The following is an 83,119-nucleotide window of genomic DNA, read 5'->3' as shown; positions in this document are numbered from 1 at the left end:
GGAGGCGCGGTGCCGGCTGGCACCGCGCCTCCCGTCCGTCTCCCCGTACGCTGGCGGACGTGATCCGACGTCTCTTCGCCACCCCGACCGGCATCGCGTTCTGGGCGGGACTCGTCGCCGTGGTCGCGGGACTCGTGGTCGCGGCCTCCGCGCCGCCGGCCGCGTTCGGATGGTTCGCGTACGCCCCACTGTCGGACTACGCCTTCGTCGCGGGGACCAACTCGTGGCAGCGGGTCGTCGGGCAGCTGCTCGTCGTCGTGGGCGCCGTGGTCGCCGCGTTCGCCGCCGGTCGGCTGAGCGTCCGTCGCCCGCGCTGAGGCGTTCAGCGCGCGTCCGGACTCGGCGGAGCGCGCCTGGCACGATGGCGTGATGGCCGAGCAGTCCCTCCCCGGAGCCAGACCCGGGCGTCCACCACGGCCACGCGTCCGGAGCCTCGCGCAGCACGACATCCGCGACGCCCGGGCACGCCTCCGCGGCACCATCTACGAAGAGGTCGTCCCCGACACCCGACCGCTCGAGCAGTACTCGCCGGTGCAGATCGTGGACTTCTGCCTCGACCTCGCCGAGGTGATGCTCGCGTCCGGTGCGGACACCCGCAGCGTCGAGACGGCCGTCGTCGCGGTGTCGACGAAGTGGAACCTCGCGCCGCTCGATCTCGACTTCTCCGGCAGCTCGGTGACGATCCAGTACGCACCGGCCGACCACCCGCCGCTCGTGAAGGTCCGCACGGTGCAGTCGGACGGATCCGACCTCGACCGCCTGGCACGGGCGAACCAGATCGTCGACGACCTCGTCCACGACGAGCGCGACATGACCTCCGCCGTGAGCGCCCTGGTCGCGGTGCTCCGGCTCCCGCCGCGCTGGCCGCGGTGGACGGCCGACGTGGGGCTGTCGATCCTCGGCATCTCGATCGCGATGCAGGCCGGCGGCGGTTGGCGTGCCGGACTCGGCGCCTTCGTGCTCATGCTCGGGATCATCGTCTCGGGCCGGTGGCTGACCGGCCGGGGCTTCCCGCAGTTCTTCGTCTCCGGTGCGCAGGGTGCGGTGGCGTCGGCGATCGGCACCCTCGCGATCTGGGCGGGTGTGCTGCACCCGGGGCAGGCGGCGACGATGGTGGCCGCGCTCGTGGTGCTCCTGCTCCCGCACCCGTCGCTCGTCACCTGGGCGCAGGACGCGATCTCGGGCTTCCGTGCGATGGCGGTGGCCCGGGCGTTCTACATCGGGCTCGTCATCGCCGCGATCGTGGTCGGGGTCCCCGCGGGCATCGCCGTGACGAAGTGGCTCCGGATCGAGGTCGACCCGTCCGGCATCGTCACGCAGACGCTGCCGCTGTGGGCGTCACTGCTGCTCACCGTGGTGTCGGCCGCGGCGAACTGCTTCGTGCAGCAGGCCAGCGCGCGGGTGATCCCGGTCGCGGTGGTCTTCTCGGTCGCCGCCGGTGCCGCGCTGCGGGGCCTCCGGGAGCTCGGCATCCCGTTGCTCGGTGCGACGTTCCTCGCCGCCGTGCTGCTGGGCGTCCTCGCGACGATCGCGGCCGCGCGGATGCGGACGGCGGTGGCGGCGATCTCCGTGCCGGCGTTCTGCGGCGCCCTGCTGCCCGGTGTCGCGGTGTCGAACGCGCTGCTCAACTTCATGTCCGGGTCGTCGAGTGCCGCGCTGGACTTCGTCGCGGCGGTCTCGGTCGCGCTGGCGATCGGGGCGGGGCTGGTCCTCGGCGGCCTCGTGGCGACGCCGGGGGCACGGCGGGCGCTCCGGCGGTCCCGACGGGTGGTCGTGCACTCCGTGCACAACGACACGACGGCCATCAAGGTCATCCGTGACTCGGGCTACGACCCCGGCAACGGCTCGGTGCCGCGGGGGCCGCGCCCGCGCTGACGGGCTGGCGCCGGCGCCGCGCCGGCCGGCCGGCCGGCCGACGACTTCACGGGCTGGGCGACATCTCACGGGCCGCGACGCGCGTGAAGTGTCGCCCAGCCCGTGAGAACGCGCACCGCCGCGTGACGCTGCGCACCGCCGCGCGGCGTCAGAGCTCCCAGCCGCCGTCGCTCCACGTCGAGAGCCGCCGCGCCGCCTGCGGCTCGTACCGCTCCATCCAGCCCCGCTCGAGCCGCGCGACGGCCCGGTCGAACGCCGGCACGAGGTCGAGGTCCGACCGCAGCAACGCCTGCAACTGGAGTCCCTCGTACAGCGCGATGAGCTGCTCGGCCCCTCGGCGCGGGTCCATCGTGTGCGGCGCCCGACCGACCGCGATGTCGTGCTCGAGGCCGCGCTTGATCTGCGCGTAGAAGAGCTGGTAGCGCGACCGGAGGTACGACGCCATGGGGTGCGCCGGGTTGCCCGCGACCGAGAGCAGCGCGACGAGGAGCCGCATGAGCGCCGGGTCCTCGGCGTTCGACGCGACGATCCCGCGCAGGAGCTGGACGGTCGAGCCGTCCCCGACCTCGCGCGCGACCTCGTCCATGCGGCCGCCGTTCCACCGGTCGACGGCGGCCAGCACGAGTCCGTCCCACGAGGGGAAGTGCTGCCGGAGCTCCTCGACGGTGATCCCCAGTCGCTGGGCGACGAGTCCCGCGTCGGCCTCGTGGAAGGGCACGTCCCGCAGCAGGTCGACGGTCGCCCCCACGATCGTGATCCGCAGGTGCAGGGTCGCGGCCGCGGCGGCTGCCGCCTGCGTGTCCGCGCTGGTGTGTTCGAGCATCGTGCCCTCCGTCGGTCCCCGGACGTCCTGTCCGTGTCGCCCCTGGGGGCAGGTCCATCCAAACGGAGATCGGGGGACACCAGAATCCCCGGTCCGGGTGTCGGCATGTCGGGGGACAAGCGATGCGGTTCGCAGCGCGTTCGCGGTCATCCGTGTGACGATGCCGTCATGACCCCGAACGACCCCACCGCGCAGGGACTGGCGACCATGGCCTCGGCCGGCTTCGAGTTCGGCGGCGACCCGGATCAGGTCGCCCACGACGTCCGGACCATGTGGGAGCAACTCGGGCGGCCGACCGGCGCGTTCGACGCCGCGGCCCGGGCGATCGCCGCGCTCCCGCAGCGCCCCGAGGTCCCGATCGCCGACCAGGCCCGGCGCCGCGCGTTCGAACGGGCCGTCGGCATCAACCCGGTCGAGGTCGAGCTGGCCGCGGCGCTGTCCGCGCGCGAACTGCTCGAGCGTCTGGCGCGCACCTGCACCGCGCCCTGCTGACGACCGATTGACGGACGGGAGGGACGGTGCCAGCTGGCACCGTCCCTCCCGTCCTTCCGCAGGTCGCGACTACGGCGTCGGCATGCCCCCGTCGACGTGGAGCGTCTCACCCACGACGTACGACGACTCGCCGCTCGCCAGGAAGACGTACGCCGGCGCGAGCTCGGCCGGCTGACCCCAGCGGCCGAGGTAGGTCTGCTCACCGGCGGACGGCAGGGCCTCCGGCGGCTGGCCACCGGCGGGCTGGAGCGGGGTCCAGATCGGCCCCGGTGCGACGGCGTTCACGCGGATGCCCTTCGGCGCGAGCTGCGCGGCGAGGCCCTTCGCGAGGTTGTTCACGGTCGACTTCGTCGCCGCGTAGTGCACCAGGTGCGGCGACGGCGCGTACGCCTGGATCGAGGTCGTGTTGATGATGGTCGATCCCGGCTGCAGGTGCGGCACGGCCGCCTTCGTGATCCGGAACGTCGCGTAGACGTTGGTCTTGAACGTCTCGTCGAACTCCTCGTCCGAGATGTCCTCGATCGAGGACACGTTCTGCTGCTTGCCCGCGTTGTTCACGAGGATGTCGAGCCCGCCGAGCTGCTCGACGGCGTCCGCGACGAGCTGCTCGCAGGTCGCGAGCGAGGTGATGTCACCGGGCAGGGCGACGGCCTTGCGACCGGCGGCCTCGACGAGGGCGATGATCCGGTCGGCGTCCTCCTGCTCCTCGGGGAGGTACGAGATCGCGACGTCGGCACCCTCTCGTGCGTAGGCGATCGCGACGGCGGCCCCGATGCCCGAGTCACCGCCGGTGATGAGCGCCTTGCGGCCGGTGAGTCGACCGGAGCCGCGGTAGGTGTCCTCGCCGTGGTCGGCCGGGACGTTCTCCGCCATCTCCTCGTCCGTGCCGGCACCCTCGAGGTACTGCTCGTCGGGCTTCTTGTCGGCGTACATCTTCGTCGGGTCCTGCATGCTGTACTGGTCGATCTGCTGGTCCGTCATGCCGCCGACGGTACGCACGCGGCACCCCCGCACCGTCCAGGAGGCTGTCCCCCGTTCGGCCGACAGGCCCCCGTCGGCGGGGCTTGCCGAGGGCATGTGACGCGTCACCGACGAATGTCACGGTCCGGTGACGACCAGGCTCCGATTCGGTAACACCCGTCGTCCAGACGGGTCGGGCGTCGTACCGTCGAGTGGTGACCTTCCGGACCGTGCTGGCGTTGAGCGCCGCCGTGCTCGCCTTCTCGGCCGGCACGGTCGCCGTCGACGGCACGGTCGGGACCGGGGTCGCAGCGACCCCCGCGAGTGCGGCCGAGCTCGGACCGGACCCGGTGCACCACGAGCCCGTCCGGGTCACGAACGCGAAGCTCAAGCGGGTCGACTCGATCGAGCTCGACGCCGAATCGCTCGTGTTCCGGCGCGGCGACAAGACCGTGACCGAGGCGTCGATGCGCGACTCCCGCACGACGGTCAGCCTGCTGAACCGCCTGCTCGGCACCGCGTCGCGCACGCAGACGGCCGAGGGGGACGGCGGCGCGTGCTTCCCCGACGGGACGACCTACACGTGGGGCGGGGCGGTCCGCGTGGCTGCCCTGACGTCCCCGGCCGCTGCTGGCAACGCGGTGGAGATCCGCGTCCTGCGCGAGACGGTGCGGTCCCGCTTCGGCGGCGACGTCGAACTGACCGGACCCGACGGTGTCCAGGTGGGCGACGACATCCGCACGGCGATCCGGGACGCCCCGAAGTCCGACCGGATGTCGTTCGGCTCCGCGGACGCCCGCGCGTTCCAGCTCCTGCTCGAGCCCGGGTGGGCCCCGCAGCACGACGCCGCGAGCCCGCCCGACAGCCGCGGCACGGGCACCGAGACGGACACGAGCACGCCGTCCGACACGGACACGGAGTCCGCTGCCGGGACGAACGGCGTCTCCGCCCTGACCGACGACACCACGGTCACGGTGCTCGGGTCGCCGATGCCGGTGCACGCCAAGCGCACCTGCTGACCGGCCCGGTCAGACCCGCAGCGTCGCCACCACCGGGAAGTGGTCGCTCGCGAACCACGTCTCCGGGCCGTCGTGGTCGATGACGACGCGGTCGACGCCGGCGATCCCCCGGGTGAACACCCAGTCGATGCGCTCCCCGGAGTCGACCGGCGGCTGCCAGTCGTTGAAGGTCGCCGTCCGGTCCGCCGGGTCGCCACCGACCAGCCAGGCGTCCTCGAACCCGGCCTCGACGAGCACCCGCGACGCAGGCCCCGCCCCGGCCGGCTCGTTGCAGTCCCCCGCCACGATGACCGGGCCGTCCGCCGTGCTGAGGCGTTCGACGATGAGCGCCGCGCTCCGCGCCCGGACGTCGTCCCCGTGCGGTCCGACCTCGTGGTCGAGGTGCGTCGTCAGGAGCGTGAACGCCTCGCCCTCGGCGTCGAGGAACCGCGCGTGGTTCGCCACTCGGGGGAACAGGCTCCCCCAGGTGTTCGACACGGGCTCGTCCGGGGTGTCCGAGAGCCAGAAGGCGCCTTCGTCGATCGGCCGGAGTCGGCTGCGACGGAAGAAGACGGCCGCGTGCTCACCGGCCGTGCCGCCCTCGCGACCCTGGCCGACGTCGCCGTGGTCGGGCAGACCGGCGCGGAGGTCGTCCAGCTGGTGCGCGAAGGCCTCCTGGACGCACACGAGGTCGGGGTCGTGCCGCCGGACCACGTCGAGCAGGACCGGCAACCGGGCGGGCCAGTCGTGGGCCGGATCCGGGTTCTTGACGTTGTAGGTCATCAGGGTGATCGGACGCGCTGCGTTGCTCACCCGTCGAACCTACCGACGGGCACGCTCAGGGCACCATGACCCGCCGCAGTGCGATGACCCCGTCGCGCGCCCGGGTCTTGGCGGTGCCGACCGGGACCCCGAGCCGCGCGGCGACCTCGGGCCCGGTCATCCCCACCAGGTGCCGGAGGACCACGGCGTCGCGCTGGCGCCCGGGGAGCGCGGCGACGGCGCGGCGGAGCTCGGCACGGTCGAGGACGCTCTCGGCCCGTTCCACGCTCGAGTGGTCCACGAGGTCGGCGTCCCTGGTACCGATCCGCAGGTCGCGGTCTCGGTCCGCCCGGCTCTTCCGGACCCGGTCGATCGCCCGGCGCTGCGCGATCGTGCGGATCCACGCGATGGCCGAGTGCGCCGGGTCGAACCGGTCGGCGATCTGCCAGATCTCGAGGAAGACGTCCTGCACGACCTCTTCCGCCTGCCACGCATCGACGAGCTGGTGGCGGACGTACCGCTCGACGAGCGGTCGGAAGCGGTCGTGCAGCCGGGTGAAGGCGGCCCGGTCACCGGCGGCCACCGCGAGGAGGAGCATGCGTTCTTCGTCGCGCTTGGCGAGGAGTTCGTCGTTCACGACTCGAATGTCACATACTGCAAATGTACTCGCAAGTACACTCTGAGCATGCGCCCCGAACACACCCCGAAGACCCTTCGACGCGCGACGTCGAAAGGACTGGCGACCCGGAGCCGGATCGTCGCCGCCGCAGCCGACCTGATGCTCACGCGCGGCATCTCGGGGACGACGCTCGACGACATCGGCGCCGCCGCCACGGTCGGACGGTCGCAGATGTACCACTACTTCGCCGACAAGCAGGAGCTCGTGCGCGACGTCGTCCGGCAGCAGACCGACGCGATCATCGCGCACCAGGGGCCGGACTACGGCGACCTCACCACGTGGGACGCCTGGCAGCGGTGGCGGGACCGGACGGTCGCCGACGCCGAGGCCGGCGGCTGCGTGGGCGGCTGTCCGCTCGGGTCCCTCGGGACCGAGGTCGCCGAGCGCGACGCCGACACCCGCGACCTCGTCGCCGCCGGCTTCGCCCGCTGGGAGCAGGGGTTCCACGACGGCATCCGCACGATGCGCGAACGCGGGCTGCTCGGACCGGACGCCGACCCCGCCGCGCTGGCGACGACCGTGATGGTGGCATTGCAGGGCGGTCTGCTCCTGGCGCAGGTCCAGCGAGACGTCCGCCCGCTCGCGATCGGGCTCGACACCGCGATCACGACCATCCGCCGGCACGCGACCGGCTCCGGCGTCAGTTGATGCAGACGCCTGCCTTGCCGTAGCTCTTCACGTCGGTCGACGACGGCTTCGGCTCGGGCGCGGCGGGCTTCGAGGCCGCGGGCTTCGAAGCCGCAGCGCCGGAACCGGTCGAACCGGCACCGGACGAACCGGAGCCGGCAGCGGGGCTCGAGGCGGCACCACCGGCGGCGGCGGCGACCGGGGTCACCGTCTTGCCGTCCGACCCGAGCACCAGCGTCACGCCGGTGACCGCGTTCGTCCGCACCGCGACGGCACCGGGCACGACGGCCGCGACCGCCTTCGCCTGCTTCTCCATGCCGGCCGGGTACTGCACCTGGGTCGTCTTCGTCAGGTCGGAGGACCCGGGCGCACCGACCTGGAAGCCGCGCGCGGTGAGGACGGTCCCGGCGGCGCCCGCCGCACCGGTCACGCCGCTGCCGTTCAGCACGGTGACCGAGGTGCTCGCCGGCTGGGCGCGCCCGGCCTTGCTGTACTCCGCGGGCTCACCGACGAGGCCCTGCACGAAGGCCGGCAGCCCGACGGTGTCGACCTCGACGATCGACAGCGGCGAGCCGTTGACGGTGATCGTCGGGGTACCGAGCGTGGGGATCGTCGCCGACTGGATGTTGCCCGGGCGCAGGTTCCGCATCTGGGTCGCCAGGTTGACCAGGTCGGTGTCGGTCTGGATCGAGCCGCCGACCGCCTTGAGGATGTTGCCCATCTTGATCGGGTTGAGCAGCGTCCCCGCGGAGAGCACCTTGCGGGCCTCCTGCGAGAGGAAGTACTGCTGCCGGACGTTACGGTCGAGGTCCCCGTTGGGCAGCCCGTGCCGCTGTCGGACGAAGGACAGCGCCTGGCTCGGTGTGAGTTCGGAGGTGCCGGCAGGGAGTTTGAGGTTCGACCAGTGGTCGTCGACAGCGTTGTTGAGGCAGACCTCGACCGGCCCGAGCTCCTTGACGATCTGGTAGAAGCCGAGCAGCGAGACGCGCACGTAGTGGTCGATCGTCAGGCCGCTGAGGTTCTGGATCGTCTTGATGAGCAGCTTCGCGCCGCCGGTGTCCCCGCCGCCGTTCAGCGAGCCGAAGTAGAACGCACTGTTGAGCTTGCCCTTGCCGACACCCGGGATGTCGACGTACGAGTCACGCGGGAACGAGATCATCGTCGCCTGCGAGCCGTCCTCGTTGATGTGCAGGACGATCATCGTGTCGGTGTTCTTCGAGCCACCGTCCGATTCGGTGCCCAGCTCTGCGAGCTGCTCCGGCGTTGCGTTGTCCGGGCGGTGGTCGTCACCGACCAGCAGGATGTTCTGCGCCTGGCCGTCGACGTCGTCCTTCTTCGCAGTCTTTCCCGAGATCGCATCGATCTTCGTGATGCCGTTCGACAGCGTTCCGTAGGCGTACGCGGCGTAGCCGCCGCCGAGCAGGAGGGCCATGGTGAGCACGCCCGCGACGGCGGGGAGGACCACCCCGCCACGTCGCTTCTGGCGGCCGTGCCGCGGTGGCGTGAAGCCGCGGCGGCCACGACCGGTCGTCTGCTCGGGCTCGTTCGTCACCCGGAAACCATAACCGGCGTGTGTGCCGACAACATCAAACCGTCCTGGCAGGTCGCCGCGATCCCGCCGTGACCCACCGGCGGACGGGAGGCGCGGTGCCAGCCGGCACCGCGCCTCCCGTCCGTGTTCGGTCGCGTCTCAGGACGCGAGCTTGCCCTTGTTGGTCTCCCGCGCCCGCAGCACCGTGATCCCGGTGATCGCCGCGGCCGCCATCACGTAGAACGCCGGCGCGAACGTGTTGCCCGTCGCCGTGATCAGCCAGGTGGCGAAGTACGGCGTGATCCCGCCGAAGAGCGCGACGCTGATGTTGTACGCGATGCCCATCGACCCGTAGCGGATCGCGGTCGGGAAGAGCTCGGCCATCGCAGCGCTCACCGCACCGTCGAAGGCCGCCATGAACAGCCCGAGGAGCACCATCGCTCCGGCGGCGGCCCAGAAGTTGCCGGCGTTCATGAGCATGAGCGTCGGGTAGGTGAGCACGAGGAATCCGCCGCAGCCGGCGAGCATCACGGGCTTCCGGCCGATCTTGTCCGAGAGCAGGCCGAAGAACGGCACGAGTCCGGCGATCACGATGAACCCGATGACGACCACGCCGTACGACACGAGCGGCGAGTAGCCGAGGTCGGCCTGCAAGTACGACGGCATGAACGTCTGCAGGATCCAGTGCCCGACGGCCTTGAGGACGACGAACCCGACGCAGAAGAGCAGTGCCTTCCACCCGGTGCGGAGCGATCGCCGGAGCGGGTTCTTCGCGAGGTCGCCCTTGGCCTTGAGCGCGCGGAACTCCGGGGTGTCCTCGAGCTTCGAGCGGAGGTAGAGCCCGACGAGCCCGAGCGGCAGCGCGATGAGGAACAGCACGCGCCAGCCCCACGACTCGAGGGCGCCGTCGCCCGCGATCGCCGTGAACAGGAAGACCAGGCCGCCACCCACGATGAACGCCGCGAAGCCGAAGACGTCGATGAAGCTCGTGACGAAGCCGCGTCGGTTCGAGGGCGCGGACTCGGCGAGGAGCGTGGTCGCCCCCGCTCCCTCACCACCGGCGGCGAAGCCCTGCACGAGCCGCACCACGACGAGGAGGATCGGCGCCATCAGCCCGACGCTCTGGTACGTCGGCAGGATGCCCATCACCGCGGTCGCGCCGCTCGTGATGAGGATGACCGTCGCGAGGGTCGTCTTCCGCCCTACCCGGTCGCCGAGCGAACCCCAGAAGAGTCCACCGAGCGGACGCATCACGAACCCGGCACCGAACACGGCGAAGGCCGAGAGCAGCGCGACCTGCGGGTCCCCCTGCTTGAAGAAGTACAGCGAGATGACCGTCGCCAGGGTTCCGTAGAGGCCGAAGTCGAACCACTCCACGAAGTGGCCGACGCCGGCCGCCACGATCACCTTCCGCATGCTCCGGCGGCGAGCGTCGTCGCCGAACACGTCCGGGACGGGGGCGTTGGCGGCGTCGGCGCTGGTGCGCGTCTGGGTTCCGTCGCTCATGGGGAGACCTCACACTTCGTTGTCGAGAGTTGGTTGACGATAGCACTCGCCGGGCACACTTTGCCACACAGTGGGAAAGTATCGCCAGCAAGTGATACCGTCGCCGCCATGCAGTCCCGTGAACAGCACCACGACGTCGTGGTCGTCGGAGGTGGCCTCGCCGGTGTGAGCGCCGCCGTCGCCGCCGCCCGCCTCGGCTCCAGCGTCGCCCTCGTCACCAACCGCCCGGTTCTCGGCGGGAACTCCTCGAGCGAGATCCGCGTGTGGGTCGTCGGCGCCACCGCCCACGGCACGCAGCGGTTCGCCCGCGAGACCGGGATCATGGGCGAGCTGTTCCTCGAGAACCAGTACCGGAACCCGCAGGGCAACGCGATCTACTGGGACCAGGTCGTGCTCGACCTCGTGCGCGCCGAGCCGAACGTCCACCTGCACCTCAACACCGACGTGCGGACCGTGACGACGGTGGACGACGAGACCGGCGCCCCGCGCATCGCGTCCGTCACCGGCTGGACGATGGGCTCCGAGATCGAGACGACGTTCACCGCCCCGGTGTTCCTCGACTGCACGGGAGACGGGCTCGTCGGCGCCCTCGCCGGGGCGTCGTACCGGATCGGGCGCGAGGGCCGCGACGAACACGGCGAGGAGTGGGCGCCCGAACAGCCGGACGACGAACTGCTCGGCAGCTCGATCTTCTTCTCCACGCACGACACCGGCCGCCCGGAGAAGTTCGTGCCGCCGTCGATCGCGAAGGACCTCAGCACGACGCCGATCCTGGCGAACCGGGCGATCAAGACCGGGGACAACGGCTGCAACTACTGGTGGATCGAGTGGGGCGGCGAGCTCGACACCGTCACCGAGAACGAACGGATCCGCGACGAGCTGTGGGGCGTCGTCTACGGCATCTGGGACCACATCAAGAACTCCGGCGGGTTCGACGCCGACTCGCTCACCCTCGACTGGGTCGGCGCGATCCCGGGCAAGCGGGAGTACCGACGGTTCGTGGGCGACCACACCCTCACCCAGCAGGACCTCCTCTCGCAGCGGACCTTCCCGGACACGGTCGCGTTCGGCGGGTGGTCGATCGACCTGCACCCGGTCGAGGGCGTCTACGCCGAGACCGCCGGGGCGCAGCAGCGGTACACGGACGGCACGTACGACATCCCGTTCCGCTCCCTCTACTCGGCGGACGTCGCCAACCTGCTCTTCGCCGGCCGGAACATCTCCGCGTCGCACGTCGCGTTCGGGTCGACCCGCGTGATGGCCACCTGCGCCACCCAGGGCCAGGCCGCCGGGACCGCCGCGCACCTCGCCGCCCGCCACGGCGTCACGCCGCGCGAGCTCGGCACCGACCACGTCGCGATGCTGCAGCAGACGCTCCTCCGCGAGGACGCGCCGCTCATCGGCGTCCGGGCCCACGACGGGGCGGACCTCGCCCAGCGCGCCCGGATCAGCGCGAGCAGCGAACTCGTCCGGCTCGACACCACCCCGTGGGCGACCGAGGACACCTTCGCGCTCGACCGCGACGCGGCGCTGGTCGTGCCGGTCGACCCCGTGCTCGGTTCCGTCGCGTTCCGGACCGTCGCCGACCACGACACCGACGTCACGATCGAGCTCTGGACCACGGGCCGGCCGCAGAACTACGCCCCGATCGCGCACGTGTCGACGCACACCGCGCGCGTCCCCGCCGGGGCGGGCGAGGCGGTCGTCGACCTCGGGTTCCGGCCGGACGAGCCGTGCAACGCCGTGGTCGTGGTCCGCCGGACCCCCGGCGTGCGCCTGGTCCTCACCGACGGGCACCCGTACGGCGTCCTCGCGCTCCGCGCCCGCACGGCCGACGACGAGCAGTTCGACGACCACATCCCCGAGGAGGCCGACCAGCCGGTCACCGACTGGGAGGCGCGGGCCCTGCGCGGACGCTCCTTCGCGTTCACCGCAGCCGACGCGTCGGACGCGTGGCGCGCCTCCCGGGTCGCCGACGGCTACCAGCGCCCCTTCGGCGGACCGCACCTGTGGTCGTCGGAGCCGGACGACGGCGCGGCGACCCTCACCCTCGACTGGGCGGAGCCCGTCGACGTCCGCGAGGTCCGCATCGTCTGGAACGACGACGTCGACGCCGACCTCATCAACCTGCACCACCACCGCACGCCGTGGGACGCGGTCCCGACCCTGGCCCGCGACTACCGGATCGAGGCGTGCGTCGACGGATCGTGGCGGGGACTCGCGACCGTCACCGACAACCGGCACCGGCACCGCGTGCACGACGTCGCGCCGACGCGGACCGCCTCGCTCCGCGTCGTCGTGACCGCCACGAACGGTTCACCGTTCGTGTCGGCGAGCGCCGTGAAGGTCTACTGACCCACCGCACCACCCGCAGCACCACCACGATCAAGGGAGATCGCCATGCGCCTGCGCGCACTGACCATCGCGACGGCCGTCGCACTGTCGCTCACCACCGTCGGGGTCGTCGGGCCGCCGGCCGTCGCGTCCGGCACCGCGGTCGCCGCCGGCACCGCGAGCATCCAGGCGAACCCGGGGAACCCGACGTCGCCCACCGCCACCGCGCACACGGTGTCGGTCAACGGGACCGCCGTGCCGGTCAAGGCCGAGTCCGTGAGCGGCACCTCGCACGACGTCGCGATGTTCGCGAAGGGGACGGGCACCGCGACGGTCAGCGTCACGATGCCCGGCCTCGCCGCGTCGGCCACCCCGGTCGTCACGCCCCGGACGCTCGGGATCGCCACGACCCGGGCCGGTGACACCGTGACCTTCACGATCCGCGACGCGCACCCGCTCGTCATCGAGACCCCCGGCGTCCGCGCACTGTTCCTCTTCGTCACGCCGTCGGAGACCGCGGTGCCGTCAGCGTCGGACCCCGACGTGCTGTACTTCGGGCCCGGCGAGCACGACGCCGGCGTGATCCGCCCCGTGTCGGGCCAGACGGTCTACCTCGCGCCGGGTGCCCTCGTGCACGGACGCATCGACGGCGACGACGTCACCGGCGTGCACGTGCTCGGGCGCGGGATCCTCGACGCCGGCTCGGACACGTCGCGGACCGACAAGACGATGGCGATCCGCTTCCACGACAGCTCGGACATCACGGTGTCCGGCATCGGCGTCCGCAACGCCCAGTGGTGGCAGACGCTGTACATCCGCTCCTCGGGCATCCACGTGTCCTGGCTGAACCTGATGGGCACGCTCATCAACAACGACGGCATCGACACCGACGGCGTGCAGGACATGACCGTCGAGCACGACTTCGTGATGAGCGGTGACGACGGGTTCGGCTGGCACGCCCTCGACGCGGCCACGAACGGCGAACCGGAGACCCGTGGGCTGCACGCGACCGACACCACGTTCTGGAACGTCACCGGCGGCAACCCCGTCCGGTTCGGCTCGTCCATGGAGACCGAGGTCTTCACCGACGTCTCCATCACGCAGTCGTACGTGCTCCGCGCGAAGGAGGTCGCCCTGAAGGTCGACGTCCAGGACTGGGCGACGGTCTCCGACGTCACCGTGGACGGCTTCCACGTGGAGTCGCAGCCGGTTGGCGGGCAGGCCATCGTGCTGCAGGTGCTCAAGGGCCAGTACTCGAACGACACCGGGTACCGCGACGAGCGGGGCAGGATCACGGGCATCACGATCCGCGACTTCACCGACGTCACGGCCGACTCGGTGACGCTGTCCGGGTGGGACGCGACGCACGGGGTGTCGGACGTCGCCCTCGAGGACGTCGTGCTCGGCGGCGCACCCCTCACCACGGCACAGGTGCGGACGAACCAGTTCGTCAGCGGTGTCACGGTGTCCTGATCGACTCCACGGGACAGAATGGGCGGATGGCCACCACCCCTCCGAACCAGAGCATCGAGCGCGCCGCGGCGGTCCTCGGCGCGCTCGGTGCCGCCGACGGGGCGATGCGCGCCTCCGACATCGCACGGGCGATCGGCCTCGGCACGTCGACGACCGGGCGGCTCCTCGCCACGCTCGAGTCGCTCGAGTACGTGCGACGCGACCCCGAGTCGCAGGGGTACTCCGTCGGGCGGGCCGTCCTCGAGCTCGCCAGCCAGGGGCTCAACCACAACCCCGTCCACCGCGAGAGCCGGGCCGCCGCGCAGGAGCTCGCGCACCGCATCGGCCTCACCGCGAACGTCGGGGTGCAGGACGACGCGGCCTGCATCTACCTCTGCCACTTCGAGGGCTCGCTCGCCCCGAAGTCGCACACCATGATCGGCATGCGGCAGCCGCTGCACGCCTCGGCGCTCGGCAAGGCGCTCATGCTCGACCTGTCACAGGCCGAGCGGGAGGCCCTGCTCGGCGCGGACCTCGCGCGCTACACCGACCACACGATCACGTCGCACGACGCGCTGACGGCGGACCTCGAGGCCTCCGCGAAGCGCGGCTGGTGCGTCGAGAACCAAGAGGTCGCGCTCGGCCGGTTCTGCATCGCGGCACCGATCCGGAACGCGTCGGGGCGCATCGTCGCGGCGCTGTCGATCTCCGGGCGGGTGACGCAGCTGCGGGACCGCGACACCGCGTCGCTCGCCGAGGACCTCATCGAGGTGGCCGACCGCATCAGCGTCGGCCTCGGCATGATCAGCGCGGTCGCGCACTGACGGACGGGAGGGACGGTGCGGGCCCGCACCGCGCCTCCTGGCCGTCAGGTGGTCGCGCCGGACGCGCTCGTCGCGTCAGTCGCGCTCGTCGCGCCGGTCGCGCTCGTCGCGTCAGTCGCGCGACGGCAGCAGGTGGATCGCCTCCATGGCGAGCTCGGCGGCAATCGGGTCCTTCGCGACGACGGCGGCCTTGAGCTTCTCGAGCTCCGGCAGCACGACCTCGGCCGGCACCAGCTCGGCCAGCTCCGGCACCCGCAGCTTGAACGCGAGCCCGTCCGTCGTCGCCTTGCAGAGCTGCTCGAGCGACGGGTTGCCGCAGTGGTCGGCCCACATCGCGTAGATGTCCGCGCCGTGCTGGGCGACCTCGCCCTGGTGCCGGGCCTCGACCTGCGCCGTGACGTCGTCGAGGGTCTTCACGACCTTCTTGCGCTGCGCGTCCGTGAAGCGCGGCGTCGCGAGGCGGGCGACACCGCCGTAGATCACGCCGAGCGTGCGGTAGGCGTCGAGGAGCTCGTCCTTCGTCGGGGCGGCGACGCGGGTGTACCGGTTCGGCGCCATCTCGATGAGTCCAGCGCGGGCGAGCTCGGCGAGGGCTTCACGGATGGGGGTGCGGGAGACACCGAGCCAGGCGATGAGGTCGTCGTCGTTGAGCCGTTCGCCCGGCTCCAGGGTGCCGTCCATGATCGCGTCCCGGATCTTGTCCTGCACGGTGTCACGGAGGAGCTTCCGCTCGGCGGCGGGCTGCGTCGAAGGAACTGGCATGCGCCCAGCGTGTCACATGTGATGGGCCGGACGCGACAGGCGCGACGGCCACCAGGCCCGGCGCCCGAGGTCGTACGCCAGCGCCGGGACGAGCAGCGAGCGGACCACGATCGTGTCGAGCAGCACGCCGAAGGCGACCACGAACGCGATCTGCACGAGGAACAGGATCGGGATCACGCCGAGCGCCGCGAACGTCGCCGCGAGGACGACCCCGGCCGAGGTGATCACGCCGCCCGTGACCCCGAGCCCGCGCAGGACGCCCTCGTGCGGACCGTGCTGCAGGGCCTCCTCGCGCACCCGGGTCATGAGGAAGATGTTGTAGTCCACGCCGAGCGCCACGAGGAACACGAACGAGTACAGCGGGACGCTCGGGTCGGCCCCGGGGAAGTGGAACACGTGGTCGAACACGAGGGCACCGACGCCGAGCGCCGCGGCGAAGGACACGATGACGCTGCCGATGAGCACGAGCGGCGCCACGATGCTCCGGAGCAGCAGCATCAGGATGAGCAGGATGACCGCGAGCACCACGGGGATGATCAGCGTGCGGTCCCGGATGCCGGTGTCGTTCGTGTCGACGGCGGTCGCGGTCGCGCCACCGACGATCGCGCCGGGGTCCACCCGCTCGACCGCCGTGCGGAGGGCACGCACGGTCTGCTCGGCGGCGTCGGAGTCGGCCGGGTCGGACAGGGTGGCCTCGAGCAGGACGTCGCCGCGGGAGACGGTCGGGGTCCCACCGGCGGCGCCACCCGGGTTGCCGCTCGTCGTCACGGGGACGGTGCCGGACGGCGCGTCCTTCGCGGCCGCCACGACGCTGTCCACGCCGTCCACACCGGTGATCGCGGCGGCGAGCTCGTCGGTCCTCGACGCGGCGCCGATGACCTGTGCCGGGCTGCCGGACCCGCCCGGGAAGTGGTCGGCGAGCACGTCCTGACCGTCGCGCGCCTGCGAGCTCCCGATGACCAGGTCGCTCTGCGGGACCCCGTCGGCCTTGAGTCCGACGAGGCCGGTGCCCATCGCGAGGAGCCCGACGGTGCACACGATCCAGACGATCCGGGAGCGGCGCGCCACGAGCCGGCCCACCCGTGCCCAGAGCCCGCGGGCGTCGGGCCCGGTGAGGACGGGGTGCGCGCTGCCGTACTTCGGGCGGAGCGGCCAGAACGCCGCGCGCCGGAACGCCAGCAGGAGCGCGGGCAGCAGGGTGAGCGCGGCGAGGAGGCTGAACGCGATGCCGATGGCCGCGACGGGACCGAGTGCCTTGTTCGAGTTGAGGTCGGAGAGCAGCAGGCAGAGCACGCCGACGATCACGGTCCCGCCCGAGGCGAGGATCGGCTCGAGGCTCCCCCGCAGGGCGGCCTTCGTCGCGTCCCACCCGGTGCGGTGGTCGCGCAGTGCCTCGCGGAAGCGTGCGGTGTAGAGGAGCGCGTAGTCGGTCGCGGCGCCGATGACGAGGATCGACAGGATCCCCTGCACCTGGCCGTTCACGGTCACGATGTCGGCCTTGGCGAGCCACCACACGACGAGGATCGACGCGCACAGGGCGAACGTCGCGGTACCGAGCACGAGGATCGGCAGGAGCGGTGAGCGGTAGACGATGATGAGGATCACGAAGACCGCGGCGAGCGCCACACCGAGCAGCAGCCCGTCGATGCCCGCGAAGGCCTCGGTGAGGTCGGCGGTGAAGCCCGCCGGACCCGTGACGTAGCCCTGCACCCCCGACGGCAGAGCATCCTCGACGTCGGCGCGGACGGCCTCGACGGCGTCACCGGTGTCCGCGCTCTGGGTCAGCGTGGCGACGATCTCGACCGCGTCGCTGTCCTCGCTCGGGATCACCGGGCTGACGCCCTGCACGTCGTCGCGGTCCCCGAGCCGCTGGGCCAGGGTGGTCGCGGCGCGCTGGTCCGCAGCCGTCAGGCCGCCGTCGCGCTCGAGCACGATGATCGCCGGGGCGCCCGACGCCTGCCGGAACTCGGACGCGCGTTCCTGCACCTTGGTGGCGTCCGCCGATGCCGGCAGGAACGACGTCTGGTCGTTCGTGGACACCTCGGAGATCTTGCCGAAGAAGGGACCGCCGACGGAGGCGATCGCGAGCCAGACCACGATGACGAGCGCGGGGAGGACGATGCGGAGGAAGCGGGACACGTCCGTGAGCGTACTCCAATCGTCAGCATGCTGATTACTAGAGAGGTCGAAGGAACGGGATCCGTAGACTCGGGTCATGGACGACACCCCCGACGCATGGCCGCTGGGGCGTCTCCTCTCCGCCGCTGCCCGGGCGATCGAACGGGACTGGGACGAGCGTCTGCGAGCGATCGGCCTCCCGCACGCGGCGCTCATCGCGATCGACATCCTCGTGCGGACCGGCCCGACCGGCGCGGACACCCTGGCCCGGACGGCACGCGTGCAGCCGCAGACGATGTCCCGCACGCTCGAGCGCATGGAGCGCGACGGCCTCGTCGAACGCTCGCCACACCCGGACGACCGGCGACGGCGGATCGTCACCGTGACGGAGCACGGGCGCGAGGCGTGGGAGACCGCCCGGCACATCGAGCGTGACGTCCTGCCGGACGACGCCGCACTGCGGGGCGCCCTCACCCTGCTGCTCGAGAAGCACCGGCCGAACCGAACACCTAGCGGTTGATATACCACATACGGTAGACTCGCGGAGTCGGTAGCACGACCGACCCGACCCGCAGGAGACCCGATGTCCGAGCGCCGAGCAGCCCGTCAGGCCGCCGAACGAGCCGAAGCAGCCGATGCGGCCGAACTGGCCGAGGCGGCAGCGCAGGCAGCATCGATCGCCGCCGCCGACGCCGGCACCGAGGCGGGCACCGACGCCCCCGCACCGCGGGCACCCCGGAGCGGATCGAGCGCCCGCAGGCCCCACAGCAGCGGCTCGAGCCGGAGCGGGAGCCGGGGCAGCAACGGCCGGAAGCGGCGCCGACGCCGCCGGAAGCGCCCGTTCCTCGTCGCCGTCCTCGGCACCGCCGGCTCGCTCGTCGCCGTCGCCACGGTGCTCGCCGTCGTCGCCGGCCTCTTCATCGCCGGCCTCGTCCGCAGCTACGACGCCGACGTCCTCGCCGACCCGTTCCCGACCGGCGCGCGCCCCGCTCCGACCGAGGGCGCGCAGAACATCCTGCTCATCGGATCGGACTCCCGCCAGGGTGCCGACCCCGACGGCGACAGCGCTGCCGGCGGTCGGTCGGACACCCTGATGCTCGCCCACGTCCCGGCCGACAAGCGGGCCGTGTACCTCATGTCGATCATGCGCGACTCGTGGGTCGAGGTCCCCGGCCACGGCACCGCGAAGATCAACGCGGCGTACTCCTGGGGCGGGGTCCCGCTGACGGTCCAGACGGTCGAACGCCTGCTCGACGTGCGCATCGACCACGTCGCCGAGATCGACTTCGCCGGCTTCTCGGGCATGACCGACGCGCTCGGCGGGGTGACGGTGCAGTCACGGACGGCGTTCTCGGCCCGCGGGCACGAGTTCACCGCCGGCGCGAACCACCTCGACGGCGACGCGGCCCTGGCGTTCGTCCGCGAGCGGTACGCCTTCGCCGACGCCGACCACACCCGCGTCCGGAACCAGCAGGCGTTCATGCGCGGGATCGTCGACGGACTCCTCTCGCGCGACACCCTCACGAACCCCGGGCGCGTGCAGGACTTCGTCCGGGCGACGAGCGAGTACCTGTCGGTGGACGCCGGCCTCACCGCCGGCACGATGGTCGACCTCGGCTGGTCCCTGCGTGACGTCCGGCCGTCGGACCTGCGGACGTTCACGATGCCGACCGCGGGCGGCGGGACCTCGGCGGACGGACAGTCCTACGTCGCGGTGAACACCATCGCAGTGCAGTCGCTGTCCCAGGCGCTCCGGTCGAACGACGTCGCCGGGTGGCTGGCCGACAACCCGCAGTAGCCCGACACAGCAGGACGCCCGGTGACCACACGGTCACCGGGCGTCCTGTCGATCGGAGGAACGATCAGGCGGGGAGCTGGAGCTCCTGGCCGGCGTAGATCAGGTTCGCGTCGTCGATGGTCGACGTGTTCGCGGCCCAGAGCTTGTTCCAGCCGCCGTCGATGTGCAGCTTCGTCGCGATGCTGTCGAGGGTCTCGCCCGACACGACCGTGTAGGTCTTGCCGCTCGTCTTGACGGCCGCGGGCTTGCTCGGGGCAGCCGGAGCCGCCTCGGTCGCGGGGGCAGGGGTCGACGGCGCGGCCTGCTGCGGGGCGGCCTGCTGCACCGGCGCCTGCTGCTGCGGGGCAGCCTGCTGGGTCGGGGCGGCGGGAGCCGGAGCCGGAGCGGCGGCCTGCGGGGCGGCGCCGGTCGTGCCGCTCAGCCCGAGCTGGGCGGAGCAGGCCGGCCATGCGCCCCAGCCCTGCGAGGCGAGGACACGCTCGGCGACGGCGATCTGGGTCGCACGGCTCGCGGAGGCCGGGTTGCCCGTGCCGCCGTTCGCCTGCCAGGTGCCGAGGTTGAACTGGAGGCCGCCGTAGTAGCCGTTGCCGGTGTTGATCGCCCAGTTGCCGCCGGACTCGCACTGCGCGAGGGCGTCCCAGGTCGAGCCGGATGCTGCGTTCGCGGGCGCCGCCGCGAGGCCGACACCCGTCGCGGCGATGCCTGCGAAGGCGAGGCCACCGACGATGGTGCGGGTACGAGAAAGCTTCTTCATGGTTGATTGCTCCACCGGGACCACGGATCGAGAGCCGATCGCCACTGCCCGTCCCGACCGATCGCGGTCGTGTCGTGGGGTGCGCCACCGGGGGCAGTGGTCTCGTGCCGGTGGCGCCTCGGTCGGCCACCATAGGAAACTCTTCACCGTTATCAAACCGAGACAAACGGTTCTACCCGTTGGTGCTATGTCTCACGGGATGGAACCTGTACGCGTGGATCCCCATGGGCATGGTCATCGCGGCGGACCCGGGTACGTCACCTTGGCAATTCCCTGGCAATGACGGCCAGGAGGTACGTGGCGGCGCCGACCCGCGCCTCCCGTCCGCCGGTCGGTCACCCTCGGGACAGCAGCGTCACCGCTTCCAGGTGGCCGGTCTGCGGGAACATGTCGAGCACCCGCGCGCGCCGCAGGCGCAGCGACGGCATCCGCGCGAGGTCCTTCGCCAGGGTCACCGGGTTGCAGCTCGAGTAGACGACGTGCCGGACGTCCGACTCCTCGAGCCAGGTCGACAGCGTCTCGCCGATCCCGCGCCGCGGCGGGTTGACGACGACGAGCTCGGGGACCGTGTCGGATCGGGCACGGAGCGCGTGCTCGGTCGCGTCGTCCGCGGCGAAGCGGACGCCCTCGAGGCCGGCCTCGCGCGCCGACTGTCCCGCCGACCGCACGGCTTCGCGGCTGGTCTCGATGCCCGTCAGCGCGCGACCGGGGCGGGCGGCGTGCAGGGCGAAGCCGCCGACGCCGCAGTAGAGGTCCCACATCGACGCCGGCGCCACCTCGTCGATCCACGCCGAGGCCTGGGCGTACAGCTCGGTGGCCACGTGCGTGTTCGTCTGGAAGAAGCTCTGCGGGCGGAGGTGCATCGTGACGTCACCGAGTCGCATCGAGAGCGTCTCCCGCTCGGTGAGCACGATCTCCCGCTCCCCCTCGGTGACGGCCTTGTGCTCCGGGAGCAGGTTCACGGTGACGACGACGGCGTTCGGCAGCACCCGGTGGAGCGCGTCGAGGTGCTGCCGGAGGCGCGCCAGCTGTCCCTCGGAGCGCAGGACGAACCGCACCATGAGTTCCCCGTCCGGCGACTCCGTCACGAGCACGAACTTCAGCTCGCCCCGGCGGGAGGCGACGTCGTACGGGATGAGCCCGGCGTCCGCGATGAACCCGGCGAGGATCGGGAGCGCGTGCTGGATCCCGGGCGTGCAGATGCCGCAGTGCCGCAGGTCCACCCCGCGCTGCCGGTGGTCGAGGATGCCGACCGTCGGGTGCTGGACGGTCCCGCCGACCACCATCTTCGCCTTGTTGCGGTACGCGGACTCGGGGCTGGTGATCGCGGGCAGCCACTCGACCGAGCCCGGACCCCCGGCGGCCTCGACCGCGTCGTGCAGGAGTTCGCGCGTGCGGAGTTCCTTGTCGAGGACCTGCTCGGCGTACGGCTGCCCCATGAGCGTGCACGAACGGCACACCCCGCGGTCGAAGTAGTCGCACTGCATGGCCGAGTCAGGATACGGCAGCGGCCGCCTTCCGGACGGTGACGCCGCGGGTCTGCTGCTCGAGGGCGTGCTCGTACGCGCCGCAGACGCCCGACCACGTGTACGCCGAGCGGGCCCGGTCACGCACGCAGCCCCGGAGCAGCTCCTGCTCGACGGGGTCGGCGAGCAGGTCGAGGACGGCGTCGGCGATCGCGCCGGGGTCGGGCTGGACGAACCGGACGCCGGTGCCGGCGAGGACCTCGCGGTTGTACACGGTATCGCGGGCCACGGTGGGCGCCCCGCAGTGCATCGCCTGCACGAGTGCCGGGTTCGTCCCGCCGACGCTGTGCCCGTGGAAGTACGCACCGGCGTGCTGCCACAGCGCGAAGAGCCGGTCGTCGTCGGACACGTGGCCGAGCCAGGTCACGCTCGGGGTCCGGTCGGCGAGGTCCTGCGCGGCAGTGTCGAGCTCCCCGCCGTAGCCCGTCGACCCGACGATGACGACCGGGTGGCGCTCGGCGATGCGCTCCGCGGCGACGAGGAACTCGGCCACCGTGTTCTCCGGCACGAACCGCGCCACCACGAGGGCGAACGGTCGCCCGGCGAGGTGCGCGTCGTCGGGGTGCAGCGGCAGGACGTCGGACTCCGTGCCGCCGTAGGGGATCATCACGCCGGAGCGGCCGAACTCGCGACGCCAGTAGTCCCCGATGGCATCGGCGTCGAAGACGAGCCGATCGGCGAACCGTGCGGTGGCCCGGGCGCCGGTCTTGAACACCGCCTTGGCGAGCCGCCCCCACTTCGCGCGCTCCCACTCGATCCCGTCGACGTTGACCACGGTGGGGATGCCGGCGAGCCGCAGGAGCGGGAGCCAGTACCCGTTCGCGCAGTTCATCACGAGCGCGACGTCCGGCCGTCGTCGGATCGTGTCGAGGACGGCGGTCAGGCCGTACGTGAGGGTCGAGAGCGACCGCGACTCGAGGCCACGGGTCGTGCGCCGGGTCACCCGGTGGTCGAGCGACGGGTCGTCCACCCGTTCCTGTCCGGGACGGCCGTAGACCGTGACGTCCCAGCCGGCGTCGGCCAGATGCGGTGCGATGTGCCGCACGGCCGTCTCGAACCCGCCGTAGTAGGACGGGTACCCGCGCGTCCCGATGATCGCCACACGCTTGGACATACCCGCTCCCTCGTTCACCTGATGACTGCAATGATATTCTACATTGCAGTTCCAGGTGATGGAAGAGCGGGTTACTCGGCGGCGGCGTCCCGGGTCGTGGTCGCGATCCGGTACACGGACGTCGTCGCGGCGAGGAACAGCGTCGTGCCGTCGTCACCGCCGAAGCACAGGTTCGCGGTGACCTCGGGAACCACGATCTCGCCGAGCCGGGTCCCGTCCGGGTCGAACACGACCACGCCCCGGTGCGACGAGGACCACACGTTGCCGTGCACGTCGACGCGGATACCGTCCGGGGCGCCCTCGCCGGGCTCCAACCGTGCGAACACCCGACCGTTCTTGAGCAGGTCGCCCCGGTCGCCGCGTCGGTCGTACGCCCGGATGACCGGATCGTCGCCGGACGAGCTCGCGACGTAGAGCACCTGCTCGGTCGGGTCGAACGCCAACCCGTTCGGTTCGTCGAGGTCGGTGGCGACCGGCCGCAGGTCCGCACCCCCCGGACCGCAGCGGAACACCCAGTGGTCGCCGTACTCCCGCTCGCCCGGGTGCCCCTCGCGCGGCTGGGTGATGCCGTACGCCGGGTCGGTGAACCACACGCTGCCGTCCCGCGCGACGACGACGTCGTTCGGGGAGTTCAGCCGGACGCCGTTCCACGCGTCCACGATCGGTGTGACGACCCCGTCCCGGTCGCGCTCGACCCGTCGGTTCCCGTGCGAGCACTGCACGACGCTGCCGTCACGGTCGAGGGTGCGGCCGTTCGTGAACTCGACCCCCTCGGCGTACACCGACGTCTCACCGGAGTCGGCGTGCCACTGCAGGATCCGGTCGCCCGGGATGTCCGACCACCGCAGGGTCCGGCTCGCGGGGATCCAACACGGCCCCTCGGCCCAGGTGCTGCCCGTCGCGATGCGCTCGACGGCGCCGGGGTCGGAGACGAGATCGGTGAACGACATGTGCTCTCCTTCGAACACGATCCGCGGTGCGGCGCGGTCGGAGTTCGGCCGCGGATCGACCCTACCCGTCGGCCTCGGGTGCACCGGCTGCCGACGAAGTGCCCACGACGGGCTCGTGCAACCACGCGTCGGCCACGAGTCGTCCGTCACGGTCCGGGAGGGCGGCGCGGACCTCGTCACGATCGAGCGGGTTCCGCAGCGCCCGGACGAGCGCCGTTGCGAGCCGCTCCGGGAGCCCGGACGGGTCGACGTCGACGACCTCGTGCCCGTGTGCGACGAGCCAGGGCGCCAGACCGGTCTGGTCCGTCGTGACCACCGTCAGCCCGGCGGCGAGCGCCTCCTTGATCGGGAGGCCGATCTGCTCGATCCACCGACCGTCGGGCACGGACGGGGCCACCAGCACGGAACTCGACGCGAGCAGCGCGCCGGCCTCGCCGTGGGGCAACCGTCCGAGCACCGTCCGGCTGTCCGGACGGCGCGCTGCCCACGCCTCGAGCTCGGCCTGCAGCGGCCCGGGGCCGACGATCGAGAGCCGCGCGTCCGGGAGCGCCTCCTCGACGGCACTCCACGCCATCGTCAGCCCGCGCAGCCCCTTGCGTTCCTCGAGCACCCCGAGGAACACGCACGAGAGCGGCTCGGCAGGCACAGACGTGTCGTTCGCCCGCGGGAGTTCGAGCATCGTGCGCTGGTCGACCCCCGACAGGAACGGGAGTCGTGCGTACGCGACCCGGGCGGCGTCGCTCGCGAAGCAGATGCGGTCCAGGGTGAGGCGCGCGACACCGCCGATGAGGAGTGCGACGGCCCGGACGGCCCACCCGGGGACCCGACGCCGCCCGCCGACCAGGGTCGCGAGGGCGTTGTTCTCCATCGCGTAGGTGACGACACGGTGCCGGCGGCGCCGGAGCACGCCCGCGGCCTTGAAGCCGAGCACGAGCCCGAGGTGCTTCGGCCAGAAGCGCATCCAGTACGGCTCGGGGACCTCGAGCGTGGTGGCGCCCGTGCGCAGGAACCGCCGCAGCGCGCCCGGCATCGTGACGCGTCGGATGCCCGCGACGAGCGGCGTGCCCGCGAGGTCGTAGTTCGTGTCGAGGTAGAGCAGCTCGGCAGGGGTCCCGAGTCGGTGTCGCTCGATGTGCGCGGCCCGGAGCTCCGGGACGATCCGCATGCTCGCGGCCCGAGTGGTTCGGACCCGCGGTTCCTTGTCGACCATCACTTCGTCTCCCTGTCGCGATACCGGCTGATGACATATCTACTGATATACAATACACTGGAACGGAACGAAGGAGCAGAGATGACTGTGTTGATCACCGGAGCCGGCGGCATGATGGGTTCCCACCTCGCCGAACTCCTCATGAGTGCCGGGGACGACGTGGTCGCGACCTCGCTCCACCCGACCATCGACCTCTCGACCGTCGACCCCTCCGTGCGGTTCCGGGAACTCGACGTCCTCGATCGCGATGCCGTGACGGGGTCCATCGCGGCGCACCGGCCCTCCGTCATCCACCACCTCGCTGCGCAGAGCCTGCCAACGGTGTCGTGGACGGACCCGTGGACCACGATGCGGGTCAACTCCGAGGGCACGATCAACGTGTTCGAAGCGGTCCTCGACGTCCGCCGTCTGGATCCCGAGTACGACCCGACCGTCGTGGTGGCGTGCTCGTCGGCGGAGTACGGGGCGAGCCTCACACCCGCGAACGTCCCGGTGACCGAGGAGACCCCGTTGCTCCCGCTGCACCCCTACGGCGTCAGCAAGGTCAGCCAAGACCTCCTCGCGTACCAGTACCACGCGAACCACGGCATCCGAGCCGTCCGTGCGCGCATCTTCAACTGCACGGGCACCCGGAAGCGCAACGACGTGGTCTCGGACTTCGGCCGTGCAGTCGTCCGAGCGCTGCACGAGGGGACACCCGTCCGCCACGGCAACCTCGAGACCCAGCGCGCGATCATCGATGTGCGCGACATGGTCCGGGCGCTCCGTGACCTCTCGCTGACCGGCCACCCCGGCGAGGTGTACAACATCTGTGCAGACCGCGCCTACCGCATCTCGGAGGTACTGGAGATGTACTTCCGTGCGGCCGGACGTCGCCTGCCGACGGAGGTCGACCCGCTCCTCCTCCGCCCGTCGGACGAGGCGATCATCTTCCGTGACACGTCGAAGATCCGGTCGCACACGGCCTGGCGTCCGGAGATCGGCCTCGAGACGACGATCGCAGACGTCCTCGCGTTCGAGCAGGTCCAGTACGCCCGAGGTGCGCGGTGATCGACCTCCTGTTCTCCGACCCGATCCCGGTCGTGCAGCACCACTACCAGCGACAGCTCCACGACGTCTTCGCGAGCGGCGGGGGCTCAGCGACCCAGGCCCACTGGTCTCGTCCGGTCGAGGGCTTCCCCGGAGCCCTCGGCAAGGCGCGGATGTTGGCGAACGCGGTCCACAACCTCCGGCGCCAGCGCGCCGAGCGGCGACCGGTCCTCCAGGCGTGGCCGAGCCTCGGTCTCCTCGAGACGCGGCTCTGGTCGTCGCCGAACGGCCCTCGCTACGTCATGCTGCACGACCCGGCTCCGCTCCGACGCCAGTACGGACACTCCGAGCGCTCACGTCGCTGGGCAGCCGCCGCCCCCGCGGAGCACCGCCCGACCGTCCTCGTCTCCAACGACCACGCGTTCGCCATCGCGCGCCAGGCACTTCCGCACCACCGGATCGAGAGTGTCCTGCACCCGATGCTGAGCACGCGACGCCACGTCGACAAGACAGCCCGTCCGTCGATCCTCGTCGCCGGTCAGTACAAGCCGGCCCGGAACGTCGAATTGCTCGCCGCTCTCGGTCCGCGGCTCCGAGCGCGGGGGTGGGAGACGACGATCGTCGGGAGAGGCTGGCCGGAGATCGAGGGCTGGACCGTCGAGAACCGGTTCGTCGCGGAGCACGAGCTCGAGCACCTCCTGGGCCGCTCGTGGGTGCACCTGCTGACGTACCGGCAGTACTTCCAGTCCGGCGTCTCCCTGCGAGCCGTCGAGATGGGGACGTCGACGGTCGGCGAAGACACCGACTTCCTCCGCGGGCTGTTCGGTGCCGGGCACCCCGGTCTCGTCGCGACGGACGGAGACGCCGCCGCGTACGAACGTGCGATCGAGGCCGTCATCGACGGCGAAGGCCCGTCACTCGAAACCGTACAGAGCGACTACTTCACCCGGTGCACGGACAGCTGGCGCGTGGTTCGCTGACGCTCACGCTCGGTCGACGATCTGTTGCATGGCGCGAGATGCACCGCTCTCGTCGCCGCTTGCGACCGCGCGCGCGACGGCCGCGTGGAGGCCCACGTCGTGCGCGTCGGGGCGGATGCCCGCACGTTCGTCGAGTGCGCGCGCGACCACGCGGTGCAGCCGTCTGTACATCGCGTTCCCGGACAGCTCCAGCACCAGTCGGTGGACCTCGCGGTCTGCCTGGAGGAACGTGGCCGCGTCGTCCGGACCCGTGGCGGCGGCGAGGCGGTCGGCGGCGGCGAGCAGCGCCTCCAGGTCGGCACGGTGCGACGCGTCGGACGCGCGCCCGGCGGCTGCCGCAGCGGCCACCGGCTCGACCGCGCGGCGCAGCGCGCGCAACTCCCCGAGGACGACCCCACGTTCCGGACCGGCGAGCCGCCAGCCGATGACGCGCGGGTCGAGGACGTCCCACTCCGACGCGGGCAGGACCCGGAGCCCGACGCGACGACCGGCGCTGAGGAGGCCGAGGCCGACGAGGACGCGGACGGCCTCGCGGACGATGCTGCGGCTCGAGCCCGTGCGGGTGACGAACCGGTCGATGCTGTCGCGGTGCCCCGTCGGCAGCGATCCGTCGACGATCGCGGCGCCGAGCCCGTCGAGCACCCGGTCGAAGATCACCGCTGTGAGACCGGGCTGACCACGAGCTCGTCGACGCGCATGTGCGACGGGGCCTCGAGCACGAACGAGACCGAGCGGGCGATGTCCTCCGGCTGGAGCATGACCACGCGTGCGGCCGCGTCCGGCACCGAGGGGCGCTGGTCGAGGAAGTCGGTGGCGACGTCACCCGGGCACAGGTGGGTCGCTCGGACGCCGTGCCCGGCCTCCTGCTGGTTGAGCGTCCGGACGACGGAGCCGAGCGCGGTCTTCGACGCCGAGTAGGCGACCCCGGCCCCGGGTTGGAACGACCAGCCCGCGTACGACGACACGACCACGACGATCCCGCCGGACTCGCGCATCGCGGGCAGCGCAGCGTCGACGACCGTGACGACGGCGGTGAGGTTGGTGTCGACGATGGCGCGGAAGTCCAACAGCGACTGGTCGTCCCACCGACGCTGGGGGCTGTTGAGCCCGGCGGCGAGGACGAGTCCGTCGAGCCGCCCGTACTGCGCGAGCAGGGTGTCGCGGGCCGCGGCGACGGCCTCCGGGTCGTTCGCGTCGAGGGGCAGCACGTCCGCCGTCCCACCGTCGTCGCGGATCTCGGTCGCGACCGCGGCGAGCCGGTCCGCCCGGCGTCCGCTGAGCACCACCGTCCAGCCGTCGCGGGCGGCCGCACGAGCGCTCGCCGCTCCCATGCCGCTGCCGCCGCCGGTGATCCAGAGCACGCGTGCGTCGTTCATGGGGGAATAGTATGCCTATTGCTGCGACCGGACCACGGCCGCACCGACGACGGGAGCGACGATGCACCTCGACCTGACCGACCGCGTGGTCGTCGTGACCGGAGCCGCGCGCGGCATCGGTGCCACGATCGCCGCGCGGTTCCACGCTGAGGGGTGCCGGGTCGTCGCGCTCGACCTGGCGTTCGACGAACCCGCTGCCGCGGACGCGCCCGCCTCCGGGGACGAGGCCGCCGCCGGCGCCGCGCTGCCGGTCGACCGGGTGCGCTGCAACGTCGCCGACCCCGACTCCGTCCGCGCCGCCGTGGACGAGGTCGTCGCCCGGCACGGCACGATCGACGTGCTCGTGAACAACGCCGGCATCAACGTCGAGGGTGTCGTCGCCGACCTGCAGTGGGACGACTGGCGCCGCTGCATGGACGTGAACCTCGGCGGGACCTTCCTGATGAGCCAGGCCGTGGCACCCGTGATGCAGGCCGCCGGGCGCGGACGGATCATCAACGCGGCGTCGTTCGCGGCGATCGTACCGAGTGTCGGGAGCGCTGCCTACGCCGCGTCGAAGTCGGCGGTCGTCGCGTTCACCCGGGTGCTCGCATCGGAGCTCGGCCCGTGGGACATCACCGTGAACGCGTACGCCCCGGGGATGGTGCCGACGGCGATGAACGGCTTCGCGACGATGCCCGCCGAGGCACAGGACCGCCTGCTCGACACCCTGTCGCTCCGTCGGTGGGAGACGGCCGACGACGTGGCCGACCTGCTCGTGTTCGTGGCGAGCGACGCCGCCGGGTACATCACGGGGACGCTGCTGGACGTGTCCGGCGGCAAGTTGGCCACCCAGATCCCGGCGCGGGCGCACGGGCGCTGAGGGCGCTGTCCCACGGCCCGTTCGTCCGTCAGCGCTCGCGGAACCAGGCGTCGGCCGCGCGCAGGTCGTCCGGGACCCCGATGTCGAAGAAGGTCGCACCCCCGACGACGAAGGGCGGCCGGAGTTCCGGGATCCTGACCTCCATCACGTCGCGCTCGAACGAGACGAACGGGTCGGCCGGGAACGTCTCGACGAACCGCTTGCGCATGCCGTAGACACCCGCGTTGATCCGCCCCCGCCCCGTCGATCCCTTCTCGCGGAGCGCCACGACGCGCGCGCCGTCCGTGTCGACCCCGCCGAAACGCCCGACGTCGGGGACGGTGGCGAGGGTCATCGCGAAGTCGGCGTCGTCAAGGGCGGCGACGAGCATCGGGAGTTCGGCGGCACCATACGTGTCGCCGTTCATCACGACGAAGCGATCGCGGAGCAGGGGGAGGGCGTCCCGGACCGCTCCGCCGGTCCCCCGAGGGCCGGTCTCCGTCGAGTACCGGACCGGGACGCCGGCGAACGCGGAGCCGAAGTGGTCACGGATGACGTCCGCGTGGTGCCCGACGAGCAGGACGAACTCGGTCGCGCCCGCTCGCGCACAGTCCTCGAGCAGCCACTCGAGGAACGGCCGACCGGCAACGGTCGCCATCGGTTTCGGGGTGCTGTCCGGGATCACTCCGCGGAGCCGGGTCCCGAGGCCCCCGGCGAGCACCACCACCTGCATCAGCGCACCGCCTTCGTGACGGGCCACGACTCGACGCCGTGGTGTGTCACGTGGGCTCCCGTCACGGTGCCGCCGCACTCTGATTCGAGCGCACGAGCCACCTCGAGCCGGCGTTCCGGATCGACGACGAGCATCATGAAGCCACCTCCTCCGGCTCCCGAGACCTTGCCGGCGATCATCCCGTGCCGTGAGGCGACCTCGTGGGCTCGCTCGATGGCGGCGTTGCTGATGCTCGCCGCCGTCCGCTTCTTCGCGAGCCAGCCGTCGTTCAGGCTCGCGGCGAACTCCGGGACATCGCCGACGAGGAGCGCGTTCTTCATCCGCTGAGCCTCGGCCCGGACGGTGTGGGTCGCGGCGAGGGCGTCTTCGCGACCGGCGACGACGTTCCCCTGCTGTTGCTCGATGACCACGGCGGAGTCTCGGGACACTCCACCGAAGTACAGAAGGAGCGACGCCTCGAGCTCCGCGTGCACCTCACGCGGGATCCGCAAGGGGTTCACCACGACGCGCTCACGGTCGGCCTCCATGTAGTTGAAACCGCCGAACACTGCGCTGTACTGGTCTTGCCAACCGCCGGCGAGCCCCAGGTCCACGCGCTCGATCTCCCAGGCCGTGCGGGCGAGTTCGTACTGGCCGAGGCTCACGCCGAGGAACTCTGCCATCGCCTGCACCATCGCGACGACGAGCGCCGAGGACGACCCGAGCCCGGACCCCGGTGGCGCATCGACCTCGGTGGCGAGGCGAAGCGCGACGTCGTGGCCGCCGTTGTGGTCGCGGACCATGCGGCGGTACACGGCGACGTGGAGCCCGAAGTCGGAGAGCAGCGCGTCGAGGTCCGCGTGCGCGGCACGGCCGGTGCACTGTCGATCCGGCGAGTGGAACTCGACACCGGACGCTGCCGGGGAGACCGTCGCGTAGGCGTAGCGGTCGATGGTGACGCTGAGGACACGCCCGCCGAAGTCCTCGGAGTAGGGCGACACATCGGTGCCGCCACCGCCGAGACCGAGGCGGAGGGGTGCGCGACTGCGGATGGTGTGCATGGCTGGTCTCCGTTCGGGCGGGTGTCAGGCGATCGACGCGGCGAACGCGGCGAGGGAGGGGAAGGACTGGTCTGCCATGGGGTCCCCGACCCCGATGCGGACGGTACGGCACCCGCCGGTATGGTGTGCGAGGGCTCGTCCCATCGCGATGTCGGAGTCGGAGTCACCGACCATGGTCGACCGGCTGGGGTCCACCTCAGGGTGGTCGGCAAGCCAGCCGAGCGGCATCCCGGGGAGCGGCTTGCGGCACCGGCAGGTACCGGCGAGGTGCGGGCAGACGAGCACGTCGTCGATGCGCCCACCCGCGGCGGCGACCCGAGCGGTCATCTCGGCATGCACCTCGTCGACGGCACGGGCCGACATGATCCCGCGCCCGACGCCCTGCTGGTTCGTGACGATGACGATCCGAGGTGCCCAGGACGCGAGGGACACGAGCGCGTCGAGCGCCCCCGGGAGGAACTCGAACTCCTCGACGCTCCGGACGTAGTCACCGGCGATCCGCCGGTTGACCACGCCGTCACGGTCGAGGAAGAGCGGCCACATCGGCGGACTCGAAGGCGCAGGGGCGCTCGGCGGGGAGCTTGTACTCGTCGGCGAAGAGCACGTGCTCGACACGCTCCGAGATCGCGTGGACGAAGACGATGTGCGACTCCTGGATCCGGCCGGTCTCGTTCGACGGGATGCGGAGCGCGATGTCGGCCAGGGCTGCGAGTGCGCCGCCACCGGCACCGGTCATGGCGACGACGGAGACCCCGTGGACCCGTGCGGCCTCGGCTGCGCGGACGATGCTCGCGGAGTCACCCGAGGTGCTGATGGCCACCAGCAGGTCGCCTCGACGTGCGGAGCCGGTCAGCGCCCGGGCGAAGACGCTCTCGTAGTCGTAGTCGTTGGCGACCGCGGTCATGTGAGAGGCGTTGCCGTGCAGCGCTTCGGCTGCGAGGGGCGGTCGGTCGAAGATGAAGTGACCGCTCAGTTCGGCCGCGAAGTGCTGCGCGTCGGCGGCGCTGCCACCGTTGCCACAGAAGTAGACGCGGCCGCCGCTGCGGTAGGTGGCGATCATGGCGTCCGCCACTGCATCGGCCGCGTCGAGCAGCGTTCGATCCTGGAGCACTCGCTCCTTCACTGCGATGGTGTCGCGGAAGATTCGTTCCATGCTGCGCATCGGGCTGCCTCTCGTTCGCGCACCGGAGGTGGGTGCGGAACCATGCTACCTTGTCGAAATATCACACGCAAGCATTTCATATTCGAAGACTCAGCGCAGCATCCGCTCCAGCAACACCCGCAGCTCCCCCCGCTCCCCCACGGACAACCGGGTGGTCAGGGGCAGCAGCGACTCCCGGATCGCCGCCTCGAGCGATCGGGCGACGTCGAGCCCGGCATCGGTGATGACGACGTCCACCGCCCGGGCGTCCTCGGCGTTCGGCACCCGCCCGAGCAGCCCCTTGGCCGACGCGCGCGCCACCAGCCCGGTCATCGTCGACTTCTCGAGGCCGAGGTACTGCGCCAGGTCACCGATCCGCATCCGCCGGTCACGCAGGATCGCGAGGACCCGCAGCTGCGTCAGCGACAGCCCGGCGTCCGCCGCGATGCCGGTCAGGGCACCCATCGTCCGGAACGCACTCTCGCCGAGGGCGTCGACGAGCCGCTCGTCCTCCGTCATCTCCTGCATACCGCGAGCCTACTTGACTCACTTCGTGTTACGAACTACTTTGTTCGTAACACGAACCTTTTAGGAGGCAGTCATGCACGCAGCCGTCGTCACCGAGTTCGGCCGATCCCCGGTCTGGCAGGAGTTCACCGACCCCGTCCCCACCGCCGACGAGGTGGTCGTCGACGTCGTCGCCGCCGGACTGCACCCACGGGCGCGGTCCCAGGCCGACGGGTCGCACTACACCAGCGAGGGGGCGCTCCCCCTCGTCCCGGGCGTCGACGCAGTCGGGCGGTTCCCGGACGGGACGCTCCGCTACTTCGCCGTCGCGAGCGACACCCGCGGCACGATGGCCGAACGGGTCGCCGTGGACCCGCGGGCGAGCGTCGTCCTGCCCGAGGGTGCCGACCCGGTGGCGGTCGCCGCCGGCGCGAACCCCGTGATGTCCTCGTGGGTCGCGCTCCGACGCCGCATCGACTTCGCGCCCGGCAGCCGTGTCCTCGTACTCGGCGCGACGGGCGCCTCCGGCTCCGCGGCGGTGCAGGTCGCGAAGCACCTCGGCGCCGAGCACGTCGTCGCGAGCGGACGGGACGTGACCCGACTCGGAGCGCTGCCGGCACTCGGCGCGGACGTCGTGGTCCCGCTCGACGACGTCGACGCCGTCGGTGCGGCAGCCGCGGACGTCGACGTCGTGATCGACTACGTGTGGGGCCAGCCCGCCGCGGACGTCATGCGCGCACTCGTCACGGCGCGACAGGAGCGCGGACGCCGGCTCGACTGGGTGGCGATCGGCTCCACGGCGGGCCAGGAGGCGCGGATCCCCTCCGCAGCGCTCCGTGCGTCCGGCCTGACCATCGTCGGGAGCGGCCAGGGTTCCGTCGGTCGGGCGGCGTTCGTCGCGGAGCTCCCGGGGATCGTGGCGGCGATCGCCGACGGCACGATCCGGGTGGACGCGACGGCGGTGCGCATGGCGGAGGTCGAGGCGGCCTGGGCCGGACAGGTCGGTGCTTCGACGGGCAGAGTGGTGCTGGAAGCCTGATCCTCGATCGGCCTCCCTGTCCGCCCACTCAGGAACTCCACATCCCCCTCTCCGTAGGCTGTGAGGGCCCAGTGAGCCGGACTGCAGCCCGACCCCGAGGAGGTGCCCGATGGTCATCGTCCTCGTCGCGTTCGCGATCGTCGCCCTGATCGTCCCCGCCCTGACCCCCGTCCTCGGCCGCCGCGTCTTCTACGTGGCCGCCCTCGCACCGGCAGCAGCCGCGGTCCTGACCGTCGCGCAGACCGGTCCGGCGTTGCACGGCGCGGTCACGGAGCGGTTCGGGTGGGTGCCGCAGCTCGACCTCGCGATCGCCCTGCGGATGGACGCCCTCTCGTGGGTCCTCGCCCTCGTGGTGGGCGTGGTCGGCGCCCTCGTGCTCGTGTACTGCGCCACGTACTTCGGGCCGGACGAACCCGGACTCGGTCGGTTCGCCGGGGTCCTCACCGCCTTCGCCGGGTCGATGTACGGGCTCGTGGTCGCCGACGACGTCATCGTGCTGTTCGTCCTCTGGGAGGCGACGACGGTCTTCTCATACCTGCTGATCGGCCACGACTCGGTGAAGCGTGCCAGTCGCGCGGCGGCGATGCAGGCGCTCGTGGTCACCACCGCCGGTGGTCTGGCGATGCTCGCCGGTCTCGTGGTGCTGTCGGTGACCGCCGGGACGACGTCGCTCTCCGGGATCGTCCAGGACCCTCCGTCGGGGACGATCGTCTCGGTGTCGGTCGTGCTCGTCCTGCTCGGCGCGCTGACGAAGTCCGCCATCGTGCCGTTCCACTTCTGGCTCCCCGCCGCGATGGCCGCCCCGACCCCGGTCAGCGCGTACCTCCACGCCGCGGCGATGGTCAAGGCCGGCATCTACCTCGTCGCCCGGCTCGCCCCCGCGTTCGCGCTCCTCGGCGGGTGGCGCGAGACCATCACCGTGCTCGGGGTGCTCGGCATGCTCATCGGTGGGTACCGAGCGCTCCGGCAGACCGACATCAAGCTCCTGCTCGCCTACGGCACGGTCGCCCAGCTCGGGTTCCTCGTGCTCGCGGCCGGGTGGGGTGCGCCCGAGGTCGCCCTCGGCGGGGTGGCGCTGCTGGTGGCCCACGCGGCGTTCAAGTCGACCCTGTTCCTCGTGGTCGGGGCGATCGACCACGTCACGGGCACCCGCGACCTCGCGCGCCTGAGCGGTCTCGGACGCCGGATGCCCTGGCTCACCGTCGTGGCCGTCCTCGCACTGCTGTCGATGGCGGGCATCCCGCCGACGATCGGCTTCGTCGCGAAGGAGGCCGTGCTCACCGGCTTCATCGACTCGCTGCACGGCCCCGACGCCGGGTGGGCGTGGTTCGCGCTCGTCGGCGTGACGATCGGCTCGGTGCTCACCGTGGCCTACTCGCTGCGGTTCCTGTGGGGCGCCTTCGCCCGGAAGCCCGGCGTGCCCGACACCGAACCGCACGGCCTGCACGGCCTCGGCGTCGTCCCGTCGGTCCTCGCGCTCACGGGTCTCGCGCTCGGCCTCGCGACGCCCCTCGTGGCGCACGGCATCGAGCCGGCCGCGCACGCCGCCGCCCTCCCCGGCGAGGTCCCGCACCTCGCGCTCTGGCACGGTCTCGAGCCGGCGCTCGGCCTCTCCGCGGTGACGCTCGTCGGCGGTCTCGCGCTGTTCGCCCTGCGCCGCCCGGTCGAGGCGCTCCAGCACCGCCTCGCGGGTTCCCCCAGCGCGTCGAGCACCTACCGACACCTCATGCGCGGGCTCGACCGGGTGGCCACGGGCCTCACCGCCGGGGTCCAGCGCGGTTCGCTCCCCTACTACCTGACCGTCATCCTGTCCGTGTTCGTCGCCGGGGCGCTCGTCAACCTGGTCATCGGCGGACCGTGGGCGTTCCACGTCCGGTTCGCCGACTCGTGGGGACAGATCCCCGTCGTCCTCGTCATGTCGATCGCCGCGATCGCCGTCCTCACCGCCAAGACCCGGTTCGCCGCGGCGGTGCTGGTCGGCGTGACCGGGTACGGCATGTCCGTCCTGTTCGTGCTGCACGGAGCGGTCGACCTCGCCCTGACCCAGCTCGTGGTCGAGACGGTGACGCTCATCGCGTTCGTGCTCGTGCTGCGCCGGCTCCCCCCGCGGATCGCCACCGCGAACCCGTCCCGCTTCCGGGTCGTGCGGGCGCTCTTCGCGGGCCTCGCCGGGCTGACCCTCGCGATCGTGGTCGTCGTCGCCGCGTCGGCCCGCACGGCCGAGCCGCTCTGGCCGGACCTGCCGGCGTTGACGAGCTCGTTCGGGCACGGCCTGAACGTCGTGAACGTGGCCCTCGTCGACCTCCGAGGCTGGGACACCCTCGGCGAGCTGACCGTCGTGGTCGCCGCCGCGACGGGCGTCGCGAGCCTGATCTTCGTGAACTCCCGCGAGGACACGCTCCCCCGCCTCCGCGACCTGCCGGCCCGGCTGACCGCCGACCGCGACGAGCGCACGGACGGCGAGCCCCGCGCCTGGCTGCCGACGAGCGCCGCGATCCCGACCGGCCGTTCGGCGCTGCTCGACGTCGTCGTCCGCCTGCTGTTCCACGGCCTGATCGTCCTGTCGGTCTACCTGCTCTTCGCCGGGCACAACGCGGCGGGCGGCGGGTTCGCCGGTGGTCTCGTCGCGGGCATCGCCCTCGCGGCCCGGTACCTCGCGGGTGGCCCGGCCGAGCTCGGCGCTGCGGCCCCGGTCCGGGCCGGACGCCTGCTCGGGCTCGGCGTCGCCACGGCCGCGATCACCGCCCTCGTGCCGATGTTCTTCGGCAGGGAAGCCCTGTACTCCGAGTTCTTCGAGGCCACCGTCCCGGTGCTCGGCCACGTCGAGTTCGTCACCGCCACGTTCTTCGACATCGGCGTGTACCTCGTGGTCGTCGGCCTCGTGCTCGACGTCCTCCGCAGCCTCGGCGCCGAGGTCGACCGGCAGCGGCTCGAGGACGCCTCGACGCCCGTGCAGGACATGACCGAAGCCCCCACCCCGGAAGGGAGCGCCACGTGACCGTCACCCTCGTGCTCGTCATCGCGATGGCGGTGCTGTTCTCCTGCGGGGTCTACCTGCTCCTCGAACGCTCCCTGACCCGGATGCTGCTCGGCTTCCTCCTGCTCGGGAACGCCCTCAACCTGCTGCTCCTCGTGATGTCCGGTGCTGCCGGCAACCCGCCGATCGGCAAGACCTCCGAGGGCATCACGGACCCGCTCCCCCAGGCGTTCGCCCTGACCGCGATCGTCATCACCTTCGCCGTGAGCGCGTTCCTGTTGGCCCTCATCCACCGCTCGTGGAAGCTCTCCCGCGCCGACGAGGTCGAGGTCGACGAGGCCGACGTCGCGATCGGTCGGGAACGCGACGAACCCGCGGACGAAGACCCCGAGACCACCACCGACGCAGAACAGGAGGCGACCCGATGACCTGGCTCGTCCCGCTCCTCGTCCTCGTCCCGCTGCTCGGCGCCGCGGTCGCGCTCGGACTCCTCAACCACCAGAAGCTGCAGCGCGCGATCACCGTCGTGGTGCTCGTCGTCGCCCTGGCCGTCGCCGCGACCCTCATGGTGCTCGTCGACCAGCACGGCACGATCGTGGTGCAGGTCGGCGGCTGGGACGCCCCGTACGGCATCTCGCTCGTGGTCGACCGGCTGAGCGCACTGCTCCTCACCGTGAGCGCGAGCGTGCTCCTCGTCGTCCTGCTCTTCTCGATCGGACAGGGGCTCGCGGCCGACGACGGCGAGGCGCCGGTCACGATCTTCTACCCGACGTACCTCGTGCTCGCCGCCGGCGTGCTCGACTCCTTCATCGCCGGGGACCTCTTCAACCTGTACGTCGCGTTCGAGATGCTGCTGGTGGCGAGCTACGTGCTCATCACCCTCGGTGGCAGCGAGCAGCGCGTCCGGGCGGGCACCACGTACATCGTGACGAGCCTCATCGCGTCGGCGATCTTCCTCGCGGCGATCGGCCTCGTGTACGGCGCCACCGGCACGGTCAACATCGCCCAGATCAGCGAGCGGATGGCTGCCCTGCCCGAGCACGTGCAGCTGCTCCTCCACACGATGCTGCTCATCGGGTTCGGCATCAAGGCCGCCGTGTTCCCGCTGGCGTTCTGGCTGCCGGACTCCTACCCGACCGCGCCGGCACCGGTGACGGCGGTGTTCGCGGGCCTGCTGACGAAGGTCGGCATCTACGCGATCATCCGGCTCGAGACGATCATCTTCCCGAGACCGCAGCTCAACACCGTGCTCCTCATCGTGGCGATCCTGACGATGGTGGTGGGCGTGCTCGGTGCGGTGTCGCAGACCGACGTGAAACGACTGCTGTCCTTCACGCTCATCAGCCACATCGGGTTCATGGTGATGGGCGTCGGCCTCGGTTCGGTCGCCGGGACCGCCGCCGCGGTGTTCTACACGGTCCACCACATCGTCGTGCAGACGACGCTCTTCCTGGTCTCCGGGCTGATGGAACGCGTCGGCGGGACGACCTCGACCCGATCGCTCGGCGGGCTGCTCAAGGCCGCCCCGCTGCTCGCCGCGCTCTACCTCGTGCCGGCGTTCAACCTCGGTGGCATCCCGCCGTTCTCCGGCTTCATCGGCAAGCTCGGCCTCTTCCGTGCCGCGGCGATCGACGGCTCGCCCCTCGCCTACGCGACGATCGCCGCCGGTGTCGTGACGAGCCTCCTGACCCTGTACGCGCTCATGCGCGTCTGGGACGCCGCGTTCTGGCGTCCGAAGCCCGCGGCCGAGGCAGCTGCCCCGCACGCGAGCACCGCAGAGCCGCACGCCCACCTGCGGTCGCCGGAACCGGCGCCGCTGACCGTGTCCGAGGACACGGGCAAGGCGTTCCACCCAGGAGGCTCGGTGACGGTCACCGACGCACCGCACGCGAGTCGCGCCTCCAGTCCGGAGACCGCACCGACGGCCACGCAGGACGGCGTCGGCGAAGCCCCCACGCGCGTGAAGCTGCCGCGCATGCTCGTCGGCGTGACGACCGTGGCCGTCCTCGGGTCGGTCGCCCTGACCGTCGTGGCCGGCCCGCTGTACGGCTACGCGACCCGCGCGGCGGAGTCGCTCGAGTCCCCGGACCGCTACGTGCAGGCCGTGCTCGGGGGGACGCGATGACCGCGGACAGCACCCGGCGGATCACGAACGCGCGGCGCATCGCCGTCGCGTGGCGCTACGACGTCCCGCTCGTCGCCGGGCTGACCGTGCTCTGGGCGCTGCTCTGGGGGTCGTGGACGCCACTGACCCTGCTGTGCGGGATCGTCGTCGCGCTCCTCGTGACGCAGTTGCTCCCGCTGCCACCGGTGCCGCTGTCCGCCCGGTTCTCGATCCCGCACGCCGCGTGGTTCCTGGTGGTGTGGTCGGGACTGGTCGTGCTCGCCTCGTTCCGGGTCGCCTGGGTCGCCCTCCGCCCACGCGGGGTCCGGCGGAGTTCGATCACGCTCGTCCAGCTCCACACCACCTCCGAGATGACGTTCACCCTGGCGACGCTCGCGATCTCCCTCGTGCCGGGGTCGTACGTCGCCGACGTCGACCTGCGACGCCGCCGGCTGCTCCTGCACGTCCTCGACACCGAGCGGGTCGAGCAGGTCGACGCGGCCCGCCGTGAGGCCCTCGGCATCGAGACGCTCGTCATCCGGGCCCTCGGGTCGAAGCAGGACCTCTCCGAACTGTCCGAACCCCTGCCGGAGGTCACGCGATGAGCGCCGCAGTCGTCGTCATGGGGATCGCGATCGCCCTGGTGCTCGCGCTGCTCGGGGCCACCCTCGTGCTCGCCGTCCTCCGCATCGTGCGCGGCCCGACCATCCTCGACCGGATGATCGGCTCGGACATGGTGCTGACGACCGCGCTCGTGGTGATCGGCGCCGCGATGGTGATCCGGCGGGACCTGACCGCCGTGCCCGTCCTCGTGGTGATCGCCGCGACGAGCGTCTTCGCCACGATCGCCGTCGCCCGTGCGGTCACCCCGTCCTCCGATCCGTCCGACGAGGGGCTGACCGTGACCACGCCCGAGCACGCCGACGACCAGGAGCGTCCCCAGTGATCGACATCATCCAGGGGTTCATCGACGGCGCCGGGGTCCGCGCGTGGATCGCCGTCGGGCTGCTGCTCGTCGGGGCGGTGCTGTCGCTCGGCGCCGGCGTCGGGATCGTCCGGTTCCCCGACCCGCTCGTCCGGCTGCACGCGATGGCGAAGCCGCAGGTGCTCGGGCTGGCGTTCGCCCTCGCCGCGATCGTGGTCGCCGTGTGGACGTGGACGGCGCTGTGGGTCGTCCTGCCGATCATGGTGTTCCAGCTGTTCCTCGTGCCGGTGTCGACGCACATGATCGCCCGCGCGGGGCTGCGGGCGGACGACTACCGCCACGAGGACCTGCTGGTCGACGACACGGAGTCGTGACCAGGTGACGGACTGGAGGCGCGGTGCGGGCCAGCACCGTCCCTCCAGGCCGTCAGGCGGTCACGCGTGTGCGCGACGCGACAGCACGAGGTTCGCCACCGCGGCGAGCACGACGACCGCCGCGGACGCGGCCGGCAGCAGCATCGCGGCGTCGGCCCCGTGCTGCTGGGCGACGTCGCCCGTGATCGCCGACGCGATGGACTGCCCCACGATCACTGCGGAACCGAGGATCGTCATGGTGGTCGCCGAGCGCCCGACGGGTGAGCGGTCGGAACCGAGACTGTACTGCGCGACCAGGGTCGGACCGATCCCGATCCCCATCACCGCGAGCACGACCCCCACGGCGACGACGGAACCGGCCTGCGAGAACCAGACGGCACCGCCGAGCAGCACGACGCCGAACACGAGCCACCGCCACCCGAGGGCGAACCCGCGCGGGAACGCGGCCGAGCCGAGGGCGAGCCCCGCGGAGCCGATGCCCATCAGGCCGTAGAGCAGCCCCGCCTGCGAGGGCTCGCCGTGGGTCTCCATGAAGGCGGTCAGCGCGGTGAGCGTCGAGCCGAAGAACAGGCCGACGCCGAGGATCCCGAGGACCACCACGACGAGCCGGGGCCGCAGGAGCTGACGGGCCGGTGCCTGCTCGAGCTCCTCGTGCCGGCCGACGACGAGCTTGCCGGTCGGGTGCAGCGCGAACGCCGTGACGAAGACGAACGTCAGCGCGGAGGCACCGGCGACGGCCACCCACGGGGCGATCGCACTCGCCAGGATCCCGACGAGGAACGGGCCGATGATGAACACGGTCTCGTCGGCCGCGGACTCGTACGCCATCGTGCCGCTGAGGACCTTGCCGCGACGTGCCGGTGCCATCCGCTGCCCGATGATCGCGACGAGCCGGGTCCGGGACATCGGGGCGACCTGGGGCGCCGAGGCCCCGATGCAGAACGCGAGTGCGAGCACGGCGACGTCCGGCGCGGTGCCGTCCACCACGAACGGGAACACCCCGAGCAGCACGGCGTTCACCAGGCCGACGGGGACGAGCACGTTCCGCTGGCCGAAGCGGTCCGCGGCGGCACCGACCAGCGGGCCGAAGACCGCGGCGCCGATGCCGACCGACGCGGAGTTGACGCCGCCGAGCGCCACGGAGTCGCGCGCGGAGACGACGAGCGTCAGCACGCCGACGACCATCATCGCGAAGGGGAGCCGGGCGACGAACGCGACGGGGAAGTACCAGCGTCCGGCATGGGCGACGAGCGAGCGGTCGTCGGTGGTGGCGGGCGCGGGCGCGGTGGAACTGGTGTGGAGCATGGAGGTGTGCCTTCTCGGCCCGGCCGGGGATCTCCTGGGGCGGACCCATCGGGTGCCGCCGTTGTCCGTCGGGGTGCCGACGGCCGGTAGATACACACTGCGTGTTGGTGGAGCGGCCCCAGGGTACCAGCGGTAATGGTTCGTCACCCGGGGCCCGGTGTCACGGGCGTCCTCCTATCGTGGCCGCCATGGAACAGCGACGCATGGGGCGGACGGGGGCTCCCGTCAGCGCGCTGACCCTGGGGAGCCGTGCCGTGTCGACGGTCGCCGAGCGGGACGTGGACGACGCCGTCCGACTCGTCCACGAGGCGCTCGGGCGTGGGGTCACCGCGGTGGACGTGTCCGACGCCGAGGGGGCGGGCCTCGCCGAGACCGTCCTCGGTGCCGCACTCGGCGACCGCCGCGACGACGTGTTCCTGGCGGTGCGGTTCGGGGACCCGGTCGACCGGGACCCGTCGCACCACGGCAACGGACGGCGGTGGATGTTCCGCGCGGTCGAACGGAGTCTCGAACGGCTCGGCACCGACGTCATCGACCTCTACCAGCCGGCACACCCGGACCCGGCGACCTCGCTCGACGAGACCCTCGACGCGCTCGCCGACCTCGTCACGCAGGGCAAGATCCGCGCCTTCGGGATCCCGGGCTTCCCGGCCGAGGAGCTCGTCGAGGCGCAGTGGCTCCGGTCGGGCGGGAAGAGTGCCAGCGCGACGCACGCCCCGTACTCGATCCTCACCCGGACGGCGGAGCGGACGACCTTCCCGGTCGTCCGACGGTTCGGGCTCGGTGTGCTCGCGGCCGCGCCCCTCGCGGGTGGCTGGCTCGCGGGTGCGTACCGGAACGGCACCGTGCAGCCCCGGTCGCCGCGGGTGGTGGAGCAGCCGCACGCGTACGACATCGGCGCTCCGGCGAACCGGCGGAAGCTCGACGTCGCCGACCGCCTGGGGCACCTCGCGGACGAGTCCGGGCTCACCCTGCTCGAGCTCGCGGTGGGGTTCGCGCTGACCCACCCGGATGTGTCGAGCGTGGTGATCGGTCCGCGGACGGTCTCGCACGTGGACGCGTACGCGCAGGCGGCCGAGGTGGTGCTCGACGACGAGGTGCTCGACGCCATCGACCGGGTCGTGCCGCCGGGGACGCACGTGCTGGAACGCGACACGGGGGTGGAGCTGCCGGGGCTCAGCCGGGAGCGGCTCCGCGGGCGCGTCCTCACCCACTGACGCGAGGACCCCGTCAGCGGGAGGCGATCAGCGGTACGCGACCGTGCTGACCGCGGCGTGCGCGACCATGACCGGCAGCGCCAGTGCGTGCGGGAGCCGGGCGGCCGTGCGCTCGAGTCGGCCGAGCACGTTGTCGAGGGCGAGCGGCTGGCGGGCTGCACCGGTGACGCCGGTCGCGCCGGTCGCGTCGGCGGTGCCGGTGGTCCGTGCGGGAGCGACCGGACGGGCGGTCGTGGTGCGGGCGGTGCGGGGCTGCAGGATCGTGGTCATGGTCGGACCTCCGGGTCGGGAGCCGCCCCTCGCGGCTCGTGGTACACAACATATTGGACATCAGTTCTCATGTCAACTGCTATGTCACGCGGTCTCGACGACTCCCGCGTCGTAGGATCTCGACCATGGTGGAGATCCCGCGTCCGAGCCCGACCGACCTCCTCACGATCGGCGAGGTCGTCGCCCGGACCGGGGTCGCAGCGTCGGCCCTGCACTTCTACGAGCGCAAGGGCCTCATCCACCCCGAGCGCACCGCCGGCGGCACCCGCCTCTACCCACGACACGTCGAGCGGCGCATCGCGATCATCCAGGTCGCCAAGCGGCTCGGGATCCCGCTGAGCGAGGTCGCGGAGCAGTTCGAGACGCTGCCCTCCGACCGCATGCCGTCGCTGCGGGACTGGAACCGCCTGAACGAGCGGTGGCGGGCGCGACTCCGCGCCCGGCAGCTCGAACTGGAGCGCCTGCAGGAGGAGATGACGCAGTGCATCGGCTGCGGCTGCGTGTCGCTGAACGCCTGCCTCGTGATGAACCCGGGCGACGAGCTCGGTGCCGAGGGGCACGGAGCCCGGCGGTTGCTGCCGATCGAAGACGAGGTGCCGGACCGGACCGTCTGACGGCCTGGAGGGACGGTGCGGGCCCGACCCGCGCCTCCAGGCCGTCGACCGGTCGCGTCGCTGTCAGCGCGTCGCGTCGCGCAGGTGGTCGTCGATGCGCGTGAGCGTGGCGAACGTCGTCGCCACACCCTCGTCGTCGCCCCCGAGCGCCTGCCGGAGCATGCCGGCCCAGTGCGCGTGCAGCCGTTCGATGCTGCCCGCGGCGAGCTCGGTCGAGTACAGCTGCACGGTCCGGGCGTCGTCCGGGTCGGGCCGACGCTCGACCATCCCCTTCGCCACGAGCGACCCGACCGCGACGCTGAGGTTGCTGCGCTTGAGGGCCGTCGCCTCGGCCACCGCGCTCGGCGTCGACCCGGGGTTCCGGTCGACCCAGCGCATCACGAGGGCCTCGGTACCGGTGAGCGGCACGATGTCGAGCGACCTCGCACCGTGCGGGTCGATCTCGCGCGAGATCCGGAGCACGACGTCGGCGAGCTCGGCGAGGACGTCGTCGGACGGCGCGGATCCCATGCCGTCACCCTACCGACGTCGCGCATCAGTTATGCTTTCATAATCATGACCACGGACACCGGCTCCATCCGCGCGCACGCCGCGACACCCACGACCCGGCAGCAGGGCATCACCACCGGCCTGCTGCTCGTGCTCGGCCTGCTGAGCGCCGTCGCGCCCTTCGCGACCGACCTCTACCTGCCGGCCTTCCCGCAGATGACCACCGAACTGCGGGCGTCGGCGACGACCGTGCAGCTCACCCTCACCGCGTTCCTCGTCGGCGTGACCGCGGGACAGCTCGTCTTCGGGCCGCTGTCCGACCGGTTCGGCCGGGTGCCGCCGCTCCTCGCCGGTGCCGCACTGTGCGTGCTCGCGAGCGCCGCGGCCGTGCTCGCGCCGAACGTCGGTGTGCTCGTCGTCGCCCGCCTGCTGCAGGGCCTCGGCGGCGCGGCCGGCATGGTGATCGGTCGCGCGGTGATCTCCGACCTCGCGACGGGCAAGCCGGCGGCACGGGCGTTCTCGCTCATGATGATCGTCGGCGGGGTCGCCCCGGTGGTCGCGCCCCTGCTCGGTGGGCTCCTGACGGGGCCGATCGGCTGGCGCGGGCTCCTCACCATCGTGCTCGGCCTGTCGGTCCTCATGCTCGTGGCGGTGCTCGCCGTGGTCCGCGAGACGCACCTGCGTTCGCGCCGCGATGCCCTGCGTGCCGAGCGACGGGCGTCCGGCACGACGGGCTCGCCGCTGCGGGCACTCCGCTCCCGGACGTTCGTCGGGTACACCGCGGTGTTCGGCTTCGCGTTCGCCGTGATGATGGCGTACATCTCCGCGTCGCCGTTCCTGTACCAGGACATGCTCGGGCTCGGCACGGTGGGCTACGGTCTCGCGTTCGGCTGCAACGCCCTCGCACTGATGGGCGTGAGCATCCTCTCGGCGAAGCTCACGGCGACCCGATCGGTCACCGGGGTGCTCGCGCTCGGCATCGTCCTCGTGCTGGCCTCGACCGTCGCGTTCGCGCTGCTCGTCGTCACGTCCGCACCGGTGTTCTGGCTCGCCGTCCCGCTGTTCACCGCCGTGGGGTCGCTCGGCCTCGTGCTCGGCAACGCGACCGCGCTCGCACTCGGGGCGGTGCCGCGGGCTGCCGGGAGCGCCTCGGCGGTGCTGGGTGCCCTGCAGTTCGGGCTCGCGGCGCTCGTGTCGCCGCTCGTGAGCATCGGCGGCGAGGGGACGGCGGCGCCGCTCGCGGTCGTGATGCTCGCGGCCGCGGTGGTCGCCGTGGTGGCGCTCCTGGCCGCGCGCGGTCGGCGCGGCGTCAGCGCGTGACCTCGCGCTGCGGCGCGGGACCCCGGGGCCGCAGGAACGGGATCTTCGGCATGAGCCAGTCGACCCACACCACCCGCACGCCCGGCGCGACGGCGAGCGCCCACAGGATCGACGCGGCGGCGTCCGTCGGGTAGTGCACGGCGTCGATCGACACCGCGAAGAACACGACGACGATCGCCACGACCCCGAGCCCCAGCGCGAGGCGGTGCCACCAGGTGTCGCGGAGCAGCCAGATGAGCGCGATGACGAACGCGGTGATGTAGACCGTGTGCCCGCTCGGGTAGCCGGGGTCCGGCTGCACCGGGAACGGGTGCGGCAGCACGGCGACGTCCGGACGGGCCCGGTGCACGATCTCCTTGACGACGGCGGACGGCACCCACGTGATCGCGATCGTGCCCCCGAACGCCAGCGCCGGGCGGATGTCGCGGGTCCGCCACCAGATCACCGCGACGACCACGACCGTGATCCCGATCGCCGGGGCGGGACTGATGACGTGGTAGACCGCCGTCGTGAACGCCCCGAGGGCGCCGGTGTGCAGCCCGTTGAGCGCCTTCGAGAGCCCGAGGTCGACCGTGCCGAGGGTGAACCCGACGATCGTGATGAGGACGACGGCGACGACGGCGATCGCCACCGACGCCAGCGGGTAGCGGCTCCGGTCGAGGATCCCGTACTCGTCGGACGCTCGTCGGCGGGGGCGGAGATCGTGGTCGGACATCCGCCCATCGTCGCAGGTGCGGCGTCCGGGCGGCCCCGAGTTCGGTGTCGGACGATCAGAGGTCGCTCAGTGAACGGCGGGGATCAGCCGCCAGGACTAGACACGAAGGCATGACAACCGTTGCCGAGAACATCGTCGCCACCCTCCGTCAGAACGACGTCGAACGGGTCTACGGTCTCCCCGGGGACTCCCTCAACGGCTTCACCGACGCGCTGCGCAAGGACGGCACGATCCGGTGGGAGCACGTCCGCCACGAGGAGGCGGCCGCGTTCGCCGCCTCCGCCGAGGCCGAGCTGACCGGGAACCTCGCCGTGTGTGCGGGCAGCTGCGGTCCCGGCAACCTGCACCTGATCAACGGCCTCTACGACGCGAACCGCTCCCGCGTGCCGGTCCTCGCGATCGCTGCGCACATCCCCACGGCGGAGATCGGTTCCGGCTACTTCCAGGAGACCCATCCGCAGGAGCTGTTCCGCGAGTGCTCGGTCTACGTCGAGTACGTCGCCGACCCGTCCCAGATGCCGCGCCTGCTCGAGATCGCGATGCGCGCCGCGGTCGAGAAGCGCGGCGTCGCCGTGCTCGTCATCCCGGGCGACGTGCTCCTCGCCGAGGCCGTCGCGCCCCGCGTCACGACCATCGAGCGCGCCGAGCCGCGGATCATCCCCGCACAGGCCGAGCTGGAGCGCACCGCGCAGCTGCTCAACGGCGCCGACAAGGTCACCATCCTCGCGGGCGCCGGCGTCGCGGGCGCCCACGACGAGGTCATCGCCCTCGCCGAACGCCTGCAGGCCCCGATCGTGCACGCCCTGCGCGGCAAGGAGCACATCGAGTGGGACAACCCCTACGACGTCGGCATGACCGGGCTCCTCGGCTTCGCCTCCGGGTACCGCGCGATGGAGGACGCCGACGTGGTCCTCATGCTCGGCACCGACTTCCCCTACCAGCAGTTCTTCCCCGCGAAGGCGAAGCACGTGCAGGTCGACATCCGCGGCGAACAGCTCGGCAAGCGGCACCCGGTCGACATCGGCCTGGTCGGCACCGTCAAGGACACGGCGCTCGCCCTCATCCCGCTGCTCACCGGGTCGCACCCCACGAAGCACCTCGAGGACGCGCGCAAGCACTACGCGAAGACCCGCGCGAAGCTCGACGACCTGGCCGTGCCGGCCGGCAAGCACAAGCCGCTGCACCCGCAGTACGTCGCACGTGCGCTCGACCGGCTCGCCGACCAGGACGCCGTGTTCATCCCCGACGTCGGCTCCCCCGTCGTGTGGGCGTCGCGGTACCTCACCATGAACGGCGACCGGCGGCTGATCGGGTCGTTCGTGCACGGCACGATGGCGAACGCGGTGCCGCAGGCGATCGGTGCGCAGGCGGCGTTCCCCGACCGGCAGGTCATCGCCATGGCCGGCGACGGCGGCCTCGCGATGCTGCTCGGCGAGCTCATCACGATCGTGCAGAACAAGCTGCCCGTGAAGATCGTCGTGTTCGACAACTCGTCCCTGAACTTCGTCGAGCTCGAGATGAAGGCGGCCGGGTTCGTCACCTACGGCACCGAGTTGCAGAACCCCGACTTCGCGAAGGTCGCCGAGGCGATCGGCATCGCGGGCTTCCGCGTCGACGAGTCCGACCAGCTCGAGGACGCGCTCGCCGCCGCCCTCGCGCACGACGGCCCTGCGCTCGTGTCGGTCAAGGCCGACCGTCAGGAGCTCTCGATGCCGCCGGCGGTGACCCTCGAGCAGGCGAAGGGCTTCACGCTCTACGCGATCCGCACCGTGCTGTCCGGTCGCGGCGACGAGCTGCTCGACCTCGCGTCGACGAACTTCCGCCAGTTCATCTGACCGACGACGGCGGCGCGGGTCAGGACTCCGCGCCGCCCTCGGCGACGATGTCCGGCGCCGGGTCGAGCGAGGCGCGGACCACGACGTCGAGCGCGGTGACGATCCGGTCGAGGTCGAGCGAGGGGCCGTCCCCGGCGATGTCCGGGGTGGCCGGGACGTGCACGAAGCCGGCTCGGAAGCCCTCGCGATCGGCGAACGACATGAGCTCGTAGAACACCTGGTTGCAGGTGAACGTCCCCGCCGTGTTGGACACCGCAGCGGGGACACCGGCTGCCCGGACGTCCCGGACGATCCGCTTGATCGGCAGTCCGCTGAACGCTGCCGGGGCGCCGAACGGGTCGATCGGCTCGTCCACCGGCTGCGCGCCCGCGTTGTCCGGGATCCGGGCGTCCATGACGTTGATCGCGACGCGCTCCGGTGTCACCGCGGCCCGTCCGGCAGCGAGCCCGGTCGCGATGACGACGGCAGGACGGTGCTTCGTGATCACCGCCGCGAGCCGCGACCGCTCCTCGGCGAAGACCACCGGCAGCTGCTCGACGACGAGCGTCGCCGGTCCGTCCCACGCGGCCGCGAGCCGCTGCGCGGCTTCCCACGAGGGGTTCACGGCGTCGCCGCCGAACGGTTCGAAGGCGGTCAGCAGGACGGTCGGTTCGGTCGCGTCAGCCACGTCCTCATCGTAGGGACCTGCGGGCCGGGAGGCGCGGTGCGGGCCCGACCCGTCCCTCCCGTTCGTCGGATGGTCACCATCCGAGCGGCGCACCGTCCTCCAGGAAGACACCCGTCGGACCGTCGGGGCCCGCGGCGGCCGCCGCGGCGACCGTCGCCGCACTGACCTCGACCGGACGGCCGTGCGGGTTCGGCACACCCCCGAACTCGGTCGCGGTGTACCCGGGCTCGACCGCGACGAAGTGGACCTCCGGCACGGCACGGGCGTACTGCACGGTGAGCATCGACACCGCCGCCTTGCTCGCGCCGTAGACGATCGCCTGGTACTGCGACGCCGGCTTCTCCGGGTCGTGGTTGGCCGCGAACGAACCGAGCGCGCTCGAGATGTTCACGACGATCGGGGCTGCGGAGGACCGCAGCAGCGGCAGCGCGGCCTCGGTCGTGCGGACGACGCTCACGGCGTTCGTGTCGAACACCTCGAGTGCCTCCGGCCCGTCCAGCCCGAGCTTGCCGATGCCGGCGTTGTTCACCAGCACGTCGAGCCCGCCGGCAGCACCGATGGTCGCGAACGCCGCGGCGACCGAGGCGTCGTCCGTGACGTCGAGCTGCACGGCACGGACCGCGTTCGGTCCCGTGCTGATCTCGTGGGCCACCGCGTGGCCGGTGTCGAGGTCGCGGGCGCCGATCCACACGGTGTGGCCGGCCGCGGCGAGCTGGCGGGCGGTCTCCTTGCCGAGGCCGCGTGTGGCCCCGGTGACGAATGTCGTTGTCATGGCCCCAGCGTCGCTCCGGCGAGCGCCCTCGGGGAGCCGTCCCGCTGTCGTAGGACTGCTGGACCCAGGACAGCGGGCGCGACGGGTCGCAGACTGGAGCCGTGGAACACACCGAGTTCGGCCGCACCCTCCGTCGGCTGCGCGACCACGTCGCGCCGGACACCGTCGGCGTCGTCGCGGGGAGCCGTCGGCGCGCGGCCGGCCTCCGTCGCGAGGAGCTCGCCGCCCTCGCCGGGATCTCGGCCGACTACCTCACCCGGCTCGAGCAGGGGCGGGCGACCTCGCCGTCCGCGCAGGTGGTCGAGGCGCTGGCCCGCTCGCTCCGGGTCGCGGACGCGGAGCGCGAGCTGCTGTTCCGGCTCGCCGGGCACGCCGCCCCCGGCGCCGACGTCGTGCCCTCGCGCATCCCGCCGAGCGTGCAACGGCTGCTCGACCGACTGTCGGACACCCCGGTCGCGGTGCTCGACGCCGCCGGCACGATCCTCACCGCGAACGGGCCGTACGATGCGCTGATGGGCCCGGTCGGTGCGCTCCGTGGGCACGAGCGCAACACCGCGTGGCGCCACCTCGTCGGTCCGGGCAGCCGAGCGGTGCACTCGGACGCCGAGCAGCGGGCGTTCGAGGCCTCGGTCGTCGCCGAGCTCCGGCTCACGGTCGCCCGGTACCCGCTCGACCGCGGGCTGCGGCAGCTCGTGCGGGACCTCCGTGCCGCGAGCGAGCGGTTCGTCGAGCTGTGGGACGCCGGCGACACCGCACCGCCGCGGAGCTCCGGTCGACGGAAGGTCGTGGAGCACCCGGCGGTGGGCCGGATCGCCCTCGACTGCGACACCCTGCGGATCGCGACCGATGACCTGACGGTGCTCGCGTACACCGCGGAGCCGGGGAGCGCCGATGCCGAGCGGCTGGCGCTGGCGGTCGTGCTCGGGACGCAGTCGCTCGTCGGGTGACCGATCCGTCCGGGAGTACCGGCGATCGGTAGGGTGGCGCCATGAAGACGACCGTCCTGGCTGCCGTCCGCCTCGCGCTCGCGGCCGCGTCCGTCGCCGGGGTCGTCACCCAGGTCGTGCTGAGCGTGCGGGTGGACTTCAGCCTCGTGAGCGTCTTCAGCTACTTCACGATCCTCGGCAACCTCTACGCGAGCACCGTGTTCGTGATCGGCGCCGTCCGGCTCCTGCGGGGTGTCCCGTCGTCGCGCGGGTGGGAGGTCGCGCGCGGTGCCGCGGTCGTCTACCTGGCGTTCGTCGGCATCGTGTTCAACACGCTGCTGGCCGGTGCCGACCTCGGCGAACTCCTGCCGTGGGTGAACGTCGTGCACCACATGGTGATCCCGGCGGCCGTCGTGGTCGACTGGTTCGTGGACCGTCCCCGCCACCGGCAGCCGTTCACCATGGTCTGGGCGGCCGCGATCGTGCCCGCCGTCTACACCGCGTACACGCTGGTCCGCGGCGCGGTCGTCGGGTTCTACCCCTACCCGTTCTTCAACCCGGCCCGTGTCGGCGGGTACGGCGGCGTCGCGTTGTACTGCGCGGCACTGCTCGTCGGCTTCCTCGTGATCGCCGTGCTCGTGCGCGCATCAGGCAACGCCATGGCCCGGCGGACGGCGGTCGTCGGGTCGCGCTGATCGGCACGCCCGACGACCACCCCGACGTCAGTCCTCGACGTCGAAGACCACGACGCGTTCGCTCGCGCCCTGGATGTACGCGGCGACGGGCTGGTGCTCCTCGTGCGGCAGGTACCCGGCGAGCGCCGCGCGGTCCCGGAACCGGACGACGAGCATCCAGTCGAAACCGCCCTCGAGCCCCTCGGTGCTGATGCTCTCGCCTGACCGCACGGACTCGACGCCGTCGATCCGCGGCAGGTGCTCGCGCACGATGGCATCGGCCTGCGCCGACCGGTCGGCTGCGTCGCCGTCCCAGGCGACGAGGACCACGTGTGTCGTCCCGCTCATCGTGTCCTCCTAGAAGGCCGGGGTGCCGCCGGCGATGGTGATCGTCGACCCGGACTGGTAGCTGGACTCGGGGCTGACGAGGTGCACGTACGCGGCAGCGAGTTCGGCGGGCTGACCGGGGCGGCCGAACGGCGACTGCTCACCGAAGTGCGCCACGGTCTCGGCGTCGTCGGACCCCGGCTGGAGGGGCGTCCACACCGGTCCCGGAGCGACCGAGTTCACGCGGATGCCCTTCGGTGCGAGCTGCTGCGCGACGGCCTCGGTGAAGAGCTTGATCGCGCCCTTCGACACCGCGTAGTCGATCTTGTCCGGCGACGGCGTGCTCGCCTGGATCGACCCGGTGGTGACGATCGTGGATCCCGGCTCGAGGTGCGGCACGGCGGCCTTGGTCAGCCAGAAGAGCGAGTAGATGTTCGTCTTGAAGGTCGAGTCGAAGTGCTCGGTCGTGAGTGTGAGGATGTCGTCGTTGCTGTCCATCCGCCCGGCGACCATGACGAGGGTGTCGAGGCCACCGAACTCGTCGACGGCCTTCTGGACGAGGTCGGTGCAGTACTGCTCGTCGGAGATGTCGCCGGGGAAGAGCACCGCACGACGCCCTTCGCCCTCGAGCAGGTCGCGCACCTGTTCGGCGTCCTCCTGCTCGTCGGGCAGGTAGGAGAGGACGAGGTCGGCGCCCTCGCGGGAGAGTGCGATGGCGGCGGCGCGGCCGATGCCCGAGTCGGCGCCGGTGACGATGCCACGGAAGCCCTTCAGGCGACCGAGCCCGACGTAGCTCTCCTCGCCGTGGTCGGGCTTCGGGTCCATCTTCCACGCGGCTCCGGGGAGCGACTGCTCCTGCTCCGGGTACGGCGGGGCGGGGTAGAGGGTCTTCGGATCGCGCTTGTCGTACTGGCTCATGCGCTCCACGATGCCCGGCGTCCCCTCCGCGACGGCTCAGGCCGACGCTCATCGCGGGCGCACTCGGCGAGACGCGATCCTTGACAGCCTTATCAGGCTTAACGAGAACCGATAAGGTCGGAAAGGTCGATAAGGAGGACTCGTGGATCGAGTGCGCAACCCCTACACGCCGAATGCCGGTTCCGCTCCACCGGTCCTGGCCGGACGCGATGCCGAGCTGGAGGACTTCGAGAGCGTGCTCGAGCGCCTTGCCAGCGGCAAGACCGACAAGGCGGTCGCTGCGATCGGCCTCCGGGGCGTCGGCAAGACCGTTCTCCTCGGCGAGTTCGAGCGGATCGCACGCGAACACAACTGGGTGGCGGTGCCCGCCGAGATCTCGAAGACGAAGGAGTTCGGCCCGCAGCTCGCGAACCTCGTCCGCAAGGCGCTGTTCCAGCTGTCACCGAAGGCGCGGTGGAACGACGTCGCGAAGCGGGCCGCCGGCGTGATCCGGTCGTTCTCGATGACCGTGCAGCCCGACGGGGCGCTGACAGCAGGCCTCGACGTCGAGAAGGTCGACGGAACGGCCGACTCCGGTCAGTTCGACGAAGACCTCGCTGACGTGCTCGAGTCGCTCGGCGAGACCGCTCGCGACGTCGGGCGTGGAGTGGTGTTCCTGCTCGACGAGATCCAGTTCCTCTCGAAGGACGAGCTCGAGGCCTTGATCGGTGCCATCCACCGCTGCATCCAGCGACGACTCCCGATCACCGTTGCCTGCGCGGGCCTCCCGCAGCTCCCCGGCGTCGCGGGAGATGCGAAGTCTTACGCGGAGCGACTGTTCCACTACATCCAGGTGATCGAGCTCGAACCCGCCGACGCGAGACAGGCCATCGTCGCACCGGCAGCCGAGGAGGGTGTCCAATTCGAGGACGCAGCGGTCGAGGCGATCATCGCGTACACGGACGGCTACCCCTACTTCCTGCAGGAGTTCGGACGGTGGGTGTGGGATCTCGCGGAGGGTCCGGTCATCACCGCGGCGGAGGTCGCCGATGCGCGGTACCTCGTCGAAGCAGAACTCGACGAGAGCTTCTTCAAGACGAGGGTGCAGCGGAGCACGAAGGAAGAACTCCGCTACCTGCGCGCGATGGCTGCCCTGGGGCCGGAGCCCCAGAAGGCCTCGGACGTCGCTGAACAGCTCGGGAAGACGTCCGAACAGGTCGCGCCGCTCCGGGCACGGCTCATCGCGAAGGGGCTCCTCTACACACCCAAGTTCGGCTTCGCCGAGTTCACGGTGCCGCAGTTCGACAAGTTCATGCTGCGGTACATCCCGGACTTCTGACCCTCCGGTCGCAGCCGAGAGCGCATGATCCCGTCGGCTGCAAACCGCCCGGGCACATGCTCCGAATGCACTGTGGGCGTCATGAGCGCCCGGACCGGCGCACCGGCGCTCCGGCCCTCGTTGAGAGAGAGGTCGCATCATGACCAGCAACGCAGCAACGAACCGCATCGGACGTGGCTCCACCTGGACGCAGAAGGGCGCCCTGCTCTTCGGGATCGTCTTCCTCATCGTCGGCATCGCCGGGTTCATCCCCGGTCTCACGATGGACATGGGCACGATGTCGGTGGCCGGCCACGGCTCGATGGCACTCCTGCTCGGCACGTTCCAGGTGTCCGTGCTCCACAACATCGTCCACCTGCTGTTCGGCGTCGTCGGGCTCCTCGCGGCCCGCAGCGCTCGCGGCGCCCGGCTCTACCTGCTCGTCGGCGGGATCGTCTACGCGGTCCTGTTCGTCTACGGCCTGTTCACCGCCGGCATGGCCGACCCGGCGAACTTCGTGCCGCTCAACAGCGCCGACAACGTCCTGCACCTGGTGCTCGCCGTCGCGATGATCGTGCTCGGGCTGCTGCTCCCCCGCGTCGGGGCCCGTCGGGTCTGACCCGACCGTCGGCGGTCCTCCCGCCCACAGCACCCACGACCGGAGCCGGTCTGGGCCACGCGATCAGGTGGTCCAGGCCGGCTCCTCGTCGTTCCGGGAAGCGGTCGCCTCAGCGCGCGGGCGCACTCCCGAGCACCAGGTCCCGCACCTGCGCAGCGGCACCGAGCGCCACGGCGTCGGACCCCAGCGACGACAGGGCCAGCCGGATCGGCGCCCCGCTCACCGGGGGCTCCAGGGCGATGGCAGCGCTGATGGCCGGCTCGAGCAGGTCCCAGGACCGCGCGATCCCCCCGCCGATGACGATGGTCGTCACGTCGAGGATCCCCGCCGTCAGCAGGGCAGCACGCGCCAGCCCCCAGCCGGCGGTCTCGAACACCGCGGCGGCGTCGGGGTCCCCTGCGCGTGCGGCGTCGGCGACCTCGCGGACGGTGACCCGGCGACCGGTCCGTTCGGCGTAGCGGTCCGCGATGCCGCGCGCCCCGGCGATGGTCTCGAGGTGGCCGACCTGCCCGCAGGTGCACACCGCGTCACCGAAGCCCGGGACGTGGCCGATCTCGCCCGCCGCGCCGCGGGGCCCGGCGAACAGCGAGCCGCCGAGCACGAGCGCACCGCCGACCCCGGTCCCGAGCGTCATGCCGAGCACGTCCGGCTCCCCCGCCACGGCACCGGCGGCGACCTCGCCGAGGAGGAACGCGTTCACGTCGTTGTCGAGCGTCGCCGGGACGCCGAGGGCCGACGTGACCGCGTCCGTCACGCCGTAACCGGCCCAGCCGGTGAACGAGTTGCCCGTCACGAGCACCGTCCCCGTGCTCGCGTCGACGACGCCGGCAGCGCCCACCCCGACACCGGTCACGGAGGCGCGGTGCCGGTCGAGCAGGTCCGTCACGGCACCGAGGGCGGCCGTCACGATCGCGGCGCCACCCGCGTGGGCGGGCGTCGGCAGGTCGATGCGGTCGATCACCTCGAGCGCCGGGGTCGCGAGGACCACCTTGGTGTTCGTCCCGCCGACGTCGACGCCGGCGACGACCTCGCTCACGCGGTCACCGCCCCGAGGGTCGCGAGTCGCTCGACCCGGCGTTGCCGCTGCACCACGGGGTCGGGGACGGGCACGGCGGCGAGCAGCCGTCGGGTGTAGTCGGTGGTCGGGTGCATGAGGGTGGCACCGGTCGTGCCCTGCTCCTCGACGACACCCTGGCGCATCACGACGACCCGCTCGGCGAACTGCTGCACGACGGCGAGGTCGTGCGAGACGAACAGGCACGCGAACCCGAGGTCGTCCTGCAGCTCGCGGAGGACCTCGAGCACCGTCTCCTGCACGCTGACGTCGAGCGCACTGGTCGGCTCGTCGGCGACGAGCAACCGCGGCGAGAGCACGAGCGCCCGGGCGAGGGACACGCGCTGCCGCTGTCCGCCCGAGAGCTCCCGGGGTGCACGCGACGCCAGGGTCCGGGGCAGCCGGACGGCGTCGAGGACCTCGTCGATGCGCTTCCGACGGTCGGCGGAGGACATGCCGCGACGGTGCACGGCGAGCGGTTCGGCGATGCACTCGGCGACGGACATCCGGGCGTCCAGCGACGCCACCGGGTCCTGCAGCACCACGCCGATGCCCGACCGGAGCGCTCGGCGGTCGCGACCACGCGCCGTGCGCAGGTCGGAGCCGAACAGGTGCACGCTGCCGGACGTCGGCTTGACGAGGCCGAGCGCGACCCGAGCCGCGGTGGACTTGCCGGAACCGGACTCCCCGACCAGGCCGACGGTCTCGCCGGCGTGCACGGCGATGTCGATGCCCTGCAGCGCGTGGACGGCGCGCGCCCCGCGCCCGAACGTCACCGAGACGTCCCGCAGGTCGACCACCGGGGCCGCGCCGCGCCTCCCGTCCGAACCGTCCGCGACGGACGCACCGGACGCGACGACGACGCCGGACGCACCGGACGCACCCGACGCGACGGCCGCGCCGGACGCGACGGCCACGCCGGACGCACCGGACGTGACGGCCGCACCGGCCCCGGCCACGGCCAGTCGCGGCACCGCCGCGAGCAACCGCTTCGTGTACTCGTGCTCCGGCCGGAGCAGGACGTCCTCGACGGAGCCCGTCTCGACGATCGACCCCTGCAACATGACCGCGACCCGGTCCGCGAAGTCCGCGACGACGCCCATGTTGTGGGTGACGAGCAGGACTCCCGTGCCGGTGTCGGCCGCCAGGCGACGCAGCAGCTCGAGGATCTCCGCCTGCACGGTGACGTCGAGGGCCGTCGTCGGCTCGTCGGCGATGAGGAGCTTCGGCGAGTTCGCGATCGCCATCGCGATGACCACGCGCTGCCGCTGGCCGCCGGACAGCTGGAACGGGAACGCCCTGGCGCGCTGCGCGGGCGAGGGGATGCCCACGCGGTCGAGCAGGTCGACGGCCCGTGCCGCGGCGTCCGCTGCCGAGACGTCGCCGTGGTTCCGGATGACCTCGGCGATCTGCGCTCCGACGCGGGTGAGCGGGTCGAGGGCGGTCGCGGGCTCCTGGAAGACCATCGAGACGGTGCTGCCGCGGAGCGAACGCAGGGCGGGCTCGGCGGCGCCGACGATCTCGTGGCCGTCGACGACCGCGCTGCCGGTGGCGGCGGCGTTGCCGGACAGCAGCCCCATCGCGGCGAGGGCGACGGTGGACTTGCCGGAACCGGACTCCCCGACGAGCGCGAGCGTCTCACCGGGTTCGACGTGCAGGGAGACCCCGCGGACGGCGTCGACCGTGCCGGACTCCGTGCTGAAGGAGACCCCGAGGTCGGTGGTGGTCAGGATGGACATCAACGGCCCCTCACGTCGAAGGCGTCCCGGAGCCCGTCGCCCACGGCGTTGAACGCGCAGACGACCAGGATCACGGCGAGACCCGGTGGCACGATGAGCCACCACCGCCCCGAGTAGGCGGCGGTGAGTCCTGCCGAGAGCATGCCACCCCAGTCCGTCGCGGGTGCCTGCACGCCCAACCCGAGGTACGAGACGTAGGCGACGAGGAGGATCGCGTCGGCGACCTGGAACGTGGCGGCGACGACGATCGTGGACACCGAGTTCGGCAGCAGGTGGCGCCCGATCGCGCGGGCGTGCGACCCGCCGATCGCGCGGAGGGTCAGCACGTAGTCGCGGTTCTTCAGCGTCAGCGTCTCGGCGCGGATGAGCCGGGAGGGCACGAGCCACGACACGAAGCCGAGGATCACGATGAGTCCCCACACACCGGGCGTCGTGATCGCCGAGATGACGAGCAGGATGAAGAGCGCCGGGATCGCGATGCCGGCGTCGACCACGCGCATCATCACCGCGTCGACCCAGCCGCCGACGTACCCGGCGATCGAGCCCCAGAGGGTGCCGACGACGGTGGCGAGGACGCCGGCGGCGATGCCCACCATGAGCGACACCTTGCCGCCGAACATCAGCCGGCCGAGCACGTCGTGCCCGACGGCGTCGGTGCCGAGCAGGTGCGCGGCGCCGGGGGCGAGGTTCGCCTGGGAGAGCTGGGTGTGCGTCTGGTCGGTCGGGTACAGGAACGGACCGACGAAGCAGAACAGCACGATGACGACGATGACGACGAGGCCGATCACCGCGAGGGTGTTGTGGCGGAAGCGGCGGACGGCGAGGCGCCAGCCGGTGGCGGCGACGGGCTGCACGAGCGACGCCGCTCCGGGGGCTTCGGGTGCCAGCTGTGCGGTCATGCGCGGCCTGCCTTCACTCGGGGGTCGATCAAGGACTGCGCGACGTCGGCGAGCAGCGTGCCCACCACGGTCGCGATCGAGATGACGAGGACGCACCCGAGCAGTGTCGGGTAGTCCGAGGTCTGCGCGGCGTTCCAGAAGAGGAGCCCCATGCCGGGGTAGTTGAACAGCTGCTCCGTGACGAGCGCCCCGCCGAACAGCACCGGCAGGTAGTACCCGAGCATCGCCACCACCGGGGTGAGCGAGTTCCGGAACACGTGCCGGCGCAGGATCGCCGCGGTCGAGGCACCGCCGGCGCGGGCGGTGCGGACGTAGTCCTCCTGCAGGTTCTCGAGCGTCGAGGCCCGCATGTACCGACTGAAGACGGCGATCATTGCGAGGGCACCGGTGACGACGGGGAGCACGAGCCCGGCCGGGTCCTGGAAGACCTCGGCGAGGGTGTTCCCACTCGGTGCCTGGGACGGCAGCCAGGGCAGCTGCTGGCTGAAGACGATGATCAGGACGAGCCCGAGGAAGAACGCGGGCGTCGAGTAGAAGACGAACGCCAGCGCGGTGGCCGCGTAGTCGACCGCGCCGTTGCGCCGGACCGCCTGCCACATGCCGACCGGGATCGCGAGCACGATGCCGAGAACCGCGGACATCCCGGTGAGGACGAGGGTCTTCGGCAGCCGCTCCGTGATGAGCTGCGAGACCGGCTCGTTGAGCGTGTACGACGTGCCGAGGTCGCCGGTGAGGAGGCGGCCGAGGAACCGGAGGTACTGCACGGGCAGCGGCTGGTCGAGCCCCTGCGCCGTGTTGAACGCGGCGATCTGCGCGGGCGTCGCGGAGACGCCGAGCACGCCGCGGGCGGGCCCGCCCGGCAGGGCGTGCAGCAGGCAGAACACGACGATCGTGACGATGAGGATCACCGCGAGCGCCTGCAGGACGCGCCTGGTGAGGTAGAGAGCTGTGGTCATGCGGCTTCCGTCGTCTGGGTTGGTGCGGTGGGCCCCGGGAGGCGCGGTGCGGGTCGGACCCGCGCCGCGCCTCCAGAGGGTGTCAGGTGGTTACTTCGACCACTTCCACTGGGCGGGGTGGAAGTTGGCGAGCGAGTCCTGGTCGAACCCGGTCAGCCCCTGCTTGACGACCGAGATCTGGTAGTCCGGGCTCGGCAGCCAGATCACCGGCAGGTCCTTCGCGACCGCGGCGCTGTAGTCCTGCACGGCGGTGGCGTCGGGCGACGTGGTCGTCGCGTCGATGAGCTTGTCCACGTCGGCGTTGGAGTACGACCCGAAGTTCGCCGAACCGCCGGTCTGGAAGAGCGACTCACCGGTCGGGTAGGCCGGGAAGTACCAGCTGCCCGCGGTGCCGAAGAAGGAGAGGTCCCAGTCGCAGCTGGCCTCGTCGCTCGTGCAGGTCGGGGTCTGCGACAGGACGCTCGACACCGGCGCGGTCTTGATGGTGAAGCCGATGCCGGTCTTCGCGAGCGAGGACTGGATCGCGCTCATCATGTTGTCGGTGACGGTCGAGCCGGACTGCGAGAGGACGTTCATGGTGAACTTCGTGCCCTGCTTCACGCCCTCGCCGCACTGGCTGTCGGACGTACCGGGGTCGGTGCAGACCATCGTGCCGCCCTGCTCCGCCCACCCGTGGGACTCGAGCAGCGCCTTGGCCTTCTTCGTGCTGAACGGGTACGGGTTGTCCTTCTGCGTGCTCGACACGTAGTCGGACTCCTGCGCCTGCGGGATCGGTCCGTAGGTCGAGGTGGCGGTGCCGTTGAAGACGACCTTGGACAGCGAGGTCTGGTCGATCGACATCTGCACGGCCTGGCGGGCGTACAGCTGCTTGAACACGGCGCCCATGTCCGGGTTGTTGAAGTTGTACGGCATGTACGTGATCGCCCAGCCGGTCCAGGGCTGCACGTCGTAGCCCTTCGACGTGAAGGACGACTTCTGGTCCATGTCGGTGGCGTTGATGTAGCCGTAGTCGACCTCGCCCGAGCGGACCGCGTTCACCTCGGCGTCCGTCGTGGTGAACGGCAGCAGGTTGACCGTCGTGATCGAGGGCTTCTCGCCGCCGTCGTACTTCGTGTTCGCCGTCAGGGTGACCTTGCCCGCCGTGGTGAACGTCTTCACGCCGTAGGGGCCGGAGATGGTCTTCCACAGGTCGTCGCTGGCGTAGTCGGAGATCTTGCCGGCGGCGGTGTTGAGGTACTTCCACACCTGCTTCGCACCGGACGTGGTCTCGTCGGCGTCGGAGACCTTCGCGCTCGCGCTCGTCTTGTCCCAGGCGTGCTGCGGCAGCGGGATGATGTGGCTCAGCTGGTTGGCGAGCATCCAGTCCGGGTTGTACGCCTTGTCGAACGTGATCGTGAAGTGCGTGTCGTCGTCGGCTGTGAAGGAGGTCCAGTTGTCCGGCGCCTTGCCCTTCGAGTAGGAGCCCCACTCGTCCTTGTTCGCCTTGATCAGGTTGAACCAGAACTCGACGTCCCGGCTCGTGATCGGCTTGCCGTCGGACCAGTGCCGGTCGCCGAGGGTGACCGTGACGCTCTTCGAGTCGCTCGCGAACGTCGCGTCCGTCGCGACCGAACCGGCCTTGTTCCACGCGATCTTGCCGGTGGAGCCGTCGTAGGCGACGAGCGGCTCGTACAGCGACTGCGCGATCGAGCCGTTGTTCGTGTTGAGGTGCGCGGCGGTGCCGATCGGGAGGATCCAGTTCGGCGTGAAGTTGGCCGGCAGTGCGTAGTCGATCGTGTCGGAGCTGCTGCCGGACGAGGCGTTGCCGCCCCCGGAGCAGCCGGCGAGCAACGCGCTCACGGCGATCGCGGCTCCGGTGAGGAGCGCCCAGCGACGGGGCTTGGTCATGTGTGTCTCCTGGTGCGTGGGAGGTTCGGGGTGTGGAGCACGCGTGCCGAGCGGCACGGGGACAGTCAATGTCCAAAGCCGTTGGAAAAACAAACATCTCCGTGTAAATAGTTCGTTTCTGCCGTTCGGGCGAAAGGGTGGACCGGTCGATCTGCCGGTTAGGCTCGCGGCAGTCGGTGGTCACCCGCCACGTTCCGCCCGGATTGGAGAAAGTCGTGCCGGACCTCAGCGCCCGCGTCCTGGAGCTCGTCGCGTCCGGGCAGGCCTCCAGTCGGACGGAGATCGCCGCGCTGCTCGGCGCCGCCCCCTCGACCGTGTCCCACGTGGTCGCGCAGCTCCTGTCGCACGGGCTGCTCGCCGAGGAGGGCACCGACGTCTCGACCGGCGGCCGTCCCCGCAAGGTGCTCCGCATCGGCGGCGTCGACGAGTACGCGGTCGCCGCGGACGTCGGCGGCGGGCACGCGCGCATCGGCATCGTCCTGCCAGGAGGCGCGCTCGAGTCGGTCGCGAACGTCCCGTTCGCGCTCTCCGACGGCCCGACCGCGGGACTCCAGCGGCTGGCGGCCCTGCTCGAGCGGCTCGCCGACGAGCGCGGTCGCGACGGGCTGCGGGGCGTCGGCCTCAGTCTGCCGGGGCCGGTCGACGTCGAGGCCGGCGTGGTCGACCTGCCGAGCCGGATGCCGGGGTGGAACGGGTTCCCGGTGGCGTCGTGGCTGACCGAGCGGTTCGGGTTGCCGGCGGTCGTCGACAACGACGCGAACTGCATGGCGGCAGGCGAGCAGACCGTGCAGGACCCGGGCCGGCGGCAGACCATCACGATCAAGGCCGGCTCGGCGATCGGGGCCGGGATCGTCATCGACGGACGGCTGTACCGCGGGGCGACGGGCTCGGCCGGGGACATCACGCACGTCCGGATCGACGCCGCCGGGGACACCCCGTGCTCGTGCGGGAACACCGGGTGCCTCGAGACCGTCGCGTCCGGAGCCGCCCTGGTGCGGATCCTGTCGGACGCCGGGGTCGACGTCTCCTCGACCGCCGACGTGGTCCGCCTGGCCTCGGACGCCCACCCCGAGGCGACCCGGGCCGTGCGGCTCGCGGGCCGGTACCTCGGCGAGGTGCTCGCCGCGAACGTCAACTTCTTCAACCCGGACGCCGTGTACCTCGGCGGCATCCTCTCCACCCTCGACCCGTTCATCGCCGCCGTGCGGAGCCAGCTGTACGAGAGCTGCCACCCGCTCATGACGCAGCACCTCGTCATCGAGCCGGTCTCGCTCGGCGCGGACGCAGGGCTCGTCGGGGCGGGTCAGTTCGCCCTGCAGCGAGGTCTCGCCGCGTCGCTCGAGGAACTGTCCGCGCCCATCCCCCAGTCCACCACCAGGAACAGGAACGTCCGTGTCTGAGCCCGTGTCCACCGCACCCGCCACCCACCGCCCGGTCATCGCGATCGCCGGTCTCGCCATCGAGACCTCGACGTTCACGCCGACGCGCACCCACGCACCGGCGTTCCACCCGGACCGCGGGGACGAGGTCGTGGCCCGCTACGACTTCCTCGGGCCACTGTCGGCGCACGCCGACTTCCGCGGGGCGCTCATCGGGCACGCGCTGCCGGGCGGGATCGTGGACCGTGACTCGTACGAGTCGCTCGCGGCGGAGATCGTCTCGCGGCTGGCGGCGATCGTCGAGGCCGAGCACGTCGACGGGCTCTGGTACGACATCCACGGCGCGATGGTGGTCGAGGGCCTGGACGACGCCGAGGCCGACCTCCTCGGCCGCATCCGCGCGGTGATCGGTCCCGATGTCATCGTGTCGGCGTCGATGGACCTGCACGGCAACGTCACGGCGGAGCTCGCGCACCAGGTGGACCTCGTCACCTGCTACCGGATGGCCCCGCACGAGGACGCCCTCGAGACGAAGGAGCGCGCCGTCCGGAACCTGGTCGACGTGCTGACCACCCGACCGGTCGGGCAGCAGCGCCCGGTGAAGGCCTGGGTGCCGATCCCCGTGCTCCTGCCCGGCGAGCAGACCTCGACGCGCCTCGAGCCTGCGGCGTCGCTGTACGCGCAGGTGCCGCTCGTCGAGCAGACCGAGGGCGTGCTCGACGCCGCGGTCTGGGTCGGCTACGCCTGGGCGGACCAGCCCCGCGACCGCGCGGTCACCGTGGTCACGGGCTGGGACGCCGACGCCGTCGCCGCGGGTGCCGAACGACTCGCGCGGGCCTTCTGGGACGTGCGTGAGGACTTCGTGTTCGTCGCACCGACCGGCACGTTCGACGAGTGTCTCGCCGCTGCGCTCGCGCCGGGCGCCGCGAGGCCGTTCTTCGTGTCCGACTCCGGCGACAACCCGACCGCCGGCGGCTCGGGCGACATGACGTGGGGGCTCACGCTGGTGCTGGCGAACCCGGCCTTCGCGGAGCCCGACGGCCCGACGGTGATCTACGCGAGCGTCCCCGGCCCCGCGGCCGTCGCGGCGGCGGTGGAGGCCGGCGTCGGTGCGACGGTCACCGTGACGGCGGGGGCGTCGGTCGACGCCGTCCACGCCGGGCCGATCACGATGACCGGCCGCGTGCACGCGATCAAGCACGGTGACCGCGACGCCGAGACCGAGGTGGTGCTGCAGGTCGGCAGTGTGTTCGCGATCCTGACGACGCTCCGCAAGCCGTACCACCACGAGCACGACTTCACCGACCTCGACCTCGCCCCGCGGGACGCCGACGTGGTGATCGTGAAGATCGGGTACCTCGAGCCGGAGCTCTTCGACATGGCTGCCGACTGGATGCTCGCGCTGACGCCGGGCGGGGTCGACCAGGACCTCGAGCGGCTCGGACACCACAGGATCGTCCGGCCGATGTTCCCCTACGATCGAGTGTTCCCGTCGGCGCCGGACCTCGGCGCCCGGATCATCCCGCCGTCGAACGAACCGCTCGGAGCCATCGCGTGACCACCGCCGCCCCCGTCGCCCTCGAGATCGCCGTCACCTCACCCGTCGGCGCGATCGTCGCACGGGACGGCGGCGCCGACCGTGTCGAGCTCTGCGTCGGGCTCGAGCTCGGTGGTCTCACGCCGTCCCAGGCGCTCGTCGAGACGACCCACGAGACCGGCATCCCCGCGCACGCCCTCGTCCGCTGCCGTCCCGGCGGCTTCGTGCACACCCCCGACGAGGTCGAGCTCATGGTGCGCGAGGTCCGCACGGTCCTGCGCTCCGGGGCAGCGGGCGTCGTGGTCGGTGCCCTGCGTCCGGACGGCACGCTCGACGAGGACGCCCTCCGGCGCTTCGTCGACGCCGCACGCTCGGTCAGCGCGACCGCCGAGGTCACCCTGCACCGGGCGATCGACCACGCGGCCGACCCCGTCGCCGCCGCGGCCACCCTCGCCGACCTCGGGTTCACCCGGGTGCTGACCTCGGGTGCAGCGCCCACCGCGGTGGCCGGTGCCGCGACCATCACGCGCATGGTCGACGCCGCCGGGCCCGTGCAGGTCATGGCGGGCGCCGGTGTCACCCCGGCCGACGTCCCCGTCCTGGTCGCGACGGGGGCCGCCGCCGTGCACCTCTCGGCGAAGCGACCCGCCGCCGACAGCGCCCACGCGGGCGTGCCGATGGGCGGCGCGGACGACGGTTCGGCGCACTTCGTCACCGACGCCGAGGTGGTCGCCGCCGCGCGCCGGGCCCTCGACGCCTGACCCGACCCGTCACGCGGGAATGGACCGCGCGGGCGAGTGCTTGACGCCCGCATGACCTCGTCAGCAACGCGCCGTGGGTGGCTCAGCGTCGCATCCGTCGCACTCGGATCGTTCGTCCTCGTCCTGTCGGAGTTCCTCCCGATCGGCCTGCTGCCGGCCATCGCCGCCGACCTCGACGTCGGTGTCGGCACCGCGGGGCTCATGGTCGTCGCGACCGGCCTCGTCGGAGCGGTCGCCGCGCCGGTCGTCACCGTGTGGACGTCGGCGCTCGACCGCCGGGTCGTCCTGGTCGGCCTGACGGTGCTGCTCGTCGTCGCGGACGCGCTCGCAGCGGTGGCGCCCTCGTTCTGGGTGCTGCTCGTGGCCCGGATGCTCCTCGGCGTCGGCATCGGCGGCTTCTGGGCGATCGGCGCCGGGATCGCCGGACGCCTCGTGCGCCCCGAGTCCGTGATCCGTGCCACGTCCCTGATCACCGCCGGCGTCTCGGTCGCGACCGTCGTCAGCCTGCCCCTCGGCGCACTCGTGTCCTCCCTCGCCACGTGGCGGCTGGCGTTCGTGATCGGCGGCGTGCTCGGGCTCGTCGCGCTCGGCCTGCAGCTCGCGATGCTCCCGCGTATCCCCGCCCAGCAGCGCGTCCGGTTCGGCACGCTCGGGTCGCTGCTCGGTGTGCGCAGGGCCCGGGTCGGCCTGATCGGTGCCGCGTTCCTCTTCACCGCGCAGTTCGCCGCCTACACCTACATCGCGCCGTACCTGCAGGACCTCGTCGGGGTCGGCGCGGACACCGTGACGATCGCGCTGCTGGTCTTCGGCATCGCGGGCATCGTCGGGAACTTCGTCGCAGGGTTCACGCTCGGTCGGAGCGTCCTCGGCACGATCGGCTCCGCGAAGTTCGTCCTCGCCGGTGCGGTCGTCCTGCTCCCGCTGCTCGCACACTCGGTCGTCGGGGTGTTCGTCCTGCTGGTCGTGTGGGGCCTCGTGTGGGGAGCACTGCCGCTCGGTATGCAGACCTGGATGTCCACGTCGTCGCCCGCGGGGTCGGAGACCGGGCTCGCGTTGTTCGTGACGACGATCCAGCTGGCGATCGCGGCCGGGTCGGTGCTCGGCGGCGCCGCGGTGTCGTCCTTCGGGTTGGCCGTCGACTTCTGGCTCGCCGGCGGGGTCGCGGTCGTCGGGGCGATCGTGCTCGTGACGCTGGGTGCGCGCCGCTCGAGTGCCGCCTCGGCGCAGGTCGCCGCTCCCGCGGCCCCCGCTCCGGAAAGTGCCGCCGCTCCGGCGGAGACGACCGCGACCGGTTCCGTCGCCGTCGCCTGCCCCTGACGGTCCCGACGGACGGCGCCGCCACGGTCAGCCGAGCCGGACGACCCGGTCCGCTCCGGCGATGACCGTCGGGTCGTGCGTGGCGTGCACGACCACGACCCCGGACGCTGCCTCGTCGGCGAGCGCGCGGACCACGAGCCGACCCGACTCGGCGTCCACCCCGGCCGTGGGCTCGTCGACGAGGAGCACCCCCGCCCGCTGCGCGAGTCCGAGCGCGACGAGGGTCCGCTGACGCTGCCCACCGGACAGCTCGTCGAGCGGCCGGTCCGACAGGGACGCGATCCCCATCCGGTCGAGCTGCTCGTCGACCACGTCGCGGTCGGCACGCACGAGCGGTCGCCACCACGGACGGCCGGACCACCGGCCCATGCGGACCGTGGCACGGACGGTGAGCGGGAGCGCGCTCGGCGGGACCGACTGGGTCACGTAGGCGACGCCGACGGAGGTGCGGCGCGTCACCGCGCCGGCATCCGGCGTCACGACCCCGGCGAGCGCGTCGAGCAGCGTCGACTTGCCGGAGCCGTTCGGCCCGGTCAGCGCGGTGACCGAACCGGCGGGGAAGGTCGCATCGACCCCGTCGAGGACGGTCCGGTCGCCGCGTCGGACGACGAGTCCGGCGACGTCGAGGGTGGCAGCGTCGGTCGTCGTGGGCACCTGAGGACACTATCAGTATCGATAGTCATTTTCATGTAGCGTCTCCGACCGTGACCTGGCTGACCGATCCCCTCTCCGTCGACTTCATGGTCCGTGCCCTCGTGGGCGGCGGACTGGCGGCGGTGCTCTGCGCGGTCGTCGGCACGTGGGTCCTCGTCCGCGGCATGGCCTTCCTCGGCGAAGCGCTGTCGCACGGCATGCTCCCCGGCGTCGCGATCGCCTCGCTGACCGGGTTCCCCGTCGCGCTGGGCGCCGCCGCCAGCGCCGCGGTGATGGTGCTCGGGGTCGGCGCACTCCGCCGTCGGGCCCGGCTCTCGTACGACACGTCGATCGGGCTCCTGTTCGTCGGCATGCTCGCTCTCGGGGTGATCATCGTCTCCTCCTCGAGGTCCTTCGCGACCGACGTCACCGCGATCCTGTTCGGTGACGTCCTCGCCGTCACCCGTGCGGACCTCACCGGCCTGGCGATCGCCGTCGCGGTGGCGCTCGGGACCGCGGTGTTCTTCCACCGTCCGTTCACGGCAGCGGCGTTCGACGTCCGGAAGGCCGCGACCCTCGGCCTCCGCCCACGGGCCGCCGAGATCGTGCTGGTCGGGCTCGTCACGCTCGCGGTCGTCGCCTCGTACCGGGCGGTGGGCACGCTGCTCGTCGTGGGACTGCTCCTCGCCCCGGCAGCCGCCGCCCGTGCGTGGACCCGGCACGTCGGCTCGACGATGGTGCTCGCCGCCGGGATCGGCATCGCGGCCGTCCTCGTCGGGCTGCTCGTCTCGTGGCACCTCGGCACCGCCGCGGGAGCGAGCATCGCCGCCGTCGCCGTCGCCGGGGTCGGCCTCTCGCGCACGGCCGCGTCGCTCAGCACCCGGGTCCGCGACCGGACCCCCGGGACGGAACCACCGACAGCAGTACCAGCACCTCGAGAGGCAGCATGACCCACTCCACCCGGCGCGCTCCCACGCGCACCCTGCTCACCACGAGCCTCGTCGTCGGGCTCGCCGTCGCGACGGCGGGCTGCTCGTCGGGCACGGCCCCCGGCGACCCCAGCGCGACCGCCCGGCCACACGGCTTCGTCGAGGGGGCGAGCGAATCCCGGGAACCGCAGCTGCGCCTCCTGGCCGTCTCCGGGACGGGCGAGACCGCGCTGCACGACCTGCTCAGCAGCGAGACGACCGCGCTCGACGACGTCGACGTGCCCACGCACTCCGCCACCGACGGCCGGTTCCTCGTGACGAGCTCCGACAGCCGCACCACGATCGTGGACGGCGGCGCCTGGACGGTCGACCACGGCGACCACACCCACTACTACGCGGCGGAGCCGCGGGTCGTCGGCACGATGGCGGGGGGCGGTCCGGTCGAGGTGCACTCCTCCGAGACGACCACGACGATCACCTGGCCGGAGCGGGACGAGGCGGTCGTCCTCGACCGGGCCGCGCTCGGCCAGGGGACCGTCGAGGAACGGACCCGGATCGACGCACGGGTCCTGCTCCCCGACGGAGACCGCCTCGTCGCCGCGACCGACGACGTCGTCCGGGTGCTCGACGCCGACGGCTCGCCGACCGGCACCGAGGCGGCGTGCACCGACCCGGCCGGAGGCATCGTCACCCGGGCCGGCTCGGTCGTCGGCTGTTCCGACGGCGCGGTGGTCGTGGACGACGACGGCGCGACGGCGGTGCCGTTGCCCGACGGCGCCGAACGGCCGGCCTCGTTCGCCGCCCGCGCCGGACGACCGACGGTCGCGGGCCTGGCCGGTGACGCCGGCTTCTGGCTGCTCGACAGCCGCGAACACTCGTGGCGCCTGGTGCCGACCGAGCGCCCGCTCCGCGCCGTCGCCGCGGTCGACGACGCCGACGAGCACGTGGTCGGCGTCGACGACACCGGGCGGGTGGTGGTGCACACGCTCGCCACCGGAGCGATCGTCGCGACCGACCCGCTCGTCGCCGACGGTGCCCCGCCCCTGCTGCAGGTCGACGCGAACCGCGCCTACCTGGCCGACCGCGGGACGGGGACCGTGCACGAGATCGACTTCGCCGACGGCGCGCGGGTCGCCCGGACCATCGACCTCGGCGTGGCCCCGGCCGCGTTCGCGGAGGTCGGACTGTGACGCGGGCACGCACACGGGCCGTCGTCGTCACGGTCCTCGCCGTGGTGGGTGTCGCGTTCGGCGCGAGCGGGTGCACCGCTGCTCCCGGGCAGGACCGGCCACTCGTCGCCGTCACCACGAACATCCTCGGCGACGTCGTCTCGGAGGTCGTCGGCGACGCGGCCGAGGTGATGGTGCTCATGCCCGCCGGAGCGGACCCGCACTCGTTCGAGGTCTCCGCGCAGGAGGCCGCGCGACTCCGCACCGCCGACCTCGTGGTGGAGAACGGGCTGGGCCTCGAGGAGGGCGTGTCCCGGCACGTCCGGGCCGCGGCCGACGACGGCGTCCCGGTCTTCACGGCCGGCGACGCGGTCGACGCCCTGGAGTGGACGACCGAGGACGACAGCGGCCCGGACCCGCACCTCTGGACCGACCCCGCACGGATGGTCGACGTCGTCGAGGCGCTCGACGACGACCTCCGCGACGTGGGCGTCCAGGCGACCGGCACCGCGGACTACCTCGACGCCCTGCACGCGCTCGACGGGGAGATGCAGCAGGCCTTCGGCGCGCTCAGCCCCGGGCAGCGCGCCCTCGTGACGAACCACCACGTCTTCGGGTACCTCGCCGACCGGTACGACTTCCGGGTGGTGGGAGCCGTCATCCCGAGCGGGACGACGCTCGCCTCGCCCAGCGCGGCTGACCTGCGGGACCTTGCCGACGCGATTGCGGACGCCGGCGTGCCGACCGTCTTCGCGGATGCCTCGCAGCCGGCCCGGTTGGCCCAGGTCCTCGCGGACGAGGTCGACGTGCACGTCGAGATCCGCCCGCTGGCCACCGAGTCGCTCACGGCCGACGGACCCGCGTCCACCTACCTCGGGATGATGCGGTCGAACACCGAGGCTATCGTCGACGGACTGTCGGTTCGTAATTGAGAATGAGAATCAGTACAGTGTTCTGCATGACGACGACCAAGTCCCTGCGCACCGCGGCCCTGCCGGCCGCCCTGCTCAGCGCGGCCGCCCTTGCCCTCACCGGCTGCGCCGCCGACCCCTCCCCCTCCGAGCCGACGAGCACCGCGACCGAGCGCGCCGACGGCACCCGGATCACGCTCACGTACGACGGCGGCCTCCTCGTGCTCGACGACGACCTGCGCGTCCTGACCGACGACGCCGTCGACGGGTTCACCCGCGTCAACCCGGCAGGTGACGGACGGCACGTGCTCGTCACGGTGCCGAGCGGCTTCCGGGTGCTCGACACCGCGGCTGATCCGGCCCTCACCGACGCGGTCTTCCCCGCCGACACCGGTGGCCACGCGGTCGTCCACGGCGACCGGACGGCGCTCTTCGCCGACGGCACCGGCCAGGTGACGACGTTCGACAACACCGAACTCGACGGCGCCGAACTGCCCGACACCGAGACGACCGAGTCCGAGGCCGCGCACCACGGCGTCGCGATCGTGCTGGAGGACGGCACGCTGCTCACCACCATCGGCGACGAGGAGTCCCGCAGCGGGGTCCGTGCGCTGGACGCGGACGGGAACGAGACCACCCGCTCCGAGGAGTGCCCGAACGTGCACGGCGAGGGCGCGGTCCAGGGCGACGTCGCGGTCTTCGGGTGCACCGACGGGGCACTCGTGTACGACGACGGCGCGTTCACGAAGCTCGACGCCCCCACCGAGTACGGCCGGACCGGCAACCTGTTCACGACCGACACGTCCTCGATCGCGCTCGGCGACTACAACGACGACCCGGACAGCGAGGGGTACCTCCTCCACCAGATCGCCCTGATCGACGCGGCATCCGGTTCCTACCGGGTCGCCGACGTGCCGGGCGGCGTCGGCTACACGTTCCGAGACCTCGCCCGTGGTCCCGAGGACGAGGCCGTCGTGCTCGGGGACGACGGCGCGCTGCACACCTTCGACACGACGTCCGGCGAGCTGCTCGACTCCTTCCCGGTGATCGACCCGTGGGCGGGACCGGCCGAGTGGCAGGACGCCCACCCGGCGCTGAAGGTCGCCGGCGACGTCGCCTACGTCACCGACCCTGCCGAGCGGCAGGTCCACGCGGTCGACCTCACGACCGGCGAGACCATCGCCTCGAGCGACGTGCTGCCCGGCGTGCCCAACGAGATGGCGATCGCGTAACGACGCGGACCCGACGAACGGACAGGCGGACGGGAGGGACGGTGCCGGCTGGCACCGCGCCTCCCGTCCGTCGGCGTCTCAGCGACCCGCCGCCGCGTGGTTCGCGACCTGGGTCGCGGACAGGACGGAGCCGTAGACCGCCGCGTACCGCATCGACCCCGTGAAGGCGAAGTTCGACGGCTGCCCGGGCCACCCGGACACGGTGTCGTACCCGACCCGGAAGTACCCGGTGAAGTTCTCCGGCGTCGTGAAGGCCGCGTTCGACGCGACGAGGGCACCGTCCGCGTAGAGCCGCATCCCGGTGCTCGCGGACATCGTCGCCACCACGTGGTGCCACGCGCCGTCCGTGTACGCCTTCGGTGACGTCACCACCTGGGTCGTTCCGTTGTAGGTGCCGAAGACGAGCTGCCCGGCGGTGTTGAGGTAGACCTGGCGGTCGTGCTGCCCGGAGGCGGCGACCTGGTTGCTGCCGAACCCGACGAGCATGCCGCCGGCGACCGTCGTGCGGAACCAGACCTCCTCGCTGAAGGTGGTCGGGTTGGGGTACGACCGGGGCGTCGAGACGAAGCTCGTCGAACCGTTCAGCGCGTACGAGCTCCCGGCGTCGCGCGGGCAGGCGTTCGGGCTCGGCGTGGTCGCCGTCATCGAGCCCTGGTAGGTGCCGTTCAGGGCCTTGCCGGACCAGTCCGTGGCGGTCGTCGAACCGGAGGCCTCGCCGAGGCGGTAGGCGAAGAGGGCGGTCGAGGTGTCGGCGCCGACCGCTGCGGCGCAGGTGAAGTAGGGCGCGGTCGCGGCGCTGTTGCCGGTGTTCGCGACCACGGCGCTGAAGGCGGACCGCGTCGGTGCGAACGCGTTGGCGAGGCCGACGACGGCGACGGCGAGGACCAGGACGAGGGCGACGACGCGACCGTCACGGAGGCGGCGGAGTCTCACGAGGGACGCACCGCCTCGACCCGACCGACGGCCAGGCAGAGCACGAGCGGGACGAGGCAGGCGACGACGAGGAGTGCCCACCCGACCGGCCCGAGGTCGATGTTCGAGGTGAGCTGGTAGTGCCCGTTCCTCGTGAGCTCGCGGATGACCATGTGCCCGACCTGCCCGTCGACGAGGTGGACGCTCTCGGCACCACGGGCCTCGACCCGGACCGGGAACATGCCGGAGGACACGATGGTGGCCTCGACGCCTCGGTGGGTGGCCGAGTTCGTGATGGTCGTGACGTTGACGAACGGCTTGAGGATGAAGGCCGCGTACGACAGCGTGAGTGCACCGCCGGCGATGCGGAGGCAGGTGCGGGTGACCCGGTCGGTGAACACGCTCGTGAGCGTCCAGATCACCAGCGTGCCGATGAGCAGGAGCGGCGCCGCCCGGAACAGCCACCCGAGGTTCGGGACGAGGAGCACCGGGGAACCGATGACGTTCTCCTGCGTGAGCGTCCACGGGTCGGTCGCGCCGTTGATGTCACCGCGGGTGTGCAGTCCGGCGGCGTCGACGTCGATGATGCGGTGGGTGTAGACGACGCCCGGGTTCGCCGCGGTCTCGAAGGAGACGACGTCGCCGACGCGCAGGGTGGCGACGTCCACGGGCAGGTCGAGGACGAGCGTGCCGACCGGCGCGGCCTCACCCATCGACGGCGTCTCGACGACGAACCACCGCCCAGCGGCGGACAGGAACAGCAGGGCGGCGGTGAGGAGGACGGCGGCGACCGCGGCGACCGTCCAGGCGAGGACCGTCTCGAAGCGAGTGGCGGTGTGGCCGCCGAGGAGCGGACGGTCGAGCGTGCCGCTGAGCGGGATGGCGGCGGTCTGGCTCATCTGCTGCTCCGGTCGTGTGCGGCTGGGCGGTGGGGGGGGGGGACGGGGTGGGGTGATGGGTGGCGACGCTCGACCGGAGGGGGGTCGGTCGAGCGTCGCCGGTCGGGGTGGCTAGGCCGTGAAGGTCCAGGTCATCGGCACGGAGGCGGCGAGGCCCTGGTAGGTGTTGCCGGCCGAGGAGTCGAGCGTGACGGCGAAGGTGAACGGCACGGAGGCGCCGGCGGCCGGTGCGGCGGGCATCGTGAACGCCGAGGCGGCCGCGCCCTTGAAGCTGGCGAGCGTGCCGCTGAACACGGTGGTCGAGCCGGAGGAGATGACGAGGTTCATCTTCGCGCAGAGGTCGGTCGCGGTGCCGTTCACCGAACCGTTCGCCGACTGGGTGCACGTGGCGCCCGGGGTCAGGGTGAACGTCGAGGCGTTCGCGGTGCCGGTGTTCTTGATCGAGATCGCGGTCGTGACGGTGTTGCCGGGCGTCATCGTGGTGCTGCCGCCGAACTTGTTGATCGTCGAGCACGTGGCGGAGTTCGTCGAGACCGAGCCGCCGTCGGTGCTCGTGCAGGTGACGGTTCCGCCGGCGTTCTGCTCCTGCATCGTGAGCGTGCCGCTGGCTGCGGTGTTGCTGCTGTTGGTGATGCTCGCGGCGAACCCGGAGAGGGTGCCGGTGAGCGAGAGGGAGAGCAGCACGGCGGCGAAGATGCCCGCGAGGAGTGCGACGGGGGCGAATCGGATCCGCTTCAGGGCGGAGGTGCGGAGCTTGTCGGACACGGGAACCTCTTCGGTCGGGCGTTCAGGGAAGTGGAGGAGCAATCGGCTCGGGCTCGTTTGCTTCGATCATCAAGATAGTCAGTCATTCATCAAATTGACCACTCGTATACTGACCCCAGTGCGAGGGACGCCACCGCACCCGACCCGAAGCGAGGAACCCGTGACCCCTGCGCCGCCGACCGACCCGACCGATCCGGCCGACCTCATCGCGGCGTTCGACGCGGTCGTGCGCGCGAACGCGAGCCTCGTCGGACAGCTCAGCGCGCGGGCCGGCGTGCACGAGAACGCCTTGCGCGCCCTGGTGCTCGTGAGCGACACCGGCTACTCCACCCCCACCGAGGTGGCCGGGTACCTCGGGCTGACCTCGGGTGCCGTGACGAACATGATCGACCGCATGACGGCCGCCGACCTGCTCGAGCGCGCGCCGAACCCGAACGACCGGCGCGGTTCGCTGCTGCGGCTCCTGCCCGAGGGCGAGCGGGTCGTCCGCGAGCACCGGGAGCGGTACGCCCAGGTGCTCGCCGAGGTCGACCGGACGCACGCGGGCGGCCTGCTCGCGGTGCTCACCGACCTCGCGACGGGCCTGTACGGATCGGCCGGCGAGGCGATGCGCTGACACCGCACCCACTACGGACGGGAGGCACGGTGCCAGCTGGCACCGTGCCTCCCGTCCGTCGTGGGCGCGCGTCAGGACCCGCGCGTCATCCCTTCACCGGGATCGACTGCGCCTTCAGCGCCGCCACGGTCTTCGACTGCCCCGACTCGAGCGCGTCGAGGAGCGTGCCCTGCCCGGACGCCGCCTGCCCGAAGCCGTCCGACACGTCGGAGTAGGTCTGCGTCATCGTCGGACCCCAGGTGAAGGGCTGGATGTCCTTCGCCGCGGTCGCGAACTCCTCGTAGATCTTCTGGTTCCCGTAGAACGGCAGCCCCTCGGTCAGCGCCGGCAGCTCGGCGCCGGTCGACGAGGCGGGGTAGAGGTTGGCCTCCTTGTTCAGCGCGGCGAGCGCCTCCTTCGAGGTGTTCAGCCAGACCAGGAACTCCGACGCCTCGGCCGGGTGCTTGCTCCCCGCGAAGACGACGTTCGACGAACCGCCCCAGGCAGCGGACTTCGACTCACCCGCGGTCCACTGCGGCATCGGCGCGACGGCCCACTTGCCGGAGGTCGAGGGCGCACCGCTCGAGATGGTGTTCGCGCCCCAGACGGCCGAGACCCAGGTCCAGTCCTGCCCCTTGTCGTAGGCGCTGTTCCACTGGTCGGTGAAGCTCGGCAGGGTGTTCACGAGCTTCTTGTCGATGAGGTCCTGCCAGTAGTCGGCGACCTTCTTCGACGCGCTGTCGGTCAGGTTCACCGTCCAGTCCGAACCGGAGTTCGAGAACCACTGGCCACCGGCCTGCGACACGAGCCCGGCGAACTGGTTGACGTCGCCCTTGGCGAAGTTGGTGATGTTGCCGCCGAGCGCCTTGATCTTCACGGCGTCCTGGGCGTACTCCTCCCACGTCTTCGGCACGTCGAGGCCGGCCTTCTCGAACAGGTCCTTGCGGTAGTACAGGGCCATCGGGCCGGAGTCCTGCGGCACGGCGTAGACCGACTTCGACTCACCGAACGTGACCTGGTTCCAGAGGCCGTCCGAGAAGTCCTTCTTCGCGGCGCTGATGCCGGAGCACGCGCCGATGTCCTCGAGGCCGCCCTGCACGCGGAAGGCCGGCAGGGTGTCGTACTCGACCTGACCGATGTCCGGCGCCTGCTTCGCCTTGAGCTGGTTGAAGAAGTTCTGGTACGTGCCGCTGTTGCCGTTCGCGACGATGGAGACCTTGACCTGGATGTCCGGGTGCTCCTCGTTCCAGATGTCCACGACCTTGTCCATGTTGGGCACCCAGGTCGTGAAGTCGAGGGTGACCTTGCCGCTGGACGGCTTGCAGCTCGCGGCGGCCGTGTCGGATCCGGAGCCGGCGCCGCTGCCGCCGGTGCTGCAGCCGGCGAGGGCGACGGTCGCGGCGACCGCGACGGCGGCGACGCTGAGGAACTTCGTTGTCTTCATGCTGTTTCCGTTCGGGATGTGAGTGGGGTCGGTGGTGCTGGTCAGGCGGGGGCCGGTCGGCCGCGGTCTGGCGCTACTTCAGGCCGCCGGCGCCGAGGCCGGACCGCCAGAAGCGCTGCAGGGAGAGGAACGCGACGAGGAGCGGGATGATCGAGACGAACGACCCGATGAGCACGAGGGTGCGGAGGTCCGGGTACTGGTTCACGCTCGAGTTCCACGTGTAGAGGCCGAGGGTGACGGGGAACAGCGACGAGTCGCGGAGCATCACGAGCGGCAGGAAGAAGTTGTTCCAGATGGCGACGAACTGGAACAGGAAGATCGTCACGAGCGCCGGCGACATGAGCCGGACGGCCACGGTGAAGAACGTGCGGACCTCGCCGGAGCCGTCGATGCGGGCGGCCTCGATGATCTCGTCCGGCACGCTCGACGCCGCGAACAGCCGCGACAGGTACACGCCGAACGGGCTGACGATGCTCGGCAGGAAGACCGACCAGAACGTGTCCGTCAGGTCGACCTGGCTGAAGATGAGGAACAGCGGCAGGGCCAGCGCGGTCGCCGGCACGAGGACGCCGCCGAGGAACACGTTGAAGAGCGCCTCGCGTCCGCGGAACCGGTACTTCGCCAGCGCGTAGCCGCACATCGCCGACAGGACGGTGCCGATGAGCCCGGCGACACCGGCGTAGGCGATGCTGTTGAGCATCCAGCGCACGTACACGCCGTCCTGCCGGGTGAACAGCTCGCCCAGGTTCGCGACGAAGTCCTGCACCGACGAGGCACTGAACCACAGCGAGAACGTCGTGTTGAAGTTCGCGGTCGTCTTGGTCGACGAGACGAACAGCCAGAAGATCGGCATCAGGAAGTAGATCGTGAAGACGCCCATCACGAGCATCGCGGCGCTGCGCGAGATGACGCTCTCGCGCGGTCCGCGCGCACCGTGCTGCAGGGGCCTGGAGGCGCGGTTCGGCTCGAGCGGTCGGCCGGCGGTCCGCACGGCGTCGCGTCGGCTCGGTGCGTTGACGGTCACTGGTCAGCCTTCCGCTGGGTCAGTCGGAGGAACCCGATCGACAGGACGAAGGTCGCGACCGCGAGGACGACGGAGAACGCGGCGGCGAGGTTGAAGTTGGGCACCGACGAGGTCGAGTAGACGAGCATGTTCGGCGTGAAGGTCGACGAGATCGTCGAGGTGAACTGCCGGAACACGGTCGGTTCGGTGAGCAGCTGCAGGGTGCCGATGACGGAGAACACCGCGGTGAGCACGATCGCCGGCACCACCATCGGGATCTTGATCGACCAGGCGATCCGGAACTGCGACGCCCCGTCGAGCTTCGCAGCCTCGTAGATCTCGGTCGGGATCGCCAGGAGCGACGAGTAGATGATGAGCATGTTGTAGCCGACGTAGACCCAGGTCACGACGTTCGCGACGGCCCAGAGGACGGTGCCGGAGCCGAGCAGGTCGACCTTCGACGTGACGGCGGAGAACGGCGAGAGGTTCGGCGCGTAGAGGTAGCCCCACATGATCGCGGCGATGACGCCGGGCACCGCGTACGGCGCGAAGAACGCCAGGCGGAAGAACCGCTTGCCTCGCAGCAGGGGCGAGTCGAGCAGGAGCGCGAACACCAGTGCGAGGGCGAGCATCACCGGTACCTGCACGACACCGAAGAGCAGCACGCGGAGGATCGAGCCCCAGAACTCGCTGTTCTGGAACACGAGCACGTACTGGCTCAGTCCGCCGAACACCTGCGTCGGCGCACCGAAGGTCCCCTGGCGCTCGATCTTCTGCAGCGACTGCCACACGGCGTAGAGGATCGGGACGAGGTAGAACGCGGTGAAGAGCACGGCGAACGGCGTGACGAAGACGGCGATCGCGCGGCGGTACCGGAAGCCCCCGCCGCGTCGACGTCGGGCGACCCGGGGTCGCTGGGCTGTGGTGGTCATGGGCGCTTCCTGTCCGTGCGGATGATCTGGGTCCCACCGGGGGCGATGGTCGTGGTGCCGGTCCGGGGTCGGTCGGCGACGAGGTCGTGGCCCGTCACGTGGTGCTCGACGGGCTGGTCGGTGTGGTTGAGCAGGAACACCCACTCGTGCTGGTCGTCGCGGCGTCGGACGACCTCGAGGCCGGGCTGCGCGGCGGGGTCCGGTGCGACGCCGGCCTCGGCGAGGACGTCACCGAGCAGGCCGCGGAGCGTGTCGACGCCGAGGACGGTGGAGACGTACCAGGCGGATCCGGCACCGTGCGTGTTGCGGGTGACCGCGGGCGAGCCGGCGAGCTGGCCGGCGGCGTAGTCGAGCACGCTCGTCGCGCCGCGGAGCTCGACGGGTTCGCTCCAGACGGTGCCGGTGGAGCCGTCGGACAGGGCGATGTGCGCGTCGGCGGCGAGCGGCAGGAACTCGTCGACCCGCACGCCGAGCAGGTCACGGAAGGCACCGGGGTACCCGCCGGTCCGCACGCGGTCACGCTCGTCGACGATGCCGCTGAAGAACGTGACGACCGCCCGGCCCCCGGCGGCGACGTGGTCGGCGACGACCGCGGCGTGCTCGTCGCGCACCAGGTAGAGCTCCGGGACCAGCACGACGGCGTAGCCGTCGAGCGGGGCACCCGGCGCCACGACGTCCACCGTCACGCCGAGGTCCCACAGTGCGCCGTGGAACGCGTGGACCTGTTCCAGGTAGCGGAGCGCGGTGGTGGGGTGCGCCTCCAGGTCGGCCGCCCACTGGTTCTCCCAGCTGAAGACGAGCGCGACGTCCGCGACGACGCGGGAACCGCGCAGTTCGCCGAGCCGCTCGACGAGGTCGCCGAGCTCGACGACGTCACGCCAGCCGCGGGAGTCGGTCCCGGCGTGCGGGAGGAGCGCGGAGTGGAACTTCTCGCTGCCCTGGACGGACGCGCGCCACTGGAAGAAGCAGACCCCGTCGGCACCGCGGGCGATGTGCGCCACGGTGTTCCGGAGCATCTCCCCCGGTGCCTTGGCGACGTTGTGCGGCTGCCAGTTCACCGCTCCCGTCGAGTGCTCCATGAGCAGCCAGGGCGCCCCGCCCGCGAGTCCGCGCGTGGTGTCGGCGGCGAAGGCGAGCTCGACGTGCGGTCGGGGCAGACGGTGGTCGAGGTAGTGGTCGTTCGCGATGACGTCCATGTCCGCCGTCCACGACCAGTAGTCGAGCGCGGTGATGTGCGCCGCGACCATGAAGTTCGTCGTCACCGGCTTGTCGCTCAGACTGCGGAGCACCTCGGCCTCGGCGCGGTGGTGCGCGAGCAGCTCGTCGGACGAGAACCGGTCGAAGTCGAGCGTCTGGCCGGGGTTCGTGAAGGACAGGGTCGCCCGTGGCGGCAGGACCTGCTCCCACGCGGAGTAGCGCTGGCTCCAGAACGCGGTACCCCACGCGGCGTTGAGCTCGTCGACGGTGCCGTACCGGGCGCGGAGCCACGCGCGGAACGCCTCGGCCGAGACGTCGCAGTAGCAGTGCGCGTTGTGGCAGCCGAGTTCGTTCGAGACGTGCCAGAGCTTGACCGCGGGGTGGTCGCCGTAGCGCTCGGCGGTGGCGCGGACCAGGGCGAGGGCGTGCTCGCGGTACACCGGCGAGCTCGGGCAGAACGCCTGGCGCCCGCCCGGCCAGCGGGTGGTGCCGTCGGCGACGACCGGCAGGACCTCGGGGTGGGCGGTGGTGAGCCACGGCGGGGTGGAGGCGGTCCCGGTGCCGAGGTCGACCCCGATGCCGGCGCCGTGCAGGAGCTCGATGACCCGGTCGAGCGCGGCGAAGTCGTACTCGCCCCGGCGCGGCTCGACGTGCGACCAGCCGAAGACGTTGATCGCGACGAGGGTGACGCCGGCCTCGCGCATGAGCCGGACGTCCTCGACCCAGACCTCGGGGTCCCACTGCTCGGGGTTGTAGTCACACCCGAACGCCAGGCCGGTCGAGCCGAGCCCGAGCGCGCCGGTGGCGGCCGTCGGCAGGGTGGTGGTGGTCACGTCGGGTCCTCGCTGATCGGGGCGGCGCTGCACCGTCCGGTCGCGAACGACCCCTTCGACGGCGAAGGTCACCCAAGTTCTGGGAGCGCTCCCAGTCCGCACCGACCGAATGGGGTCGGAGGGTTCTGGGAGCGCTCCCAGAGTAAACGACACAATTCCTGCCGTGTCAACACGACCGTGCCGAACCAGGTATCCGACGTCGAACCGACACCGACGCCCGGTTCGACGTCGCGATCGTGGTTCGACGCCGTCCGACCGCCGATCCGCGGATGGCCAGCCGCTATCGTTGCCGCATGTCCGCCCGTTCCCGCGCCACGATCCAGGACGTCGCCGACGAGGCCGGACTCTCCCGCGGGACCGTCTCCCGCGTGCTCAACGACGAACCGTACGTGTCACCCAGGGCCCGCGAAGCCGTGCAGGACGCCGTCCGTCGCGTCGGCTACGTGCGGAGCGCCGCCGCACGCAGTCTCGTCACCCGGCGGTCCGGCGCCGTGGCGCTCATCGTGCACGAGCCGAGCGTCCAGGTGCTCGACGACCCGAACATCGGCAACATCCTCATCGGCACGAACGCCGTCCTGTCCGAGGCGGACCAGCAGCTCGTCACGATCATGGTCGACTCCGCCCGCGACAACGAGCGCGTCGTGGAGTACCTGCGCGGCGGCTTCGTCGACGGCGCGATCGTGCTCTCCGCCCGCGACGGCGACCCCGTCACCCGGGCGATCGAGCAGATCGGGCTGCCGGCGTGCTTCGTCGGCCACCCGTCCGACGCCCCGAACACCTCGTGGATCGGCATCGACAACCGCGCCGCGGCCGAGCAGATCACCCGCCGACTCGTGGACACCGGCCGCCGACGCATCGGCATGCTCGCGTCCGGCCTCGACCGCGACTCCGGCCAGGATCGCTTGGCGGGGTTCACCGCGGCGCTCGGCGACCGCTTCGACCCCGGGCTCGTCGCACGGAACCCGCTCTTCAGCTACACCGCCGGGGTCGAGGGCATGCGCGAGCTGCTCGACCGGGCACCGGACGTCGACGGGGTCTTCGCGGCGTCGGACGCCGTGGCCGCCGGCGCGATGGACGTCCTGCAGCGTGCCGGTCGGTCGGTCCCGGGGGACGTCGGCGTGGTGGGCTTCGACGACAGCGCGTGGGCACTCCGGTGCGACCCGCCGCTCTCGACCGTCCGGCAGCCCGCCCGGACCCTTGGTGAGCACGCGGCGCGGCAGGTGCTCGAGCAGATCGCGGGGACGGACGACACCCCGCGCGGGTTCGTCCTGCCCACCGAGGTGGTCTGGCGCGGCAGCGCCTGACACCCCCGCGCGGATCGCGCTGCGCCGGTCAGCGCCACGTCCGGGCGACGACCCACCCGGTGCCGTCCGGCGCGACGTCGACCACCACCACGTCGTCCTCGCCGTCGTCCGCACTCACCTGGAACCGCCAGCCCACCGTGTGCTCCGGCGCGTGCGTCACCGCCGACGGCAGGTACTCCGCCGTCGCCGTCAGCCGCGTCGGGGTGTCGGAGACCCGCCACCGCCGTTCGCGCCAGACCATCCGGACCGGCACACCGCGGTCCCACCACAGCGTGGCGACCTCCTGCGTGAGCATCATCTCGCCCTCCTCGTTCGAACGTGTGTTCGAATGGTAGACGACCCGACCGACGTCCGCGCGGCGTACTGTCCGGTGCATGCCCGCTCTCATCGACACGTTCACCATGTCCAACGGCCTGCACATCCCGAGGATCGGGTTCGGCACCTGGCAGATCCCGTCCGGCGCCGACGCATACGACGCCACCAAGGCCGCGCTCGACGCCGGCTACCGCCACATCGACACCGCTCTGGCGTACGGCAACGAGGCAAGCGTCGGCGAGGCGGTCCGCGACAGCGGCATCCCGCGCGACGAGCTCTTCATCACCACGAAGCTCCCGGCCGAGATCAAGACCGCGTCCGGTGCGCGCGAGGCCTTCGACGAGTCCAGCCGCAACCTCGACCTCGGTCACGTGGACCTGTACCTCGTGCACGCCCCGTGGCCCTGGAGCGACATGGGCTCGGACCACCGGGACGGCAACGTCGAGGTGTGGAAGGTCCTCGAGGAGGTCTACGACGCCGGCCGGACGAAGAGCATCGGCGTCTCGAACTTCGCCGTCGCCGACCTCGAGGACCTGCTCGGCCGCACCGACGTCGTCCCGCACGCCAACCAGATCCGCTGGTTCATCGGCAACACGCAGGACGAGACGACGGCCTTCGACCGCGAGCACGACATCCTCACCGAGGGGTACTCCCCGCTCGCCACCGGTGGCCTCCTCGACAACGAGCAGATCGCCGAGATCGCCGCGAAGTACGACAAGAGCGTCGCCCAGGTCGCGATCCGCTACCTGCTCGAGAAGGACGTCCTGCCGCTGCCGAAGTCGACCACGCCGTCCCGCATCGCCGCGAACGCCGACGTGGACTTCGTGCTGTCGGCCGAGGACGTCGCGACGCTCGACGCGCTCGAGGACACGACCGCCTGACGCAGCGCGGGAACACACGACCGGCCCCGCCGGTTGCACCACACGGTGCCGCAGCCAGCGGCACTCCCGAACCCAGGAGGCCACCATGACCACCACCGAAACCGCCATCCTCGCCGGCGGGTGTTTCTGGGGAGCGCAGCAGCTCCTCCGTCGCCGTCCCGGTGTGATCAGCACGCGCGTCGGGTACTCCGGCGGCGACACCCCGAACGCCACCTACCGGAACCACGGCGACCACGCCGAGTCGGTCGAGATCGTCTTCGACCCGTCGCAGATCTCCTACCGCGACCTGCTCGAGTTCTTCTTCCAGATCCACGACCCGTCGACGAAGGACCGCCAGGGCAACGACGTCGGCCGGAGCTACCGCTCCGCGGTGTTCTACACCACCGACGAGCAGCGCGAGGTCGCCCTCGACACGATCGCCGACGTCGACGCGTCCGGCATCTGGCCGGGCAAGGTCGTCACCGAGGTCGAGCCCGCCGGCGACTTCTGGGAGGCCGAGGAGGAGCACCAGGACTACCTCGAGAAGCACCCGCACGGTTACACGTGCCACTTCGTGCGCCCGGGCTGGACGCTCCCGCGCCGCGACGAGGCCGTCAGCGCGAGCTAGCGCGTCCTGATCGGCACCGGCGGGTCAGCGCGACCCGCCGAGCAGTTCCAACCAGTCCCCGGGCAGGCGATCCGCCGGCCCGGGGACTGCCTGTTCCACGGGGTGGCTCGTCGGCGCCGCGAGCTCGACGCCCTCGAACGTGGAGTGGTCGCGGTAGTCGTACGACCACGTCTCGCCGGGCTCGTAGCTCTGGATGACCGCGTGCCCGGTCTCCTCCCAGTGCCGGGTGGCGTGGGTGTCAAGCGAGTCGTCGCAGCAGCCGACGTGGCCGCACGCGGCGCACCGGCGCAGGTGCACCCACCAGGACCCGGTGGCGTCGCACTCGACGCACCCGGGTCCGCTCGGTGCGACGTCGGGGTGGATCATCTCGGCGTGGTCCGTCATGGGACCATCCTGGCCCGGACGCAGCCCCGCGGACAGCGCGCGGCCCGGACTCAGCCGCGCGGCACCAGCGCGTCGATGGCCGCGAGCTCCTCGTCGGTCAGCGGCGCACCCTCGAGGGCGTCGAGCGTCCCGTCGAGCTGCCGGACGCTCGACGCCCCGACGAGCGCGGACGTGACCGCCGGCTGCCGGAGCACCCACGTGATGGCGAGCTGCGCGAGCGTCTGCCCACGGGACACGGCGATGTCGTTCAGGGCGCGCGCGGTCGTCAGGTACTCGTCGTCGATCCGGTCCGCGCCGAACCAGCGCCCCTCCGCCGCCCGCGACCCGACCGGCACCGAGCCGTCGAGGTAGCGGTCCGTCAGGAGCCCACCGGCCAGCGGGGAGAACACGATCGCGCCGGTCCCCAGACGGAGTAGCTCGTCGAAGAGCCCGTCCTCGGGGACCCGGTCGAACATGTTGTAGCGCGGCTGGTGGATGAGCAGGTGGATGTTCTCGGCGGCGAGCGCCTCGGCCGCGGCG

At 71.8% G+C, this 83,119-nt stretch carries 84 protein-coding genes (1 of these 84 cut by a window edge); 40 read left to right on the top strand and 44 right to left on the bottom strand.

Annotation, left to right across the window (positions count from 1 at the left end; translation table 11 throughout):
- The first annotated feature begins 59 nt into the window (after positions 1-59).
- Together BIV01_RS14630 and BIV01_RS14625 are read left to right on the top strand one after the other, a co-directional pair.
- Positions 60-317 (top strand): hypothetical protein, encoded by a 258-nt coding sequence (locus BIV01_RS14630; protein ID WP_071303322.1) that lies wholly within the window; start codon positions 60-62, stop codon positions 315-317.
- Between the two features lie 52 nt (positions 318-369).
- Entirely contained in the window at positions 370-1,875 is a 1,506-nt protein-coding gene (locus BIV01_RS14625) for a threonine/serine ThrE exporter family protein (protein WP_071296545.1), read from the top strand.
- A gap of 148 nt (positions 1,876-2,023) precedes the next feature.
- Here BIV01_RS14625 and BIV01_RS14620 read toward each other — a convergent pair whose 3' ends face one another.
- Complete coding sequence (locus BIV01_RS14620) at positions 2,024-2,698, bottom strand: TetR/AcrR family transcriptional regulator (protein ID WP_071296544.1); 675 nt, start codon at positions 2,696-2,698, stop codon at positions 2,024-2,026.
- Positions 2,699-2,866: 168 nt separating this feature from the next.
- On the opposite strand from BIV01_RS14620, the gene BIV01_RS14615 reads away from it, so the two are divergent.
- Positions 2,867-3,190, top strand: coding sequence for a hypothetical protein (locus tag BIV01_RS14615; protein WP_022907826.1), 324 nt, complete (start codon positions 2,867-2,869; stop codon positions 3,188-3,190).
- Positions 3,191-3,259: 69 nt separating this feature from the next.
- Here BIV01_RS14615 and BIV01_RS14610 read toward each other — a convergent pair whose 3' ends face one another.
- Positions 3,260-4,171 (bottom strand): SDR family oxidoreductase, encoded by a 912-nt coding sequence (locus BIV01_RS14610; RefSeq protein WP_071296596.1) that lies wholly within the window; start codon positions 4,169-4,171, stop codon positions 3,260-3,262.
- Positions 4,172-4,365: 194 nt separating this feature from the next.
- Here BIV01_RS14610 and BIV01_RS14605 point away from each other — a divergent pair, with 194 nt between their 5' ends.
- Positions 4,366-5,169, top strand: coding sequence for a hypothetical protein (locus BIV01_RS14605; RefSeq protein ID WP_139199423.1), 804 nt, complete (start codon positions 4,366-4,368; stop codon positions 5,167-5,169).
- A gap of 9 nt (positions 5,170-5,178) precedes the next feature.
- Here BIV01_RS14605 and BIV01_RS14600 read toward each other — a convergent pair whose 3' ends face one another.
- Complete coding sequence (locus tag BIV01_RS14600; RefSeq protein WP_071303320.1) at positions 5,179-5,961, bottom strand: endonuclease/exonuclease/phosphatase family protein; 783 nt, start codon at positions 5,959-5,961, stop codon at positions 5,179-5,181.
- A 25-nt stretch (positions 5,962-5,986) separates the two neighbouring features.
- Positions 5,987-6,547, bottom strand: coding sequence for a sigma-70 family RNA polymerase sigma factor (locus BIV01_RS14595; protein WP_092388127.1), 561 nt, complete (start codon positions 6,545-6,547; stop codon positions 5,987-5,989).
- Positions 6,548-6,595: 48 nt separating this feature from the next.
- Between BIV01_RS14595 and BIV01_RS14590 the strand changes: the two genes are divergently transcribed.
- Entirely contained in the window at positions 6,596-7,237 is a 642-nt protein-coding gene (locus BIV01_RS14590) for a TetR/AcrR family transcriptional regulator (RefSeq protein WP_071303319.1), read from the top strand.
- Here the strand turns inward: BIV01_RS14590 and BIV01_RS14585 are convergent.
- Positions 7,230-8,768 (bottom strand): LCP family protein, encoded by a 1,539-nt coding sequence (locus BIV01_RS14585; protein ID WP_071303318.1) that lies wholly within the window; start codon positions 8,766-8,768, stop codon positions 7,230-7,232. The genes BIV01_RS14590 and BIV01_RS14585 overlap by 8 nt on opposite strands.
- Before the next feature lie 138 nt (positions 8,769-8,906).
- On the bottom strand, positions 8,907-10,253 hold the full coding sequence (locus tag BIV01_RS14580) for an MFS transporter (protein ID WP_083414062.1): 1,347 nt from the start codon (positions 10,251-10,253) through the stop codon (positions 8,907-8,909).
- A gap of 33 nt (positions 10,254-10,286) precedes the next feature.
- Here BIV01_RS14580 and BIV01_RS14575 point away from each other — a divergent pair, with 33 nt between their 5' ends.
- Genes BIV01_RS14575 through BIV01_RS14565 form a run of 3 tightly spaced genes read left to right on the top strand, consistent with a single transcriptional unit; the run spans position 10,287 to position 14,863 of the window.
- Positions 10,287-12,608 carry an FAD-dependent oxidoreductase gene (locus BIV01_RS14575; RefSeq protein ID WP_368073354.1) on the top strand — a complete coding sequence of 774 codons (2,322 nt, stop codon included), beginning with the start codon at positions 10,287-10,289 and terminating at the stop codon, positions 12,606-12,608.
- Positions 12,609-12,653: 45 nt separating this feature from the next.
- Positions 12,654-14,060 carry a hypothetical protein gene (locus BIV01_RS14570; protein WP_071303316.1) on the top strand — a complete coding sequence of 469 codons (1,407 nt, stop codon included), beginning with the start codon at positions 12,654-12,656 and terminating at the stop codon, positions 14,058-14,060.
- Between the two features lie 26 nt (positions 14,061-14,086).
- The gene (locus BIV01_RS14565; RefSeq protein ID WP_070417242.1) at positions 14,087-14,863 is read left to right on the top strand and encodes an IclR family transcriptional regulator; all 777 of its coding nucleotides are present in this window, start codon (positions 14,087-14,089) and stop codon (positions 14,861-14,863) included.
- A gap of 111 nt (positions 14,864-14,974) precedes the next feature.
- Here BIV01_RS14565 and BIV01_RS14560 read toward each other — a convergent pair whose 3' ends face one another.
- Together BIV01_RS14560 and BIV01_RS14555 are read right to left on the bottom strand one after the other, a co-directional pair.
- Positions 14,975-15,625, bottom strand: a complete 651-nt coding sequence (locus BIV01_RS14560) for a GntR family transcriptional regulator (protein WP_083295114.1) — start codon at positions 15,623-15,625, stop codon at positions 14,975-14,977.
- A 12-nt stretch (positions 15,626-15,637) separates the two neighbouring features.
- On the bottom strand, positions 15,638-17,764 hold the full coding sequence (locus BIV01_RS14555; protein ID WP_071303315.1) for an MMPL family transporter: 2,127 nt from the start codon (positions 17,762-17,764) through the stop codon (positions 15,638-15,640).
- 76 nt (positions 17,765-17,840) lie between these two features.
- Here BIV01_RS14555 and BIV01_RS14550 point away from each other — a divergent pair, with 76 nt between their 5' ends.
- Positions 17,841-18,263: a MarR family winged helix-turn-helix transcriptional regulator gene (locus BIV01_RS14550; protein ID WP_070417245.1), complete on the top strand. Its 423-nt coding sequence runs from the start codon at positions 17,841-17,843 to the stop codon at positions 18,261-18,263.
- A gap of 63 nt (positions 18,264-18,326) precedes the next feature.
- The gene (locus BIV01_RS14545) at positions 18,327-19,541 is read left to right on the top strand and encodes an LCP family protein (protein ID WP_083414061.1); all 1,215 of its coding nucleotides are present in this window, start codon (positions 18,327-18,329) and stop codon (positions 19,539-19,541) included.
- Between the two features lie 64 nt (positions 19,542-19,605).
- Here BIV01_RS14545 and BIV01_RS20370 read toward each other — a convergent pair whose 3' ends face one another.
- The 5 genes from BIV01_RS20370 to BIV01_RS14520 all read right to left on the bottom strand — a co-directional run bounded on the left by BIV01_RS20370 (position 19,606) and on the right by BIV01_RS14520 (position 25,050).
- Positions 19,606-20,295: a LysM peptidoglycan-binding domain-containing protein gene (locus BIV01_RS20370; protein ID WP_071303314.1), complete on the bottom strand. Its 690-nt coding sequence runs from the start codon at positions 20,293-20,295 to the stop codon at positions 19,606-19,608.
- Positions 20,296-20,630: 335 nt separating this feature from the next.
- Positions 20,631-21,782 carry a 23S rRNA (uracil(747)-C(5))-methyltransferase RlmC gene (gene rlmC / locus BIV01_RS14535; protein ID WP_071303313.1) on the bottom strand — a complete coding sequence of 384 codons (1,152 nt, stop codon included), beginning with the start codon at positions 21,780-21,782 and terminating at the stop codon, positions 20,631-20,633.
- 7 nt (positions 21,783-21,789) lie between these two features.
- The gene (locus tag BIV01_RS14530) at positions 21,790-22,935 is read right to left on the bottom strand and encodes a glycosyltransferase (RefSeq protein ID WP_071303312.1); all 1,146 of its coding nucleotides are present in this window, start codon (positions 22,933-22,935) and stop codon (positions 21,790-21,792) included.
- A 71-nt stretch (positions 22,936-23,006) separates the two neighbouring features.
- Positions 23,007-23,885 carry an SMP-30/gluconolactonase/LRE family protein gene (locus tag BIV01_RS14525; RefSeq protein WP_071303311.1) on the bottom strand — a complete coding sequence of 293 codons (879 nt, stop codon included), beginning with the start codon at positions 23,883-23,885 and terminating at the stop codon, positions 23,007-23,009.
- Positions 23,886-23,946: 61 nt separating this feature from the next.
- Positions 23,947-25,050, bottom strand: coding sequence for a glycosyltransferase family 4 protein (locus BIV01_RS14520; RefSeq protein WP_175473742.1), 1,104 nt, complete (start codon positions 25,048-25,050; stop codon positions 23,947-23,949).
- A gap of 126 nt (positions 25,051-25,176) precedes the next feature.
- On the opposite strand from BIV01_RS14520, the gene BIV01_RS14515 reads away from it, so the two are divergent.
- On the top strand, positions 25,177-26,145 hold the full coding sequence (locus BIV01_RS14515; RefSeq protein WP_071303309.1) for a GDP-mannose 4,6-dehydratase: 969 nt from the start codon (positions 25,177-25,179) through the stop codon (positions 26,143-26,145).
- On the top strand, positions 26,142-27,104 hold the full coding sequence (locus BIV01_RS14510; protein ID WP_071303308.1) for a glycosyltransferase: 963 nt from the start codon (positions 26,142-26,144) through the stop codon (positions 27,102-27,104). Before BIV01_RS14515 ends, BIV01_RS14510 begins: the two co-directional genes overlap by 4 nt.
- A gap of 3 nt (positions 27,105-27,107) precedes the next feature.
- Here the strand turns inward: BIV01_RS14510 and BIV01_RS14505 are convergent, their stop codons facing one another.
- Positions 27,108-27,761: a FadR/GntR family transcriptional regulator gene (locus BIV01_RS14505; protein WP_083414060.1), complete on the bottom strand. Its 654-nt coding sequence runs from the start codon at positions 27,759-27,761 to the stop codon at positions 27,108-27,110.
- Positions 27,758-28,480: an SDR family oxidoreductase gene (locus tag BIV01_RS14500; RefSeq protein ID WP_071303307.1), complete on the bottom strand. Its 723-nt coding sequence runs from the start codon at positions 28,478-28,480 to the stop codon at positions 27,758-27,760. Before BIV01_RS14500 ends, BIV01_RS14505 begins: the two co-directional genes overlap by 4 nt.
- A 61-nt stretch (positions 28,481-28,541) precedes the next feature.
- Between BIV01_RS14500 and BIV01_RS14495 the strand changes: the two genes are divergently transcribed.
- Positions 28,542-29,342, top strand: a complete 801-nt coding sequence (locus tag BIV01_RS14495; protein ID WP_071303306.1) for an SDR family NAD(P)-dependent oxidoreductase — start codon at positions 28,542-28,544, stop codon at positions 29,340-29,342.
- A gap of 28 nt (positions 29,343-29,370) precedes the next feature.
- Here the strand turns inward: BIV01_RS14495 and BIV01_RS14490 are convergent, their stop codons facing one another.
- The 5 genes from BIV01_RS14490 to BIV01_RS14470 form a co-directional block, all read right to left on the bottom strand.
- Positions 29,371-30,081, bottom strand: coding sequence for a sugar phosphate nucleotidyltransferase (locus BIV01_RS14490; RefSeq protein WP_139199417.1), 711 nt, complete (start codon positions 30,079-30,081; stop codon positions 29,371-29,373).
- A complete protein-coding gene (locus BIV01_RS14485; RefSeq protein ID WP_071303305.1) occupies positions 30,054-31,094 on the bottom strand; it encodes a GHMP family kinase ATP-binding protein in 1,041 nt (346 codons plus the stop codon). The genes BIV01_RS14490 and BIV01_RS14485 overlap by 28 nt, the downstream gene beginning before the upstream one ends.
- Before the next feature lie 24 nt (positions 31,095-31,118).
- On the bottom strand, positions 31,119-31,637 hold the full coding sequence (locus tag BIV01_RS14480; RefSeq protein WP_071296431.1) for a D-glycero-alpha-D-manno-heptose-1,7-bisphosphate 7-phosphatase: 519 nt from the start codon (positions 31,635-31,637) through the stop codon (positions 31,119-31,121).
- Positions 31,612-32,247, bottom strand: a complete 636-nt coding sequence (locus BIV01_RS14475) for an SIS domain-containing protein (protein WP_083403493.1) — start codon at positions 32,245-32,247, stop codon at positions 31,612-31,614. Before BIV01_RS14475 ends, BIV01_RS14480 begins: the two co-directional genes overlap by 26 nt.
- Positions 32,248-32,346: 99 nt before the next feature.
- Positions 32,347-32,763 (bottom strand): MarR family winged helix-turn-helix transcriptional regulator, encoded by a 417-nt coding sequence (locus BIV01_RS14470; protein WP_071296432.1) that lies wholly within the window; start codon positions 32,761-32,763, stop codon positions 32,347-32,349.
- Between the two features lie 73 nt (positions 32,764-32,836).
- Between BIV01_RS14470 and BIV01_RS14465 the strand changes: the two genes are divergently transcribed.
- From BIV01_RS14465 to mnhG, 7 genes are all read left to right on the top strand, one after another.
- Positions 32,837-33,781, top strand: a complete 945-nt coding sequence (locus tag BIV01_RS14465) for a quinone oxidoreductase family protein (RefSeq protein ID WP_071303304.1) — start codon at positions 32,837-32,839, stop codon at positions 33,779-33,781.
- Between the two features lie 109 nt (positions 33,782-33,890).
- A complete protein-coding gene (locus BIV01_RS14460; protein ID WP_071303303.1) occupies positions 33,891-36,779 on the top strand; it encodes a Na+/H+ antiporter subunit A in 2,889 nt (962 codons plus the stop codon).
- Positions 36,776-37,186, top strand: a complete 411-nt coding sequence (locus tag BIV01_RS14455) for a Na(+)/H(+) antiporter subunit C (RefSeq protein ID WP_071303302.1) — start codon at positions 36,776-36,778, stop codon at positions 37,184-37,186. The genes BIV01_RS14460 and BIV01_RS14455 overlap by 4 nt, the downstream gene beginning before the upstream one ends.
- Positions 37,183-38,883 carry a Na+/H+ antiporter subunit D gene (locus BIV01_RS14450; protein WP_070417258.1) on the top strand — a complete coding sequence of 567 codons (1,701 nt, stop codon included), beginning with the start codon at positions 37,183-37,185 and terminating at the stop codon, positions 38,881-38,883. The genes BIV01_RS14455 and BIV01_RS14450 overlap by 4 nt, the downstream gene beginning before the upstream one ends.
- A complete protein-coding gene (locus BIV01_RS14445) occupies positions 38,880-39,467 on the top strand; it encodes a Na+/H+ antiporter subunit E (RefSeq protein WP_070417259.1) in 588 nt (195 codons plus the stop codon). Before BIV01_RS14450 ends, BIV01_RS14445 begins: the two co-directional genes overlap by 4 nt.
- Positions 39,464-39,808 (top strand): hypothetical protein, encoded by a 345-nt coding sequence (locus BIV01_RS14440; protein WP_070417260.1) that lies wholly within the window; start codon positions 39,464-39,466, stop codon positions 39,806-39,808. Before BIV01_RS14445 ends, BIV01_RS14440 begins: the two co-directional genes overlap by 4 nt.
- Positions 39,805-40,161 (top strand): monovalent cation/H(+) antiporter subunit G, encoded by a 357-nt coding sequence (gene mnhG / locus BIV01_RS14435; protein ID WP_070417261.1) that lies wholly within the window; start codon positions 39,805-39,807, stop codon positions 40,159-40,161. Before BIV01_RS14440 ends, mnhG begins: the two co-directional genes overlap by 4 nt.
- A gap of 60 nt (positions 40,162-40,221) precedes the next feature.
- Here the strand turns inward: mnhG and BIV01_RS14430 are convergent, their stop codons facing one another.
- Positions 40,222-41,466 carry an MFS transporter gene (locus tag BIV01_RS14430; RefSeq protein WP_071303301.1) on the bottom strand — a complete coding sequence of 415 codons (1,245 nt, stop codon included), beginning with the start codon at positions 41,464-41,466 and terminating at the stop codon, positions 40,222-40,224.
- Positions 41,467-41,654: 188 nt separating this feature from the next.
- Here BIV01_RS14430 and BIV01_RS14425 point away from each other — a divergent pair, with 188 nt between their 5' ends.
- Complete coding sequence (locus BIV01_RS14425; protein WP_071303300.1) at positions 41,655-42,683, top strand: aldo/keto reductase; 1,029 nt, start codon at positions 41,655-41,657, stop codon at positions 42,681-42,683.
- 27 nt (positions 42,684-42,710) lie between these two features.
- Here the strand turns inward: BIV01_RS14425 and BIV01_RS14420 are convergent, their stop codons facing one another.
- A complete protein-coding gene (locus BIV01_RS14420; protein ID WP_071303299.1) occupies positions 42,711-42,953 on the bottom strand; it encodes a hypothetical protein in 243 nt (80 codons plus the stop codon).
- Between the two features lie 125 nt (positions 42,954-43,078).
- Between BIV01_RS14420 and soxR the strand changes: the two genes are divergently transcribed.
- On the top strand, positions 43,079-43,567 hold the full coding sequence (gene soxR / locus BIV01_RS14415; protein WP_071303298.1) for a redox-sensitive transcriptional activator SoxR: 489 nt from the start codon (positions 43,079-43,081) through the stop codon (positions 43,565-43,567).
- A 63-nt stretch (positions 43,568-43,630) separates the two neighbouring features.
- On the opposite strand, the gene BIV01_RS14410 is transcribed toward soxR, so the two are convergent.
- Entirely contained in the window at positions 43,631-44,077 is a 447-nt protein-coding gene (locus tag BIV01_RS14410) for a MarR family winged helix-turn-helix transcriptional regulator (protein WP_071303297.1), read from the bottom strand.
- A gap of 45 nt (positions 44,078-44,122) precedes the next feature.
- Here BIV01_RS14410 and BIV01_RS14405 point away from each other — a divergent pair, with 45 nt between their 5' ends.
- Positions 44,123-45,376 (top strand): multidrug effflux MFS transporter, encoded by a 1,254-nt coding sequence (locus BIV01_RS14405; RefSeq protein WP_071303296.1) that lies wholly within the window; start codon positions 44,123-44,125, stop codon positions 45,374-45,376.
- Here BIV01_RS14405 and BIV01_RS14400 read toward each other — a convergent pair.
- Positions 45,366-46,091, bottom strand: a complete 726-nt coding sequence (locus BIV01_RS14400) for a phosphatase PAP2 family protein (protein ID WP_071303295.1) — start codon at positions 46,089-46,091, stop codon at positions 45,366-45,368. The genes BIV01_RS14405 and BIV01_RS14400 overlap by 11 nt on opposite strands.
- 110 nt (positions 46,092-46,201) lie before the next feature.
- Here BIV01_RS14400 and poxB point away from each other — a divergent pair, with 110 nt between their 5' ends.
- Complete coding sequence (poxB, locus tag BIV01_RS14395; RefSeq protein WP_071296442.1) at positions 46,202-47,926, top strand: ubiquinone-dependent pyruvate dehydrogenase; 1,725 nt, start codon at positions 46,202-46,204, stop codon at positions 47,924-47,926.
- Between the two features lie 19 nt (positions 47,927-47,945).
- Here poxB and pcp read toward each other — a convergent pair whose 3' ends face one another.
- Positions 47,946-48,593: a pyroglutamyl-peptidase I gene (gene pcp / locus BIV01_RS14390; protein ID WP_071303294.1), complete on the bottom strand. Its 648-nt coding sequence runs from the start codon at positions 48,591-48,593 to the stop codon at positions 47,946-47,948.
- 73 nt (positions 48,594-48,666) lie between these two features.
- Entirely contained in the window at positions 48,667-49,365 is a 699-nt protein-coding gene (locus tag BIV01_RS14385) for an SDR family NAD(P)-dependent oxidoreductase (protein WP_071303293.1), read from the bottom strand.
- 101 nt (positions 49,366-49,466) lie between these two features.
- Between BIV01_RS14385 and BIV01_RS14380 the strand changes: the two genes are divergently transcribed.
- Together BIV01_RS14380 and BIV01_RS14375 are read left to right on the top strand one after the other, a co-directional pair.
- Entirely contained in the window at positions 49,467-50,312 is an 846-nt protein-coding gene (locus BIV01_RS14380) for a helix-turn-helix transcriptional regulator (RefSeq protein WP_070417272.1), read from the top strand.
- A 41-nt stretch (positions 50,313-50,353) separates the two neighbouring features.
- On the top strand, positions 50,354-50,986 hold the full coding sequence (locus BIV01_RS14375) for a Pr6Pr family membrane protein (protein WP_071296446.1): 633 nt from the start codon (positions 50,354-50,356) through the stop codon (positions 50,984-50,986).
- 27 nt (positions 50,987-51,013) lie between these two features.
- On the opposite strand, the gene BIV01_RS14370 is transcribed toward BIV01_RS14375, so the two are convergent.
- Together BIV01_RS14370 and BIV01_RS14365 are read right to left on the bottom strand one after the other, a co-directional pair.
- Positions 51,014-51,313: a Dabb family protein gene (locus BIV01_RS14370; protein ID WP_083403494.1), complete on the bottom strand. Its 300-nt coding sequence runs from the start codon at positions 51,311-51,313 to the stop codon at positions 51,014-51,016.
- Between the two features lie 9 nt (positions 51,314-51,322).
- Positions 51,323-52,210, bottom strand: a complete 888-nt coding sequence (locus BIV01_RS14365) for an SDR family oxidoreductase (protein ID WP_071296448.1) — start codon at positions 52,208-52,210, stop codon at positions 51,323-51,325.
- A 142-nt stretch (positions 52,211-52,352) separates the two neighbouring features.
- Here BIV01_RS14365 and BIV01_RS14360 point away from each other — a divergent pair, with 142 nt between their 5' ends.
- Positions 52,353-53,528, top strand: coding sequence for an ATP-binding protein (locus BIV01_RS14360; RefSeq protein WP_071303292.1), 1,176 nt, complete (start codon positions 52,353-52,355; stop codon positions 53,526-53,528).
- A gap of 139 nt (positions 53,529-53,667) precedes the next feature.
- Positions 53,668-54,126, top strand: a complete 459-nt coding sequence (locus BIV01_RS14355) for a DUF4383 domain-containing protein (protein ID WP_071303291.1) — start codon at positions 53,668-53,670, stop codon at positions 54,124-54,126.
- Positions 54,127-54,235: 109 nt separating this feature from the next.
- Here the strand turns inward: BIV01_RS14355 and BIV01_RS14350 are convergent, their stop codons facing one another.
- From BIV01_RS14350 to BIV01_RS14330, 5 genes are all read right to left on the bottom strand, one after another.
- On the bottom strand, positions 54,236-55,162 hold the full coding sequence (locus BIV01_RS14350; protein ID WP_070417277.1) for an ROK family protein: 927 nt from the start codon (positions 55,160-55,162) through the stop codon (positions 54,236-54,238).
- Positions 55,159-56,919 (bottom strand): dipeptide ABC transporter ATP-binding protein, encoded by a 1,761-nt coding sequence (locus BIV01_RS14345; protein ID WP_071303290.1) that lies wholly within the window; start codon positions 56,917-56,919, stop codon positions 55,159-55,161. Before BIV01_RS14345 ends, BIV01_RS14350 begins: the two co-directional genes overlap by 4 nt.
- A complete protein-coding gene (locus BIV01_RS14340; protein WP_071296452.1) occupies positions 56,919-57,818 on the bottom strand; it encodes an ABC transporter permease in 900 nt (299 codons plus the stop codon). The genes BIV01_RS14345 and BIV01_RS14340 overlap by 1 nt, the downstream gene beginning before the upstream one ends.
- Positions 57,815-58,774, bottom strand: coding sequence for an ABC transporter permease (locus BIV01_RS14335; RefSeq protein WP_071296453.1), 960 nt, complete (start codon positions 58,772-58,774; stop codon positions 57,815-57,817). Before BIV01_RS14335 ends, BIV01_RS14340 begins: the two co-directional genes overlap by 4 nt.
- Positions 58,775-58,864: 90 nt before the next feature.
- Positions 58,865-60,661 carry a peptide ABC transporter substrate-binding protein gene (locus BIV01_RS14330; RefSeq protein WP_071303289.1) on the bottom strand — a complete coding sequence of 599 codons (1,797 nt, stop codon included), beginning with the start codon at positions 60,659-60,661 and terminating at the stop codon, positions 58,865-58,867.
- A 215-nt stretch (positions 60,662-60,876) separates the two neighbouring features.
- Here BIV01_RS14330 and BIV01_RS14325 point away from each other — a divergent pair, with 215 nt between their 5' ends.
- Genes BIV01_RS14325 through BIV01_RS14310 form a run of 4 tightly spaced genes read left to right on the top strand, consistent with a single transcriptional unit; the run spans position 60,877 to position 65,655 of the window.
- Entirely contained in the window at positions 60,877-62,061 is a 1,185-nt protein-coding gene (locus tag BIV01_RS14325) for an ROK family protein (RefSeq protein ID WP_083295119.1), read from the top strand.
- The gene (locus BIV01_RS14320) at positions 62,054-63,598 is read left to right on the top strand and encodes a M81 family metallopeptidase (RefSeq protein ID WP_071303288.1); all 1,545 of its coding nucleotides are present in this window, start codon (positions 62,054-62,056) and stop codon (positions 63,596-63,598) included. The genes BIV01_RS14325 and BIV01_RS14320 overlap by 8 nt, the downstream gene beginning before the upstream one ends.
- Positions 63,595-64,338 carry a copper homeostasis protein CutC gene (locus tag BIV01_RS14315; protein ID WP_071303287.1) on the top strand — a complete coding sequence of 248 codons (744 nt, stop codon included), beginning with the start codon at positions 63,595-63,597 and terminating at the stop codon, positions 64,336-64,338. Before BIV01_RS14320 ends, BIV01_RS14315 begins: the two co-directional genes overlap by 4 nt.
- 51 nt (positions 64,339-64,389) lie before the next feature.
- On the top strand, positions 64,390-65,655 hold the full coding sequence (locus tag BIV01_RS14310; RefSeq protein ID WP_071303286.1) for an MFS transporter: 1,266 nt from the start codon (positions 64,390-64,392) through the stop codon (positions 65,653-65,655).
- 27 nt (positions 65,656-65,682) lie between these two features.
- Here BIV01_RS14310 and aztA read toward each other — a convergent pair whose 3' ends face one another.
- Entirely contained in the window at positions 65,683-66,309 is a 627-nt protein-coding gene (aztA, locus tag BIV01_RS14305) for a zinc ABC transporter ATP-binding protein AztA (protein ID WP_071296458.1), read from the bottom strand.
- 50 nt (positions 66,310-66,359) lie between these two features.
- Here aztA and aztB point away from each other — a divergent pair, with 50 nt between their 5' ends.
- The 4 genes from aztB to aztD are packed head-to-tail and all read left to right on the top strand — an operon-like array spanning position 66,360 to position 70,529.
- Positions 66,360-67,238, top strand: a complete 879-nt coding sequence (gene aztB, locus BIV01_RS14300; protein WP_071303285.1) for a zinc ABC transporter permease AztB — start codon at positions 66,360-66,362, stop codon at positions 67,236-67,238.
- Positions 67,235-68,407: a hypothetical protein gene (locus tag BIV01_RS14295; protein WP_071303284.1), complete on the top strand. Its 1,173-nt coding sequence runs from the start codon at positions 67,235-67,237 to the stop codon at positions 68,405-68,407. Before aztB ends, BIV01_RS14295 begins: the two co-directional genes overlap by 4 nt.
- Positions 68,404-69,318 carry a metal ABC transporter substrate-binding protein gene (locus tag BIV01_RS14290; RefSeq protein ID WP_083414059.1) on the top strand — a complete coding sequence of 305 codons (915 nt, stop codon included), beginning with the start codon at positions 68,404-68,406 and terminating at the stop codon, positions 69,316-69,318. Before BIV01_RS14295 ends, BIV01_RS14290 begins: the two co-directional genes overlap by 4 nt.
- 26 nt (positions 69,319-69,344) lie before the next feature.
- On the top strand, positions 69,345-70,529 hold the full coding sequence (gene aztD, locus BIV01_RS14285; RefSeq protein ID WP_071303283.1) for a zinc metallochaperone AztD: 1,185 nt from the start codon (positions 69,345-69,347) through the stop codon (positions 70,527-70,529).
- Between the two features lie 78 nt (positions 70,530-70,607).
- On the opposite strand, the gene BIV01_RS14280 is transcribed toward aztD, so the two are convergent.
- The 3 genes from BIV01_RS14280 to BIV01_RS14270 form a co-directional block, all read right to left on the bottom strand.
- On the bottom strand, positions 70,608-71,462 hold the full coding sequence (locus BIV01_RS14280; RefSeq protein WP_071303282.1) for a LamG domain-containing protein: 855 nt from the start codon (positions 71,460-71,462) through the stop codon (positions 70,608-70,610).
- Positions 71,459-72,340, bottom strand: coding sequence for a S26 family signal peptidase (locus BIV01_RS14275; protein WP_071303281.1), 882 nt, complete (start codon positions 72,338-72,340; stop codon positions 71,459-71,461). The genes BIV01_RS14280 and BIV01_RS14275 overlap by 4 nt, the downstream gene beginning before the upstream one ends.
- A gap of 111 nt (positions 72,341-72,451) precedes the next feature.
- Positions 72,452-73,105 carry a hypothetical protein gene (locus BIV01_RS14270; RefSeq protein WP_071296464.1) on the bottom strand — a complete coding sequence of 218 codons (654 nt, stop codon included), beginning with the start codon at positions 73,103-73,105 and terminating at the stop codon, positions 72,452-72,454.
- Between the two features lie 160 nt (positions 73,106-73,265).
- Between BIV01_RS14270 and BIV01_RS14265 the strand changes: the two genes are divergently transcribed.
- Complete coding sequence (locus BIV01_RS14265; protein ID WP_071303280.1) at positions 73,266-73,721, top strand: MarR family winged helix-turn-helix transcriptional regulator; 456 nt, start codon at positions 73,266-73,268, stop codon at positions 73,719-73,721.
- Positions 73,722-73,806: 85 nt separating this feature from the next.
- Here the strand turns inward: BIV01_RS14265 and BIV01_RS14260 are convergent, their stop codons facing one another.
- The 4 genes from BIV01_RS14260 to BIV01_RS14245 all read right to left on the bottom strand — a co-directional run bounded on the left by BIV01_RS14260 (position 73,807) and on the right by BIV01_RS14245 (position 79,109).
- Positions 73,807-75,144 carry an ABC transporter substrate-binding protein gene (locus BIV01_RS14260; protein ID WP_071303279.1) on the bottom strand — a complete coding sequence of 446 codons (1,338 nt, stop codon included), beginning with the start codon at positions 75,142-75,144 and terminating at the stop codon, positions 73,807-73,809.
- A 73-nt stretch (positions 75,145-75,217) separates the two neighbouring features.
- Positions 75,218-76,168: a carbohydrate ABC transporter permease gene (locus tag BIV01_RS14255; RefSeq protein ID WP_254791847.1), complete on the bottom strand. Its 951-nt coding sequence runs from the start codon at positions 76,166-76,168 to the stop codon at positions 75,218-75,220.
- The gene (locus BIV01_RS14250; RefSeq protein WP_070417295.1) at positions 76,165-77,079 is read right to left on the bottom strand and encodes a carbohydrate ABC transporter permease; all 915 of its coding nucleotides are present in this window, start codon (positions 77,077-77,079) and stop codon (positions 76,165-76,167) included. Before BIV01_RS14250 ends, BIV01_RS14255 begins: the two co-directional genes overlap by 4 nt.
- Entirely contained in the window at positions 77,076-79,109 is a 2,034-nt protein-coding gene (locus tag BIV01_RS14245; RefSeq protein ID WP_083414058.1) for a beta-galactosidase, read from the bottom strand. The genes BIV01_RS14250 and BIV01_RS14245 overlap by 4 nt, the downstream gene beginning before the upstream one ends.
- 293 nt (positions 79,110-79,402) lie before the next feature.
- Here BIV01_RS14245 and BIV01_RS14240 point away from each other — a divergent pair, with 293 nt between their 5' ends.
- Entirely contained in the window at positions 79,403-80,413 is a 1,011-nt protein-coding gene (locus tag BIV01_RS14240) for a LacI family DNA-binding transcriptional regulator (RefSeq protein WP_175473741.1), read from the top strand.
- A gap of 28 nt (positions 80,414-80,441) precedes the next feature.
- Here BIV01_RS14240 and BIV01_RS14235 read toward each other — a convergent pair whose 3' ends face one another.
- Positions 80,442-80,711, bottom strand: coding sequence for a hypothetical protein (locus tag BIV01_RS14235; protein ID WP_139199413.1), 270 nt, complete (start codon positions 80,709-80,711; stop codon positions 80,442-80,444).
- A 76-nt stretch (positions 80,712-80,787) separates the two neighbouring features.
- On the opposite strand from BIV01_RS14235, the gene BIV01_RS14230 reads away from it, so the two are divergent.
- A complete protein-coding gene (locus tag BIV01_RS14230) occupies positions 80,788-81,609 on the top strand; it encodes an aldo/keto reductase (RefSeq protein ID WP_071303277.1) in 822 nt (273 codons plus the stop codon).
- 85 nt (positions 81,610-81,694) lie between these two features.
- On the top strand, positions 81,695-82,216 hold the full coding sequence (gene msrA, locus BIV01_RS14225; RefSeq protein ID WP_070417299.1) for a peptide-methionine (S)-S-oxide reductase MsrA: 522 nt from the start codon (positions 81,695-81,697) through the stop codon (positions 82,214-82,216).
- Positions 82,217-82,240: 24 nt separating this feature from the next.
- On the opposite strand, the gene BIV01_RS14220 is transcribed toward msrA, so the two are convergent.
- Together BIV01_RS14220 and BIV01_RS14215 are read right to left on the bottom strand one after the other, a co-directional pair.
- On the bottom strand, positions 82,241-82,600 hold the full coding sequence (locus BIV01_RS14220; RefSeq protein ID WP_071303276.1) for a UBP-type zinc finger domain-containing protein: 360 nt from the start codon (positions 82,598-82,600) through the stop codon (positions 82,241-82,243).
- 50 nt (positions 82,601-82,650) lie between these two features.
- On the bottom strand, positions 82,651-83,119 hold the 3' end of the coding sequence (locus BIV01_RS14215; RefSeq protein WP_071303275.1) for an aldo/keto reductase. The gene runs 533 nt beyond the window's last position; only the last 469 of its 1,002 coding nucleotides appear in the window; its start codon lies off the right edge, out of view — the gene reads right to left on this strand; it ends in the stop codon at positions 82,651-82,653.

Origin of the sequence: Curtobacterium sp. MCBA15_013, from assembly GCF_001865095.1 — a bacterium.
GTDB lineage: Bacteria > Actinomycetota > Actinomycetes > Actinomycetales > Microbacteriaceae > Curtobacterium.
The sequence above is the reverse complement of the archived record's forward strand: the minus strand, read 5'-3'. Positions and strand labels throughout refer to the sequence as shown.

What these genes read in the sequence shown, in the direction of transcription:
- BIV01_RS14625 (WP_071296545.1), top strand. Translation starts at nt 370, where the DNA reads ATGGCCGAGCAGTCCCTCCCCGGAGCCAGACCCGGGCGTCCACCACGG.
- BIV01_RS14620 (WP_071296544.1), bottom strand. Translation starts at nt 2,698, where the DNA reads ATGCTCGAACACACCAGCGCGGACACGCAGGCGGCAGCCGCCGCGGCC.
- BIV01_RS14615 (WP_022907826.1), top strand. Translation starts at nt 2,867, where the DNA reads ATGACCCCGAACGACCCCACCGCGCAGGGACTGGCGACCATGGCCTCG.
- BIV01_RS14610 (WP_071296596.1), bottom strand. Translation starts at nt 4,171, where the DNA reads ATGACGGACCAGCAGATCGACCAGTACAGCATGCAGGACCCGACGAAG.
- BIV01_RS14590 (WP_071303319.1), top strand. Translation starts at nt 6,596, where the DNA reads ATGCGCCCCGAACACACCCCGAAGACCCTTCGACGCGCGACGTCGAAA.
- BIV01_RS14580 (WP_083414062.1), bottom strand. Translation starts at nt 10,253, where the DNA reads ATGAGCGACGGAACCCAGACGCGCACCAGCGCCGACGCCGCCAACGCC.
- BIV01_RS14570 (WP_071303316.1), top strand. Translation starts at nt 12,654, where the DNA reads ATGCGCCTGCGCGCACTGACCATCGCGACGGCCGTCGCACTGTCGCTC.
- BIV01_RS14565 (WP_070417242.1), top strand. Translation starts at nt 14,087, where the DNA reads ATGGCCACCACCCCTCCGAACCAGAGCATCGAGCGCGCCGCGGCGGTC.
- BIV01_RS14560 (WP_083295114.1), bottom strand. Translation starts at nt 15,625, where the DNA reads ATGCCAGTTCCTTCGACGCAGCCCGCCGCCGAGCGGAAGCTCCTCCGT.
- BIV01_RS14550 (WP_070417245.1), top strand. Translation starts at nt 17,841, where the DNA reads ATGGACGACACCCCCGACGCATGGCCGCTGGGGCGTCTCCTCTCCGCC.
- BIV01_RS14545 (WP_083414061.1), top strand. Translation starts at nt 18,327, where the DNA reads ATGTCCGAGCGCCGAGCAGCCCGTCAGGCCGCCGAACGAGCCGAAGCA.
- BIV01_RS20370 (WP_071303314.1), bottom strand. Translation starts at nt 20,295, where the DNA reads ATGAAGAAGCTTTCTCGTACCCGCACCATCGTCGGTGGCCTCGCCTTC.
- rlmC (WP_071303313.1), bottom strand. Translation starts at nt 21,782, where the DNA reads ATGCAGTGCGACTACTTCGACCGCGGGGTGTGCCGTTCGTGCACGCTC.
- BIV01_RS14530 (WP_071303312.1), bottom strand. Translation starts at nt 22,935, where the DNA reads ATGTCCAAGCGTGTGGCGATCATCGGGACGCGCGGGTACCCGTCCTAC.
- BIV01_RS14525 (WP_071303311.1), bottom strand. Translation starts at nt 23,885, where the DNA reads ATGTCGTTCACCGATCTCGTCTCCGACCCCGGCGCCGTCGAGCGCATC.
- BIV01_RS14520 (WP_175473742.1), bottom strand. Translation starts at nt 25,050, where the DNA reads ATGCGGATCGTCCCGGAGCTCCGGGCCGCGCACATCGAGCGACACCGA.
- BIV01_RS14515 (WP_071303309.1), top strand. Translation starts at nt 25,177, where the DNA reads ATGACTGTGTTGATCACCGGAGCCGGCGGCATGATGGGTTCCCACCTC.
- BIV01_RS14500 (WP_071303307.1), bottom strand. Translation starts at nt 28,480, where the DNA reads ATGAACGACGCACGCGTGCTCTGGATCACCGGCGGCGGCAGCGGCATG.
- BIV01_RS14495 (WP_071303306.1), top strand. Translation starts at nt 28,542, where the DNA reads ATGCACCTCGACCTGACCGACCGCGTGGTCGTCGTGACCGGAGCCGCG.
- BIV01_RS14485 (WP_071303305.1), bottom strand. Translation starts at nt 31,094, where the DNA reads ATGCACACCATCCGCAGTCGCGCACCCCTCCGCCTCGGTCTCGGCGGT.
- BIV01_RS14480 (WP_071296431.1), bottom strand. Translation starts at nt 31,637, where the DNA reads ATGTGGCCGCTCTTCCTCGACCGTGACGGCGTGGTCAACCGGCGGATC.
- BIV01_RS14475 (WP_083403493.1), bottom strand. Translation starts at nt 32,247, where the DNA reads ATGGAACGAATCTTCCGCGACACCATCGCAGTGAAGGAGCGAGTGCTC.
- BIV01_RS14470 (WP_071296432.1), bottom strand. Translation starts at nt 32,763, where the DNA reads ATGCAGGAGATGACGGAGGACGAGCGGCTCGTCGACGCCCTCGGCGAG.
- BIV01_RS14465 (WP_071303304.1), top strand. Translation starts at nt 32,837, where the DNA reads ATGCACGCAGCCGTCGTCACCGAGTTCGGCCGATCCCCGGTCTGGCAG.
- BIV01_RS14460 (WP_071303303.1), top strand. Translation starts at nt 33,891, where the DNA reads ATGGTCATCGTCCTCGTCGCGTTCGCGATCGTCGCCCTGATCGTCCCC.
- BIV01_RS14450 (WP_070417258.1), top strand. Translation starts at nt 37,183, where the DNA reads ATGACCTGGCTCGTCCCGCTCCTCGTCCTCGTCCCGCTGCTCGGCGCC.
- BIV01_RS14445 (WP_070417259.1), top strand. Translation starts at nt 38,880, where the DNA reads ATGACCGCGGACAGCACCCGGCGGATCACGAACGCGCGGCGCATCGCC.
- BIV01_RS14440 (WP_070417260.1), top strand. Translation starts at nt 39,464, where the DNA reads ATGAGCGCCGCAGTCGTCGTCATGGGGATCGCGATCGCCCTGGTGCTC.
- BIV01_RS14430 (WP_071303301.1), bottom strand. Translation starts at nt 41,466, where the DNA reads ATGCTCCACACCAGTTCCACCGCGCCCGCGCCCGCCACCACCGACGAC.
- BIV01_RS14425 (WP_071303300.1), top strand. Translation starts at nt 41,655, where the DNA reads ATGGAACAGCGACGCATGGGGCGGACGGGGGCTCCCGTCAGCGCGCTG.
- BIV01_RS14420 (WP_071303299.1), bottom strand. Translation starts at nt 42,953, where the DNA reads ATGACCACGATCCTGCAGCCCCGCACCGCCCGCACCACGACCGCCCGT.
- soxR (WP_071303298.1), top strand. Translation starts at nt 43,079, where the DNA reads ATGGTGGAGATCCCGCGTCCGAGCCCGACCGACCTCCTCACGATCGGC.
- BIV01_RS14410 (WP_071303297.1), bottom strand. Translation starts at nt 44,077, where the DNA reads ATGGGATCCGCGCCGTCCGACGACGTCCTCGCCGAGCTCGCCGACGTC.
- BIV01_RS14405 (WP_071303296.1), top strand. Translation starts at nt 44,123, where the DNA reads ATGACCACGGACACCGGCTCCATCCGCGCGCACGCCGCGACACCCACG.
- BIV01_RS14400 (WP_071303295.1), bottom strand. Translation starts at nt 46,091, where the DNA reads ATGTCCGACCACGATCTCCGCCCCCGCCGACGAGCGTCCGACGAGTAC.
- poxB (WP_071296442.1), top strand. Translation starts at nt 46,202, where the DNA reads ATGACAACCGTTGCCGAGAACATCGTCGCCACCCTCCGTCAGAACGAC.
- BIV01_RS14385 (WP_071303293.1), bottom strand. Translation starts at nt 49,365, where the DNA reads ATGACAACGACATTCGTCACCGGGGCCACACGCGGCCTCGGCAAGGAG.
- BIV01_RS14375 (WP_071296446.1), top strand. Translation starts at nt 50,354, where the DNA reads ATGAAGACGACCGTCCTGGCTGCCGTCCGCCTCGCGCTCGCGGCCGCG.
- BIV01_RS14370 (WP_083403494.1), bottom strand. Translation starts at nt 51,313, where the DNA reads ATGAGCGGGACGACACACGTGGTCCTCGTCGCCTGGGACGGCGACGCA.
- BIV01_RS14365 (WP_071296448.1), bottom strand. Translation starts at nt 52,210, where the DNA reads ATGAGCCAGTACGACAAGCGCGATCCGAAGACCCTCTACCCCGCCCCG.
- BIV01_RS14355 (WP_071303291.1), top strand. Translation starts at nt 53,668, where the DNA reads ATGACCAGCAACGCAGCAACGAACCGCATCGGACGTGGCTCCACCTGG.
- BIV01_RS14345 (WP_071303290.1), bottom strand. Translation starts at nt 56,919, where the DNA reads ATGTCCATCCTGACCACCACCGACCTCGGGGTCTCCTTCAGCACGGAG.
- BIV01_RS14340 (WP_071296452.1), bottom strand. Translation starts at nt 57,818, where the DNA reads ATGACCGCACAGCTGGCACCCGAAGCCCCCGGAGCGGCGTCGCTCGTG.
- BIV01_RS14335 (WP_071296453.1), bottom strand. Translation starts at nt 58,774, where the DNA reads ATGACCACAGCTCTCTACCTCACCAGGCGCGTCCTGCAGGCGCTCGCG.
- BIV01_RS14330 (WP_071303289.1), bottom strand. Translation starts at nt 60,661, where the DNA reads ATGACCAAGCCCCGTCGCTGGGCGCTCCTCACCGGAGCCGCGATCGCC.
- BIV01_RS14310 (WP_071303286.1), top strand. Translation starts at nt 64,390, where the DNA reads ATGACCTCGTCAGCAACGCGCCGTGGGTGGCTCAGCGTCGCATCCGTC.
- BIV01_RS14295 (WP_071303284.1), top strand. Translation starts at nt 67,235, where the DNA reads ATGACCCACTCCACCCGGCGCGCTCCCACGCGCACCCTGCTCACCACG.
- aztD (WP_071303283.1), top strand. Translation starts at nt 69,345, where the DNA reads ATGACGACGACCAAGTCCCTGCGCACCGCGGCCCTGCCGGCCGCCCTG.
- BIV01_RS14275 (WP_071303281.1), bottom strand. Translation starts at nt 72,340, where the DNA reads ATGAGCCAGACCGCCGCCATCCCGCTCAGCGGCACGCTCGACCGTCCG.
- BIV01_RS14260 (WP_071303279.1), bottom strand. Translation starts at nt 75,144, where the DNA reads ATGAAGACAACGAAGTTCCTCAGCGTCGCCGCCGTCGCGGTCGCCGCG.
- BIV01_RS14250 (WP_070417295.1), bottom strand. Translation starts at nt 77,079, where the DNA reads ATGACCACCACAGCCCAGCGACCCCGGGTCGCCCGACGTCGACGCGGC.
- BIV01_RS14240 (WP_175473741.1), top strand. Translation starts at nt 79,403, where the DNA reads ATGTCCGCCCGTTCCCGCGCCACGATCCAGGACGTCGCCGACGAGGCC.
- BIV01_RS14235 (WP_139199413.1), bottom strand. Translation starts at nt 80,711, where the DNA reads ATGATGCTCACGCAGGAGGTCGCCACGCTGTGGTGGGACCGCGGTGTG.
- BIV01_RS14230 (WP_071303277.1), top strand. Translation starts at nt 80,788, where the DNA reads ATGCCCGCTCTCATCGACACGTTCACCATGTCCAACGGCCTGCACATC.
- msrA (WP_070417299.1), top strand. Translation starts at nt 81,695, where the DNA reads ATGACCACCACCGAAACCGCCATCCTCGCCGGCGGGTGTTTCTGGGGA.
- BIV01_RS14220 (WP_071303276.1), bottom strand. Translation starts at nt 82,600, where the DNA reads ATGACGGACCACGCCGAGATGATCCACCCCGACGTCGCACCGAGCGGA.